This is a genomic window from Occallatibacter gabretensis (assembly GCF_001449115.1).
Taxonomy (GTDB): Bacteria; Acidobacteriota; Terriglobia; order Terriglobales; family Acidobacteriaceae; genus Telmatobacter; species Telmatobacter gabretensis.
Genome location: NZ_LAIJ01000010.1, coordinates 115,343 through 230,685, shown reverse-complemented (window position 1 = coordinate 230,685; position 115,343 = coordinate 115,343). Strand labels below are relative to the sequence as shown.

Annotated in this window: 94 protein-coding genes (1 of these 94 cut by a window edge); 42 read left to right on the top strand and 52 right to left on the bottom strand. The window is 58.6% G+C overall.

The window, feature by feature from the left end:
* Positions 1–132 precede the first annotated feature (132 nt).
* The 6 genes from VO84_RS17300 to VO84_RS17275 all read left to right on the top strand — a co-directional run bounded on the left by VO84_RS17300 (position 133) and on the right by VO84_RS17275 (position 7,391).
* Positions 133–699, top strand: a complete 567-nt coding sequence (locus VO84_RS17300) for a hypothetical protein (RefSeq protein ID WP_197414093.1) — start codon at positions 133–135, stop codon at positions 697–699.
* Positions 700–725: 26 nt separating this feature from the next.
* Positions 726–1,415, top strand: coding sequence for a hypothetical protein (locus VO84_RS17295; RefSeq protein ID WP_058188998.1), 690 nt, complete (start codon positions 726–728; stop codon positions 1,413–1,415).
* Between the two features lie 34 nt (positions 1,416–1,449).
* Positions 1,450–3,921, top strand: coding sequence for a penicillin acylase family protein (locus VO84_RS17290; protein ID WP_058188997.1), 2,472 nt, complete (start codon positions 1,450–1,452; stop codon positions 3,919–3,921).
* Positions 3,918–5,645: a 6-pyruvoyl-tetrahydropterin synthase-related protein gene (locus VO84_RS17285; protein WP_058188996.1), complete on the top strand. Its 1,728-nt coding sequence runs from the start codon at positions 3,918–3,920 to the stop codon at positions 5,643–5,645. The genes VO84_RS17290 and VO84_RS17285 overlap by 4 nt, the downstream gene beginning before the upstream one ends.
* Positions 5,646–6,168: 523 nt before the next feature.
* Positions 6,169–7,059 (top strand): polyprenyl synthetase family protein, encoded by an 891-nt coding sequence (locus VO84_RS17280; protein ID WP_058189358.1) that lies wholly within the window; start codon positions 6,169–6,171, stop codon positions 7,057–7,059.
* A 5-nt stretch (positions 7,060–7,064) separates the two neighbouring features.
* Positions 7,065–7,391, top strand: a complete 327-nt coding sequence (locus VO84_RS17275; RefSeq protein WP_058188995.1) for a metal-sulfur cluster assembly factor — start codon at positions 7,065–7,067, stop codon at positions 7,389–7,391.
* A 7-nt stretch (positions 7,392–7,398) separates the two neighbouring features.
* On the opposite strand, the gene VO84_RS17270 is transcribed toward VO84_RS17275, so the two are convergent.
* Together VO84_RS17270 and VO84_RS17265 are read right to left on the bottom strand one after the other, a co-directional pair.
* Positions 7,399–7,722, bottom strand: a complete 324-nt coding sequence (locus VO84_RS17270) for a hypothetical protein (RefSeq protein WP_058188994.1) — start codon at positions 7,720–7,722, stop codon at positions 7,399–7,401.
* Positions 7,723–7,796: 74 nt separating this feature from the next.
* Entirely contained in the window at positions 7,797–8,105 is a 309-nt protein-coding gene (locus VO84_RS17265; protein ID WP_058189357.1) for a hypothetical protein, read from the bottom strand.
* Between the two features lie 111 nt (positions 8,106–8,216).
* On the opposite strand from VO84_RS17265, the gene VO84_RS17260 reads away from it, so the two are divergent.
* A complete protein-coding gene (locus tag VO84_RS17260) occupies positions 8,217–9,926 on the top strand; it encodes an alpha/beta hydrolase family protein (RefSeq protein WP_157439973.1) in 1,710 nt (569 codons plus the stop codon).
* Positions 9,927–9,995: 69 nt separating this feature from the next.
* Here the strand turns inward: VO84_RS17260 and atpC are convergent, their stop codons facing one another.
* The 10 genes from atpC to VO84_RS17210 form a co-directional block, all read right to left on the bottom strand.
* Positions 9,996–10,418 (bottom strand): ATP synthase F1 subunit epsilon, encoded by a 423-nt coding sequence (gene atpC, locus VO84_RS17255; protein WP_058188993.1) that lies wholly within the window; start codon positions 10,416–10,418, stop codon positions 9,996–9,998.
* A 99-nt stretch (positions 10,419–10,517) separates the two neighbouring features.
* A complete protein-coding gene (atpD, locus tag VO84_RS17250) occupies positions 10,518–11,960 on the bottom strand; it encodes a F0F1 ATP synthase subunit beta (protein ID WP_058188992.1) in 1,443 nt (480 codons plus the stop codon).
* Positions 11,961–11,970: 10 nt separating this feature from the next.
* Positions 11,971–13,038 carry a F0F1 ATP synthase subunit gamma gene (locus VO84_RS17245; RefSeq protein ID WP_058188991.1) on the bottom strand — a complete coding sequence of 356 codons (1,068 nt, stop codon included), beginning with the start codon at positions 13,036–13,038 and terminating at the stop codon, positions 11,971–11,973.
* Positions 13,039–13,047: 9 nt separating this feature from the next.
* Positions 13,048–14,583, bottom strand: coding sequence for a F0F1 ATP synthase subunit alpha (atpA, locus tag VO84_RS17240; RefSeq protein WP_058188990.1), 1,536 nt, complete (start codon positions 14,581–14,583; stop codon positions 13,048–13,050).
* Positions 14,584–14,604: 21 nt separating this feature from the next.
* A complete protein-coding gene (gene atpH, locus VO84_RS17235) occupies positions 14,605–15,147 on the bottom strand; it encodes an ATP synthase F1 subunit delta (protein ID WP_058188989.1) in 543 nt (180 codons plus the stop codon).
* A 1-nt stretch (position 15,148) separates the two neighbouring features.
* Complete coding sequence (locus VO84_RS17230) at positions 15,149–15,880, bottom strand: F0F1 ATP synthase subunit B family protein (RefSeq protein WP_058188988.1); 732 nt, start codon at positions 15,878–15,880, stop codon at positions 15,149–15,151.
* The gene (locus VO84_RS17225) at positions 15,877–16,335 is read right to left on the bottom strand and encodes an ATP synthase F0 subunit B (RefSeq protein ID WP_058188987.1); all 459 of its coding nucleotides are present in this window, start codon (positions 16,333–16,335) and stop codon (positions 15,877–15,879) included. Before VO84_RS17225 ends, VO84_RS17230 begins: the two co-directional genes overlap by 4 nt.
* 347 nt (positions 16,336–16,682) lie before the next feature.
* Positions 16,683–17,744, bottom strand: coding sequence for an acyltransferase family protein (locus VO84_RS17220; protein ID WP_082662116.1), 1,062 nt, complete (start codon positions 17,742–17,744; stop codon positions 16,683–16,685).
* A gap of 259 nt (positions 17,745–18,003) precedes the next feature.
* Complete coding sequence (locus tag VO84_RS17215) at positions 18,004–19,581, bottom strand: S10 family peptidase (RefSeq protein ID WP_082662191.1); 1,578 nt, start codon at positions 19,579–19,581, stop codon at positions 18,004–18,006.
* A gap of 159 nt (positions 19,582–19,740) precedes the next feature.
* Positions 19,741–20,682 carry an alpha/beta hydrolase gene (locus tag VO84_RS17210; RefSeq protein WP_058188984.1) on the bottom strand — a complete coding sequence of 314 codons (942 nt, stop codon included), beginning with the start codon at positions 20,680–20,682 and terminating at the stop codon, positions 19,741–19,743.
* 65 nt (positions 20,683–20,747) lie between these two features.
* Here VO84_RS17210 and VO84_RS17205 point away from each other — a divergent pair, with 65 nt between their 5' ends.
* The 5 genes from VO84_RS17205 to VO84_RS17185 all read left to right on the top strand — a co-directional run bounded on the left by VO84_RS17205 (position 20,748) and on the right by VO84_RS17185 (position 26,069).
* Positions 20,748–22,403: a ribonuclease J gene (locus VO84_RS17205; protein WP_058188983.1), complete on the top strand. Its 1,656-nt coding sequence runs from the start codon at positions 20,748–20,750 to the stop codon at positions 22,401–22,403.
* 18 nt (positions 22,404–22,421) lie between these two features.
* Positions 22,422–22,958: a hypothetical protein gene (locus tag VO84_RS17200; protein ID WP_058188982.1), complete on the top strand. Its 537-nt coding sequence runs from the start codon at positions 22,422–22,424 to the stop codon at positions 22,956–22,958.
* A gap of 5 nt (positions 22,959–22,963) precedes the next feature.
* Positions 22,964–23,944 carry a threonine ammonia-lyase gene (locus VO84_RS17195; protein WP_082662115.1) on the top strand — a complete coding sequence of 327 codons (981 nt, stop codon included), beginning with the start codon at positions 22,964–22,966 and terminating at the stop codon, positions 23,942–23,944.
* A gap of 25 nt (positions 23,945–23,969) precedes the next feature.
* The gene (locus VO84_RS17190; protein WP_058189355.1) at positions 23,970–24,989 is read left to right on the top strand and encodes a tetratricopeptide repeat protein; all 1,020 of its coding nucleotides are present in this window, start codon (positions 23,970–23,972) and stop codon (positions 24,987–24,989) included.
* A gap of 198 nt (positions 24,990–25,187) precedes the next feature.
* Positions 25,188–26,069 carry an undecaprenyl-diphosphate phosphatase gene (locus VO84_RS17185; RefSeq protein WP_058188980.1) on the top strand — a complete coding sequence of 294 codons (882 nt, stop codon included), beginning with the start codon at positions 25,188–25,190 and terminating at the stop codon, positions 26,067–26,069.
* Between the two features lie 382 nt (positions 26,070–26,451).
* Here VO84_RS17185 and VO84_RS17180 read toward each other — a convergent pair whose 3' ends face one another.
* Positions 26,452–27,036, bottom strand: a complete 585-nt coding sequence (locus tag VO84_RS17180; protein WP_058188979.1) for a YciE/YciF ferroxidase family protein — start codon at positions 27,034–27,036, stop codon at positions 26,452–26,454.
* Between the two features lie 37 nt (positions 27,037–27,073).
* Between VO84_RS17180 and VO84_RS22625 the strand changes: the two genes are divergently transcribed.
* On the top strand, positions 27,074–27,427 hold the full coding sequence (locus tag VO84_RS22625) for a hypothetical protein (RefSeq protein ID WP_157439972.1): 354 nt from the start codon (positions 27,074–27,076) through the stop codon (positions 27,425–27,427).
* Here the strand turns inward: VO84_RS22625 and VO84_RS17170 are convergent.
* On the bottom strand, positions 27,405–27,854 hold the full coding sequence (locus VO84_RS17170; protein WP_231738035.1) for a hypothetical protein: 450 nt from the start codon (positions 27,852–27,854) through the stop codon (positions 27,405–27,407). The genes VO84_RS22625 and VO84_RS17170 overlap by 23 nt on opposite strands.
* A gap of 154 nt (positions 27,855–28,008) precedes the next feature.
* Here VO84_RS17170 and VO84_RS17165 point away from each other — a divergent pair, with 154 nt between their 5' ends.
* Positions 28,009–28,953: a winged helix-turn-helix domain-containing protein gene (locus VO84_RS17165; protein ID WP_058188977.1), complete on the top strand. Its 945-nt coding sequence runs from the start codon at positions 28,009–28,011 to the stop codon at positions 28,951–28,953.
* A gap of 32 nt (positions 28,954–28,985) precedes the next feature.
* Here the strand turns inward: VO84_RS17165 and VO84_RS17160 are convergent, their stop codons facing one another.
* On the bottom strand, positions 28,986–30,656 hold the full coding sequence (locus tag VO84_RS17160; RefSeq protein WP_058188976.1) for an amidohydrolase: 1,671 nt from the start codon (positions 30,654–30,656) through the stop codon (positions 28,986–28,988).
* Positions 30,657–31,214: 558 nt separating this feature from the next.
* On the opposite strand from VO84_RS17160, the gene VO84_RS17150 reads away from it, so the two are divergent.
* Positions 31,215–33,146, top strand: coding sequence for an eCIS core domain-containing protein (locus tag VO84_RS17150; protein ID WP_058188974.1), 1,932 nt, complete (start codon positions 31,215–31,217; stop codon positions 33,144–33,146).
* A 22-nt stretch (positions 33,147–33,168) separates the two neighbouring features.
* Here VO84_RS17150 and VO84_RS17145 read toward each other — a convergent pair whose 3' ends face one another.
* Entirely contained in the window at positions 33,169–33,981 is an 813-nt protein-coding gene (locus tag VO84_RS17145) for an SDR family NAD(P)-dependent oxidoreductase (protein ID WP_058188973.1), read from the bottom strand.
* A 61-nt stretch (positions 33,982–34,042) separates the two neighbouring features.
* Positions 34,043–34,990 carry an oxidoreductase gene (locus tag VO84_RS17140; RefSeq protein ID WP_058188972.1) on the bottom strand — a complete coding sequence of 316 codons (948 nt, stop codon included), beginning with the start codon at positions 34,988–34,990 and terminating at the stop codon, positions 34,043–34,045.
* 74 nt (positions 34,991–35,064) lie between these two features.
* Here VO84_RS17140 and VO84_RS17135 point away from each other — a divergent pair, with 74 nt between their 5' ends.
* Positions 35,065–35,499: a winged helix-turn-helix transcriptional regulator gene (locus VO84_RS17135; RefSeq protein WP_058188971.1), complete on the top strand. Its 435-nt coding sequence runs from the start codon at positions 35,065–35,067 to the stop codon at positions 35,497–35,499.
* 29 nt (positions 35,500–35,528) lie between these two features.
* Here the strand turns inward: VO84_RS17135 and VO84_RS17130 are convergent, their stop codons facing one another.
* The 7 genes from VO84_RS17130 to VO84_RS17100 form a co-directional block, all read right to left on the bottom strand.
* On the bottom strand, positions 35,529–37,154 hold the full coding sequence (locus VO84_RS17130) for a formate--tetrahydrofolate ligase (protein WP_082662113.1): 1,626 nt from the start codon (positions 37,152–37,154) through the stop codon (positions 35,529–35,531).
* Between the two features lie 33 nt (positions 37,155–37,187).
* A complete protein-coding gene (locus tag VO84_RS17125; protein WP_058188969.1) occupies positions 37,188–38,078 on the bottom strand; it encodes an SMP-30/gluconolactonase/LRE family protein in 891 nt (296 codons plus the stop codon).
* A gap of 34 nt (positions 38,079–38,112) precedes the next feature.
* On the bottom strand, positions 38,113–38,490 hold the full coding sequence (locus tag VO84_RS17120; protein WP_058188968.1) for a VOC family protein: 378 nt from the start codon (positions 38,488–38,490) through the stop codon (positions 38,113–38,115).
* Positions 38,491–38,653: 163 nt separating this feature from the next.
* Positions 38,654–39,013, bottom strand: a complete 360-nt coding sequence (locus tag VO84_RS17115) for a DUF3592 domain-containing protein (protein ID WP_058188967.1) — start codon at positions 39,011–39,013, stop codon at positions 38,654–38,656.
* Positions 39,014–39,218: 205 nt separating this feature from the next.
* Positions 39,219–40,400, bottom strand: a complete 1,182-nt coding sequence (locus VO84_RS17110; RefSeq protein ID WP_058188966.1) for a glycine C-acetyltransferase — start codon at positions 40,398–40,400, stop codon at positions 39,219–39,221.
* 148 nt (positions 40,401–40,548) lie between these two features.
* Positions 40,549–41,310, bottom strand: a complete 762-nt coding sequence (locus tag VO84_RS17105) for a LytR/AlgR family response regulator transcription factor (protein ID WP_197414092.1) — start codon at positions 41,308–41,310, stop codon at positions 40,549–40,551.
* The gene (locus tag VO84_RS17100; protein WP_197414091.1) at positions 41,307–42,455 is read right to left on the bottom strand and encodes a sensor histidine kinase; all 1,149 of its coding nucleotides are present in this window, start codon (positions 42,453–42,455) and stop codon (positions 41,307–41,309) included. The genes VO84_RS17105 and VO84_RS17100 overlap by 4 nt, the downstream gene beginning before the upstream one ends.
* Before the next feature lie 217 nt (positions 42,456–42,672).
* On the opposite strand from VO84_RS17100, the gene VO84_RS17095 reads away from it, so the two are divergent.
* Positions 42,673–43,266 carry a hypothetical protein gene (locus tag VO84_RS17095; RefSeq protein ID WP_157439970.1) on the top strand — a complete coding sequence of 198 codons (594 nt, stop codon included), beginning with the start codon at positions 42,673–42,675 and terminating at the stop codon, positions 43,264–43,266.
* Between the two features lie 113 nt (positions 43,267–43,379).
* Here VO84_RS17095 and tdh read toward each other — a convergent pair whose 3' ends face one another.
* Positions 43,380–44,414: an L-threonine 3-dehydrogenase gene (gene tdh, locus VO84_RS17090; protein ID WP_058188962.1), complete on the bottom strand. Its 1,035-nt coding sequence runs from the start codon at positions 44,412–44,414 to the stop codon at positions 43,380–43,382.
* Between the two features lie 106 nt (positions 44,415–44,520).
* Between tdh and VO84_RS17085 the strand changes: the two genes are divergently transcribed.
* From VO84_RS17085 to VO84_RS17075, 3 genes are all read left to right on the top strand, one after another.
* A complete protein-coding gene (locus VO84_RS17085; RefSeq protein WP_231738033.1) occupies positions 44,521–47,367 on the top strand; it encodes a DNA translocase FtsK in 2,847 nt (948 codons plus the stop codon).
* Positions 47,368–47,481: 114 nt separating this feature from the next.
* A complete protein-coding gene (locus VO84_RS17080) occupies positions 47,482–48,309 on the top strand; it encodes a response regulator (RefSeq protein ID WP_058188961.1) in 828 nt (275 codons plus the stop codon).
* 99 nt (positions 48,310–48,408) lie between these two features.
* A complete protein-coding gene (locus VO84_RS17075) occupies positions 48,409–49,074 on the top strand; it encodes a response regulator (protein ID WP_058188960.1) in 666 nt (221 codons plus the stop codon).
* A 31-nt stretch (positions 49,075–49,105) separates the two neighbouring features.
* Here the strand turns inward: VO84_RS17075 and VO84_RS17070 are convergent, their stop codons facing one another.
* Genes VO84_RS17070 through VO84_RS17060 form a run of 3 tightly spaced genes read right to left on the bottom strand, consistent with a single transcriptional unit; the run spans position 49,106 to position 51,192 of the window.
* Entirely contained in the window at positions 49,106–49,489 is a 384-nt protein-coding gene (locus VO84_RS17070; protein ID WP_058188959.1) for a DUF3037 domain-containing protein, read from the bottom strand.
* The gene (locus tag VO84_RS17065; protein ID WP_058188958.1) at positions 49,467–50,258 is read right to left on the bottom strand and encodes a HipA family kinase; all 792 of its coding nucleotides are present in this window, start codon (positions 50,256–50,258) and stop codon (positions 49,467–49,469) included. The genes VO84_RS17070 and VO84_RS17065 overlap by 23 nt, the downstream gene beginning before the upstream one ends.
* Positions 50,259–50,295: 37 nt before the next feature.
* Entirely contained in the window at positions 50,296–51,192 is an 897-nt protein-coding gene (locus VO84_RS17060) for an undecaprenyl-diphosphate phosphatase (protein WP_058188957.1), read from the bottom strand.
* Between the two features lie 145 nt (positions 51,193–51,337).
* Between VO84_RS17060 and VO84_RS17055 the strand changes: the two genes are divergently transcribed.
* Positions 51,338–52,246 (top strand): NAD(P)-dependent oxidoreductase, encoded by a 909-nt coding sequence (locus VO84_RS17055; RefSeq protein ID WP_058188956.1) that lies wholly within the window; start codon positions 51,338–51,340, stop codon positions 52,244–52,246.
* Between the two features lie 97 nt (positions 52,247–52,343).
* Complete coding sequence (locus tag VO84_RS17050) at positions 52,344–53,111, top strand: SDR family oxidoreductase (RefSeq protein WP_058188955.1); 768 nt, start codon at positions 52,344–52,346, stop codon at positions 53,109–53,111.
* 145 nt (positions 53,112–53,256) lie between these two features.
* Here VO84_RS17050 and VO84_RS17045 read toward each other — a convergent pair whose 3' ends face one another.
* Positions 53,257–53,529 (bottom strand): hypothetical protein, encoded by a 273-nt coding sequence (locus VO84_RS17045; protein ID WP_231738031.1) that lies wholly within the window; start codon positions 53,527–53,529, stop codon positions 53,257–53,259.
* Between the two features lie 107 nt (positions 53,530–53,636).
* On the opposite strand from VO84_RS17045, the gene VO84_RS17040 reads away from it, so the two are divergent.
* Positions 53,637–54,665 (top strand): zinc-dependent alcohol dehydrogenase family protein, encoded by a 1,029-nt coding sequence (locus VO84_RS17040; protein ID WP_058188954.1) that lies wholly within the window; start codon positions 53,637–53,639, stop codon positions 54,663–54,665.
* A 136-nt stretch (positions 54,666–54,801) separates the two neighbouring features.
* On the opposite strand, the gene VO84_RS17035 is transcribed toward VO84_RS17040, so the two are convergent.
* Complete coding sequence (locus tag VO84_RS17035; RefSeq protein WP_058188953.1) at positions 54,802–55,800, bottom strand: aldo/keto reductase; 999 nt, start codon at positions 55,798–55,800, stop codon at positions 54,802–54,804.
* A gap of 61 nt (positions 55,801–55,861) precedes the next feature.
* Entirely contained in the window at positions 55,862–56,389 is a 528-nt protein-coding gene (locus VO84_RS17030; protein ID WP_058188952.1) for an O-acetyl-ADP-ribose deacetylase, read from the bottom strand.
* A gap of 77 nt (positions 56,390–56,466) precedes the next feature.
* Between VO84_RS17030 and VO84_RS17025 the strand changes: the two genes are divergently transcribed.
* The gene (locus VO84_RS17025) at positions 56,467–57,495 is read left to right on the top strand and encodes an LLM class flavin-dependent oxidoreductase (protein ID WP_058188951.1); all 1,029 of its coding nucleotides are present in this window, start codon (positions 56,467–56,469) and stop codon (positions 57,493–57,495) included.
* A gap of 247 nt (positions 57,496–57,742) precedes the next feature.
* Positions 57,743–59,947 (top strand): chymotrypsin family serine protease, encoded by a 2,205-nt coding sequence (locus VO84_RS17020; RefSeq protein WP_157439969.1) that lies wholly within the window; start codon positions 57,743–57,745, stop codon positions 59,945–59,947.
* Here the strand turns inward: VO84_RS17020 and VO84_RS17015 are convergent.
* Complete coding sequence (locus VO84_RS17015) at positions 59,928–60,920, bottom strand: hypothetical protein (protein ID WP_058188949.1); 993 nt, start codon at positions 60,918–60,920, stop codon at positions 59,928–59,930. The genes VO84_RS17020 and VO84_RS17015 overlap by 20 nt on opposite strands.
* 96 nt (positions 60,921–61,016) lie before the next feature.
* Positions 61,017–61,487 (bottom strand): VOC family protein, encoded by a 471-nt coding sequence (locus VO84_RS17010; protein WP_058188948.1) that lies wholly within the window; start codon positions 61,485–61,487, stop codon positions 61,017–61,019.
* 186 nt (positions 61,488–61,673) lie between these two features.
* Here VO84_RS17010 and VO84_RS17005 point away from each other — a divergent pair, with 186 nt between their 5' ends.
* A complete protein-coding gene (locus VO84_RS17005; protein WP_058188947.1) occupies positions 61,674–62,090 on the top strand; it encodes a VOC family protein in 417 nt (138 codons plus the stop codon).
* Positions 62,091–62,482: 392 nt separating this feature from the next.
* Here the strand turns inward: VO84_RS17005 and VO84_RS17000 are convergent, their stop codons facing one another.
* On the bottom strand, positions 62,483–62,827 hold the full coding sequence (locus VO84_RS17000; RefSeq protein WP_058188946.1) for a hypothetical protein: 345 nt from the start codon (positions 62,825–62,827) through the stop codon (positions 62,483–62,485).
* Positions 62,828–62,926: 99 nt separating this feature from the next.
* Complete coding sequence (locus VO84_RS16995) at positions 62,927–63,610, bottom strand: hypothetical protein (protein ID WP_058188945.1); 684 nt, start codon at positions 63,608–63,610, stop codon at positions 62,927–62,929.
* A gap of 198 nt (positions 63,611–63,808) precedes the next feature.
* Between VO84_RS16995 and pgi the strand changes: the two genes are divergently transcribed.
* A complete protein-coding gene (pgi, locus tag VO84_RS16990; RefSeq protein WP_058188944.1) occupies positions 63,809–65,452 on the top strand; it encodes a glucose-6-phosphate isomerase in 1,644 nt (547 codons plus the stop codon).
* A 91-nt stretch (positions 65,453–65,543) separates the two neighbouring features.
* Here the strand turns inward: pgi and VO84_RS16985 are convergent, their stop codons facing one another.
* The 5 genes from VO84_RS16985 to VO84_RS16965 all read right to left on the bottom strand — a co-directional run bounded on the left by VO84_RS16985 (position 65,544) and on the right by VO84_RS16965 (position 75,689).
* Positions 65,544–66,152 carry an outer membrane beta-barrel protein gene (locus tag VO84_RS16985; RefSeq protein WP_058188943.1) on the bottom strand — a complete coding sequence of 203 codons (609 nt, stop codon included), beginning with the start codon at positions 66,150–66,152 and terminating at the stop codon, positions 65,544–65,546.
* A 95-nt stretch (positions 66,153–66,247) separates the two neighbouring features.
* Positions 66,248–66,856 (bottom strand): HD domain-containing protein, encoded by a 609-nt coding sequence (locus VO84_RS16980; protein WP_058188942.1) that lies wholly within the window; start codon positions 66,854–66,856, stop codon positions 66,248–66,250.
* Positions 66,853–67,842 carry a type I phosphomannose isomerase catalytic subunit gene (locus tag VO84_RS16975; protein WP_058188941.1) on the bottom strand — a complete coding sequence of 330 codons (990 nt, stop codon included), beginning with the start codon at positions 67,840–67,842 and terminating at the stop codon, positions 66,853–66,855. Before VO84_RS16975 ends, VO84_RS16980 begins: the two co-directional genes overlap by 4 nt.
* A 147-nt stretch (positions 67,843–67,989) precedes the next feature.
* Positions 67,990–69,363 carry a transporter family protein gene (locus tag VO84_RS16970; protein ID WP_157439968.1) on the bottom strand — a complete coding sequence of 458 codons (1,374 nt, stop codon included), beginning with the start codon at positions 69,361–69,363 and terminating at the stop codon, positions 67,990–67,992.
* An 80-nt stretch (positions 69,364–69,443) separates the two neighbouring features.
* Positions 69,444–75,689, bottom strand: a complete 6,246-nt coding sequence (locus VO84_RS16965) for an NHL repeat-containing protein (protein ID WP_197414090.1) — start codon at positions 75,687–75,689, stop codon at positions 69,444–69,446.
* Positions 75,690–76,362: 673 nt separating this feature from the next.
* Here VO84_RS16965 and VO84_RS16955 point away from each other — a divergent pair.
* Genes VO84_RS16955 through VO84_RS16935 form a run of 5 tightly spaced genes read left to right on the top strand, consistent with a single transcriptional unit; the run spans position 76,363 to position 79,750 of the window.
* Positions 76,363–76,731 (top strand): hypothetical protein, encoded by a 369-nt coding sequence (locus VO84_RS16955; protein WP_157439967.1) that lies wholly within the window; start codon positions 76,363–76,365, stop codon positions 76,729–76,731.
* A gap of 1 nt (position 76,732) precedes the next feature.
* The gene (locus VO84_RS16950) at positions 76,733–78,121 is read left to right on the top strand and encodes a hypothetical protein (RefSeq protein WP_058188936.1); all 1,389 of its coding nucleotides are present in this window, start codon (positions 76,733–76,735) and stop codon (positions 78,119–78,121) included.
* A 7-nt stretch (positions 78,122–78,128) separates the two neighbouring features.
* Positions 78,129–78,446, top strand: a complete 318-nt coding sequence (locus VO84_RS16945; RefSeq protein WP_058188935.1) for a hypothetical protein — start codon at positions 78,129–78,131, stop codon at positions 78,444–78,446.
* 50 nt (positions 78,447–78,496) lie between these two features.
* Complete coding sequence (locus VO84_RS16940; RefSeq protein ID WP_082662110.1) at positions 78,497–78,880, top strand: PAAR domain-containing protein; 384 nt, start codon at positions 78,497–78,499, stop codon at positions 78,878–78,880.
* Positions 78,881–78,913: 33 nt separating this feature from the next.
* Positions 78,914–79,750: a DUF4123 domain-containing protein gene (locus VO84_RS16935; RefSeq protein WP_197414089.1), complete on the top strand. Its 837-nt coding sequence runs from the start codon at positions 78,914–78,916 to the stop codon at positions 79,748–79,750.
* A 59-nt stretch (positions 79,751–79,809) separates the two neighbouring features.
* Here VO84_RS16935 and VO84_RS16930 read toward each other — a convergent pair whose 3' ends face one another.
* The 10 genes from VO84_RS16930 to tssB form a co-directional block, all read right to left on the bottom strand.
* Positions 79,810–81,993: a type VI secretion system Vgr family protein gene (locus VO84_RS16930; protein ID WP_058188933.1), complete on the bottom strand. Its 2,184-nt coding sequence runs from the start codon at positions 81,991–81,993 to the stop codon at positions 79,810–79,812.
* Between the two features lie 63 nt (positions 81,994–82,056).
* Positions 82,057–84,714, bottom strand: coding sequence for a type VI secretion system ATPase TssH (gene tssH / locus VO84_RS16925; RefSeq protein ID WP_058188932.1), 2,658 nt, complete (start codon positions 84,712–84,714; stop codon positions 82,057–82,059).
* 28 nt (positions 84,715–84,742) lie between these two features.
* Positions 84,743–85,852: a type VI secretion system baseplate subunit TssG gene (tssG, locus tag VO84_RS16920; protein ID WP_058188931.1), complete on the bottom strand. Its 1,110-nt coding sequence runs from the start codon at positions 85,850–85,852 to the stop codon at positions 84,743–84,745.
* Complete coding sequence (tssF, locus tag VO84_RS16915) at positions 85,816–87,663, bottom strand: type VI secretion system baseplate subunit TssF (protein ID WP_058188930.1); 1,848 nt, start codon at positions 87,661–87,663, stop codon at positions 85,816–85,818. The genes tssG and tssF overlap by 37 nt, the downstream gene beginning before the upstream one ends.
* Positions 87,664–87,667: 4 nt before the next feature.
* The gene (tssE, locus tag VO84_RS16910) at positions 87,668–88,135 is read right to left on the bottom strand and encodes a type VI secretion system baseplate subunit TssE (protein ID WP_058188929.1); all 468 of its coding nucleotides are present in this window, start codon (positions 88,133–88,135) and stop codon (positions 87,668–87,670) included.
* Positions 88,136–88,246: 111 nt separating this feature from the next.
* Positions 88,247–89,608: a type VI secretion system protein TssA gene (gene tssA / locus VO84_RS16905; protein WP_058188928.1), complete on the bottom strand. Its 1,362-nt coding sequence runs from the start codon at positions 89,606–89,608 to the stop codon at positions 88,247–88,249.
* Position 89,609: 1 nt separating this feature from the next.
* The gene (locus VO84_RS16900; RefSeq protein WP_058188927.1) at positions 89,610–90,323 is read right to left on the bottom strand and encodes a type VI secretion system accessory protein TagJ; all 714 of its coding nucleotides are present in this window, start codon (positions 90,321–90,323) and stop codon (positions 89,610–89,612) included.
* A 6-nt stretch (positions 90,324–90,329) separates the two neighbouring features.
* A complete protein-coding gene (locus tag VO84_RS16895; protein ID WP_058188926.1) occupies positions 90,330–90,809 on the bottom strand; it encodes an Hcp family type VI secretion system effector in 480 nt (159 codons plus the stop codon).
* 69 nt (positions 90,810–90,878) lie between these two features.
* A complete protein-coding gene (tssC, locus tag VO84_RS16890; protein ID WP_058188925.1) occupies positions 90,879–92,366 on the bottom strand; it encodes a type VI secretion system contractile sheath large subunit in 1,488 nt (495 codons plus the stop codon).
* Complete coding sequence (tssB, locus tag VO84_RS16885; protein WP_058188924.1) at positions 92,366–92,881, bottom strand: type VI secretion system contractile sheath small subunit; 516 nt, start codon at positions 92,879–92,881, stop codon at positions 92,366–92,368. Before tssB ends, tssC begins: the two co-directional genes overlap by 1 nt.
* A gap of 366 nt (positions 92,882–93,247) precedes the next feature.
* Between tssB and tssK (VO84_RS16880) the strand changes: the two genes are divergently transcribed.
* The gene (gene tssK, locus VO84_RS16880) at positions 93,248–94,603 is read left to right on the top strand and encodes a type VI secretion system baseplate subunit TssK (protein WP_058188923.1); all 1,356 of its coding nucleotides are present in this window, start codon (positions 93,248–93,250) and stop codon (positions 94,601–94,603) included.
* A 126-nt stretch (positions 94,604–94,729) separates the two neighbouring features.
* Here tssK (VO84_RS16880) and VO84_RS22620 read toward each other — a convergent pair whose 3' ends face one another.
* On the bottom strand, positions 94,730–97,213 hold the full coding sequence (locus VO84_RS22620) for a hypothetical protein (RefSeq protein ID WP_058188922.1): 2,484 nt from the start codon (positions 97,211–97,213) through the stop codon (positions 94,730–94,732).
* Between the two features lie 340 nt (positions 97,214–97,553).
* Between VO84_RS22620 and tssK (VO84_RS16870) the strand changes: the two genes are divergently transcribed.
* From tssK (VO84_RS16870) to VO84_RS16830, 9 genes are all read left to right on the top strand, one after another.
* Entirely contained in the window at positions 97,554–98,906 is a 1,353-nt protein-coding gene (tssK, locus tag VO84_RS16870) for a type VI secretion system baseplate subunit TssK (protein WP_058188921.1), read from the top strand.
* Positions 98,903–99,610 carry a DotU family type IV/VI secretion system protein gene (locus VO84_RS16865; protein ID WP_058188920.1) on the top strand — a complete coding sequence of 236 codons (708 nt, stop codon included), beginning with the start codon at positions 98,903–98,905 and terminating at the stop codon, positions 99,608–99,610. Before tssK (VO84_RS16870) ends, VO84_RS16865 begins: the two co-directional genes overlap by 4 nt.
* A gap of 15 nt (positions 99,611–99,625) precedes the next feature.
* Positions 99,626–103,051, top strand: coding sequence for an ImcF-related family protein (locus VO84_RS16860; protein WP_058188919.1), 3,426 nt, complete (start codon positions 99,626–99,628; stop codon positions 103,049–103,051).
* Between the two features lie 79 nt (positions 103,052–103,130).
* Positions 103,131–104,255, top strand: a complete 1,125-nt coding sequence (locus tag VO84_RS16855) for a Stp1/IreP family PP2C-type Ser/Thr phosphatase (protein WP_058188918.1) — start codon at positions 103,131–103,133, stop codon at positions 104,253–104,255.
* An 8-nt stretch (positions 104,256–104,263) separates the two neighbouring features.
* Positions 104,264–105,070 carry a YkgJ family cysteine cluster protein gene (locus VO84_RS16850; protein ID WP_058188917.1) on the top strand — a complete coding sequence of 269 codons (807 nt, stop codon included), beginning with the start codon at positions 104,264–104,266 and terminating at the stop codon, positions 105,068–105,070.
* 146 nt (positions 105,071–105,216) lie between these two features.
* Positions 105,217–109,365, top strand: a complete 4,149-nt coding sequence (locus VO84_RS16845; RefSeq protein ID WP_058188916.1) for a serine/threonine-protein kinase — start codon at positions 105,217–105,219, stop codon at positions 109,363–109,365.
* A gap of 63 nt (positions 109,366–109,428) precedes the next feature.
* On the top strand, positions 109,429–111,249 hold the full coding sequence (locus tag VO84_RS16840) for a DUF885 domain-containing protein (protein ID WP_082662107.1): 1,821 nt from the start codon (positions 109,429–109,431) through the stop codon (positions 111,247–111,249).
* A 119-nt stretch (positions 111,250–111,368) separates the two neighbouring features.
* Positions 111,369–112,910: a GGDEF domain-containing protein gene (locus tag VO84_RS16835; RefSeq protein ID WP_058188915.1), complete on the top strand. Its 1,542-nt coding sequence runs from the start codon at positions 111,369–111,371 to the stop codon at positions 112,908–112,910.
* 185 nt (positions 112,911–113,095) lie between these two features.
* Positions 113,096–114,250 (top strand): aldose 1-epimerase, encoded by a 1,155-nt coding sequence (locus VO84_RS16830; protein ID WP_058188914.1) that lies wholly within the window; start codon positions 113,096–113,098, stop codon positions 114,248–114,250.
* A gap of 59 nt (positions 114,251–114,309) precedes the next feature.
* Here VO84_RS16830 and VO84_RS16825 read toward each other — a convergent pair whose 3' ends face one another.
* A protein-coding gene (locus VO84_RS16825; protein WP_058189350.1) for a kelch repeat-containing protein crosses the window boundary here: on the bottom strand, positions 114,310–115,343 show its 3' end. The gene runs 1,285 nt beyond the window's last position; only the last 1,034 of its 2,319 coding nucleotides appear in the window; the start codon falls outside the window, past its right edge; its stop codon occupies positions 114,310–114,312.

Sequence of the window (115,343 nt, the reverse complement as noted above, 5' to 3'; positions counted from 1 at the left end):
CCAGACTGAAAGGAGAAAGCGGCGATGAAAGTCTTCTGGTCTGCGTTGATCTTCGTGTTCGTTCTACTGCTGATCACCCTTCTTGCGTAGCGAGCACCGGCCTGAGATTCGCCGCACACCCATCCCATGAAAATGAAGAGAGCATTCTGGCTCGCGCTGACGTTTTGCGCGACATTGCATCCACTGGCGCGGCCACAGGCGCTGCCTGACAACCCAGCACCCGCGCAAGCTCATGATCCGATGTGGGCCCGGGTGCAAAATCTGAAGCCTGGCACGCCGATTGTCGTGAGCGATACATATGGACCGCCAGTGCGCTGTTTGTTCGCTGGAGCGACAGAGGCATCTCTGGACTGCAATCCCTTTGGAAATCCACCAAACACAGGGTTCCGCTTCAACCGCGTCGATGTAATCAGTGTGGAGCTGGATCGGCCCGGGCAGAATACTCTGCAGGCTAAGCACGCCCCGCGCAATTACCATCCGGGATGGATTGCCAGCATGGTTGTTGGTGGAACGCTGATGGGTGTTGGCTTTGCTCAACAGGTAAGTGCGGGTCACGCCGCCGCAGGCGGAGCCATCAGCGCCGTCATCATCGGTGGAATCGGCGCTCCCTTTGCCTTTTCGTCTGACCATAATTTCATGCCGGCCCGGCCGCAGTTTGGGATTGGGATTCCATTCGCGCTGCATTTTCGGCAGAGATGACCCTGCAACAAGCAAAGGAGCACGCGATGAAATCAATGATTCGTTTCTGCGCTATACATCTGCTATGCCTGGCTTTGTGCATGACGGCAATTGCACAGCAATCCGTCACACAGAACAATCCCGAGCCGCCTACACTAGCCGACACAGTCACAATCTCCAGGGAAATTAAAATCGAGTTTTTCTTACTCGAATCCGTCTCCTCTTCTACGGCAGAGAGAGGGCAGATCGTTCGCCTCGCTGTCGCCAATGACGTCTCCACGAATGGCGTCGTTGTCATCCCAAAAGGCACGCTGGCTGAGGGAAAAGTAACTCATGTCCACCAAGGCATTCCAGGCAAACGTGACGGACAGATTACCGTCGAAGCGACCAGCATGCTGCTCAGCAACGGTCAACGGCTGCGCCTGCGGCAATATCCTCCCGGCGAAGATGATTGCGGAGATATGGGACCATGCGTAGTCCTGGCCATTGTCGTTGCACCTGTAGCAATCATTGCATTGGCTGTCTATGCGGTCATTTCGCCAGTTGCTCTAGCTGATTACATCCGCAACCGCAAGTATTCGCCCAAAGTCTATCCTGCCGGCACTCAGATGACCTTGCAACCATGCGAACGAGTCGATGCCTACCTCTCCAAAAAGATCGCAATCCAGCCATCCGGCTTGACTCCCGCTTCGGCTTCACTTGCCTCAGGACCTTTTGCCTGCGAAACAATGAAATGACAGCTCCAGTAGCGCGGTATCCTGTCTGTGACCTATGGCCAACATCGGTTCCACCGCTTCCGCACCCGTTATTCCCTTAGCCCCGCGCCGCAAGAAGTTTCGCTGGTTGCGATTTGTTTTGTCCGCCTTGTTGGGGCTGATCTTGCTCGTCATACTGGTAGCAGTCGCGGGTGTATTGTGGCTACGCGGCTCTGCAAAGGCCGCACTACCGCAACTCGATGGCGAGATTCATCTAAGTTCCGCGGTCAGCGCGCCGGTGACAGTCCGGAGAGACGCGCATGGCGTACCGCACATCGAGGCAGCAACCCAGGCCGACCTCTTCACGGCGCAAGGATACGTAACCGCACAGGACCGCCTCTGGCAAATGGACCTGTACCGGCGACATGCGGGTGGCGAGTTGGCTGAGATACTCGGCGGGTCGCTCGTGGCGCATGACGAAGCGCAGCGCGTCCTGGGATTCCGCAAAGCCGCGCACAGAATCTATATAAGCCTCTCCGCAAACGAAAAATCCGGCCTCGATGCCTACGCGCGCGGGGTAAATCTTTTCATCGCCCAACACGGAGATTCCCTTCCCGCGGAGTTCAAGCTGCTGCATTACGTGCCGAGGCAGTGGACCGGCGAGGATTCAATCCTCATCGGCACCATGATGATCAACGACCTCGATTCGCACTGGGATACAAAGCTGGTGCGCGACCGCATCGCAGCAAAGCTGAGCAAGCTACCAAACAGAGCAAAACTCGAAGCGGATCTATACCCCGTAGGCTCATGGCGCGACAGGCCGCCGACCGGCGAAGTGATCGACATGACCAAGCCGCAGCCGGTTCCACCGCCGTCCAAGGATGACGATGACGACAGCACCACATCATCCCTGGACGTACATCAACTGCGCCAGACTCTTGGCCTGCCTGACTGCGATGCCTGCGGAGTAGGCTCCAACAACTGGGTCGTTGCAGGCTCACACACCGCCAGCGGAAAGCCCCTCCTGTCAAACGACATGCACCTCGGTATCACGGTCCCAAATATTTGGTACATGGCAGACCTGAAAGCTCCCGGATATCACGCCGCAGGCGTAACGCTGCCCGGCATGCCGTACGTGATAGAAGGCCACAATGAGCACGTGGCATGGGGATTTACGGCACTCTATGCCGATGTACAGGATCTCTACATCGAGAAGCTGGACGGCAAGGGAAATTATCAGGCTCCGGATGGAACGTGGAAGCCGCTGCAGGTGAGCCACGAAACAATCCATGTGCGCGGCGGAGCGGATGTGATCGTGGATGTGCAGGAGACGGCGCATGGGCCGCTGCTGAATCCGATTCTGAAAAATGAGACGCGCCCCATCGCACTGAAATGGACGCTGTATGACCCCGCCCTCAATTCCCTCCCGATTTATGCGATGAACACCGCTGCGAACTCGAACGAGTTTTCCGCGTCGCTTCAGCAATGGTGCTGGCCAACGCAGAACGTCGTATACGCGGACGACGCAGGACATGTAGCGTATCACGCGATCGGAAAGACGCCGGTGCGTCCGGCAGGATTGAAAGGCACAGCCATTCACGGTGGACAGAATGAATGGTCCGGATACACCCCATTCGATCAGCTGCCCAACTCCGTCGATCCTCCGAGCGGTTTTCTGGCAACCGCCAACGCAAATGTAACAACCGACAAATCTCCATATAAGCTCACGCTCGAGTGGGCCGACCCATATCGCGCAGAGCGCATCTACAAACTGCTGCAAGGTCGCGATAAACTGACGCCCGCAGACATGCTGGCCGTGCAGACGGACATCTACAGCGAAGTAGACCAGGAGATCGCCCATCGCTTTGCGTATGCACTGGATCACTCAGCTCAAAATGACAAACGGCTCAAGCAGGCCGCGGACCTTCTGCGAAGCTGGGATGGAAAAATGACGACAGATTCAACAGCGGCGTCGGTCGTCACCAAAGCGCGCGACGCGCTGTGGCCGCTCATCCTCGAGCCGAAATTAGGCGGTCTCACGGCGGATTACCGCTGGGCAGAGAGGAGCTTTGCTCAGGAAGAAATTGTGATGCACGGCGAAACAGACTGGATCCCCAAAGGCTACAAGACCTGGGATGATGTGCTCAGCGAAGCCGTGCGGCGCGGCCTGAAGAATAGCAATGCACCGGCCGATCTGGGCAAGTGGACCTATGGAAGCTGGCACGTAATCGACATCGAACATCCATTGCACCCTTTTCTGCCGTGGATAACAAATGTCGCCGGCACCGGCGCGCTGCCACTCAGCGGCGGCGGCACAACAGTGAAACAAGTGGGCAAAGCGTTTGGTCCCTCGCAGCGATTCACCATGGACTGGAGCAGCATCGACGGGTCAACTGAGAATATTTCGCTGGGCGAAAGCGGAAATCCATATAGCGAATACTTTCGCGACCAGTGGAACGACTATTACAGCGGTACGACTTTTGCGCTGCCCTTTACGGAGGCAGCCGTAGCGGCAAACACGCGGCACACGTTGCGACTGGAACCGTGAAAGGCAAGTGGACAGTGGACCGTAAACAGTGGACAAAAAGACTGCTCGGTCCGATGCTCATTCTGCTGGCGGCAGCAGTTGCGACAGCTCCGCTCCTGCTGAATGGATTCTCCTGCGGACATGATTTCGATTTTCACCTTGTCAGCTGGATGGATGCGCGCGACGCCTGGCAAAACGGAACCTTCTACCCGCATTGGACTCCGAGCGCGAATTTCGGCGCAGGCGAACCGCGGTTCCTCTTTTATCCTCCGCTGACATGGATACTGGGTGCGGCGCTGGGAGCCGTCCTAGGCTGGCAGGCCGCACCGGTCGCTATGGCATTTCTGCTCTTGGCCGGGACCGGACTCGCCGTACGTGTACTTGCAAAGCAGATGCTGCCGCAAGGCGCGGCAACGCTGGCCGGATGCATTGCGATCTTTTCCGGCTATGCCCTCTATTGCGTGTATGAGCGGTCGGCATACGGAGAGATGGTGGGAGGATGCACAATTCCGCTGGCGCTCCTGTTTGCAATGCGGCAGAAGCGTTCCACTCTTTGGCTGGCTCTGACAATCGCCGCTTCGTGGCTGGCGAATGCTCCTGTCGGCGTAATGGTCTGTTATCTGCTGGCCGCGTTTGTGATTGTGCTCGCCATAATGCGGCGAAGCTGGGCGCCGGTGTTGCGCGCTGCGGTCGCGGTTTCTCTCGGCCTGGGGCTTGCTGCGTTCTACCTGGTTCCCGCGGCCGTCGAGCAGCGTTGGGTGGATATTCAGGAGGCCATCAACGATCCGGGCCTGCAGGTGCAAAACAGCTTTATCTTCGCGCATCATGCCAGCGCGGCTCTGAAGGATCACGACATCGAGCTGTTTAAGACCTCGCTTGTCGCTACCACCATGTTCGCGATGTTCAGCACAGGCTTTCTCATTTGCCTCTTGCGAAAAAGAATGCCCGGCGAGAGCAATATCTGGCTTCCACTCGCATTGATTCCGCTTGCAGTGCTGTTCCTCCAGCTTCCCCTCTCGCTGCCGGTATGGAATCTGCTGCCGAAGCTCAGTTTTTTGCAATTTCCATGGCGATGGCTGGTAGTTCTGGAAGCGCCTCTTGCCATCTTTCTTGCCTCCTCCAAGTGGCCGCAAACCCAGCGCGGCCGCATCACGTTGGTTTGTATTAGCGCCGCGGCGTTCGTAGGCGTGGCATGGTTTGCAGGAACGCGCTTTCAACAGGTCTGCGACGATGAAGATTCCGTTGCCGGAATGACACAAGCCTATGAGCAGGGTCAGGGTTCTATCGGCACCGATGAGTATGCACCCCAGGGCGCGGACAATACGCTGGTGGCTCAGAAGCTGCCGGTCGCATGCCTGGTAAGCGATGCAACAGCGACGCTGGGCGAGGGCGATGCAGACGATCCGCAGCCCGTGTGGCGCGCCGGGCAAGCAAGCTGCGATCCGTTTCCGGTGATCGCAACAGGCGGCGAAGAGCACCGGCGCGTGCGAGGCATGGCCTCCCATGCGGGCTACGTGGTATTGCGGCTGCGGCGTTATCCGGCGTGGAACGTGCGCGTCAATGACGCGCCGGTGACGGACCAGGGAAACCGCGATGACGGATTGATGGTGGTTCCTGTGCAACCGGGCTTTGTCGATGTAACGATGGATTGGACAACGACGTCGGATGTAAAGCTGGGACGCTGGATCAGCCTTGTCGCATTGCTAACAGCCGCAGGCGTCCTATTTGCGGAGCGTAAAAAATGATGCTCGCCACGGGTTAAGCATCGTCCAGCACGCCGGCTTCGGCCTGTTGGGCCCGTCATCGCCTCCGCGCAAAATCTCTTTCAGAAAGTTTGCGTATTAATTCGCGGATTCTGTCACACTGAAACCATATCGAAATTCCATAACACCCTCATACATCAAACACCAGCACTCAAACGAGTCGCAAAAGATGCATTTTGGACGCATTTTCGCCAGGTTTTGGCGCATTTTCGCACCTTGAATTTGGCATTTAAATAACTGATTCAATTAAACTTAAAACCTTAACCTCAAGAAAAACGCAAGAATTTTGTAGTAATTCTGTACTTCTGTATTTCTTTACCAGCCAGTTTTCGTCGGAAAAAGCCCTAAATCTGATCCTGCGAAATCAAATCGTCTTGCATCGTGATACAAATTCGAGCTTGATATTCGCGGCGGCAGTAGGTCAGTGGAGATTCGTCAAACTCTGCCTAAGGCCCGCATCTGCAATGGACTGCGGTTTACATTGCGTTCATTTATCATGGGTGGGATGCCCACGGATGTGAAATCACTGATTCAGGAAGGCGCGGAGCTGACGGATCGCGCTCTCGAAGCACTTTTGCCCAGCGCAGAGACTGTTCCTGCATCGATACATGGCGCGATGCGCCACTCCACCTTTGCCGGAGGAAAGCGGCTGCGCCCGGTGCTGGCAATGCAGGCCGCTGTAGCAATTGCTGGTAAGCTTCCCGAGGGAATCGCCCAGCTTGGTGCTGCAATCGAAATGCTGCATACCTATTCGCTGATTCATGACGACCTGCCTGCGCTGGACAACGACGATCTGCGGCGAGGCAAACCGACGTGCCATGTGGTCTTTGGCGAAGCGATTGCGATTCTCGCCGGAGATGCCTTGCAGACACGAGCCTTTGAAGTGCTGGCGAATCTGCCTGTTGGAGCGGAAACAGCAGTTCAGGTCATGCGCCTGGTATCGAGCGCGGTAGGCACCGTGGACGGGATGATTGGCGGGCAGGTGCTGGATATTGAGAGCGAACACATCAGGCCGACGCCGGAGCTGGTAGAAGCGATTCACCGCGCGAAGACTGGAGCGCTGATTCGCGTGAGCATAGTGGCAGGCGGCGTGTATGCCGGAGCTACGGCAGCGGAGGCCGCAGCACTTGATACCTTCGGCCGCAAGGCAGGCCTGGCCTTCCAGATCGTGGACGACGTGCTGGACATCACGGTGGATTCCGAGCAGTTGGGTAAGACCGCAGGCAAAGATCTCGCCGTCGAAAAGGCCACATGGCCCGCTGTATATGGCCTTGAACAGAGCCAGCGCGATGCCGCGACGTTAATTGACGAGGCCTTTGCCGCGCTCGCGTCATTTGGCAGCCGCGCCGAAGGACTCAAGTCAGTGGCGCGTTACCTGGTCGAACGGCAGAATTAGCAGGTATGTTATCGGAATCCGAAATCCTGACCGCACTCCGGGATTGCTTCGATCCGGAAGTAAAGCTGAATCTCGTCGATCTCGGCCTCATCTACGGCATCGAAACCACGCCGGACCCGCACTCCACACCGAAATGGCCACGACAGCATGTCAAAGTCACCATGACGCTGACCACCCAGGCGTGCCCGGCAAGCGGGCTCATCTTTGAACAGGTTCATAACCGGCTGATGGCAATTCCTGACATCTCAAAAGTAGATATGAACCTGGTGTGGGAACCAAAATGGACTCCGCGCCGCATCAGTGAGGCAGGACGACGGCAGCTCGGGATCTGAAACCAGGCTACCTGCGGACCAGGCCGCGGAGCTTCTGCCGATGCGCGTCAAGCTCATCCATCGCGGTCTGCGCCTTTCCAATGATTCGCTGAGCGCTATTCATTACCACCGGCAGAGCCGCCCACCAACGCAGAGTCGTTTCCTTCTCATGAAGGAGCGTGAGCGCAGTTCCGGCAGCGGTGAGGACCAGGCCTGCCTTGCGTTTGTTTGCCAGCAGCAGCACCGCGCCTGCCAGAAGCGTTCCGCCCGCAGCAAGGCGCAGCGTGGGGGAAAGCTGGTTCTCCGCGTCGGGCACAGAATTTGTCTGGCGGGGAATGGGAATCACGCTCATCGGAAATCTCCTGCTCTAAAATTTGCTCCGCGCTTAAGTAGATTCAATCCAGTGCCAGATAGTTTTCTCAGCCCTCAATCAAGATCGAACTCGCGCAAAGGCTTACCTTCGGGCGCGTCCTTGGCCTTGCGAAGGGCGTCAGCAAACTTCTTTTCCAGCAGATCGGCCTTGTTGCGCTCGGCATCGACGCTCTGGCGAAAGATGGATTCCTTCCGTTCATCCTGCTCGCGCATGGCCCGGGCAGCTGTTTCCAGGTCCTCAAAGGTCCGCTTGCGCGGCGCGGGGGTGTGGCTGATGATGCCTCCAGTGGAGACATCGATGCGGATCATGGCACCGCAATCCGGACAGGCGACTTCCAGCGTCTTGTCTTTGTTACTTACCATCGCAAGAGCATTGTAGGCCGCGAGAGGGCGGCTTGCACAGGCCCGGTGTATCGACATTGGGAACCGCTCTGCCGGCCCAAGCGTAAACTATGGCAGATATCCGGGGGCAAAATGTCGAAGGTGCTTGCTCGTTTTTCTCTTCTTACTCTTCTTCTGTCTCTACTTGTTTCATCAAGCCGAGCGCAAACACCCATCACCGGCGACTGGAAGGGAACGCTCAGCGCCGGCGGCAACGAGCTTCACCTGATCTTTCACATTTCCGCTGACAAAGACGGCAAGTTCTCAGCCACCATCGACAGCGTCGATCAGGGCGCGAATGGGATTCCGGTAAGCTCTGTCTCGCTGAATGGCTCAAAGCTGAACATGACCATCGACGCGGTGCACGGGACGTATGAAGGCACTGTCAGCGCGGATGGGGCGTCGATTGTGGGGACATGGTCCCAGGGAACGCCGTTGGAGCTAAACCTGACACGGGGTGAGGCCCCAAAGCCTGCGACTTCTATAGCGGCAAATGATGTACCGATCGCTGGAACCTGGACAGGATCGATCAATACCGGTGCGTTCAACCTGCGTATCATCATCAAGATTGCGACCGGCACAACAGGGCTTACGGCGCAGCTACAGAGCCCGGACCAGAGCCAGCAGTGGATTGCAGCCGACAGCATTACACGCAACGGTAGTTCGGTGACGATGGAGTTCAAGGTGCTGAAAGGCACGTACGAGGGTAAGCTCAGCGCCGATGGCGCGACCATGGACGGCACGTTTACCCAGCTAGGCACTCCGCTCCCCCTATCGCTCAAGCAAGTGAAGGATCAGTCGGAGGTGGAGCGGCGCAGGCCGCAGAATCCGGTGAAGCCGTATCCCTACCACGAGGAGGATGTGAGCTTCCCGAGTTCGGCAGCGGGAGTAACACTTGCCGGGACACTGACAGTTCCGCAGGGCAAAGGACCGTTTCCAGCCGTTGTTCTGATCAGTGGATCCGGCCCGAATGACCGCGATGAGGCGCTGCTCGGGCACAAGCCGTTTCTCGTGCTCTCTGATTACCTGACGCGGAAAGGCATTGTCGTTCTGCGCTACGACAAACGCGGAATGGGAAAATCCACCGGGAAATATGCGATGGCGACGACTGCAGACTTTGCCAATGACGCCGAGGCAGCCCTGCGTTATTTGAAGACCCGCCCGGAAGCGGATCCGCATCACATTGGGCTGATTGGGCACAGCGAAGGTGGAGCGATTGCGCCCATTGTTGCGGCGCGGAACAAGGATGTAGATTTTATTGTGTTGATGGCGGGGACCGGCGTGCCGGGTGATCAGATTCTTGTGGAGCAGCATCGGCTGATTGCGATCGCGATGGGCATGCCGCCGGATGAAGTGGACAAGCAGGTGGCCCGCGAAAAGGCCTTCATCGAACTGGTGGAGCGAGAGAAGGATAATGCGGTAGTTGAAAAAGAGGTTCGCGCAAAGATGGGCAGCGAGGCTCCTCAAGCGCAGGTCGGCGCCATGGTGAAGGAGCTGACCTCGGTATGGTTCCGCTACTCTTTCACCTACGATCCGGCCACATCGCTGCGCAAAGTGCAGTGCCCGGTGCTGGCGCTAAACGGCTCACTCGATTTGCAAGTGCCCCCGAAGCAAAATCTGCCGGCGATCCGCAAGGCGCTCGAAGAGGGCGGCAACAAGCACTATGAGATTGACGAGTTGCCGGGGTTGAACCATCTCTTCCAGACCGCAAAGTCGGGAGTGCCGAACGAATATGCAGAGATTGAAGAGACGATTTCCCCCGTCGTACTGGACAAGATTGCCACCTGGGTTTTGAAGCAGTAGGTTTTATCGCATTAAATAAAACAAAAGCCCTGCTCTTACGAGCAGGGCTTTTGTTTGCCTGTATACGATTTAGTGCTTTTCGGTAGCAGTGGCAAGCTTGGCTTCGGCCTCGGCAATCACTTCAAGGGCGTTGTCGTAGGCTGCTTCGCTGTCCCCGGCTTCGTTCCAGAGCTTATGGCCGCGATCCAGCTGCTCGTTGGCGCGCTTGACGTCAATTTCAGCGGGTTTGAGAGCATCGTTCGCCAGGATAGTAACTCGCTCTGGAAGGACTTCCGCAAAGCCCCAGCTGACGTTGTAGATCGCATCGCCCTCGGGAGCACCGTGGAGGCGCACGTCGCCGGCGCCAAGCTCCGTGAGCAGCGGCGCGTGGCCATAGAGCACTTCCATATGACCAGTGCGTCCGGGCAGCTCGACGGCTGAAGCAGTGGACTCAAAGAGAACGCGCTCAGGGGTAACGAGGCGGACGCGAAGTTGGTTGTTTGAATCAGCCATAGGCTCCTTTCAGTCGCCAGAGATCAGAGATCAGTAGTGAGAGATCAGTTCTCGCAATACACCAACTGATCTCTGAATACTGAAAACTGACAACTGCCTTTACACCGTTGCCTTGAGCGATTCGGCCTTGGCGAGCACGTCTTCAATAGATCCCTGCATGTAGAAGGCCTGCTCGGGAATGTCGTCGTACTTGCCCTCGATGATGCCCTTGAAGCTGCGAACCGTGTCGGCGATCTTGACGTACTTGCCGGGGATGCCGGTGAACTGTTCGGCCACGTGGAAGGGCTGCGAGAGAAACTTCTGCACCTTGCGGGCACGGTTGACGGTGAGCTTGTCATCTTCGGAAAGCTCATCGATGCCAAGGATGGCGATGATGTCCTGCAAGTCCTTGTAGCGCTGAAGGATTCGCTTGACGCCCTGGGCCACATCGTAGTGCTCATCGCCTACGATGCGCGCCGAGAGAATGCGCGACGTAGAAGCGAGCGGATCGACGGCCGGGTAGATGCCGAGCTCGGAGAGCGGGCGGCTCAACACGGTGGTGGCGTCGAGGTGGGCAAAGGTAGTTGCCGGCGCGGGATCGGTCAAGTCGTCGGCGGGCACGTAGACGGCCTGAACAGATGTAACAGATCCCTTGCTGGTGGAAGTGATGCGTTCCTGCAGTTCGCCCATCTCGGTGGCGAGGTTGGGCTGATAGCCCACGGCGGAGGGCATACGGCCGAGAAGTGTCGAGACCTCAGAGCCGGCCTGCGTGAAGCGGAAAATGTTGTCGATAAAGAGCAGCGTGTCCGCGCCCTCCTCGTCGCGGAAGTACTCGGCGACGGTAAGGCCTGTGAGCGCGACACGAAGACGCGCGCCGGGAGGCTCGGTCATCTGGCCGTAGACCAGGGCACACTTTGACTCTTCGAATTTGCCCGGCTTGATGACGCCGGACTCGGTCATTTCGAGCCATAGATCGTTGCCCTCGCGGGTACGCTCGCCGACGCCGGCGAAGACCGAGTAGCCGCCGTGGTTCTTGGCGACGTTGTTGATGAGCTCCATGATGACGACAGTCTTGCCGACGCCTGCGCCGCCGAAGAGGCCGATTTTGCCGCCCTTGAGGAAAGGCTGGATGAGATCGACGACCTTGATGCCGGTCTCAAACATCTCCTCGCGCGTGGACTGCTCATCAAAGAGCGGCGCGGCGCGATGGATGGGACGGCGAAGCTTTTCGCCGACAGGGCCGAGATCGTCGACCGGCTCGCCGATGACGTTGAGCACGCGGCCGAGGGTCTCCTTGCCGACGGGGACGCTGATGGGACCGCCGAGGTCGATGGCCTTCATGCCGCGGACCATGCCGTCGGTAGCTTCCATGGCGACGGTGCGGACACGGCCTTCGCCGAGGTGCTGCTGCACTTCGAGGATGACGTTGATGGGCGTGGGCACGTCGAAGCCATCGCTGACGACACGCAGCGCCTGATAGATGGCCGGCATGGTCGCTTCTTCAAACTGCACGTCCACCGCGGGACCGGAGATCTGGATTACTTTGCCGATATTTTCTGCCATAAGTGCTTTCCTAAAGCGCGGCTGCGCCTGAAACGATTTCGATAATTTCCTTGGTGATGGCGGCTTGGCGCACGCGGTTCATGTGCAGCGTGAGCGAGTCGATCATGTCGGAGGCGTTGTTGGTGGCCGAATCCATGGCCGTCATGCGGGCGGCGTGCTCTGCCGCAACGGACTCCGTCATGGCATGGAAGAGCCTGGCTGCGATGTAACGGGGGAGCAGCGCTTCAAAAAGCTCAGCCGGTGGCTGCTCATAGATATAGTCAACGTTTGCGGTGCCGAATTTTTTGTCTTCCTCTTCGGCCTCGTGGGTATCGGCTTCTGTGAGAGGCACGCCGGAGGTGGCAGCGGCCTGGCCGGCACGCGCGCGCTCTTCCGCGGTGGGCTCTGCCGAGTCGGTGACTTGCTGATCTCCGATCTTGATGAGCGGAAGAATCTTTTCGACGATGACGCGCTGCTGGATGACCGACTTGAACTCATTGAAAACGATATAGGCGGCGTCGATCTCCTCGTGCACATAGCGATCGATGATGCTTTTGGCCAGTTCCAGAACGCGGTCCGACTCAAGCTTGAGCAACATGCCGGGGTGGTCGCCGGTCATCTCTACGCGGCCCTTGCGGGACTGGCGCGTGGAGCGTTTTTCTTCAGTGGCCTCAGAGTACTCGGCTACGGGATAACGGCGGCGGAGCAGGTCGCGGGCCTTGCGGCCGACGGCCTCGATATCAATCTCCCTGCCGGCTTCAGCGCCTTCAAGGAAGTTGGAGGCGGTCTTGAGGATGTTGGAGTTGAATGCGCCGGCGAAGCCTTTATCTCCGCTGATGACAACGAGAAGAACGCGCTTCTCTTCGCGGACGGCAAAGAGCGGATGCGCGAGGCTGCCGGTTTCCTCGTCAAAGATGTCGATGCGGCGCGTGAGCGAATCAAGGACGCTGGCGATCATCTGGGCGTAGGGACGCGCGGAAACCATGCGCTCCTGCGCGCGGCGCAGCTTGGCCGCCGAGACCATCTTCATGGCCTTGGTGATCTGGCGCGTGTTCTTCACGCTGCGAATGCGCCGTCGGAGATCTAGTACGTTAGCCATAGTCTTCCGTTAAGCGGTGACCGCTTCCTTCTGCGTGGCCTTGAAGTTTTCCTTGTATTCCTTGAGGGCGGCGTGCAGCTTTGCCTTGATGTCGTCGTCGATCTGCTTTTTCTCTGTCAGCGACTGAACCAGAGCCGACTGCCCCGACTCAAAATACTTGTACAGGCCATCTTCAAAGGGACGGATTTCGGCGATCCTGAGATCGTCGAGGTAGCCCTGGGTGCCGGCAAAGAGAATAATTGCCATCTGCTGCCAGGTAAGCGGCTGGAACTGCGGCTGCTTGAGGAGTTCCGTGAGGCGCTGGCCGCGGTTGAGCTGCTTCTGGGTGAGTGGGTCGAGATCCGAACCGAACTGCGCAAACGCGGCGAGTTCACGGTACTGAGCGAGATCGAGCTTGAGCGTGGAACCGACCTGCTTAACGGCCTTGATGGCGGCAGAGAAGCCGACGCGAGAGACCGAGAGACCGACGTTGACGGCCGGACGGACGCCGGAGTTGAAGAGATCGGTTTCAAGGAAGATCTGACCGTCTGTAATCGAGATGACGTTGGTGGGAATATAGGCGGAGACGTCACCAGCCTGCGTCTCAATGACAGGCAGAGCGGTGAGTGAGCCGCCGCCGCGCTCCTTGCTCATCTTGGAGGAGCGCTCAAGCAGGCGCGAGTGAAGATAGAAAACATCACCTGGATAGGCTTCGCGACCCGGCGGACGGCGCAGGAGCAGCGAGATTTCGCGATAGGCCATGGCGTGCTTGGAGAGATCGTCATACATCACCAGCGCATGCTTGCCGTTGTCGCGGAAGTACTCGCCCATGGCCGTGGCCGCGTAGGGAGCGAGGTAGAGCATAGGTGCAGGCTCGGAGGCCGATGCGACAACGATGATGGTGTGGCCCATGGCGCCGGCTTCCGTGAGCGTCTGCACCACCTGCGCGACGGACGAGCGCTTCTGACCGATGGCGCAGTAGATGCAGATGAGGTCGTTCTTGGCGTTGTTGATGATGGTGTCAAGCAGAACGGCGGTTTTGCCGGTCTGGCGGTCGCCGATGATGAGCTCACGCTGGCCGCGACCGATGGGAATCATGGCGTCGATGGCCTTGAGGCCGGTGGCCATAGGCTCGCGAACGGGCTGGCGGTCGATGATTCCGGGAGCAAGACGCTCGACGGGCAGCGTGGCCGTGGTGGCGATGGGGCCCTTGTCATCGATCGGCTGGCCGAGAGAGTTCACGACGCGGCCAATCATGGCATCCCCGACGGGGACGGAGAGAATCTTACCGGTGCGCTTGACCTCGTCGCCTTCCTTGAGCTCGGTGTAGTCGCCCATGATGACGGCGCCTACCTGATCCTCTTCGAGCGAGAGCGCGAGGCCCGCGATGCCGTGCGGGAAGCTGAGCAGCTCGCCGGACATGACCTTGTCGAGGCCATGGATGCGGGCAATGCCGTCGCCGAGCGAGGTGATTGTGCCGACTTCGTCGACCTGCACCTTGGAGTCGTAATTTGCGATCTGCTCGCGTAGAAGCTGTGTAATCTCGTCTGCCTTGATTTGAGCCATTTTCGTTCCTTGGCGAGCTTATCAGCCCGCGACTAATACTTCTTTCAGTCTCTCCAGCCTTCCGCGGACGGAGCCATCGTAGACGGTTGAACCGATGCGAACCACGGTTCCGCCAAGGATGGATTTGTCCAGCTTGAAGGTGGGTTGAATCTTTGCCCCGGCAAGCTTGCCGACGCCGACGAGTAACGTGGTGCGCTCGTCTTCCGGCAGCTCGCGGGCTGTGGTGATTTCGGCCTGGCGAATTCCCTGCCGCTCTTCGAGTTCAGCGCGGTAGGCTGCGGCTACTTCTTTCACGTGAACGATGCGGTCGTTGTGAATGAGCACTGCGATCAGGTTACGCAGCTCCTTCTGGAGGCCCATTTTCGTGTTGAGCTTGTCGAGAATGGCGATCTTCTGGTTGGCGGAGATAGCTGGATTCTCAAAAGTGGAGCGCAGCTCGGCGCTGCCGTCCCAGGTGGCGAGGAAATCGGTCAGCTGTTGATCCATGGCGGCGGCGTTGAGGTGCGCGGAGGCGACGACATCGGCAAAGGCGCGCGCGTAGCGAGAGGCAAATGCGGATGACATGCTAGTTTTTTCCTCCCGGGCTGGAGCCGGATTCGGCTTGCGCGACAAATTCCTCAATCAGGGCGCGATCATTTTCAGCCGTGAGCGTGAGCTGCTTGACGGCCTGATCGATAGCAAGGTCCGCGGCGAATGCCTTGAGGCTGCGCTGAGCCTGGGCGGCTGCCATAGCGATTTCCTGCTCGGCGGCGGCGACGACGCGGGCGCTTTCCTCACCAATCGAGGACTTGATGCGCGCTTCGTCGCCCTTGATCTCCTCTTCGACCTGGGCGCGGATTTTGGCGATCTCTTCGTCCAGCTTCGAGAGCTGGGCTTCTACAGCACTGAGGCGGGAGTTAGCATCCGCGGTGGTCTTGCGGGCTTCTTCGAGGTTCCTGCTGAGCGTCTCGCGGCGCTTGCGGAAGGTTTTCGGCAGAATCCGGACCAACGGTATGACGATAGCGAAGAAGATGATGGCGAAGTTGAGCCAGAGGAAGAGGGTAGCGGTAGTTTCAACGCGCAGCCCCATCGCCTTGCCGATGGATTCAACCAGCTTGGTATGCAGGAATTTCTCTTCATCGCTTTGCTGCTTCGGCTTGGCCTCCCCCGCCGACGTGGCCTGTGCCTGAGCCGGGACTGACTGAGAAGAGGCAGGCTGAGTAGCAGCAGGTTCCTGTGCGGTGGCTGAAGCCGCAAAAGCGGCGAGCAAAGTGAGCGAAAGAATCGGGGCGGCAATCCATTTCAGCTTGAATTTCAACGTGCCCCCCCGGCGGCCATAGGCAGAATGGCGCGAACAACCTGGCTGGCCAATTCGCCGGCACTCGCATGAATCGTCTGGCGCGCGGTTTCGGCTTCGGCCTCGATGGCGACCTTGGCCTGGGCTACCTTCACGCCGGCCGATTTGCGGGTTTCGTTTACGGCAGCATCGCGCTCGGCGGTCCACTGCTGGATGCGCTTCTCGCGGGCCTTGAAAATCTCGGCCCGAGCGTGGCGAAGTTTCTCGGCATACTCAGCGGCACGCTGTTCGGCGCGGGCGATGGCCTTGTGAGCCTCTTCCACAGCCCCGGAGGTACGAGCGCGGCGCTCGGCGAGGGCCCGGGTAAGCGGTCCCTGGATCAGAAACTGATATGCCAGGACCAGTGCGATGAAGAGCAGAACCGTAGGCACGGCTCCGAGCAGAAGTGTCCCGACTTGTTGAATGATGTCGTTCATGCTGGGTTTCGGTGTTCGATCAGGTGGCCAAATACGTCAGCCGGATTTGGATGGAACAACACTTTTTTGTATCAGGCGGGAGCGGTTAAGGTCAATGTGGGAAGGGGCTTTGGAGAGCATCCGGCATGGCGAGGCCTGAATGGGCGATCGCGGAGATGAAAAGGCTGAGATTTTCTTAAGATTTCCCTTGCTTTTGTGGAAAACAGCCCTACACTGGAAATACCACCTAGACCCGGTTCAGGGTCCAGCGGGCAACCGGCTTGGGGAATTCTTCCACTTCCCAAACGGTTGCCCGCTTCTTACTTTCCTGAGCATATTGGAAACAAAACTTGTACAAACAGGAGTACTCAGCTCGACGCTTCTGTAGCGGCGGCCTCGACGGATGGCCTTTGGCTTTCCACGGGCTTTAGCCGGGCCGAAACCCAGCTCGACCGCAAACGGTTGATGGGATGATCGTAGAACTTCCAGATAATCCAGGAAATAGCAGTCACTGCAACCCACATCAGCGCTATATATGCAGCGCGCCTGAAGTTTCCGGCCGTCGCGTACCGCCCCAGCCAGAGAACACCAATCCAGTGAAGCAGATAAATCACATAGGAGAGATCGCCGAACATTCCGTCCGCAGAAAAGCCTTTCTGGCGAGTGGTATAGATCGCGTAAGGGAAAATGAAAAAAGCCAGGACGATATTTGCAGGGATGTTATAGCCGGCAAGCGGCCCGGGATGTGCCCCCACCAGCAGAATGCCCTTCCAGGGAGAACACAAACAAAGGATTACTGCGAGCACCATGATTGCAAGAAAGGAAAAAGCCTGCCCGCCAGACGGCTTCCATTGAATTGAGGCGGCGGCCATTCCAATCACGAAAAAAATGAGATAACTGAATACGAATTGGTCTCCCCAAAACACCATGGCGAGACCAGTGACAAGCGCCGTACCGGCAACGAGCAAGCCTGCCAACCTACGCGACAGTCGTTGCAAAGCAAGAGCAAAAAACGGCGCAACCAGATAGAACTGCATCTCGATATCCAGCGACCAGGCAGGCCCTATAGGCTTATAAGGAAGCAGGTTGTAACCGAAGATGAAGAGGCTGGACAGAGCCAGGTATGCGGCGCCGTCCTTTTGCAATGCATCGGGGAGTTTGCCGTTGAGGCTAACAAAGACAATCGCCAGCAACGATATCAGCAGGAACGTGGGCAGAAGTCGCCACATCCGCGAAATGAGATACGTGAGATAAGGGGATCTGGCTTTGGAATATCTGCGGGTGTACATCTGATAAATCCAGAACCCGCTCAGGCTGAAGAACACATATACCGCAGTTTTCCCGAACGCGAACCGGCTCAGATGATGTACAAAAACTACTTCCGCAAGCAGAAGGCGCAACAATCCAGGACCAGTGAGTTTCCTGAGCATATCGCTTGCACGCTCCCGTGCGTCTAGATTTGTCTTAAATTAGTGATTGGTAACGCGATAATTTACTGACGCCGAAACTCGGTTCACGCCTCGAAAGACGTGCACATGTTGTGATTATATCATTCACAATTCGCGTTAAACAGGCATGCCTGCGCCGACCATTCGCTACCCCATACAGGCTTTGAGGGTACGGGGACCTGACCCGCACCCTCAGACAAATCGCTTCTTTCATCCACTCTAGGGTTATGACGGCGATGAACTACTTCACAGCACTGGAGATAAATCCCTCCAAGTCCGCCTTAAGTTTATGTAAAGCCTCTACATTCAGGTAGATCATGTGGCCCGAAGGATAGTAGCCGAACTGCACGTTGCCGCGCAGCTCATTAGGAAGCTGCATGTGCGCGAGGTCGTACTCGGTGATGAAGAACGGCGTGGCGAGGTCGAAGTATCCGTTAGCGGAAAAGACCTTCAGGTGCGGGTTCTTGCGGATGGCGCCAGCCAGATCGCCGGCAACGTAGGGGGCCGTTTGCTGCCCGCCACGCCCGAAGCCACCGCTGGTGGGGCGGTGGTGCCAATCCCACTCGCCGATGGTGTTGGCGCTGGGATTGTAGGAATCGGTGGTTTCGTACTTCAGTTCGCGCTGAAGGTAGTCGTGCAGCGCGGAGATGAAGGCTCCGCTGATGCCGCTGTCGGAGGCGTCATAGGTGGGATTTTCGCCGGCTGCGTCCGCGTCCTCACCTTCAAAGCGCATGTCGTAACGGCCCAGCGTGAGGCGCTCGTCACGCAGAACTTCTTTGCGGAAGCGCGTGGGACTGATGCGCAGGTTGGCTTCCTTGACGTAATCCACGCTAAGACCAGTGAAGTGGCTCACCTGCTTAGCGACGGAATCGAGCTCCGCATCGGAGAGGTTGTGTCCTGCGAAAAGAGCCGTGGCATATGGGCCGGCGGCGAATTCGCGCGCCTGCTGCACCCAGTCGGGAAGGCTCTTTGGCTTGTTCTGAATTTTGTTGAAGTACCAGGACGCGGCGGCGTAGCTGGGAAGGTTGCCGATGTAGGGCATATCGGAGCCGGGATTTTCAATGTTATAGTTCAGGATCGACGAGATGAGCACGACGCCGTTCAACTGGACGCCGTCGCCGCCTAGCAGATCCGCCAGAGCCGCCGAACGCGTGGTGCCGTAGGACTCACCGATGAGGAACTTGGGTGAGTTCCAGCGCTGGTTGACGGTGATGTAACGCGTGATGAAGCGGTCAAAGGCGTGCAGATCCTGATCGACCCCAGCGAAATCCTTGGCAGTTCCCTTGCCCACGGCGCGTGAGTAGCCGGTGAGCGGCGCATCGATGAAGACCAAGTCGGTTTTGTCGAGAAGCGAGTCCTGATTTTCGACCAGATTGAAGGGCGGACCCGCAGTGGCTTTGGGGCTATCCGTCTGGATACGAACTGGCGAGAACGAGCCCATATGCAGCCAGAGTGTGGCAGAACCGGGGCCGCCGTTATAGAGAAAGCTGACGGGGCGGGATTTGGCTTCGGCACCGTCCAGCGTGTAGGCCACGTAAAAGATGCTGCCGTTGGGCTTGTCTTCCTGGTCGCGGACGAGAAGTGTGCCCGCCGTGGCAGTGTAGGCAAGCTGCTTGCCGCCGAGCGTCATGGTGTGGTGCGTGACGGAGGATTTCTCCGGAGGAATGGGCGTGGGCTTCTCGCCGTTCTCGTCTGCCGGCGTCTGCGCTTGCTGGCGGCCCTGGCGGGCTTCAGGATTGGGAGGATTGGGCTGCTGCGCCGGCGCTGCGCAAGTGGAGAAGATCAGGGACAGTGCCGCAACGGATGCGATGTGGGACACGTCTTTATTGGACAGACCTAGATGGGACAGACCTAGCCGATGCCATGCTTTCATCGTTCAGAAGCCTCCAAAGAGAATAAGAGCGGCGTAAGGAAAATCCGCTGGGATGGAAATGGTTGCTATACGGACGACGATACACAGCAGAAAGACGCAGAAAACTCAATGACCAGGTTGCGGAATGAGTCCCTGAGCGCGCAGCCATGTTTCGAGGAGCTGCGGCCACTGGTCCAGGGACGGATTACCTTTGCCGAGACCGCTGCCGTGCGAGCCATGGGCGAAGATGTGAGCCTCTGCGGGCACGCCGGCTTTCAGGAGAGCTTCGTAAAAGCGCAGGCCCTGATCGATGGGGACGGTGGAGTCGTCCGCTGTGTGATACCAGAAGGTGGGCGGCGTGTCTTTGGTGACGAAGAGGTCCGGCGAGAACTCTTTTGTCAGCGCCTCGCAACGATTTTCGACCTTCATCAGCTTGCAGTAGTTGAGGTGCGAGTAGTCCATGGAGATGGCGTCGATCCAGGGGTAGCCGAGCACAAGGAAGTCAGGACGGCTGGAGACGCGCTCAACGGGGTCGGCGGCATCTTCTTTTCCCTCGACAGGCTTGGTGGCGGCGAGAGCCGCGAGATGGCCGCCAGCGGAGAAGCCGATGATGACGACGTGATGCGGATCGAGATGGTAGTCAGCGGCGCGGGAGCGGACGAATTGCACGGCACGGCGGGCATCGTAGAGCGGAACGGGAAAGAGATAGCCATTGCTGCCGAGACGGTACTGCAGGACGAACGCCGTGATGCCGCGGGCGGAGAACCAGTCGGCGATTTCGCGGCCTTCGAGGTCTCCGGCGAGGCGCTGGTGCGAGCCGCCGGGCAGGATGATGACGGAGGAGCCATTGGCGACGCCTGAGCGTGGGAAAAAGATGGTGAGCGTGGGCGTGTCTTCGCAAGCTTTGCCTTTCGCCTCGGGGGCATCGCTGGACCATAGGCGAATGGTTTGAATACCGAGAAAGGCGTTATCTGTGCCGGCGGTGGTGCAGGGCTGTTTTTGGGCATAAACTGCCGAGCATAAGAGCAGCACGGGAAAGAAACGCTTCAGTCGAGGAGAGATTTTCATAGCGCGGTGATTATAGCGGTTTGGAACGGTGAAATTGCTTGTGGTGGTAGGATCAAAGCTGACAGATGCAGACTAATAAGTTAAAAATCATACCCTTGGGCGGACTGGGCGAGTTTGGCATGAACTGCCTTGCGCTCGAATGGGAAGACCACATCATCGTGATCGACGCCGGCCTGATGTTCCCTGAGTCGGAACTGCTGGGCGTAGACATTGTCGTGCCCGACATCAGCTACCTGGTGGAGAACAAGCAGCGCGTGCGCGGCATTATTTTGACGCACGGACACGAGGACCACATCGGCGGGCTGCCGTGGATTCTGAGCGAGATCAAGGTTCCGGTCTACGCGACGGAGTTCACGCTGGCCTATGTGGAGGGGAAGCTCGAAGAGCACCACATGCTGGACGAGACGGAGCTGGTTGAGATAGCGCCGAAGTCAAAGTTTTCGATTGGGCCGTTTACGATTGAGCCGATTCGCGTGACGCACTCGCTGGTGGATTGCGTGGCTCTGGCGATCGATACTCCGGCGGGAGTCGTGATTCACACGGGCGACTTCAAGATTGATCTCTCACCACTCGATAACAACGCTTTTGATTTACATACCTTTGCCGAATACGGCAAGCGTGGCGTACTGGCGCTGCTGCAGGACTCGACCAATGTGGAGCGGCCCGGCTATACACCGAGCGAGCGAGCGGTAAGGCCCCGGCTGGACGAGATTTTTTCGCGTGCGCCGAAGAAGCTGTTTTTCAGCTGCTTCTCGTCGTCGATTTACCGCATTCAGATTGCGATGGAACTTGCGCGGGCGCATGGACGCAAGGTAGCGATCATCGGGCGATCGATGGTGGAGAGCACGGAAATTGCGCAGGACCTAGGCTACATTGATGTGCCGAATGGGTTGATTATCAATCCGGGGCAGATGAAGGACTATCCGGTGGATCAACTCCTGATTCTGATCAGCGGCACACAGGGTGAGCCGATGAGCGCGCTGAGCCGTGCCGCGGTGGACAACCATAAGCACGCGCGCATTGAAAAGGGCGACACGGTAGTGCTTAGCTCGCGGATCATTCCAGGCAATGAAAAGGGCATCTTCCGCGTCATTGATCATCTGTACCGGCGCGATGCGAATGTGATTTATGACGATGGGTCACATGGGCTGATTCATGTGAGCGGCCATGGCAGCCAGGAAGAGATGCGGCTGATGATCAACCTGGTCAGGCCGAAGTTTTTCATCCCGGTACATGGCGATTACCGCTACCTGCGTCGCCACGCGGCGATTGCGATGGAGACCGGCGCTGTGGAGCACGCCATTGTCATCGAGGACGGCGACGTGTTGGAGCTGACAAAGGATGACGCGCGCAAAGCGGACAAGGTAACGGCGGGACGTGTGCTGATCGATTCCGGCTCGTCAATTGATGTGGTTGAGGACCTGGTGATCCGCGACCGGCGCATCTTGAGCGAGGATGGTATTGTGCTGGCGGTGCTGGCCATTAACAAGCGAACGGGCCAGGTGGAGCAGTCGCCGGAGGTGGTGATGCGCGGCTTTGGCGGCGCGGACATTACCGAGGAAGCACGCCAGACGGTGCTGAAATCACTGGACAGCCTGAGCGGCGAACAGAAGAGCGACTACGGCATGGTGAAGGAAAAGGTTCGCGTGGATCTGAAGCGGCTGATCCAGAAGCAGACCGGACGTCGACCGCTGATTATGCCCGTGATTCTGGAAATCTAGCTGCTGTACAATCCCGGCATGAAACGCATTGCGGTTTTACTTGCTCTCTCCGCTGCCACGCTTTGCCCTGCCGCCTTTGCCCAGGCTGGCACAGCTACTGCGCCAACAAAGGGGCCCTGCCCTTCCACCAAAACGCTCGACGATCTGGCAATAGCAATTTACGCCAACGTGAGCGGCCCCTACGACCAGGATCGCACCTGCTTCCGTGACATGTTCCTGCCGGATGCGCGTCTTTCGCCGATCAGCAAGGCAAAAGACAGCTCCACTTATGCGGCGCGCAATCTGACGGTTGAAGACTGGATCAGCGCGATCGCCAAGCGTGGTAGCGGCAACTTCTTTGAGAAGGCTACCGTGAACAAGGTGGAACAATATGGAAGCCTGGCGCATATCTGGTCTACGTATGAGTCGCGGCACGCGTTGAATGACGCCGCACCCTTTGCGCGTGGCATCAATAGCATTCAGGCTGTTTATGACGGCACCCGGTGGAGAGTGCAAGCCATTCTTTGGCAGGCTGAGACACCGGAGACGCCTCTTCCGGCAAAATATCTTCCATGAGTACTATGAGCGAAACACTGGTTGGCTTAGACACTATCCGAGCTGCGGCGGCACGTATTGCGGACGTAGCTGTGAAGACACCGCTCGTTCGCGCGCCGTTTGATGGCGTGAGTGGCGATGTGTGGCTGAAGGCTGAGAGCCTTCAGCCTATTGGCAGCTTTAAGCTGCGCGGGGCGGCGAACAAGATTCTTCAGCTGACGCCGGAGGAAGTGCGACGCGGCGTGATTACGTATTCGAGCGGCAATCACGCGCAGGGCGTGGCGTATGCGGCACGGGCGGTGGGGGCGAAGGCCGTCATCGTGATGCCGTCGAATGCACCGGCAATCAAGCGTGCGGCGACGCTGGCGCTGGGGGCTGAGGTCGTCGACGTTGGTGTGGCGTCAAGTGAGCGGCTGGCGAAGGCGGCGGAGCTTGTGCGCAAGCATGGCTACCTGGTAGTGCCGCCGTATGACGATCCGGCCGTCATTGCAGGGCAGGCAACCTGCGGGCTGGAGATTGCAGAGGCCGTGCCGGATGTGGACCTGGTGTTGGCTCCGGTGAGCGGCGGAGGCTTGCTGAGCGGCGTGGCAACGGCGGTGAAGCTGCTGAACCCAAAGGCGATGGTGATTGGCGTGGAGCCGGAGCTGGCAGGCGACGCTGCGGAGAGCTTCCGAATGGGAAAGATTGTCACCTGGCCTGCGGAGATGACCAGCCGAACGATTGCCGATGGGCTGCGGACACAGAGTGTGGGTGAACGAAACTTTGCTCACATTCAAGCATACGTGGACAAGATTATTACTGTCACTGAGGCAGAGATTCGCGCAGCGATGCGGGCAATTGTGGCTACAACGAGGTTGGTTCCGGAGCCGAGCGGGGCTGTAACGACTGCGGCACTGCTGTTTCATGCGGCAGAGCTACCTGTGTATCGCAAGGCTGTTGCGGTGGTGAGCGGGGGTAACGTGGATCCGAAACTACTGGCCGAAGTGCTTACGGAAACGACTGCGTAACGTCGTTTGGACTATGATTCGGTTGATGAAACGCATTGCTTATGCCCTCTCGATTTGTGCCCTGGTTCTTTTCACGCTCCATGCTGGAGCACAGAAGAAGAAGACTGACAATTTACAGAAACCGATGGCGGGGCCAAGGGCGGTTGTGCTGCGAGTTACATGGCTCTACGTGGCGGCGGACCTGAACTCGCAGAAGGTGGACCGTGTGCAGATTGGCCGCGAGATGGTGATTGCCGAGCATAGCGGGCAGTGGATGCGCGTGTATGCAAATACGGACGTGCAGCTGGAGCATGAGGGACCGGATACGCCGCTGATGGGAAGCCCGGATTCGACGCCGCCGCCTGTTTCCGGCTGGATTGAGGCCAAAGGCGTGGTGGAGGAGAGCACCCCGAATGGCGACCAGATTCTAATGGGCGAGGCCGCGAATGAAGAGTCGCTGGCGAGCGATCCACGCGGGCCGGCGAATGCGGCAAAGAGCGCGAGGCTGTTATATCGCAGGGTGGCAGAGATGTTTCCCAACTCGCCGCTAGCGCCTGAGGGCGCCTGGCGCGCGGCAGACATTCAGTGGCAGATTCAGAAAGCCGATTCGGCCTCCCGCCCTTCAGCCAAGGAGCGCGAGGCATATCTGCGCGAGCAGATGGATGAGGACGAGATGAAGAAGGTCCTCAAGTTCTATCCGCATACGCGGCAGGCAGATCTGGCGGCGTTTGAACTCCTAGACAACAAATTGTGCGGCGATTGGCAGGGGCAGGAAAAATGCCCGGAAAAAGAGTCCGAGCTGTACGAAAAATATGCCAACGAGCATCCGGACGGGCCGCGGACTGCGGAAGCGCTGTATTCGGCAACCTACCGGCAGGCGGTGCTGGTGGATATGTTCTCGGCGGACGGCAATGGTAACAAGTCGAATGCAGCTAAAGGGCGCGCGCATGAGCTTGCCGGACGGCTGAAGGATAAGTTCGCGCAGTCGGATTATGCGGGCAGGGCCGCGGCGCTGGTTTTCCGCATCGATCAGGGCGTTCCGGTTTACGGCATCGAGCACGAATAGAGTAGAGCGAGCATCCCTCGAGGCTAAAGCCGCTATCCTTCATTTGGTGCAATGACTTGTACCCTTAAATGCAACACATACTCGCTGCGGGGCCGTATGATCGAAGTATCCTTTTGCGCCGGGTTCTGTGACGTTTGAGGGCGATACTTTCCGCTTTATTCATTTTGATTCTTACTGCTGGCTTCCTCCGGAGGGAGTGTGAACGCTTACTTACAGTCCGTGATCCTGGGCATTGTTGAGGGTCTGACCGAGTTTCTGCCGGTGAGCTCGACGGCTCATCTGCGCATTGCCGAAGCCATGATGAAGATTCCGCTGGACGATGCGTACTGGGCGATGTACACGGTCGTGATTCAGGCGGGTGCGATTTTTGCGCTGCTGCTCCTGTACCTGACGCGGATTCTGGACTTCTTCCGGACCTTTCCTCGCGGCGAGCGTGGCGATAAAAACTTTTTCACGCATCCGATTTCGCTGACGATCATTGCGTTCACCTGCACTACGATTCCGGCGCTGGCGCTGAAGAAGTGGAGCGACAAGCATCTGGGCAGCCTGACGGCGATTGCATGGGCGCTGGTGATTGGCGGCGTGATCATGTGGGCTGTCGACTTCTGGGCCTCGCGCAGCGATCCTTCGACTGAGCATGTGGAAGATATGAACATTCTGCAGGCGATCTGGATTGGGCTTTGCCAATCGCTTTCGGCTATCTTTCCGGGGACTTCGCGTTCGATGTCCACAATTGCTTCGGCGCAGCTTGTTGGGATGAGCCGTCCGTCGGCGCTGGAGTTCAGCTTTCTGCTCTCGATTCCGACGATGCTGGCGGCGACGGCGTATGACCTGCTCAAAGAGCTCCATCCGAGCCGGTCCGCGCAGCTTGCGGGTGTGGAACCGGCGCATGTGGTGATGACGGGCGAACACTGGATCGTGCTGATCATCGGCTTTGTCGTCTCCTTTATTGTGGCTTTTGGCGTGGTGGAGTGGTTCCTTGGGTGGGTGCGGAAGCATGGGTTTACGGTCTTTGCGATTTACCGGATTCTGGCCGGTGGCGCGCTACTGATATGGGGCGCGAAGCTGATAGGTCAGTGACGCGTGAGTTATCCTGTGCAAGGCTGAATCGGAAGTGATTTGGATTGTGTGAATTGCGGCATGTTCCACAGTTCTTATAGAAATCTTTATGCGATCCTCATTCTGAAACTGTGCAACTTCCATGGCTTGGAAGCCTTTTAATGTGTTTGAGTTGCGGACGAACTGGTGATTTGATCTAGAAATCTTCATACGATCTTTATTTCTGAACTGTGCGAGCAGGCTGCGCAAATAAGAAGGCCCGAATCCTATGGATTCGGGCCGTTTCTTTTTGTGCTCATTATGAGCATGGCACAAATGGGTGTAATTCTACGCAAATTATCTGGAGAGATAATGCATTACGAAAGGACAATGGACCAAAGTAACGGGGAATACGGAGAACACATCAGCCATGCTTCCTTATGCCAGCTGCGGCCTTGGTTTCATCTTCTTTGGACTTCTTTTCGGAGTATTTTTCCTTGCCGGTCTTCGGCTCGGTGTCCTGTTCAGGTTCGGAGGCGGCCTGCTTCAGAATGGTCCTGGAAGCTGCGGTGATCTTCTCGGCAGCGGCAAGTTCTTCGTTCAAGTTTTGCGTGAGAAGCTCAACGATATCTGTCATGTTGACGGTCTTCGCCATCGCGATACAGGCTTGATATCCCGCGATCTCGTAATGTTCCGTACGCAACGCCGCGCCGATGAGACCGGCGTCGAAAGAAGCATCCTCGGTCCCTTTCTCAAGGGCGTCTGAACCCTCCTCGATTACACCTTCCATACCGCCGCAATGCTCACCGGTAGGCTTCTCATCGAGCGTTTGGAATATGCTCTTGAGCCGAAGGACCTGTCCCCTGGTTTCTTCGAGGTGATCTTCGAACAGTTTCGCCAGTGTGGCATCATTCGCGCCCTTTGCCAGTTTGGGGAGTGCCGTTACCAGTTGGTTTTCGGCGCTATACATATCGCGTAACTCATCGATAAGAACTTCTTTTAAGGACATTTTTGCTCCTCGCGCCATGCGCGTGTAACAGGGTGAGATGCCTGCCCAAAAAGGGCAGGCGCTTCCAATTGGTTGCCATGGGCTGCGAGGGGTTGCTTCGCAAAGTGGACGGCCAGGACTGCTGCAAACCAGCCCGCATGACGATGCCATCGCACGTTGCGCGTTCTTACCAACGCGACTGGAAGATGAAAAAGATTACCCATCCCGGAAATACGGCCACATGCAGATACGGGATGAAGGGGCGCGGAAGGCTGGAGTGGATAAGATTCCTGTCCACAATATGGCTAAATTCGTACACCATAACGGCGGCAATCAGTGGCGACATAAAGAAATAAAAATACCTGTTGAATCGTGCTATGCCCTCGCCATTAAGCAAACCTCCGAATGCTGAAGGCGATTGGAAGACCGATGACCACCATGTGCACCAAAATTCCCAGAATCAGGTCATGCAGCTCATACGGCCCCCGCGCGTGCAAGGCGGAAAGCGGAAGAACGACGAGATTCATGACCTGTTCCACAGCGGCGCCGTACGCCAGACCGCACACCAGTGGATGCTGCACCAGGAAGGTGAGCTTTCGGCTGGCAGCGTAGTAAAACGCCGAGAAGCTGAGCGCAATGAAGAAGTGCAGCAGCACTCCGAGCACGTAAGCGCCCACGCCTCCGTGTAGGGCCTTTGGTCCCAAGAGGCCGGCGGCAATCGCAAGCGGAATGTCCCATCCAAAAAGAATGCAGGCCTGGGAAAGGTCCAGGATGCCGGCACAGAGACCTCCCACGGCGATTGCCAGGAGAGCGTTATTCTTTGTTTTTCGTTCAGGCAAGGTGTCTTCCACCATTTGATTTCCCCCACATGGATTCGTTTTGGCTCCCTCTGCGCCGGCACTGTGCAGTCTGGCCAGGTTTACGATAGCCAATGGAACTCTGTAAGTCCTGAACCGCGGCTGAAATACTCTGAATCTCTCTGAAAGATGTGACATGGGACATCCGACAATGCTCCGTATCGGCGAATGGTGTCTGAACCCAGCTTCCGGGCAACTGCAGCGAAATGAAGAGACCGTCAGGCTTGAGATACGCAGCCTGCGCCTGCTGCTGTACCTTGCGTCCCGTCCCGGTGAGGTGGTCAGTATTGAGGATGTGCTTGGCGAAGTGTGGCCTGAAGTTGCCGTCTCGCAGGATTCCGTCTACCAGGCAATCGCAGGACTACGCCGCCAACTCGGCGACGACTCCAGGCAGCCCACCTACATTGCCACGGTGCCCAGGCTGGGATACCAGCTTGTAGCGGCGGTTGGGTCCTGCACCAGCGATGAGGCCAAGCTGGCGGAGGAGATAAAGCCTGACCAAAAACCGGTGATCTCCAAAAGACCACTCTTTCAGGGGGCCGATTTCTACCGGGCCGGTGTTGTGGTTGCTGTGCTTCTGCTGGCCAGTGTCACGGGCCTGGGCTTTCTGTGGCACAACCGGGCCGGATCGCCATCCCCTGTTCCCGCAACAGGTGCGGCATCGCAGGAGTCCGTGGCAGTGTTACCGTTCCTTGATCTGACTCAGGGCATGAAAGAGGGCGAATTTGCGGATGGCATGACCGAAGAGCTGATCGATAAGCTAAGCAAAATTCCAAATCTGCACGTTCCGTCTCCTACATCTTCCTTTTATTACAGAGACAAACAACTGCCTGTTGGAGATATCGCGAGAGCTTTAGGCGTGGCGTATCTGCTGGACGGCAGTGTGCGCAAGTCAGGCGCGACGGTACGAGTGGCCGTGCGTCTCACTCGTGCCGATAACGGATTTGTGGTGTGGGCCGAGACATACGACCGCGCATTCACGGACATACTGATGGTTCAGGATGACATTGCAAACCATGTTGCAAAACAGCTTCGTTCGTCGATCCAGACTGGGCCGAAAACGGCCTCAACGCAGAGATAAAAACTTGTTGCGCTCGACGATAGAAGCCCTTCTCACTTTGGATCCGGGGCTTTGTACACGACTTTTCCGCCTACCATTGTCAGCACCGATAGTGTCTTTGGCAGGTCAGGCGCCGGCACGGTGAATATGTCCTGCGAGAGGACGGCGATGTCTGCGAATTTGCCCGGTTCCAGAGTGCCTTTTTCTTTTTCCGCGAACTCAGCGTATGCCGATGTGCGCGTGTAGGCGATGACGGCCTGCTCACGAGTGATTGCTTCCGAGGGCCGGTTGCCGGGATTGGTGGCGAACATGATGTCGAGGTAGGGGTTGACCGGCGCATCGGAGCCGAAGGCCAATGGGATGCCTGCTTCCAGCAGCGACTTTAAAGGTTGAGCTTTCTCAAACGCCACCACGCCCGGCGGCACGATGGGGGCTAGATGGATGGGGTTTTGCACCACGATGATGCCGTCCTGCTTGATGCGCGCGAACTGGTCGGGGAAGATTCCGTCTCCATGTTCGAAGCAGAGGCGGCGGCCGTCCCAGATGCTTTTTCCGCCGGTCGCGTCGATGGCGTCGAGCACGGTCTGGGCCGATCGATTGCCGGAGATATGAAGCAACAACTGGTCGTTGTTATCGATGGTTTCCTGCAGCATGGTGCGATACTCGGCTTCGGGAAATTGGAGCGGCAGGTCAGCCATGAGGGAGTCAAACGGCGGTTTGGCAGGAAGTTTCCAGGCTCCCCTGGGTGTGAGGGTGCCTTCGACTCCAACACCATCGGCCAGCCATTTCGAGCCGCTCACGGTGATCAGGCTTGCGGGATGGGCTGGCATTCTCTTGCCTTCGGCAACGTCTCTGCCCGCTGGGGTGGTGCCGGGCATGCGCACGATGCGAACGCGGATCTGCGTGGGCACGGCCTTGAGAAGCGAGACGGCGCGGGCTGGAGGCATCGCTACCGACAGCTCCTGGATGGAGGTGACGCCGTACTTTGCTTCATCCTCAAGCTGCTGCCGGAGTTGAACGATTGCTTCGCTATCTGGAATGCGATCGGCCGCAGCACGCGACATATTCATGAGGGCGTATTCGCGGATGGTGCCGGTGAGCCGGCCTTTGGCGTCACGCTCGAGGCGACCGCCGAGCGGGTCAGGCTGAGTTTCGGAGACGTTATAGAAGCGCAGAGCGGCCGAGTTGAGAATCATCGCGTGGCCGGTGAATGTGCCGAGCGTCACTGGATTGTTCGGCGCGATTTTATCCAGGGCATCCCGGTCTACTGAAGTATCTCCGAAGACCTGGAAGCCAATGGTCACCGCGATCAGGCTGTTGGGAGGGTTTTTAGCGATGGCGGCTACGATGCCGTTCTTCACCTGCTCCCATGACGGGTCCAGCGTCTGGAAATCGACGTCGACCTCGGCCGGTCCGAGGCTGAAATGATGATGAGCGTCGTTGATGCCCGGAATGGCAGTGCTGCCGTGGAGGTCAATCGCAACCGTGTTTGGGCCGGCCAAAGCCTGGATTGTTTTTGTATCGCCGGTGGCCATGATTCGCTCACCACGGATGGCCACTGCCTGCACGTAAGGTTGCGATGCTACTCCGGTAAAAAACTTTCCGTTGAGCAGTACCGTGTCTGGTTTTGTCTCTTGTGCGGGCGCGAGACTGCAGAGAACGAGATTGCAGAGAACGGCAAGAGACAAGAATGCGATCAGGTTTTTCGTGGTGAGCTGCTTCATTTGGGTTCACTCTCTTTGCGATGATCTCACGAGAGTGATCTCAAAATTATTAATGAGAGATGGGATTGAAGCGCGAACGAAGTTCGATGTTATGAATGGGCCTGGCGCGCGACGCATCATTTCATCGGACGTGATTCCAATCTGTTTTTACTACCCGGACGAGCTCCGCAAGCTAATGCAAACGTCTGGCTTTCCTTCGTCCTGGTCAGGCAATGGGAACGGAATTGAGCCGGCATCACAGTTTGATGAACCAGGAGATGAAACGGGACGACCATGCGAACGCACAAGACAAATATCAGGTGGTTTGTTCGAAAAGGCCGATCGAAAGTTCGCCGAAGAATCCGGCAAGTGTCTGCGTGGTTCGCTGCTTGTGATTCATTGCGGGATGGCATAGCATTTAGCGCTATAGATCGGCATGTGGCCTATTCCTGCGTGTTGCGGGAATGTGGATGAGTTTACAAATCAGGGTGCTGAATGTTCGTTCCGCCTGTCACAAGATCAAAATCGAGGGCAAACACATTCAAGCCGTCGGCGGCTGTCGGGTTGGGCGGATCGGGCTTGTCTGAGCATCGCGATGCGCAGCAAGAGAAGGCTGACGCGGGCGGACACGGTGCGGGACAGGGGTTGGATTTTGGCAAGATCCCGCTCTTTTCTCCCGGCTCGGGTGATTCCTTGCCGACTCAGGCGAAGCTTAAGATTGGCGCTGCCAATGATCCGATGGAACACGAGGCGGATCGTGCTGTAGAGCAGGCTTTGCGTGTTGCTGAACCGGGCTTCTCAGACGGTTCTGTGCCGCAGATCCGAAGCATGCAACCGAGGCTGCGCGCGAACGCGGCGGCCAAGCCGCTGGAACATGATTTGGCTGGGCCTGGTCCCGATTCGTTTCGAGGGCGAGGCTCTCCGCTGCCTGCGCCGGTGCGTGGACTTTTTGAAAAGCAGTTCCAATACAGTTTTGGCGACGTTCGCGTACATGACGGGCCGGATGCGGCTGAGTCTGCGCGTGGGCTTGGGGCGCGTGCCTACACGTACGGACGCGAGATTGTGTTTGGAGCGAATGAGTATTTGCCCGGCAAAGCGAAGGGAGCGAGGCTGCTGGGCCACGAGCTGGCGCATGTGGTGCAGCAGGGGGCGGGACGTTCGCTGGTGCAGCGCAGTCCGCTTTCAGATCAGGTGAAGAAAGACTGGGATGCCGACCCCAAGATTGAAACGCTGCTGGCCCGGCTGGGACAGGCGGATGTGCAGAATGCGTCGCAGGATGCTGATCTCGATGCCATGATTGCCAAGGAGTTGGCGACCAAGCCTGACGATCTGTGGCTGGCGCAGCGGATCCGGAAGCGCGAGCTGGGAAGGACCAGCGGAGAATTTGGTCCAAAGGTCAAGGAGAAGTACAAAGAAACGGTCAAGGTAAAAGTCAAGGGCAAGGTCAAAGAGGTGGTCCGGGAGAAGACGAGGGAAAGGGCCGTGCAGCGGCCGATTGAAGCGTTCTTCTTTCGAGGTAAGACTGACCGGCGTGCGCTGGTGATTGCGGGCGTGCATGGATCGGAACGGCAGGGGATGGAGATTGCTCGCGATCTGATTGCCGACCTTACGAAGGGCCCACCCGCGGTTATGAGCGCGATTATTGTTCCGTCGATGTTTCCTGATAATGCCGCGAGCGGGAACCGGGAAAATGGGTCCGGCAAGGATGCCACTCCCACGAACCGGAACTTTCCACCGACGTCAGAAGACCTGGACGCTGCGAAGAAGGCGGGAAAGGGCACGGCGGTGGACGCGACCACCGACGACCGCGGCAACCGCACACGGGAGATTTTGCAAGAGAATCAACTGCTGATGCAGTTGATGGAGAAATTCAAGCCGGAGAGGATCATCACCCTTCACGGAACCAAGCATTCGGGCGCGGCGGGGGCTTTCTACGATCCCAGGAAGCTGCGTCCGGACGAGGATAAGGCGGCCAGGGACTGGGCACATGCGAATGCTCCATCGCAGATGACGGCTGATCAGCAGAAGGCGCCTGATGCCCAAGACCAACTGAAGAAGCTGGAAGAGAGCCTGTATCAGCAGGAAGTGGTGAAGAGGACAGGACAGGACAGCGACACCGACCGCGATCTCTCACTCAACACAGCGAAACAAATTGATGCAGCCACGACCGGAATCAAGGGACGCGAAAAACGCCCAATGGACCGGGAGGATGAAGGCAAGAAGCAACGCGATGCGAACATGGCAGGACGCCAGGCTCATCCTTCGATTGCAGGAAATGTTGGCTCGACTGGAGCAATCGACCATCCTAAGTGGAGCGGCACCACACCCGGCGGGACTTCCCTGGGCGATTACGCGTCGGCCCGGGGAATGTCAGTGTTTACGGTGGAGGCGGCTCTGAATTTTAATACCGATGATTACGCGGGCAAGACAGACGATATAAGCCAGGCGGATCGCAAGATTGAGTTGCAGGCTTATTCCGATGCGGTGAAAGCTATTTTGCTTGGGACGTAGTGGGTTGGGGCGGCTGCGCGATTCAGTCCAGCTTGTAGGGCCAGTTGGGTTTTGAGAATGCGGCGCCATCTACCCAGATTGTCTGGCCGCTGATGAAGGATGCCTGATCCGATGCCAGGAAGACGACTGCGTCCCCGACATCTTTGGGCATGCCGACGCGGCCCAGTGGGGCTTCTGTTGCCCAGATGCCCTCATAGTGCGGGTCTTCCTGGGCTGTGCGCTCGGTGAGGATGGCTCCCGGGGCGATGCAGTTGACGCGGATACCGTATCTGCCCAGTTCGGTGGCGGCGATGGTTGTGAGTGCCGCGATACCGGCTTTGCTCACGCTGTAGGAGACGAGGCGTGGGAATGGGAGCTTGCTGCTGCCGGAGCCGATGTTGATGATGGTACCTCCGCCGGTGGTTTTCATCCAGCGGGCGGCGGCTTGTGTGCAGAGAAATGTTCCCTTGAGGTTGGTGTCGATGTCGCGGTCCCAGGCGCTTTCTTCGAGTTCGAGGAATGGGGCCCATGTTTGGGTTCCGGCGTTGTTGACGAGGATGTCGAGCTTAGTAATTTTTTGTGCGAGATGATCGAAGAGGCTTTGGATGCTTGTGCTGGAGCGGATGTCTGCTGGTACTACGAAAGCATTTGAGCCGAGGCTGCGGATTTCGCTGACGACTTGATCTGTGAGTGGGGATTCTTCCTTGTCGTTGATGGCGACAGTGCAGCCTGCCTGCGCTAAGGCGAGAGCGATTCCCTTCCCTACGCCCTGGGCGGCTCCTGTAACTAGCGCGGTTTTTTCGGCGAGCGGTTTGGGATGAGCAAGGCAGGGGTTTTCCGGTGGAGGTTGGAGCATCGATTTTCCTCGCTTTGAGTGTATCGCTGGAAATTCGCTGCTCGTTCTGCGGACACTCCTTTCAGGGGCGGAAGGTGATCCCTGTCAGGGTCTCGGCTTCACGCCAGAGGCGTTCTGCGTCCTTCGGGTCCTGTGCGGCGGATGGTATCGGGACGAGTTTTGGATAACCTTTCAGCTCGGAAAATCCATCGGGACCGTAGTAATCGCCAGAGGCGGCCTGGGGAGCTACGGCTGCAAATAAAGTTGGCAGAGCGCCGTGAGCCGCATCCTGTGAAGCAAACGGTTTCAAGATCGCTGCAACGATTTGGAATGGAGAGAGGCCAGTTCCAGGGCCGCTGGTCTGCAGGTTTGTGATGGCGTAGCCGGGATGTGCCGATGTGACGATGACGGGCGAGCCGGCCTTCGCCATTCGGCGATGAAGCTCAAGCGCAAACAGCGAGTCGGCCAGTTTGGATTGGGCATACGCCTGCGCCATGGGGCTGTAACGGTGCTCGCTCTGCAGATTGGCGAAATCGATCTTCGCAAACTTTGTAATCGAACTCGATACGATGACGATGCGGTTGCCTTGCTGCTGCCGCATGTGTGGATAGAGCAAAGCGGTGAGGGCGAAGGGGCCGAGGAAGTTAGTGGCGAATTGGCGCTCGAAGCCATCCACCGTTAATTCACGTTTGGGGATGGCCATCACACCGGCGTTGTTGATGAGCAGATCGATGGATGGGCCGGGGTACTGCGCGGAAAACCAGGAAGCGAACTCGCGCACACTGGCCTGCGAGGCTAGGTCCAAGACAGCGGGAACGAGGCTGGCTGACGGAATTTCTTTGCGGATGCGGTTGATGGCGTCATTCGCTTTCGCCAGGGAGCGAGCAGGAAGGATGATTTCAGCGCCTTTGCGGGCTAGCTCAAGGGCAGTTTCAAAGCCGATGCCGGAGTTTGCTCCGGTAATCACTACACGGCGGCCTGATTGCGACGGAATGAGATTGGCTGTCCATTGTTTCGTTTGCTCTGACATAGGAAGAGTATGGTTGATTCAGTATCCATTGGCAATAAGGCACCTGAATGGCGTGTACTTACCTGGAGGTAACTATGAAGAAGGTGGATTGGGAGAAAGCGGACGCGATGTGCGACAAGCTTTCCGCCGAACAGGATGTGCTGGTGCGGGAGATTGTGACGCAGATCTCTGAGAAGTGGACGCTGTGGACGATGTCTGTGCTGGCGAGGGCCGGTGCGCCGATGCGCTTTTCGCGTGTGATGGAAGAGGTGGAAGGGATCAGCCAGAAATCTTTGACCAAGACTCTACGGCAGTTGGAGCGGGGCGGGCTGGTCACGCGGGAGGTCTTCGCTGAGGTTCCGCCGAGGGTGGAGTACAAGATTACAAAGCTGGGTGAGGAGCTGCTGGTGCAGTTGCACCCAATGTGGCTTTGGACAGTGACGAATGTAAAGAGATTTGAGGCCGCACGGTTGAAGTACGCCGGAAATGGGCGGAAGAATCCCTGGACCAGGGCGCGGGTTTCTCGCTAGGTTGTTTGCCTTGGACGATATTCCAATATTTATGACATGCCGATGATTTCGCCGTGTTCGTCTACGTCGATGGCGAGGGCGCGGGAGAGTTTGGGCAGGCCGGGCATGAGCATCATAGCGCCGGAGATAACTACAAGGAAGCCTGCGCCGGCGGAGAGTGCGATGTCTGTGACGTGGAGCATCCAGCCGGTGGGTGCGCCGAGGAGCTTGGGATCGTCGCTGAGCGAGTATTGGGTTTTCGCGATGCAGATGGGGAGTTGGCCGAAGCCCCATCGCGTAAAGCGGGCGAGGCTTTCTTTGGCGCGATCGCTTAATTCGACGGCGTCTGCGCCGTAGATTTTCTGCGCTACCTTTGTGATTTTTTCGAGTACCGGATCATCGGATTCGTAGGTGGTGGTGAGCGCGGGATTTGGATTTGCTTCGATGACTTCTACGACTTTTTGTGCAAGCTCGACGGCGCCTGCTGCGCCTTTCGCGTATGCCTCGGAGAGCGCGAACTCTGCGCCGTGTGCATGACAGAAGGTGCGTAGTGTGTCGAGCTCAGCTACGGTGTCGTTGGGGAATTGATTGATGGCTACGACCAGCGGCAGTCCGAAGCTACGCACGATGGCGATGTGTTTTTCGAGGTTGGCGAAGCCGCGCTCGAGGTCGCCTTCACGTTGTTGCCTGACACTTTGGACGGTTGTTACGAGCACGGCAGCGGAGGGTTTGGTGCCGGAAAGTGGACTTACGAGGTCCATGTACTTTTCAAAGCCGAGGTCCGATGCGAAGCCTGTTTCGTTGATGACGTAATCGGCTAGTTGCATTCCCATTTTTTGCGAGATGACGGAGCTGGTGCCGTGCGCGATGTTGGCGAAGGGACCGCAATGGACCGTGGCAGGCGTGCCTTCCGTGGTCTGCACAAGATTTGGCAGCAGGGCTTCACTGAGCAGGGCCATCATGGGGCCTGTTGCACTGAGGTCCGCTGCACGCACGGGGTTTCCTTTGCGGTCCTGGCCGATGACGACGCGGGCCAGGCGAGTGCGAAGGTCTTCGCGACTCTGTGCGAGCGCGAGGATGGCCATGATCTCCGAGGCTGCTGTGATGAGGAAGCCGCTGGGGCAGTTGCTGCCGTCGCGCTGCTTTTTATCGGGAGCGGAGACGCTGACGGTGATGTTGCGCAGGGCGCGATCATTCATGTCGAGCGTGCGCGGCCATGTGATGCTGTTGGGGTCGAGGTCAAGCTCATTGCCGTGGAAGAGGTGCGAGTCGATGAGTGCGGCGAGAAGGTTGTGCGCGGAGGTGATGGCGTGGAAGTCGCCGTGGAAGTGGAGGTTGATTTTTTCGGCAGGCTCGACCTGTGATTTTCCGCCGCCGGCTGCGCCGCCTTTCATGCCGAAGACCGGGCCGAGAGATGGTTCGCGCGAGGTGAGGATGGCGCGCTTGCCGATTTTTTCCAGGCCCTGAGCGAGCCCTATGGAGGTGACGGTCTTGCCTTCGCCGGAGACTGTGGGTGTGGTGGCTGTGACCAGCACTAAGTGTCCGTTGCGATGAAAGCGCTGGTCTTTGAGGAGGTCGAGATTCAGCTTGGCGCTCACCGGGCTGCGCTTTTCGTAGAAGTCTTCGGTGAGGTCGAGCTTGGCGGCGACTTGTTCGATGGGGAGTAACGTTTTCAACTGACAATCCTTTAGATAGAAGATATTCGGTCTTTATTTGGGCATAGGGATCGACAAAGCTTTGCCTGCGCCGCGCTCGGTGATCCAGAGCGTATCGCCTGCAGGCTCTATGCCGGTGGGTGTCTTTAGTCCATCCTTGAGTACGATAACGCTTGCCTTATCTCCGTTGACGGTGATGGAGGAGATTTTGCCGCTGCCATTTTCGGCTACGTAGAGCTTACCGTTTGCGGCACGCATGCCGTCTGGCCCATGGACCGGCTGATCCATCCAGATATCGACGGGCGTCCCTGGCTTGCCGGAAGAATCGACGGGGATGCGATAGAGCTTGTTGAAGACGACGTTGTTGACGTAGAGCGTGCCATCGAGGAAGGTGATGCCGTCGACGCCCTGAAGCGTTCGATGCTCGAGGTAAAGTTCGGCAGCGGATGCGCCTGCGGGAAGCCTGTAGATTCTGCCTGTGGCGGTGTCCGTGATGTAGAGCGCCTTGTCCGGGCCAATTGCAAAATCATTGCATGTGGTGTTCTCTCCGGGCAGGTTCCAGCGGACTTTGGGCGCTCCGGTGGAGAGGTCGAAGCCTCTGAGCGCGGTATGGCGTTGCGTGGGTGTGGTGTTTGGCACCGGGGTTAGCTGGCAGGTCCATAACGTATGCGTGGAAGCGTCGGTGAGCATGCCGAAGAAAAATGTGCCGGGGCCTTCGGCGCTGGCGTCGATGAATTTTTCGGCTGTGGATGAGCCGGGATGCACTTTGTAGACGAAAGGTGAGCTTGCACTGCCGACGATGAGCACGCCATCCGGCGCAATGGTCAGGCTTTCCGGCTGTGACTTTGCATCGGCGATCAGGATTTCAGAGATGGATTGGGCTTGCGTCATGCTCGCGGTTAGAGCAATGCAGACGGCGAGGATTCGAGTGGTCGAGAGAAACATCGTCAAGTCTCCGTAGATTTGATCTTTGGGGCGGTCAGCTTTTGTGAACGACTTCGAAGGAGTAGCCGTCGGGATCTAATACATCAGCTGCGTAGTAGCCGGGATAGTATTCGAGCCGCGCTCGCGGTGAGATGTTGTCCTTTGCTCCTGCGTTGATTGCTGCGCGATAGAACTCGTCTACCTGGGCGTTGCTTTCGGCTTTGAATCCCCAATGAATGGCGGCTGGATTTGGTGTTCCTTGCTTGAGCCAGAAGCATGCTCGCTTTCCATCGCCGAAGCCCCAGAGGTCTGGGTGGCCGTTCTCACCTTTATAGGGGAGGAAGAAGCGGATGTTTAGCGGCTTCAGGGCTGCTTCGTAGAAGGCTAGGGAGCGTTCTATGTTGCTTACCGAGAGGATGATGTGGTCTAGCATGTTTTTCCTTGCTCTTATGCCTAAAAGCCGTGTTCGGATTACGCTTCGGCGAATTTGAGATTTTTGTAGAGATCGTCACTGAGGTAGAACTAGGCGGCGATTTGTTCAATGGGGAACCGGGGCTTCTTCACTTAGGTTCCTCGGGGAGTTCGTCAGGCTTATTCTAGTGAGCCAGGTGATCTATCTCGAATGGAATTTCGGAATTGTCTTCGTTCAAAATTCTGCTTTGCTCTGGATGAGTTGCGTTGTATCGGACGCGGACGGCAAGAGAGTCCATCGTCTCTCCGACTTGGTTGATTCGAGCGTCACTGATGGGCATACCCGTAGATGATCCGTCATAGGTTTGGCCGTTTACTTCGTATGAATAATCCACAAGCGGGAGGGTGGGCGATCCGGAGTCTGTGGTGAAGCGGGTGATAGTTCCGTTTGCGATGTGCCAGCGGAGGGACTGGGCACGACGGCGTTCTCTGCGTAATTTGCCGGCGATTGCGGCTAAGATTTCAGGCAAAAAGAAGCCGCCCATAGGAGGCGATTGTATCGCGGAGCGATACGACTTTAAAAGCCACGAACAGCAAAGGCAAGAGCAACCGCAAATCCTTCCCTCCGTCTGGAAAACGGGTACGGTCAGGATGACGGGGGTTTGTGGGTGATGGAGTGCGAGGTATCCCACCCATCGAGCAAAGACGCTCGATGGATGGGGCACCCTTTGTGGTGGAAGAACGGACAACTTAGAGGCCGAGTTCGGATTTGGCTTCGATGAATCTGGCTAATGCGAATTCGAGGTTTTCGCGGGTGTGGGCGGCGGAGATTTGGGTGCGGATTCTTGCTTTGCCTTGTGGGACTACTGGGTATGAGAAGGGGATGACGTAGATGCCTTTGGCTAGCAGGGCTTCGGCCATGCGGGAGGCTACTACTGCGTCGCCGAACATGACGGGGACGATGGGGTGCGAGCCGGGGAGGATGTTGAAGCCGGCTTTGGTCATCTCGTCGCGGAAGAAGCGCGTGTTTTCTATGAGGCGCTTGCGGAGGTCGCCGGACTCCGAGAGCAGGTCGAGGACTTTGAGTGATGCGCCGACGATGGGCGGGGCGACGGAGTTTGAAAAGAGATAGGGGCGCGAGCGCTGGCGGAGGAGCTCGATGATTTCCTTGCGGCCGCTGGTGTAGCCGCCGCTGGCTCCGCCGAGGGCTTTGCCGAGGGTGCCGGTGATGATGTCGACGCGGCCTTCGACGCCGCAGAGTTCAAGCGTGCCGCGGCCGTTTTCGCCGATGAAGCCGACGGCGTGGGAGTCATCGACCATCACGAGGGCGTTGTATTTGTCGGCGAGGTCGCAGATCTTGTCAAGCTTGGCGAAGTAGCCGTCCATGGAGAAGACGCCGTCTGTGGCGATGAGCTTGTAGCGCGCGGAGGAGGCTTCCTTGAGTTTGGCTTCGAGGTCGTCCATGTCGCCGTTGCGGTACCGGAGGCGCTGGGCCTTGGAGAGGCGGACGCCGTCGATGATGGAGGCGTGGTTCAGCTCGTCGGAGATGATGGCGTCTTCGGCGTCGAGGATGGTCTCGAAGAGGCCGCCATTGGCGTCGAAGCAGGAGCTGTAGAGGATGGTGTCTTCTGTGCCGAGGAAGCTGCTGATGCGTGCTTCAAGCTGCTTATGCGGAGCTTGCGTGCCGCAGATGAAGCGGACACTGGCGAGGCCGTAACCCCATTCTTCGAGGGCCTGCTGCGCGGCCTGGACGATGGACCAATGATTGGCGAGGCCGAGGTAGTTGTTGGCGCAGAGGTTGAGGACGGGCTCGCCGCCGGTGGAGACTTGCGCCTGCTGGGGGGTGGTCAGGACGCGCTCGTTTTTATAGAGACCGGCGGATTTGATTTCGGCGATTTTGGTTTTGAGATGTTGCTGGAAGTCGGTGTACATGGCGTTTCCTAGGATAGCGGAGTTGGCGGGCTGAGAGCCCACCCATGCGCAAAAAGCCGCGCATGAATGGGGCACCCGGCCTGGGGCCCCTTTCGCTCAGGATGACACGGCTTTATTAAGCGAGAATATTGGCGGAGCTGATGGACGCTTAGAAGGGATTTGCGAGGGTGCGGCGGATGCGGTCGCTGTAGGTGCGGCCGGATTGCAGACGCTGGCCTGACTTGAGCTCTACCGCATACTGACCGTGCGCCATGGACCATAGCTGCGCAATACTCCGGAGGTTGACGATGTGCGAGCGGTGGATGCGCAGGAAGCGGTTGGGATCGAGCACGCCTTCGATGGTGTTCATAGGTACATGCAACAGGTAGTTTGCCGGACCTGCGTGGAGGCGGACGTAGTTCTGAAATGCTTCGATCCAATCGATCTCGTTGACGGGGACGAATATGGTGTTCTCGCCGGATCGAATGGCGAATCGCTCTAGCTGGCGCGGCGGATTGGCTATGGCGTCGAGCATGGTGAGCACCTGGTTTGTGGCATCCTGACGCGGGGCGGCTTGCAGCCTGCCTATGGCTCGCTTGAATGCGAGATCGAAGCGCTCTTCTGTTACCGGTTTCAGGAGATAGTCTATGGCTGCGATTTCAAAGGCCCGGAGCGCGTACTGATCGTGCGCGGTTACGAAGATCACCGGCGGCATTTGCTCTGCTCCAATGGCGTGAACCACGGCGAAGCCATCGGTGCGCGGCATCTGGACGTCCAGGAGCACGAGATCCGGTTTCTTTTCGCGAATGAGAGCAATTGCCTCGCGTCCGTTGCGGGCTTCCGAGACGGATTCCACTTGCGACTGGCGGGTGAGCAAAAGCTTTAGCCCTTCGCGCGCGAGTGGCTCATCCTCCGCAACTAGTACTTTCAATCGCACAGTACACCTTCGGTTGGGACCGTACGGGCTGGGAGTGTGATGGTGACTCGGACACCTCGGTCTGCCGCTTGCTCAACGAGGAGATGCGCGCTGTTTCCATAGAGCCGCGCCAGGCGGTTCCTGGTGTTCGTCAAACCGATACCGTTGTGACCGGGTTTGGGCGATGCAAAACCGGGCCCATCAAGACCGGGGCCATCGTCCGCGACGATGAGGGTGAGTGAGCCGTTGGTGCTGGTGGCGCTTACTTCGATGGTCACTGCTTCCTCGCTTTGACCGAGGCCATGGCGGACAGCGTTCTCTACGATGGGCTGCAGGACCATGTGCGGCACGAGAAGATCGGAGAGTGCGGCGGCTGCGTCAATGCTGACTCTAAGGCGGTCCTCAAAGCGAACCTGCTCGATGGAGAGGTAGAGGCGCAGAAATTCCAGTTCGCGCCAGAGTGGAACCTCCTGAACTTCCACATCTTCAAGCGTGAGACGCAGGAGGCTTCCGAGCTTCTCGACCATTGCTTCAGCCTGCGCGGTTTTGTGTTGCTGGATGAGAACTGTGATGGCGCCGAGTGTGTTGAAGAGAAAATGCGGCTGCAACTGCATCTTGAGTGAGCTTAACTGCGCGGTTGCAAGCTGCTGGGCAAGTTCGGATGCCTGCATCTTGAGCTCGAATGCTTCTCGCTCGCGGCTCTTGGCGTTCTTTTGTGAGCGATAGACGGTGTGCAGTGCGATGACTGCCCAATAGCGGATGACTCCGCCCTGAAGGCCGAAGCCGAGCATGATTCTGACTCCCGCGATGAGGGACGGAGGAGTGCGAGCCGGGAAGACGTGGAGCAGCAGCAGAAAGGGGACTTCAAGGGTGGAGGCGACGACGGAGAAAATGACGCTGAAACAGATGTGCAATGCGATGTAGGCGACTCGGCGCTCGATGGGCCACCGATTGCTGAGCCAGAGAAGCGCCGGCGTGAGAGCGGCGCAGACATACATGCCCGTCATCCAGCCGACGAAGACATATTTCCAGGGCACGGTGCTGCCTGAATAGAGGCGCGGCACCATGTCCTGGACGATGTAGAAGAGCCCGGCGATCGTCCAGCCAAGCCAGATGACCGCAATCAGCTTGATTCGTTCGCGCATGCGAGGCGACGTCACTGCTCAATTCTGCCACGGACTGGTCTGCAACTTAGGCATCTTTTGACTAAGTGGCCTGCGGGGATGACGAACTGCGCTCGCAAGGGCGGTAATCCAGTTCGGCATCTCAGCGGGACTGTTTGTCAAAAAGATATGTCGGCGCGCGACGGAGCGCCTCAGGATGTCTTCATGCCGAAGAGGCAAGAACCAAATCCGACGAGAGGATGGAGCAGGAGCCATGAAGACTGGATTGAGAGTGTGGGTATTGGGAGCAATGGTGGTGGTTTTGGCGTTGGTAAGTGGAAGCGCGGCGCAAAGCGCTGTGAAAGAGACGGGCGCAGGGCAGGTTGGCATAGCACCGATTGGCGCAGCACAAGGTATTTTGCCGAGTGGAATGGGCGAGGCCGTTGATCATGACGTGATGATCATTCGTGAGGCAACTGCGAAGTTCAAGACGACCGATGCTGCTGAAGCGGCTGGCTATAAGGCCGACGGTGGCTGCATGGAATATCAACCCCATGGCGCGATGGGATACCACTACAAGAACAATGACCTCTATAACGAGGCGACGCTGGACCTGGAGCATCCCTCAGTACTGGTGTACGAAAAGATGACGGATGGCCACTTTCAATTGAACGGTGTGGAGTTTCTTATTCCTATCGCGGGTTGGAAATCAAGTGAGCCACCGCAGATTATGGGGCAGAAGCTGAAGAAGTTCGATAAGTTTGGCTTCTACTACCTGCATGTGTGGACGTGGAAGGCTAGTCCGACGGGGCTTTTTGCGGATTGGAATCCGGATGTGAAGTGTGTTGGCGAGGCGGCGAAGATGTAGTGATTGCAAGTTGCAGTGACAGAAAAAGCAAAGGCAACCGCAGATCCTTCGACTGCGCGAGGCGCATTTAATGCGCCTCGCTTTGCTCAGGATGACACGATGTTGTGGATGAGTTAGCTGAGTGAGGTCCAGTCGAGGATGACTTTGCCGGTTTGGCCGGAGATCATGGCGTCGAAGCCCTGCTGGAATTCGTTGTAGGGGAAGCGGTGCGTGATGACGGGCGAGATGTCTACGCCGGAGTCGAGCATGACGGACATCTTGTACCAGGTTTCGTACATTTCGCGGCCGTAGATGCCCTTGATGGTGAGCATGTTGAAGATGATCTGGCGGAGGTCGAGGGGCAGCTCTTTGGCGGGGATGCCGAGGATGGCGATTTTTCCGCCGTGGCTCATGTTGGAGATCATGTCGCGCAGGGCCTGGGCATTGCCGGACATTTCGAGGCCGACGTCGAAGCCTTCCGTCATTCCGAGCTGCTTCTGTACTTCCGCGAGCGGGGTTTCTGTGGGATTGACGGCGAGGGTTGCGCCCATCTTGCGGGCGAGATCGAGGCGGAAGGGATTGATGTCTGTAATGACGACGTGGCGCGCGCCGGCGTGACGGACGACAGGGATGGACATGATGCCGATAGGGCCTGCGCCGGTGATGAGCACGTCTTCACCAAGGACGGGGAACGACAGCGCGGTGTGGACGGCGTTTCCAAAGGGATCGAAGATGGAGGCGACCTCCTGATCGACTCCGGCGTGGTGGCGCCAGATGTTGGTCATGGGAAGCGAGATGAGTTCGGCGAAGGCTCCGGGGCGATTGACGCCGACGCCCTGGGTGGCGGCGCAGAGATGGCGGCGGCCGGCGAGGCAGTTGCGGCAGCGGCCACAGGTGACGTGGCCTTCGCCGGAGACGATGTCACCGGGGAAGAAGTCGCTGACGTTGGAACCGACTTTGACAATTTCTCCGACGAACTCGTGGCCGATGGCCATGGGGACGGGGATGGTCTTCTGCGCCCACTCGTCCCACTGATAGATGTGAACGTCTGTGCCGCAGATGCCAGTGTAGCGGACGCGCACGAGCACGTCGTTGATGCCGATGACCGGCTCGGGAATGTCTTCGAGCCAGAGACCTTTTTCCGCTTTGGATTTTACGAGGGCCTTCATGGGTCTAGTTTAGGTCAAGGGTGGGAGAGGTGAATTCCGCTGGGGGTGCGGAGCGTGATTCCCCCTGGGGTGTTTTGCCCGGCTTTCGCCTTGAGCGGACCCGATAATGGAAGCTGCTCTGGGATTCTCGCCTCCTTTCCTGGTGCTGGTCTGCAATGCGTACAGGATTGCGGCGAGCGTGCCGGTGTGGAGAGACGATTCCTACATGATTAAGCCTATCCAGATTGCACTTGCGCCGACGCGCAGCCGGCCCCTGAATATGTTTCTTGGCGTGGTGCTGGCGCTGGCCTCGATTTTGCTGCTTCTTTCGCTGGCCACGTATCACACGGCTGACCCCTCATTGAATACTTCCATCGACCCCGGCACGCAGGGAACGGTGAAGAACTGGATTGGGCCGTTTGGCGCGACGATGAGCGACCTGGCGCTGCAGACGCTGGGATTGACGGCATTTTTCGTTCCTATGTGGATGGGCGCGATTGCCTGGGGCTGGACGCGTTCGCGGTGGAATGGGGCAGCGTGGCTGCGCGGGCTGGGAATGGTGTGCGCGGTGGCGTTTGTGCCGGTGATGTTTGGGCTGCTGCCGTGGCACTGGCAGTGGATGCACGCGGTTCCCGTGGAGGGCGTGGTGGGCCGGTTAATGGCGGGCCTGCTGGTGGGATACCTGAATGTGCAGGGCGCATGGCTGGTTGCGGGCGTGCTGGCCGCGGCGGGCGTGTATTTTGCGCTGGCGCTGAATTTCCGCGCGATGTATGAGTGGCTTTCCGCGCATTGGATTCAGCTGCAGGTGTGGAACGACCGCTGGCAGAACTGGCGTGAAGAACGCGCTGAGCGGAAGGCTGAGCGCGATGCGATCCGGCGCGGCGCGCTGCTGGATGAAGAACAGCAGAATCCGGGACCGTCGCAGAGCTTGTATACCGGGTCCGCAGAAGGTGAGGCTGCGGCGACGATGCGGACGCCGAGAGGGCTTGCTTCGTTTTTCTGGCGGAAGCGCGAGCGCGAGATTGATCCGGTGGAGGAGATTCCGGCGTACCAGCGGCAGCGGGCTGTGGGGCAGGAGGCTGTCGGCGCGGTGGCTGCTGAGCCTGTTGCGGCCACAGAGCCGGTGCGGAGAGTTGCCGGCAAGGCGAGCATTTGGGAGCGGACGGTAGATGCGGCTGGGCCTGCTACGGCTGGAGTGAGTGCGGCGCAGGCGGCATATGCGGAGGCGGGACAGGGTCAGAGACCAGCGCCAGTGCAGACTCCGACGGCGATGCCGATGCGGGCGGGGATTCAGGAAGTGTATGCGGCGCCCGAGCCGGAGCAGGTTCCGGTGACGGCGCGGTATGAGGCAATCCAGGCGCATGTGGAACCGGAGCCGGTAAGGCCGCAGCCAATGGCGATGCGGGCTCCGCAGCCTGCACCGGTGGAAGAAGCGATTGAGATCCACGAGCGGGCCGATGTGGAGGAGAAGACGGTTACTGTGGCTCCGAAGCATGTGAGCGGCTTTAAGCTGCCGCCGAGCACGCTGCTGCTGGAGGGCGAAGGACCGCAGGCGGTTCGCGAAGAGGACCTGCGCGAGGAAGCACGCACGCTGGTGGAAAAATGCGCGGAGTTCGACGTACGCGGGCAGGTAGTGCAGATCAATCCCGGGCCGATGGTGACGACGTACGAGTTCAAGCCGGAGGCGGGCGTGAAGTACAGCCGCGTGACAGGGCTGGCGGACGATCTGTGCCTGGCGATGCGGGCGGAGAGCATCCTGATTGAGCGGATGGCGGGCAAGAGCACCGTAGGAATCCAGGTGCCGAACCATGAGCGCGAGACGATTCACCTTCGCGAGGTGCTGGAGTCGGAGACCTTTGCCAAGGCGAAGAGCCGGTTGACGCTGGCGATGGGCAAGGACATCAACGGGCGAATTGTGACGGCGGACCTGGCGGGAATGCCGCATGTGCTGATTGCGGGTTCGACGGGATCGGGCAAGTCGGTGGCGATCAACGCGATGATCATGAGCCTGCTCTTCCGTACGACGCCGCAACAGGTGAGGCTGATTCTGGTCGATCCAAAGCGCGTGGAACTGGGTATGTATGAGGGCGTGCCGCACCTGTTTACGCCGATCATTACGGAGCCGAAGCTGGCGGCGAATGCGCTAAGAAATGCAGTGCGGGAGATGGAGCGGCGGCTGAAGCTGCTGGCTTCGCGGTCGGTGAGAAATATCGACCAGTACAACAAACTCTTCGAGGGGTCCACCCTTTCACTTTTTGGACAGGGTCCTGAGGAGGATGAGCAACCTCTGCCGTTCATCGTGATTGTGATTGACGAGCTGGCGGACCTGATGATGCTGGATCGGGCGAACGTGGAAGAGTCGATTACGCGACTGGCGCAGATGGCGCGCGCGGTGGGAATTCACCTGGTGCTGGCGACGCAGCGGCCCAGCGTGGACGTGATTACGGGCCTGATCAAGGCCAATGTGCCGACGAGAATCAGCTTCCGGCTTTCGACGAAGGTGGATTCGAGGACGATTATCGATACGAATGGCGCTGAGGCGCTGCTGGGACGCGGCGACATGCTGTTTCTGCCGCCGGGGACGAGCCGCCTGATGCGGCTGCATGCGCCCTATGTCAGTGAGAAGGAGACGGCGGCCATTGTGAAGTTCTGGAAGGACCAGGGCCAAGCCGAGTATGTGGAAGGATTCCTGGAATCGCCGAAGGACGAGCGCGTAAGCATGGAAGGCGGGAGCGGCGGCGAGGAAGAGAACGATCCACTGTTCGACGATGCGGTACGACTGGTCTTCGAGTTCGGCAAGGCGTCGACTTCCCTGCTGCAGCGGCGGCTTCGGATTGGCTACGGGCGGGCTGCACACCTGATTGACCTGATGGAGCGCGATGGGCTGGTGGGACCTGCGGACGGCTCGCGGCCGCGGGAGTTGCTGAAAGCTCCGGGATGGCTGCACGAAGTGAGCGCAAGCGCGATGGAGTAGAGACGCGATCAAGTATCCCAATTTGAGTCAGTTACCGTGGATGCAGATTCTCTAGATGACTATATGAAGTTATCCATATCCCACTCTTGCGTCATGGCTGGGAGTACACAGGACATGGCAAACTTAGCCATGTCTTCCTATTATTCCGACGCCGGCGAAGTTTCCGTGCTCATTGTGGATGACGATGAGGTCAGCCGCGAGGTTCTGGCCACCGTATTCACAATTGAGGGCTACGAGGTGCAAACGGCACCGGACGGGGTCGCGGCTCTGGCGATGCTGGACGCCGAAAGTTACAGGCCAAGGGTGATTCTGATGGATGTCAGAATGCCGGGCCTGAGGGGCGCGAGCCTGATTTCGCAGTTGCGCGAGCGGGTGCGTCCGGAATCGGGCACCGTGCTTCTGGCCATGAGCGCAAGCGAGCCGCACATCGATGACGTGCTGGGAGCGGATGGGTTTCTCGGCAAACCTTTCGGTGCGAAAGAGCTGAAGCAATGGCTGGAAAAGAGCCCGCGCGCGCCCGCGAAGCCGGATAAGCCGGGAGCGCCTACGACGCAAGTAACTGATTACACAAGCGAAAAACCCGCCGACACTCCCGTCGCAGAGGATGTCGTTCTGGATCGAAACAAGCTGGCCGCGCTGCGGGCGCTGATGCCTGAGGCGGCTGTACGCCAGATCTATACAACTGCCGTGGACGACCTGAGCCGCAGAATGCCCACGCTGGAAGCCGCGATTGAGCGTGGAGACTCGAAGATGGTGCATCATATCGGGCACGGCATCAAGGGCGGATGCGGCATGGTTGGCGCCGTGAATGCGGCTCGGCTGGGCGCAAAGCTCGAAGCTGAGAGTGACAAACTGGATAACAGTGGCGCAATAGCCGCGCAGCTAAGTAGCGCAATCGAGGCCCTTAAAGATATGCTAGGGAGGGAGTTTTCTCCGCAGTAAAAAAGAAGTATGATGTGACGGGTATTCCGGCAAGGTCAGGCTTTGCAGTTCCTGAGATTGCCCTCGAGTCGAAGTTTGTTGTTGGAGGGATAGGCCTCGGTGGAACGAACGATTCGAATCGTTATTGCAGACGATCATCCCGTCGTTCGTATAGGCGTCCGCAACATGCTTGCGGATGCGAACGGATTCGATGTGGCGGGCGAAGCCGGAGACGGCGATGAAGCGATCACCCAGACGCTTGAGTTGCAGCCCGATATTCTTCTGCTGGATCTGTTGATGCCCAGGCTGCCTGGCCTTGAGGCGATGCGGGCGATCATGAGCGGATCGCCGACGGTAAAGATTCTCCTGCTCACTTCCACGATTACGACACAGCAGATTATTGAGGCCCTGCATATTGGGGCGCGCGGGATTGTGCTGAAGGATTCGCTGGTGCAGGATCTGCACACTTCCATCCGTACCGTGGTGAGTGGGGATTACTGGATTGGCGGCAAGCGCGTGGCGAACCTGGTAACGGCTCTGCATGAGCTGATGCAAAAAGCAGAAGTGCAGCCGCGCAAAACCTATGGACTGACGCCGCGTGAGATGGAAGTGGTGGGCGCCATTGTGGAAGGCTGCACCAACCGTGACATTGCGCGCAGCTTTGGGCTGAGCGAAGAGACGGTCAAGCGGCATCTCTCCAATATTTTCGACAAGACAGGCGTTTCGACACGGCTGGAACTGGCGCTGTTTGCGATTGCACACCAGCTTGTGGCTGCGACGCAATAACAGGGACTTTCGAGAGGGCAGAATCGCCTTCTCAGGAGAGGAACTGCTGAAACAGCCGATCCAGTAGATCAGCTGTTTCGCTGCAGACGCCTGTGTGGACCGGCGACGGCTGGATGATGGTGCTGCGTGGAGCGACGAGCCAGTGAAACCGCTCCCGCTGTGAGAGCGAAGCGATGGGGCCTGCCGAAGGATCGCCGACGCAGATGAGCTCCACAGCCTGAAGATGTTTTTCCACAAGCGCAAGATCGATATCTGCCCATAGCGCCTGGATGCGGTCGCGGTCGAGATGGACACGCGCGGCGAGATAGCGTTTTTCCGGACAGAATACGATGACACCGGCGTTGATGAACTCCTGCCGCTCAACCCGCGGCACAAGGCGCAGGATGGCGTAATCAAACGATGCGGGTTCGGGCATCTATCGCCTCCTGCTCAAAGATATGCGCAGCATTCAACCTGCGGACGAGGAAATCGAGATAGCCGGAACGCCGTTCAGCCGGGCTTTCACCAGTCGAATCGGCGGCAGACGCTTCAAGCCATTCTTCCGGGACCTGGTGGAGAATTTCTTCGAGGATGGCGGGCGTCAGCTTTGCGCAGGCCTCGCGTCCAACTGCCGGGATTTCCGCGGCCCAGGGAAGAAGAATATGGCTTTCGATCTGCGGAAACGGCGCATCGATTTTAGATTCACGGCTTGGCCAGTCGTGATGGAAAAAGAGAGCGGCTCCATGATCGATGGGGTAAAGCTTTTTGTGCCACACCAACAGATTGGCGTTGCGGGCGGTGCGGTCCACGTTCTGCGTGTAGGCATCGAACCAGACGAGAAGCGATGCCTCTTCTTTTGAAACGGTGTCGCGCGCCGCGGGATCGAAGGTGACGGAGCCGGGAAGATAATCGAGCGCAAGATTGAGGCCGGTGCTGGCTTTGAGAAGCTGGCGAATTTCGTAGTCGGGTTCGTTGCGGCCGAGGACGGGGTCGATTTCGATGAACACAAGCTCGGGAACACGCAAGCCAATGGCGCGGCCAATCTCGCCGGCAATGAGCTCGGCCAGCAGAGAACGAATTCCCTGCCCAGCACCGCGAAATTTAACGACGTACATGCCAAGGTCGCTGGCCTCGACGATCGCGGGCAGCGAGCCGCCTTCGCGGAGTGGAAGCACGTAGCGCGTTGCCTGGACTGTTCGCAGCATTGAATTCTAAGTTTAATGGACGCTGGCTGTGTCCGCTTCAGAAGCCGCGCGTGTGCAGGTAGAAGACCACAGCTGATGCGATGAGGCAATAGATTCCGAACAAATACCAGTGCCCGGATTCCAGCCAGCGGCTTAACCACTTGAGCGCGAGCAGCCCCGCAATGAAGGAAAACACTGCGCCGAGTGCGCCGGTGAGCAGCGATGCGTGGAGATCGATGGGAGCGCTGGAGGCGGCAGATGCATGCACGGCTTTGAGCAGGCGAACCAGCTCCGCGGCGATTACAGCTGGCGTGATGAGAACAGCCATCGCGAAGCTAAAACGCTCGGCTGGTTCTTTGGCTGCGCCGGTCAACATGCCGGTAGAGATTGTCGCGCCAGAGCGGGAGAATCCGCGGAAGGGCAAGGCGATTCCCTGCACCAATCCCATCCATAATGCCTGCCTGAGGGTTAATGTGGCTTCCTCATCGGCAAGGATTCGCGTGTAGCCGGCTTTTTTAATGCGGCGCTCCATGAGGCCGGCGATGAGGATAAGGATGCCGGCGGCGGCGAGAGCGGGCGCGATGAGCTCGAGATGACTGAAGAGCTGCTCGATCTCGGCTTTCTCCGCTCCACGAAAGATAGTTTTTTCAAGAATATTCTTGAGAGCAATACCGACGATGCCGGTCAGCGCTGTGGCGCACCCCAGATACACGACAATGCGTATGAATGAGCTGGTGCTGGAAAAATAGACCTTCTTCCATGTCTTCCAGAAATAAACGATGACGGCAAACATGGTTCCGGTGTGGAGCATCACAAGGAGCAGAGTCATTTGCGGCGAGGACGGATCGAGGCCCATCAGTTTTTCAGCAACTACGACGTGAGCAGAGCTGGAGACGGGCAGGAGTTCGGCGAGACCTTGAATGATGGCGAGGATGATCACGCTAAGAATGCTCATGCTCAAGTGGTATCACACTCAAATTACATAGAAGATTTCAGGGTGATGATGCAGGTTTACGATTCGTGCTGCGATGATTCCGCATCCATTGAGAAGGAACTGAGATTGTGAATTGCGGCGGCGGAAACTGAGAGGATATTTCGCAATGAAGATTGGATTTCTGGGATTGGGCAGCATGGGCACGCCGATGGCGCTACGGTTGATTGCCGCCGGGCATGAGCTGGCGGTGTGGAACCGCACTGAAGGACGCACCAAGCCCCTGTTACGCGAGGGCGCGATTGCGGCTGCGACGCCAGCCGAGGCCGAGCTTGGCGCGGATGCGGTAATCACGATGCTGTTTGACGATGCGGCCAATGAGGAAGTGCTCTTTGGCGCGAATGGATTGCTGGATGCGCTTGAGCCGGGCTCGCTCCATATTGCCTGCAGCACGATCAGTGTGGCGCTTTCCGAGAGGCTGACAGAAGCGCATAAGAAGCGCGGCATTGGGTTTGTGGCGGCTCCGGTGTTTGGCAGGCCGAATGTGGCCGAGGCCGGCAAGCTGTGGGTGGTGCTGGCGGGCGCGCAGGATGCGGTGGAGCGCGCAAAACCGGTGCTGGATGCGATCTCACGCGGATTTACGGTGGTGGGCACGGAGCCGAAGCAGGCTCATGCGGTGAAGCTAGGCGGAAATTTTCTGATCTCGGCGATGATCCACTCGCTCTCAGAGGGGTTTGTTTTTGCGGAGTCGCAGGGGATTGAGCCGGGGGTCTTCTTCGAGGCGGTGAACAGCGCGCTGTTTCAATCGCCGTTTTATGCGGCGTATGCCAATGTGATGCTGCGTCCGCCGGAACATGCGGGGGCGACGATTGGGCTAGGTAAGAAGGATCTTGGGATGTTTCGCGCGGCGGCGAAGACGGGCGGCGTGACGCTGAGTTTGGCGGAAGAGATGATGGGAGTCTTGGAGCAGGCGATTGTGGATGGGCTTGGTGGCGAGGATTGGGCGGTGGGGCAGTACAGGATGGCCGTACAGAGATCAAGGGTCAGAGATCAGAGATCAGACGAAACTGGGTTGTAGCCCAAGAAAACCAGGCCATAGCTATTCCACGCTAGAGGCAAAGAACAAATACGCCGCCAGGATGTAGCACCCGACTTTGGTTGGTTAGGATGAAGGCATGAAACTTCAAGGGAAGATTGTTTTTGTCACGGGAGCGAGCGCGGGGATTGGCGCAGCGACGGCAATGGCGTTTGCTGGCGAGGGTGCAAAGTTGTTGCTGGCGGCGCGGCGTGTGGAGAAGCTGGCTGAGATTGCAGACGAAGCGCGGAAATATGGTGCGCAGGATATACATACGTTTGCGCTGGATGTGCGGGACAATGACGCGGTGGTGGCTGCGATTGCGGCGCTGCCGGAGGGTTGGCGGGAGATTGAAGTCCTGGTGAACAATGCCGGGCTGAGCCGTGGCCTGGAGAAAGTCTACGAGGGCAAGATTTCCGACTGGGACGAGATGATTGACACCAACGTGAAGGGGCTGCTGTATGTGACGCGCGCGGTGGTTCCGGGCATGGTGGAGCGCAAGAGCGGGCATGTGATCAATCTAGGGTCGATTGCCGGGCACATTACATATCCGAATGGCGCGGTGTACTGCGCAACGAAGGCTGCAGAGAAAGCAATCAATGACGGACTTCGGCAGGATGTTTTGGGAACGCCGATCCGCGTGACCAGCGTGGACCCTGGGATGGTCCAGACCGACTTCAGCCTGGTGCGCTTCCACGGCGATGAGGATCGCGCCGGGAATGTCTACAAGGGCGTGAAGGCGCTGACGGCGGAGGATATCGCGGACGTGATTCTGTGGGCCGCGACGCGACCGGCGCATGTGAATATTGCGGATGTAGTGCTTACGCCGGTGCAGCAGGCGAACCCGTACATGCTGGTTCGGGACTAGCCGACCAGGCAACTGCGCCTTCGGCGCGGTTGGAACCGATACGAAATATTTTCATCCCTCTCGCAGGCGACAAAAACAAATACATCGCGAGAGCTGGGCAGCCTCGACGGTGGAGCGCAATAAAAAACCCGCTTTCGCGGGCCGGTTAATTCAGCTTTTCCAGTTCGGCTTCAATCTGTACCAGGGCGGCTTCAAGGGCCTGGCGGCGTGCCGGGCTTGAGGTTCGCTGCGAAAGGATGTTTTCCTTTTGCAGGTTCAGTGCCTGTTTCTGCCGGGCGCGGTGAGTACGCTCGGATTCCGCGACGCGGCGAGCTTCCCCAGCGTTGAAACCTGCCGGCACTATCGGTACCGTCTGCTGCACTGTTGCCATTTGCTCCTCCACGGATTTACTTTCCCAACCACGTGCCATATCTTCCATTCTACGGGGACTTCGACTCGTTTCGATTCCTTAAAATTAGTTTTTTGACCGAAAATCAGCAGGTCTTTACGGGTTATTCATACGTGAACAAGTGTTAAGGAGCATTTATGCGGGTTTGGCAGATCAGTTCTTTTGGAATCGACAAGCTGGAGTTTACGGAGCGACCGACGCCGGTACCAGGGCCGGGAGAGGCTCTGGTGAAAATACATGCCATCTCATTCAATTATCGGGACTTGATGGTGGTGAAGGGGACCTATAACCCCAAGCTCAAGCTGCCGCGGATTCCCTGCTCGGATGGCGCGGGCGAGGTGATTGCGGTAGGCGATGGCGTGTCGCTGTGGAAAGCGGGTGACCGCGTGGCGGGTATCTTTATGCAGAACTGGATTGACGGGCCTCCGACGCCGGAAAAGACCAAGGGTGCACTGGGCGGCGACATGGACGGCATGCTGGCGGAGTATGTTGTGTTGCATGAGAAAGGCCTGGTGGAGGTTCCCGAGCACCTGAGCTACCAGGAGGCGGCAACGCTGCCGTGCGCGGCGGTGACAGCGTGGAATGCGCTGGCTGCGGCGGATCTGAAGCCGGGCGGGACGGTGTTGATCCAGGGGACGGGCGGAGTGTCATTGTTCACGCTGCAGCTGGCGCGGCTGAGGGGAGCGCGGGTGCTCGGCGTCTCGAGCAGCGACGAAAAGCTGGAGCGAGCGCAGGAGTTGGGTCTGGATGCCGGGTTGAACTACAAGACCACGCCGGATTGGGCCCGCTGGGCGATGGATGAGACGGACGGCGAAGGCGTGGACTTGATTGTCGAGGTGGGCGGCGTAGGGACTCTGGCGCGATCCCTGAAGGCCGTGAAGATGGGCGGGACAATTGCGCAGGTGGGCGTGCTGACGGGATCTGGGTCTGGGCCTGGGCTGGCTCCGACTGAAGCATTGCCGGTTTCGTTGATTCTTCATAAGCAGGTGCGGTTGCGTGGAATTTATGTGGGCTCACGGCAGGATTTTCGGGATATGAACAAGGCTGTTTCGCTGGGCAACCTGAGGCCTGTGGGCGAGGATTTTCCGTGGACGCATGCCCGCGAAGTGCTGGCGCGGATGGAGAATGGCGCGCACTTTGGCAAGCTGGTGATGTCGGTGGGGTAAGTACAGAGATCAGGCATCAGGGGTCAGAGATCAGGGTTATAGATAAAAAACAAAGGCCGTAAAAAGCCATAGATATTCCCACCCTGGCGGCAAAAAACAACTATGCCGCTAGGGTGGGTACCCTTACATAAATTTCCTAGCTGAAGCCGAGAACCGGATGCGGCGTGTATGGTTCTTCGAGGGATTTGATTTCCTCTGGCGTGAGCTTGATGGAGAGTGAGGCTGCGGCGTCCGCAAGATGGTGCGGTTTGGTGGCGCCTACAATGGGCGCCGTGATTGCGGGTTTGGCGAGTAGCCATGCAAGTGCGACCTGCGCCTGCGGCACTTCGCGTTTGGATGAGACTTCAACGAGACGATCGACGACCTTGTGGTCAGCATCTTCTGTGGGTGAATACATGGTTGTGCCGAAGCGATCGGTTTCGAGGCGTTTGGTGCTTTCGGAGTTCCAGGGACGCGCTAAACGGCCACGGGCGAGCGGACTCCACGGAATGATTCCGATGCCTTGATCGACGCAGAGGCCGGTCATCTCGCGCTCTTCCTCGCGGTAGAGCAGGTTGTAGTGGTTCTGCATGGAGACAAAGCGTGTCCAATTGCGAAGATCGGCGAGATAAAGCGACTTGGCGAACTGCCACGCAAACATGGACGAGGCTCCGATGTAGCGCACCTTGCCGGCCTTTACGGCGTCATGCAGGGCTTCGAGGGTCTCTTCGATGGGGACTTCGTAATCCCAGCGGTGAATCTGGTAGAGATCGACGTAATCGGTCTTGAGACGCTGAAGGCTTTGATCAAGCTCAAACAAGATGGACTTGCGCGAGAGTCCTTTGCCGTTGGGTTCGTCGCGCATGAGGCCATGGACCTTGGTGGCGATAACGACGGACTCGCGACGCGTGTTGGCTTTGAGGAAGTTGCCGAGAACGACTTCGCTGTCGCCGCTGGAGTAGACGTTGGCTGTATCGAAGAAATTGATGCCGAGATCGAGTGCCTGCTTGAGGAACGGCTGGCTGTCAGCTTCATTGAGCGCCCAGGCGTGACGGCCTGGTTTCGGTTCAGCACCGGCGGGCGAACCGTAGGTCATGCAGCCGAGACAGATGCGGGAGACCTTGAGTCCGGTCTTGCCGAGATTGACGTATTCCATTGCTTCTCCTTGAAAAGTGTGGAAGGAAACGTTAAGAGTGGAGAATTTTAGAGATGCATTTTTAAGTACGCGCATCGGAAAGCAGATGTTGATAGATGCGTAGCGTCTCGCTGTTGAAACAGACGAAGAAAAGCTCGTCTATGCCACTTTCTTTTGCGCCGCTTTCTTCGATGCGCGAACGCACGATTGCGATGGCAATCTTAGCGGCGCGCTCCGGCGGAAAGCGATAGACACCGGTGCTGATGGCGGGAAAGGCAACCGACCTTGCTCCAACTTCAAGCGCTAGCTCAAGGCAGCGACGATAGCACCCGGCAAGGAGATCGTCTTCACCATCTGCGCCGCCGTGCCAGACCGGGCCGACGGCGTGAAAGACCCATTTGGCGGGCAGGCAAAAGCCGGGTGTGGCTTTGGCATCGCCGGTGGGGCAGCCATTGAGCTTGCGGCAGGCGATGAGCAGATCAGGTCCGGCGGCGCGGTGAATGGCTCCATCTACGCCTCCCCCGCCGAGCAGCGACTCGTTGGCGGCGTTGACGATGGCGTCGACGTGGAGCTGCGTTATGTCTCCTGAGACTGCGGTGAGCTGAGCCATGAAGCGCCCTCGCATTGAGGATACGCCCGCGTTTTTCTGGGTCGCATCTTGTAGGGGCTGCGGTGAATCGAATGGTTATGGCAAAGAGTGAAGGCGAACTGGCGGTTTCTGTTCTCGATCTGGTGGCGCTGCATCCGAATGAAGCGCCGGGAGCGGGGATTGCGCGCTCCGTGGACCTGGCGCAGCACGTCGAAGCGTGGGGCTACACACGATTCTGGCTGGCGGAGCATCATTCGATTGCAGGCATTGCGTCTGCGGCGACTGCGGTGCTGATTGGGCATGTAGCGGATGCGACGAAGACGATTCGCGTGGGCTCGGGCGGCGTGATGCTGCCGAACCATGCGCCGCTGATTGTGGCCGAGCAGTTCGGCACGCTGGAGGCGATGTATCCGGGGCGCATCGACCTGGGGCTGGGACGCGCGCCGGGCGGAGACTATCAGACGATGCGCGCGCTGCGCAGAAGTATGGCGCAGAGCGGGGATGATTTTCCGGAACTGCTGGAGGAATTGCGCACCTATCTTGGACCGGACCGGCCGGGGCAGGCTGTGAAGGCGACTCCTGGGCAGAATACGAATGTGCCGATTACGCTGCTGGGGTCGAGCGGCTTCAGCGCGCAGCTGGCGGCTCGGCTGGGGCTGCCGTTTGCGTTTGCGGCGCACTTTGCGCCGGAGTCTCTGTACGCGGCGGCGGAGATGTATCAGAGGCAGTTCCGGCCGAGCGAGACACTGGCGCGTCCATACATGATGGTGGGCGTGCAGGTGGTTGCGGCGGAGACGGATGCGGAGGCGCGCAAGCTCTTTACAACAGCACAGCAACGGTTTCTGCGGCTGATTCGCGGTCAGGCGGTGGAGTTGCTGCCTCCGGTGGATTCGATGGATGAGCTGTGGAATCCGGCTGAACGTGCGGCGGTGCAGAGCAAGCTGGGCGCGGCGATTGTGGGATCAAACGTGACGGTGAAGGCGGGGCTGGAACGGCTGGTGAGTGCGACCGGGGCGAGCGAAGTGATTGTGGTGACGGATACTTACCGGCATGAGGATCGGCTTGAGTCGTACCGGAGAGTGGCTGAGATTTCCAAAACGGTCGAGACGGCGGTAAGAGTCGGGTAAATACGTTTGCAGCGGTCCCAGGGCGGATTACACTACGAAGGCAGTAGGATTTTACTGAGAATGCCGATGGAATGAGTGTCGGCTTTGCAATGCTGGCCTGAATTCCGACCCGAAAGCGTCTGAGACATTGATTCTGAGCGAGTTACAACCGGCTTGGTCCGTTCCCACACATGAGGCGAGGACGGGAAGCCATGTGCGTAGAGCAAACGTGCGTGGAATCGGGCGATTGTTTCTGGCTGCAGTGGGTATGGCACTCCCCCTTGTGCTGGTGGGATGCGGGGCCGGATCGGCGCGGATGATGCAGCCGACGAGCACGGCGTTGATGCTCGCCGGGGGCGAAACAAGCATTGATACGAACTGCACGGGCTGCAATGCCACGCGCGCGAGCGGCGGGGCGGTTTACCGGATCACGACAATGCAAGCCGATGGAGCACCGGCGGATGCGACCTGGATGCTGAGCGGCGGTGATGCGAAGGCGGGCGCGGGCAGCATAAATAGTGCGGGCGAATACACGCCGCCGGGATTTTTGACAGCCGATCGTGTGGAGGTGACGCTGACGGCGCAGCTCAAAGCCGATCCTTCGATTACAGCGACGACACATCTTTCCATCACACCGGGATTTCTGGAGCCGCTTGCGCCGGAGAATGCGGCTGTGGCTCCGGGAGGGACGATTACGCTGAGCGGGCGGCTGGCGCAGGCGGGTGGGAATACGGCGATCCACTTTGCCGTGGCGGCCGGCGCACATGAAGGCGGGGCTGGCACACTGGGGCCGGTGGAATGCACGCACGCACGTGACACATTTACGACCTGCACTGTGACGTATACGGCGCCAGCTACAGTTGATGCCGCAGGCAGCGTGACATACGTGGAGGCGCGGACCGGAGCAGCTAAGACGGAGACGGCGATTCTGCTAAGCGCGGCAGGAGTGATGAGCAATCCGGCGCGGCACCGCGAGGCGCTGAGCTGGCCTGTGGCATTGGGCGGGTCAGGCGGAAACAACGGCGATCTGGATGCGCATGGGAGCACTGTGGCGGATTGCTGTGGCGGCACGCTGGGCGCGCTGATTGCGGACTCGAATGGACATCAATATCTGCTGAGCAATAACCATGTGCTGGCGCGCAGCGATCATGCAGCTGCGGGCGATGCAGTTGTGCAGCCGGGGCTGATTGACAACAATTGCACACCGTATGGCGATGGGCCGGGCGCGAGCCCGGTGGCGTCTTTGAGCGCGTGGCTGCCGCTGAAATCCGCGCAGACCAATGCCGATGCGGCGATTGCGCTGATTGGCACGCGCACGGTGGATCAGAGCGGCGCGATTCTGGAGTTAGGCAGCAAGCAGGCTGATGGCACGCTGGGCGCGGCGGCTCCGGGAGTCAGTTCGACGGATGGCAAGGGCGAGACCGGAAAGCTGACGATGAAGGTGGCGAAGAGCGGACGCACTACGGGACTGACTTGCGGTGCGATTACGGCGGTCGACGTAGACGTGAACGTGGACTACTTTGCCGATTGCGCCGAGACGCGGCCTTACCTGACGAAGCTGTTTACGCACCAGATAGCGCTGAGCGGGGATCGCTTCTCCGATGCGGGCGACTCCGGTGCGCTGGTGGTGGATGCGGCGAATGCGGAGCCGGTGGGGTTGTTCTTTGCTGGCGGCGTGGATGCCAGTGGTGTGGTGCAGGCCATGGCGACGCCGGCGCCTGAAGTTCTGAATGAGCTGAGCGCGCAGGGCTCGTCTGGCGGAGCCGGGGCGGGAACCAGCTACAGCTTTGTGGGCGGCGCGGACCATGCGGTAAGCTGCCTGAGCTATGGCGACAGCGCGGTAACGGCGGCACAGCGCGAGCCTCTGAGCACGGTAGAGATGGCGCGTGCGGCGCAGGCGCTCTTTGCCGCACGGCTGCTGGTGAACCCGGGCCAGGGGATTCTGGGCGTGGCTCTGGGTAAGAGCAGCGACCGTGTGGGCGAGGCTGCGATTGTGGTCTACGTGGATGAGACGATGACGCCGAGTGTGCCGGCGCAGGTGGGCGGCGTGCGGACAATGGTAATTCCCACCACGGAGCCGGCGGTTGTGGCTGGCACGGCGCCTGTGGCAAACACGGCGGCGATGACGGGATTGACGGGGGCGGCGCTCAGCCGCGCGTCGCAGGCGAAACAACAGGCAGCACGGCAGTGGATGCAGGAGAATCCGGCGATCTTTGGCGTGGGTGTAGGGCAGAGCCTGGACAATCCGCGCGAGGCGGCGGTGGTGATCTACGCGGACCGCAGCCGGCTGCCAAAGGATCTGCCGGAGACGATGGATGGTGTGCGGACGCGGTACATTGTGATGGACCGGCTGCATGTGACGCGGTCCTACATGACTGCCGGTCCGGCACATAAGTGCATGGCCAAGCCGAGCGAGGCTGTTGCCCCGTTGCCTTCCCTTCCCGATCCGCTGCTTAAGCTGCCTCTGTTCTGATACGCGTGTTGCGCCGGGCTGCGAGTGCGATGAGCGCGATGATGAAGAGGGTAAAGATGGCGTTGCCGGCTCGGGCTACAGTCAAACTCACATTTTCAATAAGCGGAGGCTGAGTGAAGCTGTGACCTCCGTAGGCGAGTGCTGCGCCGGCAGCCAGAGCCAATTTGTGTAGTGGCGTCCATGCTTTGCTCTTAGACCAGAAGAGAATCAGGACGAGTGCAACCGCATCAAGTGCAAAGACTGCAGCTGCAGCCCACCAGTTCCAACGATTGGGAACGAACATAACGCCGGAACCCAGAAGCAGAGTGACGAAACCGGTAAGCCATGGGTTGGGCACGGGCATAGAAGCGATGGCTGGTTTTGAGCGTGGAAGCAGGAACGCGGCAACGGCGAAGACAACGATGAGGACTGCCGCTGTGATGAACTGCGCGTGTGAGGCGAGATAGTGATCTTTGGCGTAGCTCAGGCGCGTCATCGCAACTGCGCCAATGGCAAAGAGTACCGTGACGATGGAAAGTCCGATGGGGCCGAGCCATGGAGTGGTGTTGCGGCTGGGGGCAAGGGCTTCCGCGATTGCGATGGAGGTGCAGACGCTCCAGGCTACGTGCAGAGTGAGCACAAAGATCGTCCACCACACGCCGATGCCTAGTGCGGGAATGAATGCGGGATCGAGCAGATGGAAGTTCTTGCCGAGATAGTTGGGGTTGAAGAGCGATTGCGTGGTGAAAGCTTCTTCGAGGATGCCGTAGGCAATACCGAGCAGGAAAATGCTGGGCCAGCCGCGGCCTGTGCGGCGCACGACTTCACGGATAAGCAGCGCGCCACCTCCATACATGGGCGCTAGCAGCACAAGCGCAATAAGCAGGGTGATAGGGAGATCGCCCAGGAGGTACTCAGCGATAAACGGAGCGAGAAAGAAGAGCCCGATGGCTGCGGAGATGCTGCGCCGCGGCTTCGGCTGCGTAACGGTCATGAAGGCCTCCGATGGGAATGGAGACGTTGTGGGCCGTCCCGCGAGAATCGAAATCAATGCATACTTTGTACGCTTGAAGGGGCCCGGCGTCAATTGTTATTGTGCGGCTGCCTTGAGTGCGGCGATGTCGAATTTTTTCATCTGCATCAGGGCCTGAAAAGCCTTGGGGCTGTTGAGCAGCTCGCCGATATTGGCAGGCACAATCTGCCAGCTCAAGCCGAACTTATCTTTCAGCCAGCCGCAGGCTACCTCGGCACCGCCCTCTGTGAGCCTGGACCAGTAATGGTCGATTTCCTCCTGCGATTCGCAGCGCACGACGAGCGAGATGGCATCGGTGAAGTTGTGGCCCGGGCCGCCGTTCATGGCTGTGAACTGTTGGCCGTCCAACTCGAAGCTGACTGTCAGGACTGCGCCTGCGCGAGTGGAAGGATTGTCGGCGGGGCTGCGCATTTCGCCATGACGGCGCGAGTTCTTGAAGATGGATACATAGAAGTCGACTGCCTCTTCGGCGTTGTTATTGAACCAGAGAAATGGCGTGATCCGAGGGAAGTTTTCAAACAGACTCATGAGCTATCACCTTTGTCTCGAAAATTTCATGACGAAATTCATTGCGGGAAAGACGGTTGATCCGATACGTTGTTATCAACGTTGTCCATCTTAACACTGAGATGATTGCGGAATGCAAGCGGAAACGAATAAGGCGCTGTCGTATTTTTAGTGCAAACCTTGAATCCCGGAAAAGGAGACTTCCTCATGAAACTGCAACCCTATCTAAACTACGGCGGCAACTGCGCTGAAGCATTTCGCTTCTATGAAGAGCATCTTGGCGGCAAGATTAATTTTATGATGACCTTTGCACAGATGCCCGAACCGAAACAAATTCCACCGGGTATGGAGAACGGTGTTCTGCACGTATCAATGATTTTGGGTGAAACGGTGGTTATGGCGAGCGATGTGCAACCGGAACGATTTCAGCCGATGCGGAGCGCTTACCTTTCGCTTTCTGTGGATAGTGACCAGGAGGCGGAACGCATTTACAAGCTGTTTGAGGAAGGCGGCGAGATATTCACGCCGATCCAAGAGACATTTTTTGCCACACGCTTTGCGATGCTGCGAGATAAGTTCGGCACATCGTGGATGGTCGTTCACAATCGGCCTATGCCTTCGTAAATCCGATCCTGCGCCGGCTAGAATTTTCCGTTATATTCTGATTCCCAACTAGCGGAGGTTGGGTGAAACTGTGCCATCCGTAGGCGAGTGCTGCGCCTGCAGCCAGAGCAAGCCTGTGCAGAGGCATCCATGCTGTGCTTTTTGAACAGAAGAGAATCAGGATCAGCGCCACTCTATCCAGAGCGAAGACAACAGCGGCAGCCCGCCAGTTCAAGCTCTGTTGAACAAGCAAAACGCCTGATGCGAGAGCTAGTGCGAGTGGGTCAGTTTGAGAGAAATCCTCCCTCAGAGGCTAAAGCCCTATGCATTCAGCGGGATTGGATGTGCTGGCTTAAGACCGTGCCCTTCAAACTGACCCATTACCTTTGACGGCTAATGTTTCTGACAGCAGTTCACGGATTTGCCGGCTGCCGCTTCGTGCCTCCGGGCGGCCCGGCCCAGCGGTTCAGGGTTGTCGCCAAAACAACAAGCAGTGCGATATAAAGCAGGCTCAGGTTGCGCAGCTCACCGGGTGCGCAAAGGAGCACAAAGAGGGGCACGTTGACCGCCGCGGCGATGCTTGCGTGGGACCTGAGGATGGCAGGCAGTCGAGGCCAGGCACGCCAGGCGGTCCATGCAAGCAGCGCCATGGGGAAAACCGTGGCAGCACTAAGTGTCGTGATTCCGTAGGTCTTGTCTGTGGCAAACAAGAGCGTCTGCAGATGGGTGAAGAACTGAACCTGCTGACGCCAGTGCACCTGGAATGTGCTGCCCGGGTTGTGCGCAAAACGGGAGTGGATGAGGAGATAGACACTTGCGCCCGTGAGGCCGAGAATGCAGACGCCCAGCAGCGCGCTTCACCTGGAGCTGCGCTGACGAAAGAATGGGGAGAGGGTGGGTATGAAGAGCAGGAATGATTCCTTGTTCCAAGTGGCGAGCACGGGGATGGGAAGAAGCCACCACCACTTGAAGCGCAGCGCCATCCATGCAGCCAGCGCGAGCATTGCGAGCTCGGAGTAATCGTAGAAATAGCCGCCCATGTTCATCGTATACGGCATAAGAAGCAGGACAAGCAGCGGAGCGAAGATGGATGAGAGGAGCGGAAACGAAAGCTCCGCACATATCCAGCACATGGCATAGAGCGCGAGAAGGACAAAGAGGCAGGTGGAGAGATAAACGACTAGAAAGCGAAACGCATACGCCTTGTAAGCGGCAACGGACGAATCAGGATCAAAGTTTGTAGCGAGAACAGAAGAAACAGGTCTGGGGCTTGAGGGACGCTGTGCGACGAACCAGCTTTTCCATGCGGGTGGCACGACGCGGTCTGCGAAGTTTGCGCTGTCGGGCAACAGTCGCCGGTAGACGTAGGGACGGGAGAGCGTGCCGTCGAGCATGAAATCGATGCGAGCCGAGCTTTGCTGGTAAGTATCGGGTCGTATGATGGATTCCCACTTGCTGTAGAAGCCATTGACAGAAGCGCTTGCAGTAATGGCGTAAACCAGAAAAATCCATACCCGGTCGTAGAGGCGCAAGCTGGTCACAGATTCTCTCCTCGACCGAAGTGCCTCGATTATATATTTGTGTGCTTTCTGAACAGGCGCCGCGGGCGAAGGTCATCCATCAGAATAGCGAGGTTAATTTGGTCTCACCTTACAATCAATCTGCATCTTTCATCCCGAATCAACAGAGGTGTATTAGGCTTATAAGCGATCAGATTTCTGAAAGGTCGAGGCACCCCTATGAGCACTTCTTCCGCCGCTACCCAGACACCGCTGACTCAGCTCCCTGCCTGGAAGGCGCTTGCCACCCATTACGAGAAGATCCACACAGAACACCTGCGCGATCTATTCAAGAACGATCCCAAGCGCGGCACGCGTTTTGCTGTCGAGGCTGAGGGCATTTACCTTGACTACTCCAAGCACCGCATTACGGAAGAAACGCTGAAGCTGCTACTCCAGCTGGCTGAAGAGAGCGGGCTGAAGGCGCGCATTGACGCAATGTTCAGCGGCGAAAAGATCAATACTACGGAAAAGCGCGCCGTGCTGCATGTGGCCCTGCGCGCTCCCAAGAGCGAGAAGATTGTCGTTGACGGTGAAGACGTGGTTCCCGGCGTGCATGAAGTACTCGATCGCATGTCCGCCTTTGCCGATCGCGTGCGCAGCGGCGAGTGGTTGGGCTACACTGACAAGCCGATCAAGAACATCATCAACATCGGTATTGGCGGATCCGACCTTGGCCCGGTGATGGCTTATGAGGCGCTGCGGCACTATAGCCAGCGCGACCTGGTCTTCCGCTTTGTCTCAAACATTGACGGCACTGACTTTGCTGAAGCCACGCACGATCTTGATCCGGAAGAGACGCTCTTCATCATTTCGTCAAAGACCTTTACCACGCTTGAAACGATGACGAACGCGCATTCAGCGCGGACGTGGGCGCTCAAGGCGCTGAAGCATCAGGCGGCTATTGCAAAGCACTTTGTCGCGGTTTCGACCAACGCCGCCGAGGTGTCGAAGTTCGGTATCGATACGGCCAACATGTTTGGCTTCTGGGACTGGGTTGGTGGACGCTACTCGATGGATTCGGCGATTGGCCTTTCGACCATGCTGGCCGTTGGTCCGGATAACTTCCGCAAGATGCTTGCCGGCTTTCATAGCATTGACGAGCACTTCCGCACGGCTCCATTTGAGAAGAATCTGCCGGTGCTACTAGGACTGCTGACTGTCTGGTACGCTGACTTCTTTGGCGCGCAGACTGTGGCCGTGCTGCCCTACGATCAGTACCTCAAGCGCTTCCCCGCGTACCTGCAGCAGCTCACCATGGAGAGCAACGGCAAGCACGTGACTCTCTCCGGTGATCACGTAAACTACGAGACCGGCCCGATCTTCTGGGGTGAGCCGGGAACCAACGGACAGCATTCCTTCTATCAGCTGATCCACCAGGGCACGCATCTGATCCCGAGCGACTTCATCGGCTTTTCAAAGACGCTGAACAAGCTCGGAGACCATCATGACCTGCTGATGGCGAATGTGTTTGCTCAGGCGGAGGCTCTGGCCTTTGGCAAGACTGCGGAAGAGGTAAAGGCTGAAGGCACCCCGGCCTGGCTGATGCCGCACCGCGTCTTTGAGGGCAACCGTCCATCCAACACGATTCTGGTGGAGAAGTTAACCCCTGAAACGCTGGGCAAGCTGGTGGCGCTGTATGAGCACTCTGTCTTTACGCAAGGAACGATCTGGCAGATTAACTCATTCGACCAGTGGGGCGTGGAACTGGGTAAGGTATTGGCCAAAAAGATCGGCGGCGAACTGGAAGGCGCGGGCGAAATCACCACGCATGACAGCTCCACCAACACGCTGATCAATTTCTACAAGAAGCAGCGCGGCTGAACAGCGGCGTTAAAACACTTCGGGGAGCAGACTTTGTGCCTGCTCCCCGAAGTGTTTTGACACCTGCTGGATCTAAATGCATTCCGCCGGCTCAGCGATGGCCAAAGTTGTAGAGCGCGCTGATGGTAAATCCATTCGGATTAAGTGCATTGGGGCCGAGAAAATCGGGCCACCACTGATATTCGTAATCGGCGCGCAGGGTAACCCGATGGATCAGACGATAGTCGACACCGCCGCCTATTGAGCTAACCGTACGGGTGTCATGGTTATAGGGAACGATATCCTGTGCGAAGTGGATGTTGCCATAGGATAAAAGGCCTTTCGCATACGGCTCGAACTTATGAAACCTTACCCAGTGCGGATGATAGATCAGGCCGCCTCCGAGCGTAAACGTACGTGGAACGATGGGCGCGCCTGTGACGGGCGCCGCACCGCGATGCCAGATCAGATTCCGCCCCTGGCCTTCAATATTCAAATCCTCTAAGAAACGCGGAAGCGGTGGATGATAGTCCACGGTATAGGCAACGCCAATGGGATGCGGATTTGGGCCCCAATCCTGGCTAAACATGGAAAGACCTGCACCGACAGACAGACGAGGATGATCTTCACTTGCCGAGTACACAGCCTGTGCGGAAGCAGGCCCTGCTATGAGAATGAGCAGCAATGCAGGGATGAACCATAATAGCGGCTTACTTTGCATATTTCTCTATCTCCTTATAATTCAGATGTTCCAATGGAATCTGTAGGCTATCCGGGGAAAAATATCTCTTGAGTAATTGCAACAAGGTAAATGAATCAATAAAGTAATGCGCCTGCTTCTTTTTTTATTGCTGCAACCAGGCCATGCAGGCTATCGATACGTTCAACGGCCAGCGCATTTGATTGTACTAGCCGCAACTTACCCGGCAAGTATTCGACGGACCTTTCCAGTACTGGTAACACATCCGAATAGGTAATGTAGCGCGTATCGCGCCCGATTTTTACCAGGGCACGCAATGCGCCCATAGCGCCAAGTTGTTCCAAAATATCCGCATCGCGAAGAATTATCGCCTCTATCAAGACCGGCTCGTCCTGCGGCTGATGCGTTCGGATAGATTCCGCAACTGCATTTAGTTTGGATGCAGGAAATCCCCAGGCAGACAATAATTCTCGCGAGCGGGCGATTGTATACGGCACATGATCCCAGCGCGCCAGCTGAGCCGGATCGCTTGGCCGGTGACCGAGGAACACGCCAAGATCATGCATCCAGGCAGCAGCAAAGACGACATCGTCGTCGTAATCCATGCCGTTGCCAATTTGCGTGGCGAGAGCGTAGAGGCGAGGTTGATGGCCGAACTTATCCACAGGCTGGGCCTCGGCGCGGATATATTCGACCACAGATTCCCGCCAGTTGGCTGTGTTCATGCGGTGGCCTCAGGCCAGCGCGGTACGATCCGGATCAGATCGAGACCGCCGGAATTTTCCACGGTGAACTCCGGCGAGGCCGCAGGAATTAGCACGATATTGCGCGCTGGTATTTCGATCGGCCCAAATGCGTCGCTCACGAGGCGTGCTGACCCCTCAGCGGCAAAGAGGTAAGAAAGCCCCCGCGGAGGCTCGCCGTCATAGCGCAGATCGGAACTGGAACGGGATCCCTCGATGGCAATTCGTTCTATGCGAAAGTATTCCACGTCGATGAGAATTGTCCGATCGCTCAGCACTTGCGCGGCAATTTTGCCGGAACGCGTTGCAAGCTTGGTTGCTTCAAGAGATTTCTCGATGTGCAGCTCACGCGGACGGCCATAGTCATACATGCGATAGGTGGTGTCTGAATATTGCTGTGTCTCGAAGAGGATGGCTCCAGGCCAGATCGCATGGACCGTGCCCGCATCGACAAAGACCATGTCGCCCTTTGCGACGGGAACCGCATTCAGGAAGTCTTCCAGTGTGCCGTTGTGAATGCCGGCTCGCACTTCATCCATGCTGACGCCGGGCTTGAGGCCAAGAGCGACCGCTGCTCCCGGATCCGCAGCGAGGGTATACCAGCACTCGGTCTTTCCGCGCGGCTCGCCATACTTGTGCGCCATTGCATCGTCCGGATGCACCTGCACGCTGAGCTTTTCCTTGGCGAAGATGATCTTCATGAGCAGAGGTGATCCGGGATGCCCCTTGGACCCCATAAGCTCGGCCGGGGCCTCGGAAAAGAGCTGGCCAAGCGGCTTGCCGGCGTGATGGCCTGAAGCGATGCGGCATTGATCGCCCGTAAACCAGACTTCGCCGATCGGCTCGTCGCCGGCGGTGACGTCAAACCAAGGGCGAAGATCGCGGTAACCCCAGATGCGCGGGTCAAAGTGAGGCTGAATGAGGAATGGGGCGAAGTCGGGGGAGATAACAGGTTCTGATGAGGTCATATGAGTGGGGTACCGGTCAGCTTGGGAATGAACTCTTCCCTTGTTCCGATTTTGCCATACATAGAGTGCCGGGAGGCTCAGCAAAGGCCGAAAAAACAAATCCCCGGGGCGGCTAAGCTCCCGGGGATTGTGGAATTGTTGAAGCGTTTATCTCTTGAAGGCGATACCGACCAGAGGAACAGGGTCGCTATGCAGGCCGACGTCGTTTACCGGAACCAGGACGTTGGCATAGAGCAGTATATGCTCCCTGGTTTTGGGTACTATCCACTTGAATCCGCCGCTAAAGTTGAAGGTGGTATAGGTGGTGTTTCCAGGAATGGAATAGGCAAGCTGAGACGGAATTGCGAGTCCCGGCTGATGCGAGGGCGGCAGCTGAATATTACCGGCACTCAGAGAGGGCGCGTTCACATACTGATTGCCCACGACGTCAGCCACGAGTGTAAGTGTGCGGAGAAGGCCGAAATCTGCGCCGAAGGCGTAGTTCAGACCGCCGGGAAGATTTTCATGCGGGGGATGCTGGATGTCCAGGAGCTGGGATTGGCCGTTCCACTGATAACCAACCTTTACGTGCGGAGCGATTCCGTGATGCTTGAAGGTGCCGCGATATTCGACCAGGCCGTAGGCATTGACTCCATACGCACCGGAGCCAAGATAGTTGTTGGCATCCCCGCTGGGAAAGCGCACCTGTGCACCAACCGCACCGGCGTAGCGGCCTTCCTGACCGAACAGAAGCTGTTTGACATTGACCGTCACGTCACCAACGCCGGAGGCGTTACCTTTGGTGATCAGAGGCACCTGCGTAGTAAGGCCCGGTGAGGTGAGCAGTGTATAGACACCCGTAGTGGGCGAATAAAAATAGCCCTGATAATTGTTGCTGGTGACGTTCAGTGTGACGTCATTGACGGGAACCGCGATAGTGACATCTGTGGTTTTGGTCACACCGTAGGTCAGCAACCCGATGTACTGATCCATTTGCAGGCCGACTTTGCTTTGCAGGCCGCCGTAAAAGGTGCCTGTGTTCCCCGCCAACATAACATTCTGCACCTGCGCACCCAGGACGAAGCTGTTTAGTTGCAGCCCATCGATCTCAGTGAAGTTGAAATGCTGATAGGCAAAGCTGAGGAAGAACTTTCTCCTGGGAAAGGTATCGGGGCGGTCAGAAAGAATCGGACCTAGGTTGTTGAACGGCGAACCTATATCGCTGCCGGGAAGTCTCAGGGTTACCGTGCCTGCGGCCGCGCTCGGCATAGGCAGCTGCGCCAGCTGAGTTGCAATGGAAGCGTTGATCGGCGTCGCGGTCAGCGACCCAGCCTGGTACAGCTGCTGATAGACCGGGTCAGTCTGAGGATTTGCAGGCAAATTGCCGCCGTAATAGATCAGCGCCAGGACAGAGCCGCTGTAAGGATACTGACAGACCATTGGGGCCGAGGTCGTTGTGGACGCGGTGGGGCAGTTTACCTGTGCTGACAGAAGCGAAGCTGATGCAAACGCGACGCATAACAGCGCGACTTTAGCTTTCACAGTTTGACTCCGGCGCAAGCTGCGCAGTTGACGAAAAATTGACGTTATCGCGAAATGTTGCTTCATGGTCGCCTCTGCCATTAGTTCACCGTGATTTGTACGAGCGCATAGTAGGTGTTAGCCGGAGTGCTGGCATCCATTGCCTGGACCAGGACCTCGTAAGTGCCTGGAGCAAGATTTGTTGCCGGGCTCGAGCTTCCGGTAGAGGTCACCTTATACCCGCCTCCGCAGCCGCTGACGGTGAGCGCGCCCCATCCGAGCAGCACAATCGTCATCATGCGGAAGAGGTTCTTGCGCGCCCGGTTGCGGCCGAACCAGCCGAAGAAGGCAAGCACTGGAACGCCGAGAGCTGCCGCGATGTACGAGCCGCCGGAACGCCCAGCCTTTCCGTTCACCGGGACAAGAGCCGCGGTGGAATCGCCGCAGCTGGTGGTTGCCCCGGCGGTTCCGGTTGCGCCCGTCTGGCATGGCGTGACCGTAACGGTGACGGCCGTGCTTCCCGACGTGATCGGCGTGGATGAGGCCGAGCATGCCACGTATTGTGCATTGTTGTTTTTCGGATCCGGATTCTGTTTCAGCGAAGAATCCGCAGTGAACATGATCTCAGGGCAGCCGACGAGCGTGAGTGAGCCGCCGGTAGACAAGGTGCCGAAGTTGAGCGATACCGTTTGCGGAACGCTTCCGGCGAAGACAAGCTGTGCGGCCGAAATGCTGGCAACGTTGAGTTGCTTGGTAACGGTATAGCTGAGCGCTGGCGCGTTCGGATCAGAAGCTGTGATGGCAATGGTGTACACACCCGTTTGCGCCGTGGAAGACGCGTTAAGCGTGTACGAAACGCTTGCGCCTGGAACGGCTGCGCTGGTAGCAGGCGAGCAGGAAGGATCTGTGACAAGCGAGCCATTCGAGGTCACCGTGCAGGTGTAGTTCAGCGTATCTGTCAGCACGCCGATCCCGGTGGATGCGGTGGATGTGGACATTGCCCCGACAATCTGGCCCGTGAAGTACGGATCATTTGTCGTGTTGTGACCCTGTGTGAGGGAAACGCTGCTCGAAGAAGAAGAGGTGAACCCGAGCGCGAAGTTCTGCACCGGCTCAATCAGTGGGCTTGCGGAGTTGTTGCTCGCAATGAAGTTGGCGTCGCCCGGCGTATACGCGGCGGTGATGGAGTCGGTGTTCAGGTTGCCCGTGTAGGTCTGTGGATAGGTCACGGTGCAGCTGACCGAATACGGGAAGGTAGTACCGGCTGGAATTGTGGCCTTCGGGCAATTTGTTCCACCAATGGCCAGCCCAGAGGTATTGGCGAAGGTCACTGTGCCAGTGGGGGCGATGCCGCCGGCTGGTATCGCAGGACTCGTGCTCACGATAGCCGTGTATGTGATGGTCTGAGTTGCATAGCCGGTGGCGGGAGCGCCCAAAACCTTCACGGAGGTGGTTGCGCCGGTCACAGTTACGGATCCTGACGTGGTGGTGCTGGAGGTCAGGAAGTTGGTGCTGCCGGTTGAATCGGGCGTGTAGGTTGCTGAGATTGAGTATGCGATAGCGGATTCCGGCAGGTCTGCAGATGCCGCTACACAAGAGACAGATCCGCTGCTTATCGTAGCGGTGCAGAGGGTTGTAGCTCCGGACATGAAAGCCACAGTGCCTGTGGGAACGATCGGGCCGCTGAAGTGTGGCTTGATTGAAGCAGTCAGCGTCAGCCCCTGATTGACCTGAATCGAGGCGGGAAGTGTGCCGATCGTCACCGCCGGAGAATCTTTGACAACAGTAATAGGCGTCGGGGCGTTACTGGTAACGAAATTCGCAGGAGATGCGGAATCCGTATAGGTTGCGGTAATAGTGTAAGTTCCAGCCGTAAGACTGCCCGCAGCCGGGGAGCACGATGCCTTTGATTCGCTCCCCACGGTCGCGGTGCAAAGGTTAACGGTCGACGATCCGTTGACATAAGTAAAGCTCACGCTGCCGCCGGAAGGTGACCTGCCGCCTGAGCCGCTGTACACATATGCCGGCGTAACGGAGGCCAATAACGTGTACGTCTGATTGACTTCCGGGGGGGTAAGAGGCGCGAGTGCTAAGAGGGTAGTTGGATCGGCATTGACGGTCTGCGTGATTGGAGTGGAGGTCTGCGCCTTGAAGTTCGAATCCGTCGCTCCAGGAACAAAAGCTGCCGTGACGCTGTGCCCTCCCAGAGACAGTGTGTAAACCGTGCAGGAAGCCGGCGTATAGGGGGAAGTGGTTGCGTTGACCGTCGCGGTGCACAGTACGTTGGCGCCGTCGTAATACACGATCGTATCGCCCAGACCGTTGGGCTTAGCCGTACCGGTCGGAAAGACCAGTGTGGAATCAAACTTAACCGGCTGGTTGATGACGGAGGGATTGACGCTGGCGCTATCGAGAGCCACGGTAATGGAAACCGCGCTTGCGTCAACGGTTACGGCCTGTGCATTTGCGGAGCTGCTGGTGGTGAAGTTCGCGGGGCTTGGATTATAGGTCGCGTTCACCGTGTAGCTGCCGGAGGCTGGAAACGCATAGGAGCATGTTGCGGCTCCAGCGGTAAGCGTTGCACTGGCGCACGGGGTTGTCGTAGTGCCGCCGGAGTTGGTCACCTTGAATGCAACGCTACCCTGCGGCACGGCTGTGCCAACCGCGTTGGAAGTAACGATGGCGGTGAAAGTAGCAGCAGTATTCACGCTTGCGGTGCTGGGCCCGCTCACAGAAGTGGTGGTGCCAGTGGCTCCGGTAGTCACAGTAGTGTTGCCGCCGGAGGCCACGGTGTTGAATTGAGTGTCCCCGTTGTAGGAGGAAGTCACGTGGAATGAGGCTGCGCTGGCAAATCCCGTGCTGTATGTGCAGGTTTTTGCGGGTAGAACAACCGTGCACAAACTCGTAGTGCCCTGCATCACCGCGATGTTTCCGGTTGGCTGCGTCGGCGCGGTAGATCCTGGAATCGTAAATCCGATTGTGAAGACCACGGGCACATTGACGGTGATACTTGTATTAGGCGGTTGCGGGGCAGCAGACAAGGTATAAGCAGGCGTCAGCTTGTTGACTGAAAAGTTCAGCGGCGTACCGGCCGTTGAGCCGTTGAAGTTATTGTCGCCGGAGTATGTGGCGCCAATTGAGACCGACGGAGCGGCCAGAGAGGATGTGGTACAGACAGCCTCAAGAGAGCTTCCGAGCAGCCCCACAGAAGGCGCGGAACTGCCGCTGCATCCTGGAATATTAACGCCATTTGAGGTGAAGCTGACGGTGCCCGTTGGGAAATTTGGATTGCCGGGCGGGCCCATCAGGGCCTTCAGAGTGACTGGCGTATCCACGGTTGGTGTTGTTGTAGCTAGAGCGAGCGTGACCGTGGTGTTGAGTGGAGTAAGCGTGACCGCGGTTGAGGCAGGGGTAGCGACAATGAAATTCCTGTTCGTGTCCGTGTAGCTTGCAGTCACGGTTGCGGGACTCGGACCTTTGAGAGCATTGGATGTGCAGGAAGCAATGAACGGAGCGTTCGTTGAGAGCGCCGCATTGCTGCAGAGCGTCGTGCTTCCCTGGCTAAAGGTCATCGTCCCGGCCGGCTTGATCGGAGTTGCAGGCGATGCAGTGAGCGTGACCCTAAAGTTGGCCTCTGTGTTGATTGTGACTCCGCCAGAGGGTACCGTGGTAAAGGCCAGGGTCGCGGGAGCCGCTGTGACAGTCTGACCAGCGGATAAAGACCCGGAGCTATCGCCGAAAGCCCCATCCGAGTTGAGATAGTTCGCCGTAATGGTGTGCGGCGAACCTGAAATCGTCAAGCTTGCTATCGGTATTGAAGCAGTGCTTGTGGTGCCGCTGCCCACGGTAAGCGACACCGCACTGCCGGAGTTGGCTCCATCCACCACGAATTGCACAGTGCCCGTAGGCGCGCTGGTTGCCCCGCTGGCAGTGTTCGTCACCGTGGCCGTAAAGCTTACGCTCGCATTGACAGTCGAGGGATTGACCGAGGACGCAACCGCAGTGGAAGTGGAAGATTGAGCAATGCCGCTCAGGTCGAATACATGGGTGGCAAACGGCGAGGTGTTGGCGTTGAGATTGTTGTCGACCAGGGTCGCCGTGCCGGTAAGCGGCGAGCCGGCCTCCGTCGGTTTAAAGTCCAGCGCCAGCGCGCAACTGGCTCCCACTGCAATCGGACTGCTAAACACGCCACAGGTGTTGGTCGAATCGAGAACGAAGTTTGCAGCGACTGCAGGATCACTTTCAATCGTGAGGGACGCGTTACCGATGTTAGCCACAGTCACTGTCTGTGCGCTGCTGGCTTCGCCGATGGCAGTGGAAGCAAAGGTAAGGGTCGGCGGATCGGAAACGTCCACCTTCTGAACTGTCTTCGCGAGGGTTCCGGAGCCGTTAGCCACGTAGACGTTGCCGCCGGCGTCCACCGCGACACCCGCGGGAGACCCCAATCCGCTGCCTACCGTGCTCTGCGTGTAAGCGCCGCCACTGCCAGGCGTAAATTCAAGCACGTCCGTGCCGCCAGAGAGAGTTACATAGACGTTGCCGGTAGCATCCACAGCCACGCCATAGGGGCTGCTCAGGCTGCTGGCCACTTCGCTCTGGGTGTAGCCACTGCCGCTGGGCGTGAATATGGATACTTCGCTGTTGCCAGCGTCGGCGACATAGACGTTGCCGACCGCATCCAGTGCTACGCCATTAGGCCCGAAGTTGGTCACGGTGCTGCCGTTTGCCACATCCTTGACATAGGTGTAGCCGCCGCTGCCCGGCATATACACATGCAGTGCGTGGTCGCCGCTTGTGGAAACGTAGAGGTTGCCGCTGACGTCCACAGCCACAAACTGGGGCTCGGAGAGACTGCCGGCCACGGTGCTCTTGGTGTACGTGCTTCCGCTGAGCGCATATTCGAACAAATCACCCGCGCTGTTGTCTGCGACAAAGACGTTGCCGGCTCCATCCACGGCCACGCCGATGGGCTTGGTCAGCCCGGATGCCACAGTTGCCGACAGGACGCCCGCCGCCGTGTATTTGAAGACCTTTCCGGCAGTGGAATCGGCGACATAAATATTGCCGGCCTGATCCGTGGTTGCACCCGCCGGAGCGGTGAACCCGATCAGGAGCGAACTCTGCACGCCGGGCGGGAAGGCAGCCTGCGGCGCAGTTCCCGTACCGTAGACGTAGGCCGTGGCAATCACCGCACCAGAGGTCTTCGTAAGCTCGACTGCGCCCATGCGCACGCCGGGGAAGGCGGGATTAACGGTGACCTTGACTGTGCAACTGCTGGTGCCGCCTGCGCTGTAGCTGGTGGTCGCGTTGCATGTGCCGCCGGCAGCCACTGCAAAGTCTTTTCCTGTAACGCCTCCGGTCAACGCGACAGGCGCGCTGATGTTTGCGGCCGTCGCATTTGTGAAGTTGAAGGTCAGCGTCTGTGCCGTACCTGGGGTGCCTACCGCCGCGGAGCCTAGATTCACGCTCGCGATCTGCTCCTCCACCGCCCGGTTGTTGGTGGTATCCGCGATGTAGACATTGCCATTCGAGTCCGCAGCCAAGGCAAGAGGATTGCCCAGTCCGGTGGTAACCGTGCTCTGCGTATAGTTGCCTGCGGAGAAGGTCTCCTTCACCACGCGATTGTTACCGGAATCTGCGATGTAGATGTTACCGCTCGCGTCGACGGCCACACCTTGAGGAAAATTGAGTGATGTGCCAACCGTCGTGCAATCGCCTGCCGTAGCACAAGCAGGATCTGAGGGCGGCACTATCAGCACGTTGTTGTTTTCGCCATTGGCGATGTAGACATTGCCGCCTGCGTCTACAGCTACGCTGGCTGGAAAGTTCAGTCCAGTGCCAACCGTGCTCTGAGTGTAGCTGCCTGCGGAAAATGTCTCTTTCAGCACCTGGTTGCCAATGAAGTCGGCGACATAGACATTCCCGCTCGCGTCCACGGCTACGGCAATAAAACCATTGCTCGCTGTTCCTGTGACAACCGTGCTCTGCGTGTAGCTGCCTGAAGAGAAGGTCTCCTTCAGCACACGCGTGTTGCCGGTATCCGCGATATAGACGTTGCCGCTTGCGTCCACTGCTACACCCTGAGGGAGGCGCAATCCGGAGCCGATTGTGCTCTGGATATAGCTGCCTGCAGAGTATGTCTCCTTCAGCACCTGGTTATGGTTGGTATCCGCAATGTAGACGTTCCCGCTCGCGTCCACTGCTATGCCTGAGGGATTGTTCAGACTGCTGAACAGCGCTGTCTGCGCGCCGCCAAAGTTTGCCGTCTGCGCCTGCGCGGCTGCTCCACACAGCGTCCATCCCAGTGCGAGCAACAGGGCTACGCATACTGCCGGCCGGGTCGCCACGATTCTCTTCGCGGTTCCGGAAAGCAAGGCTGAGAAGGAAAATACAGCAGACGAAGGTCCACTCGTGCGAGGCAACAGATTGCGGATCATCCTAATTCTCCAAGGTCGCAGTTACGTTATCCAGGGCAGGCAGAGCGGGGCGCAACCGCCGCACTTGGCCTGAATCCGGCTGATCTAATTCGTTCTTAGTTCCGGCAGCCGATCCAAGAAGCCAACGGCCCGTTGAGATGTGTTGTTATTCGCGGACAAAGCAATCAAAGCAAAAAACGGAAACGGACAGCCAGGCGTACTTCGAAAGAAGGAACGCGCTCAGATAGCTGACAGAATTAGAGAGCCGAATTAACCCCAGAATACTTGTGGACGAAATCTAGCGTTGCAGAAAGGGAATGTCAAGCAAAAATTTAGTAAGGAACGACGCTTGCCTACCCGCCGGACAAACGTATTGTCGAGTCTGTCTTGCGGCACGCGGCAGCGGCGAATTTTCGATGCGATTGCCCATTCTGCATCACTATACGGTGCGGACCTTTTGCGCTTGAGTTCCGTTTGTACCCACCTTCGGCCTGCACGAAAAGCATCTTCTCTTGCGCCGGTAAGGCTATGGCTGTATTGTGCATTTCAGAGTCAAAGCGCATCAATTTTGAAGCTGTATTTTTCTTCAGGAAATACCATTCTCATGCAACCCTTCAAGATCGGCGAACGGCAGCATACGGCATTTCGCGAGGATGCGGAACGACGCTATGTAGCCTCTGTTGCCGATTTCCTCAAGAAGAATGTTGCCGAAGCCGCCGAGGATAAGCCGGAAGCCCTGCATGCGTTTGTTGCGGCCATGGTGAAAAGGGCCAAGGGCTACGGCATGGTCACTAAGCCCGATGCGGCTGTTTACGTGACCACCTCCTATCTGCTCGGCGAAAACTTTGAAGACCACTTCGAGGTGGCGCGCGAGGTGCTTGACTCTTCCCTGCCCTCACCAGATAAAGCCGAATGGCTGCAGCAGGCGACTGTCCTCCTTCTCCTCAATACCGGCGAAAGGAAGCAGAACTAGCATGGGCGCCGGCGATTTCCTCAACAATGCGGTGGGAGCAGCGCAGAAGGATGCGCAGGATGGGCTGAAGAACGCCAGCAATGCTATAGCCTCGGGCGAAAAATCTGCCCAGCAGGAAGCGCAGAAAGCAGAGCAGGCAGCCAGTGCCGCCGAAAAGAAGGCACAGCAGGAGGTTGCGCAGGCCCAGCAGCAACTGGCCCAGGCAGAGCAGAAAGCCAAGCAGGAAATTCAACAAGCGCAGCAGCAGGTTCAGCAAGCAGAGCAGAAACTGGCTGCCGCTGAAAAACAAGCCCAGCAGTTGGAAAAGTCGGCTGAGAACGCGGCGGAGCAGCAGGCGCAGAAAGAACTCCAACAGGCACAGCAGCAGGTGGCCAATGCGGAGAAGCAGGCGCAGCAGGCTGTGGCCGATGCCCAGAAAAAACTGGCTGACGAAGAGGCCAAGGCTGAACAGGCAGCGCAGCTTACGCAGCAGCTGGAATCAAAAGTTCAGCAGACCGTCCAGCAGGTGAAGAATGAGGATCAGGCGCTGCAGCAGCAAGCGCAGGCAATCCAGGGAACGCAGCCGAGCACAAAGAGCCTGATGCAGCAGGTCTCCGACACCGCAAAAAGCGGCGTACCCCAGGCCGCTGCAACCGCCGGGGCGACCTTTGCCAAGCTGCAGCAGACATTTCCCTCTCCCGATCCTGTCGATGCCACTGAAGTCCCCTGCAAAAACAAGTCCGTATATTCCACACCCATCACTGGACAACAGACCCAACAGGGTGCGCCCTCCACCATGCAGCAGATCAACGAACTGAAGGCCCAGTTTCCAAAAGAGGTCGACAGTAAGAGCACCTTCACGCCGAATGGCGTAAGCGAGCCGGACGCGATGAAATTCCTCGTGACTCCCGACGGCCAAAACTATCTCAAACAGCTGAAAGCTGCCTCTCCGCGAGGTGCGAACGAAACGCCAACCGATTACGTCAAGAAGATCATTGGGCGTGCGCTTCAGCAGGTTATGTCCGGCTCGCAACTGCCCAAAGCTCTGCCAAATATTGGCCAACCGCTATTGAAAATTGTGCCGAAGGGACAGGCAGTCAAGTCCTATACTCCATATTTTGTGACAGCGGCGGATCTGAAAAACGCCTTCGATTCCGGTCAGCCCCTGGGTGACCTGCTTGGCCTGCCGCTCGCCAGCCAGGCAGAGGAATACGATATCCACCAGGTCAACCCCAAAGATCCGGCGAATCCGCCCACCGTGTATCAAAGCGCGGTCGCTTCGACTACTGAACTCTGGGGCAAATTCACCACGTCTGGCGGCGCAACGCAAACCCTGGTACCCAATCCGGGGGCGTGGACCGAGCCTAAAAATGTCGCAGCAATACCTGGCGTCAAGCCAGGGAAAAAATGAGGATGACATGAATCAGGAATTGCTCCATCAAAGCGCGGCACGTCTCAAAGAGCTTCTCCTTCACTATGCCTCGGAAAACGAGGACGCCCAGGAGCTGCTCAAGGTTCTATTCGTGTATATCCAGCGTGCGCTCGACGGCAAAATTCTTGAGCCTGTTGCATGGAACCAGATTCTGGGAGGTCGTATGTTCGAGGAAGGGTCCCTGCGTGACTTGCCTGATCTTGAAGCGGCCTACTGGAGCTTCAAGATCGAGATCACGGGCGGCGAATCGGAGGAACTTCGGGAACTCCGTTTGAGAATGCTGGCGGAGGAGGAACAGAAATGATATCGAGCACAAAGGATCGACGTAATCCCACTTACAGGAGGTACTAAACGATGCCACCAGCAGCGCGAGTCACCGACATGCACGTTTGTCCCATGGTTACCGTATTGGTCCCGCACGTCGGCGGTCCGATTCTGCCGCCGGGCGCACCCACCGTGCTCATTGGTTTTCTGCCGGCGGCGCGGATGAGCGACATGCTCACGTGCGTAGGACCGCCGGATGTAATCATCATGGGTTCGCCAACAGTCTTCATTAATTTTTTGATGGCCGCGCGCATGGGCGATCCGACTGCGCACGGCGGGGTCATTGTGTTGGGCGAACCGACGGTGATGATTGGCGAGGCCGGCGGAGGAGGAGCTGGCGCCGGCGGAGCAGCCGGCGCGGCCATGACAGCAGCGGCTAAGAGCGGAAGTCCATTTTGCGAAATTTGCAGTTAGTAATGACACAAGGAGGAGAGAGATTTGGAGTACGTGCTCGAAATCAGACCGGCGCTAGGTGATCCTCAGATCATCTCTCTGCCGCAGTCGGGCACCATCACGGTGGGCCGGCAGTCGCCCGCCGATCTGGTCGTCAATGACCAGTTCATGTCTCGCGCGCATTTTCAGCTCCAATGCAACGGGCCGCTGATCATGCTCTTCGATCCCGGCAGCAGCAATGGCACCTTTATCAATGGCGTGCGCTCTCGTAATGTTCCACTGCGGCCAAGCGACACGATCTTCGCCGGACGAACCGCCTTCCGTTTTGCCCTGGCCGTCAACGGCAAGCCAATGCTGGAGCATCTGCCGCCTTCGCCGGGCGAGATGCTGCCGTGGCAGCAGCAGATTCTCAGCGTGATTGGATCCACCTGCAACTATGCGGTTCTGGACGGAGCTATCAGCCCGGCCATTCTGGACCTGCTGAATCAGTCCGGCGCATACTACCAGTCGCTCTATGAAGGCGAGCAGAGCGCCGACATCGCCAGGTACGGACCGTATGTGGCACAGCTGCAGCCCGAGCGGCCTTTCCTGCCATATCTAGTCAAAGCGGCCTGGGGCATGTTCTGGGGCGTCTTCCTCGGCTCGGATCAATCCTTCGAGGAGACCAGAAGGCATCTGCGGCGCTTTTTGATCGTGGACAACAACTCAGGCAGCAAGTCGATCTTCCGCTTCTATGATCCACGCGTGCTGCGCGTCTTTATCCCGAGCTGTGAGTCCGCGCAGAGGAAAGATTTCTTCGGTCCCGTTCGCTGCTACTTTGCAGAAACTGAGCCCGCGCCGGGGCTGACGGCTTTCACTCCGGAAGGCCAGCAGAAGGTATCGCTGGAATAGGCTTCCAGTCCGCGCTCTGAAACTCATGGCGCAAGCGGGCACACTCTCGATGCACGCCGCTAGCTCCCCTGCTTCAACGCGCCACCAACAGTTCCGTCGTCAGCGGTGTCTGGATCTTTAGGTGTCTTAGGATCAGTAGGAGCTGTCGGAGGCGTCAGCGGGCCGGCCATGCCTGGAATAGCCATTCCACCACTGTTGATGAGAACCATTGTTCCGGAGATCATGATGCCGGCTTCCGAGATAGTGATAAATCCGCCGGGACCGCTGAGCGTAATTCCGTCAGCCGCCTGAATCACAAGAGTTGCGCCGGACGACGTGTACACTGCGCCGGTGACACTCATCGAATAGCTCCCGCCGACCTGCACCCCGTTGCTGCCGCCGATATTGTGCGAACTGTTGCCGCCAACCTTCTCGTTGAGATTGCCGCCAATACTCTGCGAGTTATCTCCGCCGGTCTTGAACATCTGATTGCCGCTAATATTGACCGATTCATTTCCACCGACCTTTTCGGTTCGGTTGGAGCCAATCGTAATGTCCTCGTTGCTGGCAACATTTTCGACGCGATTGCCCTTTACATTGATGTTCTGGTCCTGGCCAATCTGTTCGAGCTGATTGCCGGTCACAATCAGCGAGTCCTTGCCGCCGATAAATACTCGCTGATCGTTCTCAATGCGATGATCCAGATCTTTCTCCGCGTTGAGAAAAATCTGCTCGGAGCCGGTTTTATCCTCAAAGCGCAGTTCATTGGCATTGGCCGCGCTGCCGCCCTTGCTGCTGCGCGTTACCCAGCCGGAGCGCGTGCTCATGTCCGGTAGTGCGTACTTCGGCGCGTTCGTCCCGTTGTACAACGAGCCGACGACGACCGGGTTATCAGGATCGCCATTGAGGAACTCGACAATCACTTCATCGCCAACGCGCGGCCAGAAGTACGCACCCCAGCCATTACCGGCCCACTGCTGCGCCACGCGCACCCAGGTGTTGTCCGGAGTGTTGTCCTTGCGCACCTTGTCCCAGAAAAACTGAACGTTGACGCGGCCCATCTTGTCGAGGTGAATCTCTTCTCCCGACGAGACAACCACCTTTGCCGTTTGAGGACCATAGATCTTCGGCTTCTCAAAAGTCTGCGAGGGTTTGTAAGTGACGCCGGACTGCACGGCCATAAAGCGGTTGCTGTATTCACTTCCGGAGCTTGCCTTGGCGCGATACGACGGAAGCTGATCAACCGAGTGAGTTGCCCCAACTATCAGATACGCTCCGTCCAGGCTTGGGTGATCTGACAGCGTGAACGTGTACCCGGGCAGCATCGTTCGGAGAGTCCCATTGCCGCGATACGTCTGAAAGACTGACTCGGAGGCCTGGAATCGCGCCTGAAGAAAAGCCTTTTCAAGAGCGATCGAGTCCTCCGGGTTGGCCATGGTTTGGAGTTCCTTCAGGTATCCCTCCTGGCCTGCGGGATAGAGATACACCTCGTAGGAATTCTTTCCGTATGTGCTCGCGCTCTTGGTAGGGCCTGCGTCCAGACGCTTGTATTGCGAGTAGTTGTAATCGGACGTGGAGTGCGAACCGGAAACCATGGAGGCTTCCATAATGAACTCCGTCACACGCGATCCATAGGACCCTTCGGATCCTGACTTGCTTGCCTCGAACATTACCGTGGAAACGACGGGGCAGTCCTGATAAGCGCTTGTATCGTCGCCAAGAATGATTTTGTTGTCGCTATCGGAATGTTCGAACCAGTAGTTGATGCCGTGCTGCTGCAGCAGCCGGGAGACGAAATGGAAATCGGATTCCGAATACTGCGTGCAGTACTCCAGCTTGAGGTATGTGCCCTTTGTCTTATCTGAAACCGACAAACCGTAGTCGGTGAAGACGTTTTTCACGATATCGAGAACGGTCATGTTCTGGAAGACGCGGCAGGTGGAAGACAGCGTAAGCTCCCACATGGACGGCATGATGGTCGCGTAGTACTCGTTGAATTCCCCGTCTCCCGCGCCCTGCTCGAAGGAAGTGACAATCCCGTTGATCCACCGCGTGCCCGTATCATCCGTCAGCGCAATGGCAACAGTGACATTGGTCCCGACAATGTCCTTGGGATCAATCGACGTATCTGCATCCGCCAGCAGATCCACGCGAAACTCGAAGAGATTCGAAATGCCTTCCGAGCCCGTGAGTCCTTCAATGACCAGTACGTCTTTGCCCAGCGGGCTCGTAAACTGCATCAACCGATCGTCTTGTGTCGCCATTCCGTTCCGCCCTTACGCGTGGAGAATCCGCGCTCGTCTCATACCCGGTCTCAGGCCCCAACATCACACTTCGACGAGCTCGGAATCCCATGCATACGTTAATTCGCCCCCGGCAACCGAAACCTGTACGCGGTTGGCCGATGTGCCTTCCGCAAGCCGCCCGAGAATCTGGCGAGAGAGATCCGGAAGCATGGTGTTGGACAGTATGTTATCCACATTTCGTGCGCCGCTCTCTACTTCCGTGCAACGCGCGGCCACTTCGTTCAGCAGCGCATCGTCGTAGTCGAGCGTGATCCTGTGCGTTTCCTTCAGCCGCTTCTGAATCTTGCCCAGCTTGAGCCGAATGATCTGCTTCAGCGCCTCGTCGCGCACCGGATAGTACGGAATAATCATGAGCCGGCCCAGGAACGCGGGCTTGAAGACCTTATCCAGCTCCGGCTTCATAGCTTTGGCCAGCGCCACAGGATCCGGCGACGTCTCCGGGTCAGCCGTAAGCTTCGCGAGCAAATCTGTCGCCGCGTTGCTGGTGAGCATAATAATCGTGTTGCGGAAGTCGATCTCGCGGCCTTCGCCATCTTCCATGCGTCCTTTGTCAAAGACCTGGAAGAAAAGCTCCAGCACATCGGGATGCGCCTTCTCGACCTCATCGAGCAGCACCACGGAATAAGGCCGCCGCCGCACAGCTTCGGTCAGCACGCCGCCTTCGCCGTAGCCCACATACCCCGGAGGCGAACCCTTCAGCGTGGAAACGGTATGCGCCTCCTGGAACTCCGACATATTAATGGTGATCATGTTCCGCTCGCCGCCGTAGAGAATATCCGCAAGCGCAATCGCGGTTTCTGTCTTGCCCACGCCGCTGGGTCCAACCAGCAGGAAGACGCCGACCGGCTTCACCGGATCGTCCATGTTGGCGCGCGAGGTGAGAATACGCCGGGCGATGGCCGCAAGCGCATGATCCTGGCCGATAACGCGTTTCTTCAGATGCTCGTCCAGCGTCAGCACCGTATCGATCTCGTTCTTCACCATCTTGCCCAGCGGAATGCCCGTCCAGGCCGAGATGACTTCGCCGACAATCTGCGAATCCACGGAGACACGCATCATGCCCTTCTCACCCTGAAGCTCAGAAAGCTCAGTTTCCAGCTTGCTCAGTTCCGCCTGCGTTGCAGGGTCAGCCGGAGCGGTATGGTCGGCCGTTTCCAGCTTCTCTTTCAGCCCGCGGATGCCGCCAATCAGTTCCTTTTCCTTCTCCCACTGCACATTCAGCGCGGCTTTCTCCGCTGTAGCGGTCTCAACCTCAGCGGCAATCTCAACCAGCTTCTCGGCGTGGTTCGCGCCCACCTTGGTCTCGCGCTCTAGCACACGCTTCTGAACTTCGAGCGCATCAATCTTCCGCTGCAGGTCTTCGATACGCGGCGGAGTCGTGTTCTGGCCCAACGAAAGCCGCGCGCACGCTGTGTCGAGCACACTCACTGCCTTGTCCGGAAGCTGCCGTCCGGCAATATAACGATGCGACAACTTCACCGTGGAACTAACAGCCTCATCCAGAATCCGCAGGCCGTGATGCTTCTCCAGCGCCTGCACAATGCCGCGCAGCATGATCGTCGCAACAGCCTCTGATGGCTCTTCCACCTTCACCACCTGGAAGCGCCGCGCAAGTGCGGGATCCTTCTCGAAGTATTTTTTGTACTCGGACCACGTCGTCGCCGCAATCGTACGCAGCTCGCCGCGAGCCAACGCCGGCTTCAGCAAGTTGGCAGCGTCATTTTGCCCGGCCTGACCACCCGCGCCAATCATCGTATGCGCCTCGTCGATGAAGAGAATGATCTTCGTGGTCGAAGACTTAACCTCGTTGATAAGCCCCTTGAGGCGATTCTCAAACTCGCCCTTCACTCCGGCTCCAGCCTGCAGCAGCGCCAGGTCGAGCGTGTGAATATGCACGCCCTGCAGCGCTGGCGGAACATCTCCCAGCGCCACGCGGTTCGCCAGTCCTTCCACCACCGCCGTCTTGCCCACGCCGGCCTCGCCGGTGAGGATGGGGTTGTTCTGACGGCGGCGCATCAGGATATCGATCATCTGACGAATCTCTGAATCGCGGCCCAGCACAGGATCGATCTTGCCTGCCTTCGCATTGGCCGTCAGGTTCACCGTGTACTGATCGAGATGCGGCGTCTTACCGCCGGAAGCACCAGCGCCAGCTGGTGCTTCGCCTGCTTCCTGCGTCGCGCCTGTGGCCAGCGCCACCTGGCTCTCGCGTGAGGCATGCACAATGTCGTAGAAGTTGGCCCGCAGCACCTCCGGCGAAACCTTCGCCAGCTCCTTGCTGGTTTCCTTCACCAGCCGAGACAGCTCCGGATTATCCAGCAGCGCCAGCAGTGTAAAGCCGGTGCGGATGTTGCCCGCATTGAAGTCGAGACTGGCCACGGACCAGGCTTCGGTGAGCATCTTCACAAGGTAGGGGCTGAAGGCTGGCGACCGCGCGTTGCCCGTCTTGAAGTTATCGAGCGCGCGCTCCAGCTCAGCCGTCAGGCGCGAGCGGTTCACCTCAAAGTGTTTCAGTATCGAGGCTACGTCGTTATCGGTCGCATCCAGCACCTTGGTAAGGTAGTGCTCGATTTCAATGTCGTAATGCGTGCGCCCCACGCACAACCCCGCGGAAGCCTCAAAAGCCTTGCGAGTCGCATCGTTCAACTTGCTGATCAGTGTCTTCAGATTGGTGCTCATGCCCGTATCTCCCCGTTGCAATCTTTCTTTACTGCACAAGATACTTCGCGTCGCCCGGATCGCGTTCAATGGACCGGGTACGCAGCCAACTCACAAATCCCAGTTGCGGGGCTGCCTGCCCCGCAGCGCCCAGCTCGCAGAACGGCACGTCCTCGCGAGCCAGAATCAACTGCACTTCCGCTTCATAACTTCCGCTGGAATAAAACCGCACCCACGCAGCCAACTCATGATACGCACTCTGCCCTGGTAGAAGACTCTGGTATTGATCAAAGCGCATGGGTCCCAGCGCAATGCCAATGCGGCCATGATGGTCGTACACTTCATCGCCCGCAATCGTTCCAATTCCCAGCCGCTCGTTCGAGCCGCCAAGGCCATTCATCCACGTCTGATCTTCGCGGCGCAGCTTTCTCCATGCGCCCGCGAACTGGCGCACCTTGGCCGGAACCTCGAAGTAGTCTTCCAGTAATTGCTCAAGTACAGAAGCCGAACGCACATGCCGGCCCAGCAACCCAACATAATTGAGATACGCCGCATCGGGAATCCCTCCGCGTCCGCGCAGCGTATCCGTGCCCAGGCCCAGAATGTCAAATAGCTTTTCGGAGAGCCGGTCATGGCCCGTACGCTCATATTCGACAAAGAACCGGTATTTCTCCCAGCCGCGATAGAAGAATGAGACCATGCGATGGTTGAAGATGTTGAAAAACTCTTCCAACGTATAATCCTTCTCCTTGGCGCGCGCAATCAGCAGCTCCGTATACGGAGTGGGCATGACGGAGATCGCCGCATTCAAACCCATGAATTCGACCATCATCTCCAGTTGACCTGTCTCCAGGCGGCGCGTCTTGTGAATTTCGCTCGCCGGGAACTCAAGCGAAGTGCGCGAAACAAAGCGGATTGTTTCTCCCTGCGGAGTCACAAAATATCCCACCGGCTTGCGTGGGGCCTCAATGCGCTGCAGCATCCGCACGGCCTGAAAGAACTGCACGCGGAAAGGCTCCACGTCCAGAAGACGCCGAATCTCGCGCAGCTTCGGGTCATCAATCGTCTCAATCAGATCGACGATCGTCTCTACAGGATCCATGGTGGACTCTGCCTGCGTTTCTATAGAAGGGTCTGTGTTCCCGCTCTCGGTGGCCATTTTGCCAGCACCTCCTTTCGCAAAGTGCTGCGCGCCGTTAGTTGCGCAAAGCTGTTCATCGAGGCGTACCCGGCCAGAAATCTCTCCAGCACCGCGGCAAACAGATACAAGCCCGCACCAGCGAACTGCTGTTCGTCAAAATCGATCTCCACCTGCGTCCCGCGCGCCGGAACCAGCCCATACGCCGAGTTGACCAGCGCGAATCCCGGCTCCGTTTTGAGGTTCAGAATCGAGCCGACCTGGTTGTCGGTGGCCACCTGTTCTGTCATATTATGCAACCGCAGGATCTCCTGCAGTGCGCCGCATCCTTCCTCGCAGAGTGAAAGATAGTTCAGCGACAGCAACGAGACGAGCCGCCAGACATGCCCCTTGCCCGCAGGCGGATCGCAGCTTTGCGTGGGCCGGCGGAAGGCCACAACATTTTTCGCGGCAGGATAGCCCGGGATCTCGAAATCTCCCTGCTCATTGCCAAACCGGATGCGCGACGGCTGATCGAAGTTGGTGCACAGCGTCTTCACCATCAGCACATCGGCTTCCGGATCGACGAAGCTGCCTTTCAGGTCCACAATGGAAATCGACATGACGGACGGCTGACGCTGCCCGAGCTCATTCATGCTGCGCGAGGCAACCCAGAAGGCCATATCCGGCTGGTTGCGCGTCTGGTGCCGATAGGCATGGAACGGTTCCAGCTCTATGGATTGCCGCAACCGCGGATTCGTAGCCACCACGTCCTCAATGCTGAAGACCTCCATGATCTCGGAGTGCCGGCTGTCGGGAATGACGGTGTATTCATGCCGTGTTTGATTTAACAAAATCGGCTCCGCGCCCTGCGAAAACAGGTTGACCGCCGGTGTGCATCCCAGCCGGAAGGTACGCTCATTGACTCCAAGCTCCAGCACCTGCTCACGCTCGAAGCGCTCGAAGCAGCCAATGATAAACACCAGCTCGGCCTCGTCCGTAAAGCCGCCATCCGCGAGAGGCTCCAGTCCGGTCACGTCGAAGAACAGAAACTTATCAGGAAACGCGAAATACTCCTGCAGCAAGCGGTGGCCATCGATGGACCGGCGCACGAAGGGCAACAGGCTCTCATCCCGCGCAAAGCCAACCGGCTGGATGTTGTCTTTGTTCAGAATGACAACCCGGCTCTCATCCTTCGGATTGCGGAGCTGAATCTCGATGCACTTTTCGAAGAGCAGCTCATAGACGGTGTAGACAACGTTCGCGTCACCTGCCAGGTGGAAGCGCAGCCGGCTTAGCGGCTGGCCTGCAAAGGTGGCATCACGCTGGCACTGAAGTTTTACCCTTACCGCGGCTCCGGTCTGCGCGCCGTGTGTGGAACGCGGCGGCTTCTTCATCCGCTCAGGCTGATTCCACTCGGCTGCGGCAACATGGAACGGCCAGAGATCGACGTCATATGCCGTCCGGAAGCGGCATGGCAATCCATCGACCGTGCCTTTGGAAACAAGCTGCGCGCCTCTCGGCACGCGCATCAGTTCGGTCTTTTTCCCCTGCGCAGGGTCGCGCTGGCACTCCACAATCGTCATGGAAGGCATGGGCCGAAGATAGCCGGGATGAATAACCCGCGTCAGTGCTTCAAAGACTTCGGGGAAATCATCGTCAATGCGCTTGTGGACGCGCGCAGCCAGCAGCGCAAAGCCCTCCAGCAGCCGGCTCACATGCGGGTCTTCGCAGCGTTCCGGATCGAGCAGCAGGCGCCCGGCTATGTTCGGATACTTGCGCGCAAACTCGCCGCCCATCTGGCGCAGATAGGTCAGCTCCCGTTCGTAATACTCAAGCAGCTCTTCGCGCATTCCCTCAGGAAACCTCGTACTCCCCGCTGATCAACTCCAGAACCGTGTCGAACTTGATGTCTTCTTTCGTATCCTCGTAGTGAATCTGCCCTTCAATATGAAATCTCAGGCTGCGGGCCAGCGTGTCTGATCGCGTGAGAAAGACGTGCGGCTGATAAATGCGCGGCTCAAAGGTCCGAATGCATTTTTCGAGCGCGCTCGAAACCGCGTCCTTGTCATTCCCCTGCGAATGATCGAAGTTCTGCAAATCGGGAAAGCCATAGTTGAATACAGATTTGGCGACCTCTGGGAACTGCTCCAGAATAGGCATAACAGGCTTGCGAGTATTCAGCATCCATTCCAGATCGCGACGCAAAGCATCCCTGTATTTGTCCATAGATTCTTTGCGCGTCTTCGGCCAGTCATCCTGAGAAAGGAGGAACCGGTCGATAATCGTCTGCGTGATAAGCGTCTCTGTTCTGACCCGCGCCAACTGTTCCTCCCTTCAAGAGCCGATCGGAACCTCTGCTCATTTTGCGTAGCATCCATCACTCGACTCCGAAGCCGAGCTAATAGCCGGACCGAACCTCTGCGATCGCCGGCGCTATCCTTGACCCAGCACCGTGGAATCAATCCACCGCTGCGTTTCCGGATTAGCCGCTCCCGTATCGTCCTCCAGAATCCAGTACCGCAACTCCGGCTGCACGGCCAGCAGATTCCGTATGGTCCCCACCACCGCTGCTGAAAGCGCATCCGCGCCGATCTCCTGCGCGGCCCTCCATATATATCGGTGCAGATCGAGCCACCCACGGGCGCACTCGCTGGCAAGAATCGGCAGCGACACCCGAATCAATTGAGCCCACGCGCCCTGTTGAGCCAATGAGCGCAACGCAAAGCGTACATCCGGCGTCGGGCCCACGGCAAAGCCTGGTTGCGGCGACTGCCCCTGCATCAGCGTCTCGCCCAGCCGCAGCCCCGCGCAGATCAGGTACGGGACAGCCGACCGGCTGTCCGCGTCAAAAAAATATTCCGCGCTGGCCACGACAGAACCATAGGCTGCGCCCAGCTCTCCCGGAGCCGCCATGCGCGTAATCTGCAGGGAAAATCCCGGAATACCGACCTGCGCTCCGCCTCCGGCTCCCTCGTCTTCGCCACCTTCCCCCGGCGCTCTCGGCGCCACTGGATCAGGCTCGGTCTTCCGCTTCTCATTCAGGAGCGTCTCAACGACCCCGTGCACCGCTTCAAGCGATTCTTGAAACTTATCGAGCGATGGATAGAAATCTGAGCCATAGGCTTCCCGCTGATAGCTATCCAGCGCTGCGACTGCCTCCAGGGTTGCCCGCAGAGCCGCATCAGCATCCGAGTAAACAGCCTTTGGAGTGGCCAGGAAGGCCTGGTCGAAATCCTCAGCCGTAAGCCGACCGCGTTTGATTGCATCCTCGCGCGACTCGCGTCTGGAGTCTGACGTCGCATCTTTCTCGTAGCCAACGATGCGGGCATCCTTATAGACCTCAAAGCTCAATCCGCTTTTGGTCAGCGGCAGCTTGCGGACGGCGTCGGTCAGCAGCCGCGTGGCTGCATCCACAGACATGGCGCGATACTCAAGGTCGCCGCCATCCTCCATCATCGGGTAGATTGTGTCCCAGAAGGTCTCCTGCAATCCGCGCAGCAGCTCAATGGACGGAGCCAGCACGGAAAAACCTTCCAGCCGGATGCTCGATTCGATGTACCATCCGGCCAGGCGAAGATCCTTGCTCCGCTTGGCAACCGTCTCTCCCGAGAGCTTGTTCGCCGTACGGAAATCAGCCTTCTTCCGATTCGCTACATCCCATCCGCCGGAAGGCAGATCGTCCACATCCTCGCGTCGAGCTTCTTTGATCTGCTCGAAGACAGGATCATAGTAAAGTTCCGGCCCGGAGGGATTGTCGCCTTCAATGGGTGTCAGCAAGTCGTCGCGCAGGGGCATCTCAGGATTCCTTCTCCTTCGCCAGCCACTCCACGCTCAACAGTTCCAGGATCGGAACATCGGCTCCATCCACAAGCATCGTCTTTGCCCCATAAGGAATCGCGTCGTACTTCTCATCCGCCTCCCAGACAGACTCGCGTCCAAGCGCGACAATCTCCTCCGGATAACGGAACGACAACGGGCAAATCGCCGGAATCAGAACCTCACCGAGGTCCTGCAGCCGGAACTCCTTGCTTGTCTCAATGCGCGCTCTTGCCCAGATCAGATCGCGCAAATTCGCAGGCCGCTCCATTTCGAGGCGGCGCAGGTGTTGAAATGGAATCCACGTATAGCTGCCGGCAATAAAAACTTCAAGATTCGGACCGATGCGCGGATCTGGATCCGAAATATCGTCAAATGATTTGCCATTCAGAGAGCCCCCATACGCGGGACTGTCTTTTACCTCTGGCGTTTCGCCACGCGCAAACATCTCGGCACGTGTCCGTTCCGCGTGGACGGCGGTGCGATACATCAAAGCGCCGCCTGCGGCCTTGGCCTCGGTTGTGGCAAGCATGTCGAGTTGCTTCTCCGCGCGATCATACTCTCCCGCAAAAAGCAGAAGCTCGAAGAGAAACGTACGGCGCGTGGCGTCGAGTGGATTGGATCTCAACTCGTCGCCAAGCGCCTTGATCGCTTCCCGCAGTTTTCCTTCGCGGTACAGCTCTTTGGCTGTCATCGGTCCTCAGGAAACCTTGTTCGCCTTCAGATCGTAGGAGACTGCAGCCACAGCCGTCAGGATGCCCTTCTCGTCCTGCGTGCTGTACTCCACCTTGATCTTGTTGTAGCTGAAAGAAACACTCTCAGCCGGGGTCTCGCTCGAACCGCTGATCGACAGGTTCGTGACGAAAAGCTCTTCGAAGGAAACCTTCAGGAAGGGCTTGCCGCCTGTGACACCGGACTTGCAAGCGCTCAGCACGCCAGTCTTGATATGTGTGCCCGAGATGAGCGCCTTGAAGAGAGAGGGGCTGGCTTTGTCGTAGTACTTCATCGCATGGAGATTTTCCAGGCTTACCTTGCCCGCGCCCGATCCGCCTGTTCCTGCTACGGAGCTGACCTGGCTTCCACCCCAACTGAAGGAAAGAAGCGAAATCTCATTCGTATGGCCGTCGGCCGCCGACTCGCCATCAATACTGTCGAGCTTCAGAAAAAAATCTACCGCCATGGAAGAATCCTTTCACGTTATCGCCTCCGCAAGGCGAGCTGAAGATAATCTCAAACGAGCAACACTTGATTATTTGCCCGCAGGTTTTGGAAGCTCCGCCACCAGACGAAGTGAAACGGTCAATTCATCCAGCTGGAAGTGAGGACGCATGAAAGCCACCGCGCGCAGAGCGCCTGGATTGCCCGGTACTTCCATGACCTCAATGCGCGCCTCACGCAACGGACGCTCGGCTTTCGCCTCTTTCGAAGCATTGTCGTCGGCAATCACGTAATTTGCGATCCACTGGTTCAGATAAAGATCCGCCTGGCTGCGGCTCATCGGGCTGCCGAGCTTATCGCGCATCATCGCTTTGAGGTAGTGCGCAAAGCGAGACATCGCCAGCATGTACGGTAGTTGCGCCGAGAGCTTCGCGTTGGCATTCGCTTCATCCTTGTCGTACTTCTTCGGCTTGTTGGCCGTCTGCACGCTGAAGAACGCCGCGTAGTCCGTACCCTTGCAGTGCACCAGCGGCACCAGGCCCTGATCGGCCAGTTCCTTCTCGCGCCTGTCGGTGATCGACACCTCCGTCGGACACTTCAGAGCGACGTCTCCTTCGTCCGTACGGAAGTTATGCACCGGCAAACCTTCCACCAGGCCGCCGTTCTCCACGCCGCGAATTGCAGCGCACCAGCCGAACTTGGCAAACGAGTTCGTCAGCCGCGCGCCCAGCGCGTAGGCCGCATTCCCCCAAAGGTACTTGGAGTGATCCGAACCGTCCACGCCTTCTTCATAAGCAAACTCTTCGATGGGCCGCGTCTCCGCCCCGTAAGGCTCGCGCATCAGGATGTGTGGCATCGTCAGAGCCACATAGCGCGAATCATCCGAGGCCCGGAAGCTCTTCCAGCGAGCGTATTCCGTGTTGTCGAAGACCTTTGAAATATCACGGATGCCGGTCAGTTGTCCGAATCCTGAAAGGTTCAGCAGCTCGGGACCTGCCGCCGTAAGGAACGGAGCATGTGCGGCGGAAGCCACCTGACTTACCTTCTCCAGCAGTTCAATGTCCTCGCCCGTGCGGGTGAACTCATAGTCGCCGATCAGTGCCCCGAACGGAGCGCCGCCGTAGATACCGAATTCTTCTTCGTAGGCCTTCTTGAAGAGCGCGCTCTGATCAAACTCCGGCGCCCGCTGCAAGTCGCGAAGCAGGTCCTTCTTCGAGACGTTGAGCACCTTGATCTTCAGCATGTCGTTCGTTTCGCTGTTGTCCATCAGGTACTTGATGCCGCGCCAGGTACCTTCCAGTTTCTGAAAATCCTTGTGATGCAGAACTTCGTTCAGCTGCACCGAGATCAGCTTGTCAATCTCCGCAATGCGGGAGCCGATAGTCGCTTCGGCATCGCGCGAGAGAGTCATGTGCCCTTCAAGAACCTGGTTGATGAACTCCTTCACCATGTCCTTGCCGCGCTCCTGCGAGGCGGTGTCCTTGCCAAACCTGCCCTGGGCGATGATCGAATCGAGTAGCGTTACTTCCGTAGTTTCTGCGGCAGCGGCCTGGGCGGCTGCCTGATCGGCTGTGCTCATCAGTTACCCCCTTCCGACTTCTTGTCCAGCTCGGTCTTCAGCTTGTTCAATTCCTCGGTGTTCGAAACCGCATCGAAGAGCGCCTGGTCCAGTTGGTCGTTGCCCTGCAGGCTGCCGCGCAGGTTGGAAAGGCGCGTACGAAGATCCAGAAGCTCCTTGATGGGGCCAACCTGCTCGGCCACCTTGGCGGGCGAGAAGTCGTCCATGCTGTCAAACTTCAAATCCACGGCAATCTGGCCGGCCTTGTCGCTGAGCTTGTTCTCAACCTTGAATTTCAGATGGGGTTGCATGCCTTTGAGCACGCTGTCGAAGTTGTCGGGATTGATCTCGACAAACTTGCGATCCTTCAGGGCCGCAAGCGGCTGCTCAGGATGGCCGGTGAGATCGCCCAGTACACCCATCACAAAGGGCAACTCCTTCAATTCGATTGCGCCGCCGGTTTCCACGTCGTAAGTAATCTGCACCCGAGGAGCCCGGACGCGACTAAGTTTTTGCTGGGTGCTCTCCCTGCCCATACAACCTCCGCTATTCGATTGATTTCCGTGACACTAACCTGAACACAACACCAGACGCACTGTCTACTGGATTTTTCCCGGACAAGATTACTTTAGGACAATGATCTTGAGCGACAAACCTGGTTACTACGGACGTGACAAGTGGCGCCAATTGGCGCCCTCTTTCACCCACTCAATTTCAGAGCAATTTTCCCCGGTGAGATGAACCGAGCAAAATTATGCTCTGGCGCTGTCGCTATGTCAATCCGTTATTTTTTGAGAATCTCCTCATCGCAATCTGCGCCTTCGTTCCCGCGCGATGTCTGCGTACCCATAGTGACGTTCCGCTCGTTGTCGTATCATGCGATACTCAGGCGAGGCCCCGACATGAGACAACTTCAACCAGTCGTTTGGTCGAAAGGAACGTTTCTTTCACCGCAGCATCTGCAATGCCAGGAGCGATTTGTTGAGGACTGCGCACGGTTTTATCTCGACTCACTGAACCCGCACCTGTGGGGACTTCGCGAACTTCAGATCGATACCAAAGCGCTCTCGGAAGGCCGCCTCGCCATCCTCAGCGCATCGGGCCTGTTTCCGGACGCGCTGCCCATCGACATTCCGGCCTCTGAGCACCCGCCTGCGGCGCGCGTGCTAGACGAGTGCTTCCGCCAGGGCATCACCAGCTGCATCTTCTATCTCGCCATTCCGGAATATCTGCACGGCGGCATGAATGTCTCCGTGGACCGCGGCAACGTCAGCACGCGCTTTCAAGCGCAAGTGCTCATGGTCCGCGATGAAAACTCCGGCAGCGCTGAAAAGCCGGTGCAGGTGGCGCGTAAAAATCTCCAGATACTTGCCGAAGGAGAAAGCCGCGAGGGCTCAGTCACGCTCGCCTTTGCCCGCGTGCTCCGCTCGCAGACCGGCTCCTACCAGCTCGATCCAGACTTCGTTCCGCCGCTGATCAATGCTCACGCACACCCACTGCTGAAAGGCATTCTGAGCAATCTCATTGAACTCATCGTGACGCGCTCCAGCCAGCTCTCGGGTGCGCGGCGGCAGAAAAATCAATCCCTCGCGGACTTCTCTGCCTCGGACATCGCTAACTTCTGGCTGCTCTACACCATCAACAGCCATCTGCCCATCTTCCGGCATTATCTTGAGTCGGGCTGCGTGCTGCCGGAACAGCTTTTTACAGAGATGGGTGCGCTGGCCGGCGCTCTCACCACCTTCTCGCAGAAGATTGCCCCCAGAAACCTGCCTCCGTATCACCACGATCAGCTTGGCGTTTGCTTTGCGGAAATGGATCGCCTGATCCGCATCATGCTCGACAGTGTGGTACCCAGTAACTTCATCTCACTCCCGCTCAGGTTCGTGCGCGACACCATCTACGCCACGTCCATAGACAAGGATGCCTACTTCCAGGGCTCGCGCTTCTATCTTGCCGTCGCATCGGACACGCGCGACGCCGATCTCATCGAGCGCGTGCCTAAGCTCATGAAGACCGGCTCAGCCAGCGAGATTGAGCTGCTCATTCGCAATGCTCTTCCCGGTCTCAGGCTGGCCTATGTGGCCACGCCGCCGCGCGCCATCCCTGTCAAGCTCAAGCATCATTACTTTGCCGTAGAGCAGGGCGGAACCTTCTGGGACTCCGTGGTACGCTCGCGAACCTTTGCCAGCTACGCACCCTCGGAGATTCTCAACCCGTCGATGGAATTGATCATCCTGCTGCCCGAGCCACAGTAGGGCCACGCAAAAACCGACGAATTCTCTTGCTCAATGTTTTGAAAGGGCACGACTTTAGTCGTACCGAAAATGTTCGAAAAAATGATGGGGCTTTAGTCCCCGAGGGATGCTTGCAGGCAATGCATCCTAGTGCTTCATCACGAACACTACCGTCACGATCAACGCCACCAGCAAGAAGATAATCACCACCAGAAACAGCGGAATCAACTGCTGCAACTTGTTGGGCACAGCCGCCGGAGTTGGTGGTGCAGGCACTGCAGGTGGCTGCAGGTTCACCTGAGGCATCTGCATCGGTGGCATCTGCATATGCGGCATTTGCATTCCGCCGCCAGCACCCGCACCTGCACCCATTCCACCAGGCGCTCCCATACCACCCGGATGCATCATCGCCTGCGGATTCATCTGCGGCACCTGCATCTGCGGCGGAGTGAACTTCACCCCGCCCGGCATCGCTGGCGGCGCACCACCGGTTGGCTGCGGCGCACCCGCAGCTGCGGGCTGATCCTGCGCTCCACCGCCGCGCAAAGCCGATTCCCGCATCTTCGAAGCATTGATGATGCGCGTCACCTCGCTCGGTCCTGAAGACTCCGGCGGTGCAGGTGCTGCCGAATTTTGCGGATTCGAGGCCGGCCCGGTGTTTACCGGCCTGAACATGGCACGCGTTGCGTCACCGCCGCTTGATGGAACCGGCGTATAACTCCCGCCTGGAGATCCAAACCCGCTCGGTGCCGCCGCAGCAGGCGAGGAGGGCGAACTGAGCGTCTCAAAGGTCTTTGTCCAGGAATCCCCCGCTGGCGCTGGCTCCGGATTGGAAGGAGCTGGCGCACTGTACGGCGCAGACGGCGTGCTGTCCAGCCTGTTCAGCAGCCGAGTCACGCTGACATTCATGCTGGGGTCGGATGGCGGACCCGAAGGCGTAACGCCAAACCCGCCTGCCGCGCTTGGAAAAGGATCGGGCCGTGCAGCGAATCCACTCGGCGCCTCTCGCACGGGCTCCCATGGCGCACTGGGCTGCGGCGGCGCAGCCGCGGAACGCGAGAGAATCTGAGTAAACGATGCAGGATCGGATGGCGGAGCCGCGGGCGTGCTCGGCGCGCTGCTCCCGGCACCACTTAACGCCCCGAACATCTGCGTCAGCGAAGGCTGCGGCGTGTTGGGCGCAGGCCCGCCTGAAAGCGCGCGATCCCGCTCCTCGGCTGGAAGCTTAGCAAACAGCGATGTGAATCCGCCGGAGGAAGGCGAAGAGGGACCAGCCGGAAATGGCGAGGCTTCAGCAGATGGGAATACAGGCGCGGCAGGCGTCGCCATTGAAAACGATGCTGTCGCTGTCCCTGCATGTGTCGGAGGCGTCGCCGGAGTTGGAGGTGTCGGCGGTGTCGCCGGCGTCGGTGGTGTCACAGGAGAGCTCGCCGCAGCTCCACCAAAGGCGCTGAATGATCCCGTCGCCGACCGCCGGAACGCAGCAGTGGCGGAATCTGGACTGGAGGAGGGCACAGGTGTCCTGGGCTCCGCAGCAGCCGTGCTGAAAAGTGCCGTGAATCCTCCCGCAGATCGCTCAGGTGCTGGAGCAGTCGGAATCACTGGCGTGGCAGGCGGCACAGGCGCGGGCGGAGCAGCAGCCGCTCCGCCGAAGGAGCCAAAAACTTGCGTAAAGGATCCCGCCTGCGACGGAGGTTGCGACACCGGTTGCGCGGCAGCCGGAGAAAACAATGGGTCAGGCTCTCGCACGGGCTGCGCGGGCGGAGGAGTGGCAGCTCCTCCAAAGGAACCAAAAACCTGCGTAAAGGATCCTGGCTGCGAAGTAGGCTGCTGCACAGGCTGCGCGACTGCCGGCGGAAAGAATGGTTCAGGCTCTCGCGCCGGCGGCGCGGGCGGAGTAGCCGCAGCAGCAGCTCCTCCAAAGGAGCCGAAAACTTGCGTGAACGATCCTGGCTGAGATGCAGGTTGCGAAACGGGTTGTGCGGCTGCCGGCGGAAATAACGGCTCTGGCTCTCGAGCGGGTGCCACAGGCGCGCTCTGAGGAGCGGAAACCTTGCCGAAAATTTCCGTAAATCCGCTGGACGCCCCAGAACCGGATCCAGGCGCAACCGCAGGCGTTACCGGCGCAGCAGAAGGCGAAGGAGCCGCTCCGCCCACGCCGGAGCTCACCGGCGAAGACGCTGACCTTGTCTGAAACATCTGCGTAAATACGCCAGGCTTCGAATCCCCATGGCGAGCCGGAGGATGCGATTGCGATGTTGGCGGAGCTTGCGCCGGGGCTGCAAATGCATTCTGTGCCGAAGTCGAAAACGAGCCCGGAGCATCCGCCGCGAACAACCGGCTCAAAATATCATCTTGATTTCCCGAACCAGGCGCAGCCACCTCATGCACCACCGGTTCTGATTGCAACGGTGCCGTAGCCACAGGGACCGGAGCATTTGCAGCAGGCTTCTTATCCCGGCCCAGCAGCATGCTCAGCAGATCGTCTTCGAAGGCAGCAGCGGCGGGAGTTGCTCCGGGCTTCACCGTCCCAAAGGCCGACGTGGCCCCGACGCCCTGCCCCGCATCGCCATCCTGCGCTCCCTGTCGATTGGCGGGCTCACCCGGATTCCTGTTCTCTTCGTTACCCATATCCCGCCTCCAATCGCATCCAGTTCATGCGTCTTTCATCACCACGCAAGATTAACCCAAATCGCTTGAGGAAAATGCATTTGCGTTCTAATATAGCCGACGTTACACTTCGAGCTGTCTCATCACTATGCTCTGTCGCTGCCGTGTTCTGTATGAGATCCGTTTCAAGACGGGTCCCATATCGAATTCTTTCGGCAATCGTGTACGAATGAGATAGCTTAGTGGCTAGTTTCATTCGCAGTTCTGGTTTTTGTTTTGGGAGGGCCGCCTTGCCTTTGTGCTGTCGCACCGTCTCCCTCCTTTGCTCAAAATTCTGTCACCGGTCACGGCGGTCCCCTTTATGAAATTCCTGTCGCGTGTTGTGTGGTCTGAAGGAATGCATCTCGGCCCGCACCACTTTCAGGCTCAGAGCCGGTATTTTGAAGACACTCTCTGGTTTCTAAACGCCTATCTGCATCAGGAGCCCTGGGGTGTTCTGCACTTCTCCATAGACGCCGCCGCTCTCAAGAATGGTGTCGCCACACTCAGTTTCGCTTCCGGAATTCTCCCGGACGGCCTCGTCTTCGATCTGCCCGATTGCGACCAGCCGCCGCCCCCGCTTCCGCTCGACAAGGTCTTTACTCCCACAGACAGCGAAGTACTTTTGTATCTGGGAATTCCCAAACGGCGGGACGACGGAACCGACACTAATCTCACTGGTAATGGCTCCTCGCGCTACAGCGCCACGCAAAAAACCGTCCGCGACGACTCCTACGGCAACGGCGAGTACAACGTCTCCTTCGCGCACAAGAACTTCACGCTGCTCAGTCAGGCGCAAGTCACTGACGATATGGTCGCCTTCCCCATCGCCCGCATCCAGCGCGACGGCAAAGGCGGCTTCATGTCCGATCCGGATTACATCCCGCCCTGCCTCCGCATTGCCGCCTGCGAAAACCTCGTCCTGCTCCTGCACAATCTCGCGCACGCCATCGAGGAGAAAATCGCTTCCACCCGCGCCGTGCGTGGCACTTCGCGAGGCATGGAACTCGGCACCTCGGCGCTCGACGTCGCCAACTACTGGTTCATCCATGCGCTTTCGGTCTCGCTGCCCGCGTTGCGCCATCATCTGCAGGACCGCCGCAGCCATCCCGAAGATGTCTACCGCGATCTCGCCCGGCTTGCCGGAGCGCTCAGCACCTTTGCCGTGCAGGCCCGCCCGAATGAGATCCCGCCCTACCGCCACGGCCTTCTTACCGCCACCTTCGGCGAAATGGATGCGCTCATCCGCAAGTATCTTGAGATCGTTGCGCCCTCCAATACCGTCACGCTCGACTTCAAGCAGTCCGCGCAATATATTTATTCCGCGCCTGTTCTCGACGAACGTTGCCTGCGCCGGGCGCGCTGGATCTTGGGCATTCGTTCCTCCATCGCGGAATCCATGCTGCTGCGCCAGGCGCCGCAGCTGATCAAAATCTGTTCCGCGGAAGGCGTAGGCAAACTCGTTCAGCGCGCGCTGCCCGGCATGGAGCTGGCGCACCTGCCCGTTCCTCCATCCGCGATGCGCGCGCAGGCTGACATGCACTACTTCTCTGTATCGATGGCCGGGCCCTGCTGGCAGCACATTCTCCAGACCAAACAGGTCGGAGTCTATCTGCCCGGAGATCTCGGAGATGCACAGTTCGATCTCACCGTCATTCTGGAGGCCAACTCATGACCACCGCTGCCACCGCCTCTGTCATTCCGGAGCCGAAAACCAATAATCTCGCTCTCGTCTTTCAGGAAGTCTTCACCGTCGTCCTCCGCACGCGTGTCCTCGGCCAGCGCGTGGAGAGCGCGGATTATTTCCGCACCAGCCTCCGTCAGATGATCTCCAGCGCGGTCAAGGACGCCTCCGCGCAGGGGTATTCCGACGAGATCACCCGCATGTCCATCTACGCCATCATCGGCTTCGTCGATGAAAGCATCCTCAACTCCAAAGACCCGGTCTTCGCCGACTGGGCTCGCCGTCCCCTGCAGGAAGAGATGTTCGGAGCCCACGTGGCTGGCGAAATGTTCTTCAAAAACCTCACCGACCTGCTCAACCGCCCCGACTCCTCTGAAGTTGCCGACGCGCTTGAGCTCCACGCCCTCTGCCTCATGCTCGGCTATCGCGGCAAATTCGCCTTTGGCGATGCCTCTGAAATCCAGACTGTCCTTCAGCGCATTCGCGACAAGATCGTACGCATCCGCGGCTCCTGGGCGCTCTTCCGCCCGCTCGAAGCACCGGCCGCGCCCACCGCAAAAGCCGCCGATCCATTTGTCACACTGTTAAAAATCGCCGCCATCCTGATTGTTGTCTTTACCGTGCTTGCCTACGCCGGATACATTTTCTTTCTCGGCCAATCAGTATCGGCAGCAGCAACCTCCGTCGTTGGTTGATTCCCGGAGATCCTCATGATTCGCGTTTTGCTTGGCATTCTTGCCTTTGTTGTCTATCTCGCACTCGTGGTCTGGCTCGCCTTTGTGCTGCACTTCACAGGCACAAAGCTGATTCTCTTCTGCGCCATTCTCGGCCTGCTCGGCGGGGCCATCATCGGCTTTGTCGTCTGGTATCTGCGCCCGCGCGGAGCCGCCATTACCGCTGACGCAAACTCGACCGACGCGGCCAATCTTGCTTCACTGCTTCGCGACGCCGACACGAAGGTGCGCAAGGCAAATCGCAGCGGCGCAAAGTCTCTCGCCGCACTGCCGCTTCTCTACATAATCGGCGACGAAAACTCCGCCAAGACCCAGACCATTCTGCAGGCCGGGCTGGATCCAGAACTGCTCGCCGGCAATGTCTATCAGGATGGCGGAGTCGTACCCACCTCATTGGCCAATGTATGGCTCACCAGCAATGCGGCGCTCGTTGAAGCAGGCGGCCCGCTGCTCAAGCAGCCCGGCCTCTGGCAGCGCCTCGTCAAACACACAGTCCCACCGCAACTCGGCTCCGCGCTCTCCAGTGGCAAAAAGATTCCCGCTCGCGCCGTCGTCCTCTGCGTCAGCGTGGAGCGCATCCTAGCGCCCAGCACCACCGAGCAGATTCGCGCCCTCGCCCAAACCCTCAATGAGCGCCTCCGCGAGCTCTCGCAGATCCTTGGCGTCTCCCTGCCCGTCTACGTTCTCTTCACCAAGCTCGATACCATTGGCTCCTTCGGCGAATTCGCAACGCGCCTCTCGGAAGAAGAGGTCAAACAGCCCATCGGCTCGCTGGTCTCCTCCATCGGCGCAGGCTCCGGTCTGTACGCCGAGCGAGCCGCCGGAGCCATCGGCTTGAAATTCGACCAGCTCGTCTACGCGCTCGCCGAATTCCGCCTCGACGTTCTCTCGCGCGGCACAGAGATACAGCAGCAGGCCCGCGTGTACGAATTTCCGCGCGACGTGCGCAAGCTGCGCGCCGGAATTGTCTCTTTCCTCGTGGAAGTCGCCCGGCCCACCCAGATCGGCGTCAATCCCTTTCTGCGCGGCTTCTTCTTCACCGGCATGAGGGCGCACATCGTCAACAATGTCCTCGATGTCGCAGCGCAGCAGGCTCAGCCACAGGCTCCCGCGCCCGCAGACGGCGCAACGCGCGTCTTCTCCTTCTCCGGCATGAAAGCCGCCGCACCCGCTGCCGCGCCACGCTCAGGCGGAACCCGCAAGGTGCCGCAGTGGGTCTTCCTGCCGCATCTCTTCTCAAACATTCTTCTCGCGGACAAATCCGCACTGGAAGCCAGCCGCGCCAGCACCCACACCGGCGGCCTTAAGAAGCTGCTCCTCGGCACAATCAGCCTCATTCTGCTCGTCATCCTGGGCTTCGCCACCATTTCGTTCTTCCGCAACCGCGCGCTCACCGCCAGCGTGGCAGAAGCCGCCGCCGCGCCGCTCGCCGCCGTGCCCGCCGGTTCATTCCCCGCACTTCCAGACCTGCAAGCTCTCGACAAGCAGCGCGAAGTCCTCGATCAGCTCGACAACTACCGCACCGACGGCGCGCCGATGCTCAACCGCATGGGCCTCGACCAGAGCGCCAAACTCTATCCCATCGCCTGCAGAGCCTATGGCGCGCATCTTCGCTCGCTGCTGCTCTCGCCCACGCAGCGCAATATCGTCACCTCACTCCGCGCCGTACCCTCCGTGCCCAAACCGGAAGATGACTACAGCGCAAGCTACCGACCGCTGAAGGCATACATCATCACCACCACGAATCCCAATCCGGATTCAGCTGCCGACACTGTCGAATTTCTTCCCGCCGCGCTGCTCACTGCATGGCAAGGCAAGAATGCAGTCGATCCCAGCGTCGCCGCGCTCGCGCAGACGCAGTTCACCACCTACGCGCGCCTGCTCGCACAGCCCAACTCCTGCATTGCAGGCATCGGCGGTTCGCCTGATCAGCCGGCCATCACCCAGGCCCGCGCTTATCTCAACGGCTTCCAGGGATTCCAGCACGTCTATCAATCCATGCTCTCCGCCGCAGGCCGCAAAGTTCCCGGCTTCACCTTCAACAGCAAGTACCCCAACTCCTCGGCGCACATCATCAACACATTCCCCATCCAGGGAGCTTTCACCAAGGACGGCTTCGCCTTCATGCAGGATGCGATTCTCCATCCCGACCCTTACTTCCGCGGCGAAGAATGGGTCCTCGGCCCCAGCACCGGCCAGCAGATCGATCGCGCCGCACTCACCGCGCAGCTCAAGCAGGTTTATTACGCCGACTTCATCCAGACCTGGCGCAACTATCTCGCAAAATCCGCCTTCGTCGGCTACAAAAACTACGCCGACGCGGGCAACCGCCTGAGCGTGCTCGACTCGAACACCTCGCCGATGCTCGAGCTCTTCTGGGTCATCTCCTTCAACACCGCAGTCCCCGCTCCAGAGATCTCCAGCCAGTTCCAGGCGCCGCAATCCGTCGTCACGCCTTCAGGCTCAGACACCAAGCTTCTCGGCCAGCAGAACCAGCCGTACATAGCAGGTCTTCAGAACCTCGAAGGCGCGGTCAAGAACATCGCAACCCTCCCGAATCCAAACGATCCTGCCGCAACAGCTCCCGTCAGTCAGGCAGCCATCAGCGCGGAACAGGCCGCGGAAAACCTCCGAAACAGCTTCACGCCCGACCGCACCGCCAACCTCGATCAGACTTCTTTCCGCCTCCTGCAAGCGCCCATCGAATCTGCGAAATCTCTCGCTGCACAGGCTCCAGCAGCAGCAGCCGGCGGCGGAGCCAAGAACTTCTGCGCCGCAGCCGAACCCGTCTTCGTCAAGTTCCCATTCAATCCCCAATCCACCGTCGATGCCACGCCGGATGAAGTTGCAGCCATCTTCGCCCAGCCGCAGGGATCGTTCTGGGCCTTCTACAACGGTTCGCTGAAGTCCATGGTCCAGCAGAACGGCACCAGCTTCTCGCCCATGCCCGGCTCCGCGGTAAAACTCGGCCACGGCTTCCTAAGCTTCCTCAATCGCGCCGCCACCATCTCGTCTGCGCTCTTCCCCACCGGCCCGCAGGCCCAGCTCAACTTCACCCTCACGCCGGATAAGGCAGACAGCATACCCAACGCCGTCCTCAATATTGACGGCCAGCAGGCCACTGCCACCGGCGCGCCCGTCACCTTCCATTGGGTCCCGCAGGCTGCCAGCAAGGTCACGCTCACCGGTCCCATCAATCCGCCGCCCTATCAGGGCACGTGGTCCGTGCTCCGCTTTGCCTATGACGCCGAGCATCCCAGCACCAACCGCCTCAAGAACAACTTCCAGGTCAACAACCGCACTTTGGGAGTGGTCATTTACGACGCAACCGGGGCCGGCGCACCGCTCCTCAATCCGGAATTCATGCGCGGATTCCGCTGCGTGACCAATCCGGCACAATAACCGACGCAACCAAATCCTCCACGAGGATGATGTAACTTGGTTAGCAAACACATTAGCCCCTCCCAAAGAAGAGGCAGAGATGACAGAAGAGATACAACACCTTACCGCCGCCGAAGAACACAACGAGCACACTTCGACGAATCATGCGGACACCACGCCCTTCATCGCAGCGTCTTCAACTGAAGACACGTTGAAGCCCACGCACGCCCCAGCGAATCGCGACACCGACGAGGCAGTCACACAGGCCCTCTTCGCTTCGGATGAGTCCGCCCCGATAGCCGAACCGCCGACGCCCACATCGGAATCCGAAGCCCCCCCATTGCTGGAGCCCATCGATCCTGAATCCTATCTGCCCGAGCTTTCCGCGGATCACCTGGCCCCGTTGCCTCCCACATTTCCCGTGGAACCCGAACTCGCGGTCTCTGCTTCATCCCGTCCCAACCTCGCCGTTGACGCGCTCAGCGACGTTGGCTGCGTCCGCACCAATAATGAGGACGCCTACGGCTACGACTTGGAACTCGGCCTCTTCGTCATCTGCGATGGCATGGGAGGCATGGCCGCTGGGGAAGTCGCCAGCTCCAACTCCGTTGCCGCGCTCGTCCACACCTTCGCTGAGTCCGCCGGCACCGCCCTGCCCATTGGCGCCCGCCTCCAGCAGGCCGTCCACACCGCCAACACCACCGTCTGGGATATGGGACAGCAGCCCGAACACAAAGGCATGGGAACCACCGCCGTCGCCGCCGCGATTGACGGCCAAAAGCTCGTCATCGCCAATGTCGGCGACAGCCGCGCCTATGTTATTCAGGACGGCGTTGCCACGCAGATCACCGTCGACCACTCCTATATCAATGAGCTGATCCGCAACGGCACCCTCACCAAGGAGAACGCACACCTCGCGGACCTCCACGGCTATGAATCCGTCATCACCCGCGCCATCGGTGTCTCAGAAACCGTCGAGCCAGATTACTACTCCGTCGACCTCACGCCGGGTACGCAAATCCTTCTCGCCACCGACGGCCTCACCCGCTACCTTAACGGCGACGAGATCGCCACCATCGTCCAGGCCACGCCCTTTGAGAGCACCTGCGCCAATCTCATCGATCTGGCCAAGCGCCGCGGTGGCCACGACAACATCACCTGTCTCTTATTGCTCGTCTTGCCCCCGGAATCTACCTCACAACCGGAGCCGCAACCCGTAGCCTGAGCAGTCAGATGACTGATATTTCGACCCAAACCGTCACGGTGAACTTTAAACTCGCGCTCGGAGATGGCATCTTCGACGCGAGCGCAACCGTGCCTGAGGGCAAATGCAACCTCACGGAGATCCTTCCCGTCCTCCAGTCGCTCGATAGCTCCCTGCTCAGCGCCGTCGCCGAGGATCTCAATGAGGCCGGCCTCTCCATCTCATGCAAAGCCGGCTGCGGCGCATGCTGCCGGCAGATGGTTCCCTTGAGCCTCTTTGAGGCAGAAGCTCTTGCAGCCTGGATCGCTACCCTCGACCCCGATACCCGCGAGATCCTCGCGCAGCGCTTCCATCAATCCCTGCTGAAACTCTCTTCCGCCGGACTCATTGATCGCCTCGTCTCCGACGACTGGCTTGCCGACACCGACTCTGCCCGCCAGCTCACAATCGATTACTTTTACCAGGGCGTTCCCTGCCCGTTTCTGCAGGATGAGTCCTGCTCCATCCATCCCATTCGGCCGCTTATCTGCCGCGAATACCTCGTTACCTCGGATCCGCGCCATTGCGCCGACCCCGCCGCCCTGCAGATCGATCCCGTCCCCCTCCCGCTCAACTTTTCGCGCGTTCTCAACCACATGGGCGCGGAGCTGGAAGCGGGCTCGCATGGCTGGATTCCCCTCGTCTTCCTCTTCGCCTGGATGGAGAGCGGCGCGCATCCCGGAGCGGCCTTCAGCGGAACCGGCCCCGAAGTACTGTATGAGTTCGTCCGCCGCATGGAATTTGCTGGAAAACCGTCCCGAAAGGAACCAGAAACTCCTGCTCGGGCCGCGCCCTGAGTACGTCGGTGACTTGCCCCATACGTAACATTCACAACCGCTTGGCATTCGTGATACCGTGGAAGCCTGGAATCCCCCGGCATCTCAAAAGTTCACTCTAACCGACAGATCACGCGTAAGGCGTATGGATCAGGTGTTGACGCCGCATGGATAAGGTCACCGCGAGCAGGATCGGCAAATACGAGATTCTAAGTATCCTCGGACGCGGAGGCATGGGCGAAGTTCTGCTCGCTCAGGACGATGTCCTCAGCCGCAAAGTCGCCATCAAGCGGCCATTGAAGACCTCCGGCGAAGAGGGTCTGGCTCGGTTCGAGCGCGAAGCACGCATCGCCGCTGCGCTCAAGCACCCCAATATTCCCGCCGTCTACGATAAAGGGCTCTTCGAAGACCTTCCGTATCTCGCCATGGAGTTCGTCGAGGGCGATGCGCTCGACAAGATCATTGCCTCCGACAAGCCTGTCGAGCTGATCACCAAGCTCAGGATCATCGAGCAGGTCTGCCTCGGCCTCAACTACGCGCACGAGCTACGCATCGTCCACCGCGACATCAAGCCCGCCAACATCATCGTCCAGCCCGACGGTGTGGCCAAGATCATCGACTTCGGCATCGCCAAAGAGGCCGACTCCACCAAGACCAACCTGACGGCCACAAGCCAGGTCATCGGCTCGCTCCATTACATTGCCCCGGAGCGCTTCAAAGGCATGAAGGTAGACGGCCGCAGCGATCTCTTCTCTGTCGGCGTCATGCTCTTCAAGCTGCTTACCGGCACGGAGCCTTTCACCGGCGGCGAAGCCACGGCTTCCTACAAGATCCTCAATGAAGCGCACACGCCGCTGAGCAGCTACCTTCGCAACTACCCGGCTGCCCTCGATGAAGTCGTGACCAAGTCGCTCGCCAAGAATCCCGAGGACCGCTACCAGACCGGCGAGGACTTTGCCGACGCGCTGCACGACATTACCGAAAGCCTGAAGAAAAGCCGCATCGGCGAGCTCTTCGGCGACGCCGAGCGCCTCGCTTCCGAAAGCCGCTTCGCTCCCGCCCTCGAACTGCTCGATGAAGCGCGCCGTCTTGATCCCGACAATACGCAGGTCCGCAAGCTGCAGCGCCTGGTTCGTGAGCGCGTACGTGAAGTCGAGAAAGGCCAGCGCTTCCAGGACACCGTAATCAAGGCGGAAGAAGCGCTCGCCGCCGGACGCTACGACGAGGCCATCGTCGGCTTTAATGAGGCACTGCAGTTCGACGCCAACTCAACCGACGTTCACCAGAAGCTCAAGTGGGCTGAGGACAGGAAGCGCCGCAACGAGCTTGCCGCCCGCGCTCTTGCGGAAGCGGAAGCCATCAAGGCCCGCGGCGACATCACCGGTGCGCTCCGCGCCGTCACTGCCGCCGCACAGGAAGACCCGGAGAACAAGAAACTCCAGGCCGCCGTTGAAGCTCTCACCCGGCAGCTGCAGGCCGACGCCAATCGCAGCCGCATGGCGGAGTTTCTCTCCACTGCGCGCCGCCAGCTTGCCTCCCGTGACTTTGCCGCCGCCGATACCGCGCTCCAGCAGGCCGAGGCCATTGATTCGTCCAATGCCGATGTCGATGCGCTCCGCAGCGAACTCAATCGTATTCGCGACCAGGAGCAGCGCCGCGCCGCGCTTGAGCAGATTCAGACCCGCATCGCCGATTTCCTTCACAAAGAGCAATACGATCAGGCCACGGACCTGATCAGCCGCGCCATTGAGAAGCTTCCCAATGAGCCCGTCCTGCACCGCCTCCAGGTTGAAGTCGAAACTGAATCGCGCAAGTACCAGACCCGCAAGCTAGTCGATTCCACCATCACGCAGTGCCGCGAGCTCTTCACCACCTCGCCCATGGAAGCTCTTTCGGTTCTGCAGGAGGCCATGACACGCGCGCCCGGCGACGAGCGGCTCATCGGCTACGAACGCGCGCTCCGCAAGGACCTCGAAACCGTACGCACCGAGAAGATTCTGGCCAGCACCATGGCCAACTCCCGCGAGCTCATCAACTCCGGCGATTACGCCAAGGCCATCTCCGTTCTTGAGTCCTTCCAGGTCGAGTACGGCAACAATCCGGACGCCGACAACCTGCTGAACTTTGCCCGCTCCGAGCAAACCCGCATTGAGCGCGCCGCGATTGTGGAACGCTGCTCCACGCAGGGCCGCGCGTTAATCGAAGAAGGCCGTCTCGACGAAGCCATACGCATCATCGACCAGGGTGTTCAGCAGACCGGCGATCAGTCGCTCACCCTGCTTGTCGAGCAGGCGCGCGAGAAACAGAACGCGCTCTCGCGCAAGATCGAAGCCCTGCAGATACGCATAGACAACCTGCGCCTGCATGGCCAGTACGAAGAGGCCATCGAGCTCCTTCAGCAGCAGATTACGGCCACGCCCGGCCGCACCGGTCTTCAGGACAAGCTAAAGGCTCTGCAGGCTGAGCGCACTCAGAAACATGCAACCGTCCGCACCATCGCCTCCGCCCGCGAATCCGCTGCCCAAAAGGACTTTACCGGCGCCCTCGAATCGCTCCAGGCCGTTGCCGGAGCCTACGGGCAATCGGCGGAACTGCAGACCGCTACCCAGGAAATAGAAGCCCAGCGTAGCGCGCACGCCGCGTCAGCCGTTGAACAGTCCGTCGAAACCGCCCGTGCCGCGCTCGTCAATAAAGACCCCCAGGGCGCGTATGAAGCCCTCAAGGCCACCACGCAGCTTTTGCCTTTTGCCGGCGAAAAGAATCAGGGCGACTGGCAGCGTATCGCCCAGTCCGTCAAAGAAGCTCTCGAAAAATCCGGCGCCAAGGTCGACGATCAGCTTGCCGCCCTCGCCGGCGGCCATCGCAAGACACCTGTCTGGATCATTGTCGCGGGCGTGCTCGTGGTTCTTGCGGCTGTCGGCGTCACTGTCTGGCAGATGTTGAAGCCCACGCCGCAGATACTCACGCGCATCAGCATTACAAAAGCGCCCCCCGGCTCCAGCGTCTCCCTCGATCACGGACCAGCCAAGCTCGCCGATCAGACCGGCAACATTACCATCCCAACCACGCCCGGCGATCACAAGATCACCGTCACCAAAGACGGCTTCGACCCCATCACCGATGACTCAGTCACTGTGAGTCAGGGCGAAACACTCGGCTATCCCGCTCCGCTGGCCAAGATCGTAGTTGGTCAGCCAATGGGCACCCTGCAGGTGAACTTTACCCCGCAGGAAGACATGAAGCAGGTTCGCGTCTTTGTCGATGGAGCAAACCACGGCGCTGTCTCGCCAGGCGGCACGATCAGGCTCTCCGCAGGCCATCACAGCGTTCAGTACAAGGGCAACGGCTACGATGATTCGCCGGTAAAGGACATCAACGTAGCGGAAAACGGCACCATTCCCGATACCGCGAGCCTCAACAAAGCCGCGCCCAAGCCCACCGGTTCACTCTCAGCCGACAAATCCATCATCGAAAAAGGCCAATCCGTCACGTTGAGCTGGCAGGTAAACAACATCGACAACAAGGCCGCCATCGCCATCAGCGGTATCGGGCAGGGGCTCAAGCCAAAGGATTCCAAGACCGTCACGCCATCGGGCTCCACGACCTACATCCTCACGGCAGGTAACTTCAAAGTGGGCGAAGCAACAGTGACCCTGAAGGATGCGCCGCCGCCACCACCACCGCCATCGGTCGACTATTTCAACGTCAACACCGACTCCATTGAAGTCGGCAGATCCGTGACACTCAACTGGCGCGTCAGCAATGCATCGAGCGTCACCATCAACGGACAGAGCGTCCCCTCGCAGGGCTCAAAGAGCTTCACACCCTCCGGCGCCGGAACCACCAAATACGATCTGGCAGCCAATGGCGTAACCCTGCAGTCGCAGTCCGTCACCGTCACCGCTCCGCCTCCGCCACAGCCGAAACAGGAGCAGGCTCCCGCAGCGGCGCCTGCGGCCGCGCCCGTTGCCACGCTGCCGGACGCCTCCGCGCTCGAACATCTGCTCGGGCCCTACAACGGAACTCTCAACTCCGCCCTGCCCCAGAAAAAGGACTGCAAAGCGAAGGCCGGCAGCGTATACGGCGGCACGTTTAAGGACATCGCGGAACAGTGGTGCGGAGTGGCCCGCTCCATCACCATGAGCGAAAGTGACTGCCACGTCACCGGCACGGCAGACGCTCCGGTACTGCGCTGCACAGTCGCCATCGGCATCACCCCGTTAAGCGGCGAATCCTCAAGCGGCTCAACCGCCAAATCCTTCCACTTCCAGAAGAGCGGCGACTCCTACACGCTGACCACCGTCACCGGCAGATAGCAACGCAGGCAGCGGGCTTTCATCGAAACCCCGCTGCCTCATCCATCAACTACACTCGTCAACATGAAGCTTTCCGCCATCCGCCGGGTTTTCTTTGCCGCACTGCCCCTCGCTGCCGCGCTTGCCATCATTCCACCCGCCGCGCACGCACAAGCCGCCCAGCCTGCTCCCCTCGAAGACCGCCGCAAAGCCCTCAACGATCTTTTCGCGCAATACTGGGACGCAACAATGAAGCTGTCCCCGGAGGAAGCCTCCAGCCTCGGTGACAAGCGTTACAACGACAAGATCTCCGACTACTCGCCGCGCGCCTTCAACGCATGGATTGCCCGCGAGCAGGAGTTCCTCGTGCGTCTCGCCGCCATCGACCCCACCGGCTTCTCTGAAACCGAAAAAGCAAGCCGCGAAATCCTTCTACGCGACTTCACCGACGACATTGAATCGCAAGACTTCAAAGAGTGGGAGATGCCTATCAACCAGCTGGGCGGCATCTACTCCACCTACCCACAGCTCGCCGACCAGCTCAACTTCAGCACCGTCAAAGATTACGACGACTGGATCTCCCGCCTCCGCGCCATCCCGGAGGCCTTCGACCAGTCGATCACCAACATGGCCACCGGCATCGACGACCACCGCGTACCGCCCAGATATCTGCTGGAAAAAGCTCTCGAACAAGTCAAGCAGCTCGCCAATCAAAAGCCGGAAGATTCACCGCTCGCTTCGCCGATCAAGAAATTCCCAGCCTCCATTCCGGCCGCCGAGCAGGACCGCATCAAGTCTGAGATCCTCGCTGCGGTCGCCAAACGCGATCTGCCCGCCTACCAGCGTCTCGCCCGATTCATGGAGATCACCTACATTCCCGCAGGCCGCGCCGAGCCCGGTATCTCCGCCATCCCGGACGGCGCAAAGTATTACGAGTTCCTCATTCGCCGCACCACCACCACGAACCTCACTGCCGCGCAGCTTCACCAGATCGGCCTTGACGAAGTTCAACGCGACGAAGCCGAGATGCTCGCCATTGCGCAGAAGCTTGGCTTCAAAGACCTCGCCGCCATCCGCGCCGCAGTCAAGGACAACCCTAAATTCGCTCCCGCCTCGCCTGACGCCCTACTAGCCGCCTACAAGAACTACGCCGTCGCCATGCAGGCAAAGCTTCCCACCCTCTTCGGCCGCCTGCCCAAACTGCCCTTCGAGGTCGTCGCCATGCCCGATTACCTCGCCGCCAATGGTCCCGCGGCCTACTACGAGGAAGGCGCTGCAGCCCTCAACCGCCCAGGCCGCCTGTCCATCAACACCTCCAAAGCCACCACCCGCAGTCTGCTGCCAGTCGAAGCCACGGCCTATCATGAAGGCGTTCCCGGCCATCACCTCCAGATATCCTTGGGCCAGGAGCAGGAGAATGTTCCGGAGTTCCGCCGCCATGAGGGGTACACCGCCTTCGTCGAAGGTTGGGCGCTCTACGCTGAGCGCCTCGGTAAGGACGTCGGCTTCTACCAGGACCCCTACTCCGATTATGGCCGCCTTGAAAATGACATCTGGCGCGCCATCCGCCTCGTCGTCGATACCGGCGTCCACTCACAGCACTGGTCGCGCCAGCAGATGGTGGACTACTTCCACGCCCACTCCTCCATCGACGAGACCAATCTCCAGGCCGAAACCGATCGCTACATCGCCTGGCCCGCACAGGCCCTCGCGTACAAAACCGGCCAGCTCAAAATCCTTGCCTTACGCGACAAGGCACAGAAAGCCCTCGGTCCCAAATTCGATATTCGCGCCTTTCATGACACCGTCCTCGATTCCGGCGCACTCCCGCTTGACTTGCTCGAAGAGCGCGTCAATACGTGGATTGCAAATCAATCTGCAAACCCGACAGCTACTCCAAAGTAACTGCGAAATCATAGTCACCATCGTAAGGAAAGCCGAATCCTCATCTTTGCTATGCTGAACTCATCCTTCACTCCGCCTGAGATCATGTCCTTCCGGAGTCAAACCTTGGAGTGCAATGAGTGACTGCGCGCTGGCTCAGTAAGAATGCGCTGATTCTCTGTGCCAGCCTTGCTGTCCTCTGCGTTCACCTGGTGCTTGAAGCCGTCATCCCTGACGAGCTCCTTGATCCCTTCTACTATTTCGTTACAGGGTTTGCGCTCTTTGCCCTTGCTGCCTGCATCTGGCGCGCGTGGCATTGCCCGCGTGGCTTAAGGGTCCATTGGCTTCTCATCGCCACGGCACTGCTCTCATGGATCAGCGCCAATGTCATCATCATGGTGAGCACAGTTCTCAACCACCCTCCTTCACCCACCACCACCACCATTGACGATTTCTTCTACTTCTTCTACGGCATTCCTCTCCTGCTCGCCATATCCATGCCGGAGAAGGACAAGGCATCCCGCGCCTTCTTCCTGCTGGAACTCATTCAGGCAGTAGCCGCGGGCTATCTAGCCTATGTCGTTCTCTTTGGAACCCTGCCCTTCACCAGCATTCCTAACCGCCCTCTCTCAGAAGTCAACCTGATCATCGTCTTCGACGTCCAGGCTCTGCTCCTCGCCATACTGGCCACCACCCGCTTCATAGTTGCCTCACGCGGATCAGTCGAGCGCCGCTACTTGGCCATCCTCACCGGTTATCTCTGGCTCTACGGTTTAAGCAGCGCTGCTTATAACCATCTCGTTGTGATGGGCAGCTTCACGGCCAACCATCCCACCCTCAGTAACGTGCTGGGGGCCATCGTGGATGTGCCATTCCTCGCTCTCGCGCTGGCCGCTCTCATGCTCCCCACACCGGTTCGGCACACCCAGGGTTCCGAGGAAAAAACTCCCCTGGCGCTGCTCGTGGATAATGCTCGTCCCATCTTCTTCGGCTTCTCGATCGTGATCCTCAGCGCCATCGTCGCGCAGCATCATCTCGCAGTAGCTCTCGGCTTCATCATCGGAGCCTTCGCCGTCTACGGTATCCGCTCAGCTCTTCTGCAGAGCCGCCTCCAGCAGACCCGAATCGCGCTTGAAAAAGCCAACGGCCGGCTTGGCGAGCTAGCCATGCTGGACGGGCTTACCGGAGTCGCCAATCGACGTTCTTTTAACGACCGGGTCCAAACCGAATGGGTCCGAGCGCAGCGCATCGGAAAACCGCTCGCACTGCTCGTCATGGATATCGATCACTTCAAGGAGTTCAACGACAGCTACGGTCATGTTGTCGGGGACGAGTGCCTCAGGCATCTGGTGCGCTCCGTGCGCGCCGTGCTCCACCGGCCCGCTGACATGCTGGCGCGCTACGGCGGCGATGAGTTCGTGGTGCTGCTGCCGGAGACAGACGCATCCGGAGCCCTCCATGTAGCCGAGTTGATGAAGGATGCTCTCCGCACCCAGGAATGGTCCGGCGAGGGCTCCCCGATTGCCATCACCATCAGCATCGGCTGCTCCTGCTGGGAATCCCTGCCCGGCGCTACACCGGAAGCACTCTTCGAAGCCGCCGACAAAGCCCTTTACCAGGCCAAGCAACACGGCCGCGACCGCGTGGAATTCTTAGAAGTAAAGATCGCCACTGTGCAATAAGGACAACTTCACGAAAACTGGCGAGCAACCCTCCTCATTCTCAGTCCCAAAGCCCCCCAGTCCCTTAGCCCTCTTCCCTTCGTCCCTCGTCCTTCATCACTCGCCCCTAGTACAATTACCCCGCCTTCGGAAAACGCTTTCACACGACCCGAAGCGCAATTTCCTTCGCAGGGACGGATTCCACAATGAAGCTGCTTCCAAATATTGCCGCTGTTGCGCTCCTCATCGGCTGCGCGGCCGCTCCGGGCACAATCACCGCCCAGGCCGACACAGAAATCGGCGGCCAGAAGGTTGTCACCATCACCCGCAAGGCCGTCAGCACCACGCGCCCCGAGTTCACCAGCATCACCCTCGCCCCCGGCCGCGGCATGGAAGTCCTGCAGATCACCGCCAACTTTCCCGGCAAAGGTGAAGTCAACGTACTCGCCTCACCCGATCTCGCCGGCGCAAAGCAGATGCTCGACGTCAAGGATGATGACTTCGGCGACTTCGGCTACCGTCTCGGCGCAGCCTTCCTCGTGCCCTATCCCAACCGCATCCGCGGCACGCTTTCCGCCGATAAGAAGACCCTGACCACCACCTGGCAGGGCCACACACTCACGCTTCCGGCCAACAACTCCGGCAAGCTGCCCACGGCAGAAAAGCACGCCATGCACGGCCTCATCCTCAAGGCCAAAACGGAGGACGTGAAGATCTCTAAAATCTCCGGCGGCGAAAAGGTCACCGGAACCATCCACGCCGGCAACTTCGGCGGTCACTGGCTCTCCAGCACCGACCTCGACATCACCATCACCCTCACCGCTGACTCCGTAGATGCCAGCATCGTCGCCCATAACGTCGGCAAGGAAGCCGAGCCCATCGCCATCGGCTGGCATCCCTACTTCAACCTTCCCTCCGGCGATCGCACCCAGGTACGCATTCGCATCCCCGGCGAAAACTACGCGCACGTCGACAACTACGACAACGTCTTCCCCACCGGCCAGCTCTCGCCGGTAGGCGGCACGCAATACGACCTGCTCGCAGACAACGGAGCACCGCTGGGCAAAAATTTCTACGACGACAACTGGAGCAAGATCGACTGGAAAGACGCCGCGGCCACCGTCAAAGTCATCGACCCCGCGGCAAAGTACGGCGTCGCCATTGAAGGCCTCTCACCTGAGATCAAGACCATCCAGATGTACGCCCCGCCCACGCAGAAATTCGTGGCCATCGAACATCAGTACAACTTCGCCGACCCCTTCAACACCAAGGTCTGGAAAGGTATGGACACCGGCATGGTCACCCTCAAACCCGGCGCAAGCACCCGCTGGCACGTCCGCCTCAAAGTCTTCGTCCCATAATTCCTCCCATTAAAAAGGCCCCGCTTCATAGAAGCGGGGCCTTTTCATTCGCCTTGCAACTACGGCTGATACCACCACAGATCGTTGAGGTATCCATTCGATCCGATTGAGTCGTAGCCCTGTCCGCCAAACATCCAGACATTGCCCGACGCATCAACCCAGCTCACAGCGCCCAATCGCCCACCGGGAAGATTCGTGGAAGCCGGAGTGCCCAGCGTCCCATAAACTCCCGATTGGCCACCGCTGCGCCCAACTGTAGTGCTGCCGCCCATCCACGTCCACTCGCCTGCTGCGCCCAGTGTCGGATCAAACTCCCACAGGTCGCTCAGGTATCCCTGCGCTCCCGTCGAGTCATAGCCTTGCCCGCCAAAGAGCCACAGATGGCCCGACGCATCGATCCACGGTGTAGCGCTGAACCGTCCGCCGGGAATGTTGGCAGCCGCGGCCGTTCCAAGCGACCCGGGAACTCCGGACGCACCCCCATACGGAGTGGCAAGGGTACTGCTGCCACCCATCCACGTCCACTCGCCCACAGCCCCCACAGTAGAGCTCGGAGTGTACTTCCACAGGTCGTTCAGATATCCCTGTGTCCCGTTGGCGTCAGCGCCAAGTCCGCCAAAGAGCCAGACATTGCCCGCCTTATCCATCCAGCTCACTCCAGCATCCCGTCCTCCGGGAATGTTCGCAGCCGAAGCTGTTCCCAGCGTCCCGTAGACTCCCGGCTGAGCGCCGTTGGGGCCGATCGTATTGGGGCCGGCCATCCACGTCCACTCGCCTGTTGTGCCCTGTGTTGGATCAAACATCCACAGGTCGTTGAGATATCCAAAGGCTCCGGTCGAATCCACACCGTCGCCGCCAAAGAGCCAGAGTTTGCCCGTCGCGTCCATCCAGCTGTTCGCGCCGTATCGTCCTCCGGGAATGTTCGTCGGCGAAGCCGATCTCAGCGTCCCATACACGCCGGATGGCCCGCCGAACAAGCTCGGGACCGCATTCCCGCCGCCCATCCACGTCCACTCGCCATTCGAGCCCAGTGTCGGATCAAACTTCCACAAATCGTTGAGCTCTCCCGTGTTGCCGTACACGTCGTTGCCCT

Excerpts from the sequence above, each read along its gene's own strand:
- VO84_RS17200 (WP_058188982.1), top strand. The coding sequence starts at position 22,422 with ATGAAACGCATTGCGGTTTTACTTGCTCTCTCCGCTGCCACGCTTTGC.
- VO84_RS17300 (WP_197414093.1), top strand. The coding sequence starts at position 133 with ATGAAGAGAGCATTCTGGCTCGCGCTGACGTTTTGCGCGACATTGCAT.
- VO84_RS17145 (WP_058188973.1), bottom strand. The coding sequence starts at position 33,981 with ATGCTCCAACCTCCACCGGAAAACCCCTGCCTTGCTCATCCCAAACCG.
- VO84_RS17165 (WP_058188977.1), top strand. The coding sequence starts at position 28,009 with ATGGGACATCCGACAATGCTCCGTATCGGCGAATGGTGTCTGAACCCA.
- VO84_RS17160 (WP_058188976.1), bottom strand. The coding sequence starts at position 30,656 with ATGAAGCAGCTCACCACGAAAAACCTGATCGCATTCTTGTCTCTTGCC.
- VO84_RS17065 (WP_058188958.1), bottom strand. The coding sequence starts at position 50,258 with ATGCTGCGAACAGTCCAGGCAACGCGCTACGTGCTTCCACTCCGCGAA.
- VO84_RS16955 (WP_157439967.1), top strand. The coding sequence starts at position 76,363 with ATGCAACCCTTCAAGATCGGCGAACGGCAGCATACGGCATTTCGCGAG.
- atpD (WP_058188992.1), bottom strand. The coding sequence starts at position 11,960 with ATGGCAGAAAATATCGGCAAAGTAATCCAGATCTCCGGTCCCGCGGTG.
- atpC (WP_058188993.1), bottom strand. The coding sequence starts at position 10,418 with ATGGCTGATTCAAACAACCAACTTCGCGTCCGCCTCGTTACCCCTGAG.
- VO84_RS17015 (WP_058188949.1), bottom strand. The coding sequence starts at position 60,920 with ATGACCGTTACGCAGCCGAAGCCGCGGCGCAGCATCTCCGCAGCCATC.
- VO84_RS17245 (WP_058188991.1), bottom strand. The coding sequence starts at position 13,038 with ATGGCTAACGTACTAGATCTCCGACGGCGCATTCGCAGCGTGAAGAAC.
- VO84_RS17290 (WP_058188997.1), top strand. The coding sequence starts at position 1,450 with ATGGCCAACATCGGTTCCACCGCTTCCGCACCCGTTATTCCCTTAGCC.
- VO84_RS17265 (WP_058189357.1), bottom strand. The coding sequence starts at position 8,105 with ATGGTAAGTAACAAAGACAAGACGCTGGAAGTCGCCTGTCCGGATTGC.
- VO84_RS16975 (WP_058188941.1), bottom strand. The coding sequence starts at position 67,842 with ATGACCTCATCAGAACCTGTTATCTCCCCCGACTTCGCCCCATTCCTC.
- VO84_RS16830 (WP_058188914.1), top strand. The coding sequence starts at position 113,096 with ATGAAGCTGCTTCCAAATATTGCCGCTGTTGCGCTCCTCATCGGCTGC.
- VO84_RS16950 (WP_058188936.1), top strand. The coding sequence starts at position 76,733 with ATGGGCGCCGGCGATTTCCTCAACAATGCGGTGGGAGCAGCGCAGAAG.
- VO84_RS16840 (WP_082662107.1), top strand. The coding sequence starts at position 109,429 with ATGAAGCTTTCCGCCATCCGCCGGGTTTTCTTTGCCGCACTGCCCCTC.
- tdh (WP_058188962.1), bottom strand. The coding sequence starts at position 44,414 with ATGAAGGCCCTCGTAAAATCCAAAGCGGAAAAAGGTCTCTGGCTCGAA.
- tssA (WP_058188928.1), bottom strand. The coding sequence starts at position 89,608 with ATGCCCCTGCGCGACGACTTGCTGACACCCATTGAAGGCGACAATCCC.
- VO84_RS17080 (WP_058188961.1), top strand. The coding sequence starts at position 47,482 with ATGGCAAACTTAGCCATGTCTTCCTATTATTCCGACGCCGGCGAAGTT.
- VO84_RS17190 (WP_058189355.1), top strand. The coding sequence starts at position 23,970 with ATGAAACGCATTGCTTATGCCCTCTCGATTTGTGCCCTGGTTCTTTTC.
- VO84_RS17030 (WP_058188952.1), bottom strand. The coding sequence starts at position 56,389 with ATGGCTCAGCTCACCGCAGTCTCAGGAGACATAACGCAGCTCCACGTC.
- VO84_RS17055 (WP_058188956.1), top strand. The coding sequence starts at position 51,338 with ATGAAGATTGGATTTCTGGGATTGGGCAGCATGGGCACGCCGATGGCG.
- tssK (WP_058188923.1), top strand. The coding sequence starts at position 93,248 with ATGAGACAACTTCAACCAGTCGTTTGGTCGAAAGGAACGTTTCTTTCA.
- VO84_RS16945 (WP_058188935.1), top strand. The coding sequence starts at position 78,129 with ATGAATCAGGAATTGCTCCATCAAAGCGCGGCACGTCTCAAAGAGCTT.
- VO84_RS16850 (WP_058188917.1), top strand. The coding sequence starts at position 104,264 with ATGACTGATATTTCGACCCAAACCGTCACGGTGAACTTTAAACTCGCG.
- atpA (WP_058188990.1), bottom strand. The coding sequence starts at position 14,583 with ATGGCTCAAATCAAGGCAGACGAGATTACACAGCTTCTACGCGAGCAG.
- VO84_RS17070 (WP_058188959.1), bottom strand. The coding sequence starts at position 49,489 with ATGCCCGAACCCGCATCGTTTGATTACGCCATCCTGCGCCTTGTGCCG.
- VO84_RS17260 (WP_157439973.1), top strand. The coding sequence starts at position 8,217 with ATGTCGAAGGTGCTTGCTCGTTTTTCTCTTCTTACTCTTCTTCTGTCT.
- VO84_RS17005 (WP_058188947.1), top strand. The coding sequence starts at position 61,674 with ATGAAACTGCAACCCTATCTAAACTACGGCGGCAACTGCGCTGAAGCA.
- VO84_RS16980 (WP_058188942.1), bottom strand. The coding sequence starts at position 66,856 with ATGAACACAGCCAACTGGCGGGAATCTGTGGTCGAATATATCCGCGCC.
- VO84_RS17270 (WP_058188994.1), bottom strand. The coding sequence starts at position 7,722 with ATGAGCGTGATTCCCATTCCCCGCCAGACAAATTCTGTGCCCGACGCG.
- tssC (WP_058188925.1), bottom strand. The coding sequence starts at position 92,366 with ATGAGCACAGCCGATCAGGCAGCCGCCCAGGCCGCTGCCGCAGAAACT.
- VO84_RS17275 (WP_058188995.1), top strand. The coding sequence starts at position 7,065 with ATGTTATCGGAATCCGAAATCCTGACCGCACTCCGGGATTGCTTCGAT.
- VO84_RS17140 (WP_058188972.1), bottom strand. The coding sequence starts at position 34,990 with ATGTCAGAGCAAACGAAACAATGGACAGCCAATCTCATTCCGTCGCAA.
- pgi (WP_058188944.1), top strand. The coding sequence starts at position 63,809 with ATGAGCACTTCTTCCGCCGCTACCCAGACACCGCTGACTCAGCTCCCT.
- tssB (WP_058188924.1), bottom strand. The coding sequence starts at position 92,881 with ATGGGCAGGGAGAGCACCCAGCAAAAACTTAGTCGCGTCCGGGCTCCT.
- VO84_RS22620 (WP_058188922.1), bottom strand. The coding sequence starts at position 97,213 with ATGGGTAACGAAGAGAACAGGAATCCGGGTGAGCCCGCCAATCGACAG.
- VO84_RS17295 (WP_058188998.1), top strand. The coding sequence starts at position 726 with ATGAAATCAATGATTCGTTTCTGCGCTATACATCTGCTATGCCTGGCT.
- VO84_RS17220 (WP_082662116.1), bottom strand. The coding sequence starts at position 17,744 with ATGCTCAGGAAACTCACTGGTCCTGGATTGTTGCGCCTTCTGCTTGCG.
- atpH (WP_058188989.1), bottom strand. The coding sequence starts at position 15,147 with ATGTCATCCGCATTTGCCTCTCGCTACGCGCGCGCCTTTGCCGATGTC.
- VO84_RS17035 (WP_058188953.1), bottom strand. The coding sequence starts at position 55,800 with ATGGAATACGTCAATCTCGGCAAGACCGGACTCAAGGTCTCCCGCATC.
- VO84_RS17125 (WP_058188969.1), bottom strand. The coding sequence starts at position 38,078 with ATGTTTCTCTCGACCACTCGAATCCTCGCCGTCTGCATTGCTCTAACC.
- VO84_RS16895 (WP_058188926.1), bottom strand. The coding sequence starts at position 90,809 with ATGGCGGTAGATTTTTTTCTGAAGCTCGACAGTATTGATGGCGAGTCG.
- VO84_RS16930 (WP_058188933.1), bottom strand. The coding sequence starts at position 81,993 with ATGGCGACACAAGACGATCGGTTGATGCAGTTTACGAGCCCGCTGGGC.
- VO84_RS17225 (WP_058188987.1), bottom strand. The coding sequence starts at position 16,335 with ATGAACGACATCATTCAACAAGTCGGGACACTTCTGCTCGGAGCCGTG.
- VO84_RS16865 (WP_058188920.1), top strand. The coding sequence starts at position 98,903 with ATGACCACCGCTGCCACCGCCTCTGTCATTCCGGAGCCGAAAACCAAT.
- tssF (WP_058188930.1), bottom strand. The coding sequence starts at position 87,663 with ATGCGCGAAGAGCTGCTTGAGTATTACGAACGGGAGCTGACCTATCTG.
- VO84_RS17045 (WP_231738031.1), bottom strand. The coding sequence starts at position 53,529 with ATGGAAGATATGGCACGTGGTTGGGAAAGTAAATCCGTGGAGGAGCAA.
- VO84_RS17040 (WP_058188954.1), top strand. The coding sequence starts at position 53,637 with ATGCGGGTTTGGCAGATCAGTTCTTTTGGAATCGACAAGCTGGAGTTT.
- VO84_RS22625 (WP_157439972.1), top strand. The coding sequence starts at position 27,074 with ATGCCTGCCCAAAAAGGGCAGGCGCTTCCAATTGGTTGCCATGGGCTG.
- VO84_RS16940 (WP_082662110.1), top strand. The coding sequence starts at position 78,497 with ATGCCACCAGCAGCGCGAGTCACCGACATGCACGTTTGTCCCATGGTT.
- VO84_RS16985 (WP_058188943.1), bottom strand. The coding sequence starts at position 66,152 with ATGCAAAGTAAGCCGCTATTATGGTTCATCCCTGCATTGCTGCTCATT.
- tssH (WP_058188932.1), bottom strand. The coding sequence starts at position 84,714 with ATGAGCACCAATCTGAAGACACTGATCAGCAAGTTGAACGATGCGACT.
- VO84_RS16860 (WP_058188919.1), top strand. The coding sequence starts at position 99,626 with ATGATTCGCGTTTTGCTTGGCATTCTTGCCTTTGTTGTCTATCTCGCA.
- VO84_RS17210 (WP_058188984.1), bottom strand. The coding sequence starts at position 20,682 with ATGAAAATCTCTCCTCGACTGAAGCGTTTCTTTCCCGTGCTGCTCTTA.
- VO84_RS17195 (WP_082662115.1), top strand. The coding sequence starts at position 22,964 with ATGAGCGAAACACTGGTTGGCTTAGACACTATCCGAGCTGCGGCGGCA.
- VO84_RS17115 (WP_058188967.1), bottom strand. The coding sequence starts at position 39,013 with ATGGGCGGCTTCTTTTTGCCTGAAATCTTAGCCGCAATCGCCGGCAAA.
- VO84_RS17085 (WP_231738033.1), top strand. The coding sequence starts at position 44,521 with ATGGAAGCTGCTCTGGGATTCTCGCCTCCTTTCCTGGTGCTGGTCTGC.
- VO84_RS16900 (WP_058188927.1), bottom strand. The coding sequence starts at position 90,323 with ATGACAGCCAAAGAGCTGTACCGCGAAGGAAAACTGCGGGAAGCGATC.
- VO84_RS17180 (WP_058188979.1), bottom strand. The coding sequence starts at position 27,036 with ATGTCCTTAAAAGAAGTTCTTATCGATGAGTTACGCGATATGTATAGC.
- VO84_RS16845 (WP_058188916.1), top strand. The coding sequence starts at position 105,217 with ATGGATAAGGTCACCGCGAGCAGGATCGGCAAATACGAGATTCTAAGT.
- VO84_RS17280 (WP_058189358.1), top strand. The coding sequence starts at position 6,169 with ATGCCCACGGATGTGAAATCACTGATTCAGGAAGGCGCGGAGCTGACG.
- VO84_RS17020 (WP_157439969.1), top strand. The coding sequence starts at position 57,743 with ATGGCACTCCCCCTTGTGCTGGTGGGATGCGGGGCCGGATCGGCGCGG.
- tssG (WP_058188931.1), bottom strand. The coding sequence starts at position 85,852 with ATGGCCACCGAGAGCGGGAACACAGACCCTTCTATAGAAACGCAGGCA.
- VO84_RS17095 (WP_157439970.1), top strand. The coding sequence starts at position 42,673 with ATGAAGACTGGATTGAGAGTGTGGGTATTGGGAGCAATGGTGGTGGTT.
- VO84_RS16855 (WP_058188918.1), top strand. The coding sequence starts at position 103,131 with ATGACAGAAGAGATACAACACCTTACCGCCGCCGAAGAACACAACGAG.
- VO84_RS17120 (WP_058188968.1), bottom strand. The coding sequence starts at position 38,490 with ATGCTAGACCACATCATCCTCTCGGTAAGCAACATAGAACGCTCCCTA.
- tssK (WP_058188921.1), top strand. The coding sequence starts at position 97,554 with ATGAAATTCCTGTCGCGTGTTGTGTGGTCTGAAGGAATGCATCTCGGC.
- VO84_RS17205 (WP_058188983.1), top strand. The coding sequence starts at position 20,748 with ATGCAGACTAATAAGTTAAAAATCATACCCTTGGGCGGACTGGGCGAG.
- VO84_RS17050 (WP_058188955.1), top strand. The coding sequence starts at position 52,344 with ATGAAACTTCAAGGGAAGATTGTTTTTGTCACGGGAGCGAGCGCGGGG.
- VO84_RS17060 (WP_058188957.1), bottom strand. The coding sequence starts at position 51,192 with ATGAGCATTCTTAGCGTGATCATCCTCGCCATCATTCAAGGTCTCGCC.
- VO84_RS17135 (WP_058188971.1), top strand. The coding sequence starts at position 35,065 with ATGAAGAAGGTGGATTGGGAGAAAGCGGACGCGATGTGCGACAAGCTT.
- VO84_RS17110 (WP_058188966.1), bottom strand. The coding sequence starts at position 40,400 with ATGTACACCGACTTCCAGCAACATCTCAAAACCAAAATCGCCGAAATC.
- VO84_RS17010 (WP_058188948.1), bottom strand. The coding sequence starts at position 61,487 with ATGAGTCTGTTTGAAAACTTCCCTCGGATCACGCCATTTCTCTGGTTC.
- VO84_RS17025 (WP_058188951.1), top strand. The coding sequence starts at position 56,467 with ATGGCAAAGAGTGAAGGCGAACTGGCGGTTTCTGTTCTCGATCTGGTG.